Source organism: Pseudomonas sp. 15C, assembly GCF_055484735.1.
The window spans coordinates 1-111,832 of record NZ_JBUDGD010000008.1 but is presented as its reverse complement, the minus strand read 5'-3'; the positions used below and the strand labels follow the sequence as shown (position 1 = coordinate 111,832).

General features: G+C 60.9%; 108 protein-coding genes and 1 other RNA gene (1 of these 109 cut by a window edge). 66 read left to right on the top strand and 43 right to left on the bottom strand.

The genetic code is table 11. From position 1 onward, the window contains the following. Window positions 1-197, top strand: the final stretch of a protein-coding gene (locus ACYYKW_RS07045; protein ID WP_464989725.1) for an acetyl-CoA hydrolase/transferase C-terminal domain-containing protein. Its footprint begins 1,726 nt before the window's first position; only the last 197 of its 1,923 coding nucleotides appear in the window; the start codon falls outside the window, past its left edge; its stop codon occupies window positions 195-197. A 131-nt stretch (window positions 198-328) separates the two neighbouring features. Here ACYYKW_RS07045 and ACYYKW_RS07040 read toward each other — a convergent pair whose 3' ends face one another. Beyond that, complete coding sequence (locus tag ACYYKW_RS07040; protein ID WP_090287476.1) at window positions 329-901, bottom strand: xanthine phosphoribosyltransferase; 573 nt, start codon at window positions 899-901, stop codon at window positions 329-331. 57 nt (window positions 902-958) lie between these two features. Further along, entirely contained in the window at window positions 959-2,968 is a 2,010-nt protein-coding gene (gene rep / locus ACYYKW_RS07035) for a DNA helicase Rep (protein ID WP_336356485.1), read from the bottom strand. Between the two features lie 271 nt (window positions 2,969-3,239). On the opposite strand from rep, the gene ACYYKW_RS07030 reads away from it, so the two are divergent. Next, the gene (locus ACYYKW_RS07030; protein WP_464989724.1) at window positions 3,240-4,913 is read left to right on the top strand and encodes a putative bifunctional diguanylate cyclase/phosphodiesterase; all 1,674 of its coding nucleotides are present in this window, start codon (window positions 3,240-3,242) and stop codon (window positions 4,911-4,913) included. A gap of 108 nt (window positions 4,914-5,021) precedes the next feature. Here the strand turns inward: ACYYKW_RS07030 and ACYYKW_RS07025 are convergent, their stop codons facing one another. After that, entirely contained in the window at window positions 5,022-6,416 is a 1,395-nt protein-coding gene (locus tag ACYYKW_RS07025) for a NorM family multidrug efflux MATE transporter (protein WP_464989723.1), read from the bottom strand. A 156-nt stretch (window positions 6,417-6,572) separates the two neighbouring features. Between ACYYKW_RS07025 and ACYYKW_RS07020 the strand changes: the two genes are divergently transcribed. The 3 genes from ACYYKW_RS07020 (at window position 6,573) to ACYYKW_RS07010 (ending at window position 11,094) form a co-directional block, all read left to right on the top strand. Beyond that, window positions 6,573-7,493: a LysR substrate-binding domain-containing protein gene (locus tag ACYYKW_RS07020; RefSeq protein ID WP_090287468.1), complete on the top strand. Its 921-nt coding sequence runs from the start codon at window positions 6,573-6,575 to the stop codon at window positions 7,491-7,493. Between the two features lie 190 nt (window positions 7,494-7,683). After that, complete coding sequence (locus ACYYKW_RS07015; protein ID WP_090287466.1) at window positions 7,684-9,660, top strand: methyl-accepting chemotaxis protein; 1,977 nt, start codon at window positions 7,684-7,686, stop codon at window positions 9,658-9,660. Window positions 9,661-9,879: 219 nt separating this feature from the next. Continuing rightward, the gene (locus tag ACYYKW_RS07010) at window positions 9,880-11,094 is read left to right on the top strand and encodes an aldose 1-epimerase family protein (RefSeq protein WP_464989722.1); all 1,215 of its coding nucleotides are present in this window, start codon (window positions 9,880-9,882) and stop codon (window positions 11,092-11,094) included. Here ACYYKW_RS07010 and ACYYKW_RS07005 read toward each other — a convergent pair. Beyond that, window positions 11,091-12,584: a YifB family Mg chelatase-like AAA ATPase gene (locus tag ACYYKW_RS07005; protein ID WP_464989721.1), complete on the bottom strand. Its 1,494-nt coding sequence runs from the start codon at window positions 12,582-12,584 to the stop codon at window positions 11,091-11,093. The genes ACYYKW_RS07010 and ACYYKW_RS07005 overlap by 4 nt on opposite strands. Before the next feature lie 324 nt (window positions 12,585-12,908). Here ACYYKW_RS07005 and ACYYKW_RS07000 point away from each other — a divergent pair, with 324 nt between their 5' ends. Both ACYYKW_RS07000 and ACYYKW_RS06995 read left to right on the top strand, forming a co-directional pair. After that, complete coding sequence (locus tag ACYYKW_RS07000; RefSeq protein ID WP_093097036.1) at window positions 12,909-13,187, top strand: type II toxin-antitoxin system RelE/ParE family toxin; 279 nt, start codon at window positions 12,909-12,911, stop codon at window positions 13,185-13,187. A gap of 7 nt (window positions 13,188-13,194) precedes the next feature. Then, on the top strand, window positions 13,195-13,500 hold the full coding sequence (locus tag ACYYKW_RS06995; RefSeq protein WP_093097040.1) for a HigA family addiction module antitoxin: 306 nt from the start codon (window positions 13,195-13,197) through the stop codon (window positions 13,498-13,500). A 135-nt stretch (window positions 13,501-13,635) separates the two neighbouring features. On the opposite strand, the gene ACYYKW_RS06990 is transcribed toward ACYYKW_RS06995, so the two are convergent. Next, window positions 13,636-13,896 (bottom strand): accessory factor UbiK family protein, encoded by a 261-nt coding sequence (locus ACYYKW_RS06990; RefSeq protein ID WP_305440458.1) that lies wholly within the window; start codon window positions 13,894-13,896, stop codon window positions 13,636-13,638. Between the two features lie 414 nt (window positions 13,897-14,310). Here ACYYKW_RS06990 and glnK point away from each other — a divergent pair, with 414 nt between their 5' ends. The 4 genes from glnK to sutA all read left to right on the top strand — a co-directional run bounded on the left by glnK (window position 14,311) and on the right by sutA (window position 17,093). Continuing rightward, complete coding sequence (gene glnK / locus ACYYKW_RS06985) at window positions 14,311-14,649, top strand: P-II family nitrogen regulator (protein WP_002555808.1); 339 nt, start codon at window positions 14,311-14,313, stop codon at window positions 14,647-14,649. 36 nt (window positions 14,650-14,685) lie between these two features. Next, complete coding sequence (locus ACYYKW_RS06980) at window positions 14,686-16,023, top strand: ammonium transporter (RefSeq protein WP_093097049.1); 1,338 nt, start codon at window positions 14,686-14,688, stop codon at window positions 16,021-16,023. 215 nt (window positions 16,024-16,238) lie between these two features. After that, the gene (locus ACYYKW_RS06975) at window positions 16,239-16,664 is read left to right on the top strand and encodes a secondary thiamine-phosphate synthase enzyme YjbQ (RefSeq protein WP_093097054.1); all 426 of its coding nucleotides are present in this window, start codon (window positions 16,239-16,241) and stop codon (window positions 16,662-16,664) included. A gap of 102 nt (window positions 16,665-16,766) precedes the next feature. Continuing rightward, the gene (sutA, locus tag ACYYKW_RS06970; protein WP_016772583.1) at window positions 16,767-17,093 is read left to right on the top strand and encodes a transcriptional regulator SutA; all 327 of its coding nucleotides are present in this window, start codon (window positions 16,767-16,769) and stop codon (window positions 17,091-17,093) included. 181 nt (window positions 17,094-17,274) lie between these two features. On the opposite strand, the gene ACYYKW_RS06965 is transcribed toward sutA, so the two are convergent. The 6 genes from ACYYKW_RS06965 to lptM are packed head-to-tail and all read right to left on the bottom strand — an operon-like array spanning window position 17,275 to window position 21,881. Next, the gene (locus ACYYKW_RS06965) at window positions 17,275-17,982 is read right to left on the bottom strand and encodes an HAD family hydrolase (protein ID WP_464989720.1); all 708 of its coding nucleotides are present in this window, start codon (window positions 17,980-17,982) and stop codon (window positions 17,275-17,277) included. Continuing rightward, window positions 17,979-18,878 (bottom strand): tyrosine recombinase XerC, encoded by a 900-nt coding sequence (gene xerC, locus ACYYKW_RS06960; RefSeq protein WP_464989719.1) that lies wholly within the window; start codon window positions 18,876-18,878, stop codon window positions 17,979-17,981. The genes ACYYKW_RS06965 and xerC overlap by 4 nt, the downstream gene beginning before the upstream one ends. Before the next feature lie 2 nt (window positions 18,879-18,880). Further along, entirely contained in the window at window positions 18,881-19,606 is a 726-nt protein-coding gene (locus tag ACYYKW_RS06955) for a DUF484 family protein (RefSeq protein WP_090287450.1), read from the bottom strand. Between the two features lie 13 nt (window positions 19,607-19,619). Beyond that, window positions 19,620-20,450, bottom strand: coding sequence for a diaminopimelate epimerase (gene dapF / locus ACYYKW_RS06950; protein ID WP_464989718.1), 831 nt, complete (start codon window positions 20,448-20,450; stop codon window positions 19,620-19,622). Window positions 20,451-20,453: 3 nt separating this feature from the next. Next, window positions 20,454-21,701 carry a diaminopimelate decarboxylase gene (lysA, locus tag ACYYKW_RS06945; RefSeq protein WP_093097067.1) on the bottom strand — a complete coding sequence of 416 codons (1,248 nt, stop codon included), beginning with the start codon at window positions 21,699-21,701 and terminating at the stop codon, window positions 20,454-20,456. A 9-nt stretch (window positions 21,702-21,710) separates the two neighbouring features. After that, window positions 21,711-21,881, bottom strand: a complete 171-nt coding sequence (gene lptM, locus ACYYKW_RS06940; protein WP_090287444.1) for an LPS translocon maturation chaperone LptM — start codon at window positions 21,879-21,881, stop codon at window positions 21,711-21,713. 306 nt (window positions 21,882-22,187) lie between these two features. Between lptM and cyaY the strand changes: the two genes are divergently transcribed. From cyaY to rnk, 3 genes are all read left to right on the top strand, one after another. Continuing rightward, a complete protein-coding gene (cyaY, locus tag ACYYKW_RS06935; RefSeq protein ID WP_077575013.1) occupies window positions 22,188-22,520 on the top strand; it encodes an iron donor protein CyaY in 333 nt (110 codons plus the stop codon). Between the two features lie 3 nt (window positions 22,521-22,523). Beyond that, on the top strand, window positions 22,524-22,748 hold the full coding sequence (locus tag ACYYKW_RS06930; RefSeq protein ID WP_093097072.1) for a DUF1289 domain-containing protein: 225 nt from the start codon (window positions 22,524-22,526) through the stop codon (window positions 22,746-22,748). A 126-nt stretch (window positions 22,749-22,874) separates the two neighbouring features. Next, complete coding sequence (gene rnk / locus ACYYKW_RS06925) at window positions 22,875-23,294, top strand: nucleoside diphosphate kinase regulator (RefSeq protein WP_093097081.1); 420 nt, start codon at window positions 22,875-22,877, stop codon at window positions 23,292-23,294. An 8-nt stretch (window positions 23,295-23,302) separates the two neighbouring features. Here the strand turns inward: rnk and ACYYKW_RS06920 are convergent, their stop codons facing one another. From ACYYKW_RS06920 to ACYYKW_RS06910, 3 genes are all read right to left on the bottom strand, one after another. Next, the gene (locus ACYYKW_RS06920) at window positions 23,303-26,146 is read right to left on the bottom strand and encodes a class I adenylate cyclase (protein WP_464989717.1); all 2,844 of its coding nucleotides are present in this window, start codon (window positions 26,144-26,146) and stop codon (window positions 23,303-23,305) included. A gap of 181 nt (window positions 26,147-26,327) precedes the next feature. Next, window positions 26,328-26,573 (bottom strand): TIGR02647 family protein, encoded by a 246-nt coding sequence (locus ACYYKW_RS06915; RefSeq protein WP_039757399.1) that lies wholly within the window; start codon window positions 26,571-26,573, stop codon window positions 26,328-26,330. A 254-nt stretch (window positions 26,574-26,827) separates the two neighbouring features. Further along, window positions 26,828-27,112, bottom strand: coding sequence for a hypothetical protein (locus ACYYKW_RS06910; protein WP_093097091.1), 285 nt, complete (start codon window positions 27,110-27,112; stop codon window positions 26,828-26,830). A gap of 124 nt (window positions 27,113-27,236) precedes the next feature. Between ACYYKW_RS06910 and ACYYKW_RS06905 the strand changes: the two genes are divergently transcribed. Next, window positions 27,237-27,896 carry a glutathione S-transferase family protein gene (locus ACYYKW_RS06905; RefSeq protein ID WP_464989716.1) on the top strand — a complete coding sequence of 220 codons (660 nt, stop codon included), beginning with the start codon at window positions 27,237-27,239 and terminating at the stop codon, window positions 27,894-27,896. Window positions 27,897-28,015: 119 nt separating this feature from the next. On the opposite strand, the gene argH is transcribed toward ACYYKW_RS06905, so the two are convergent. Continuing rightward, window positions 28,016-29,410 carry an argininosuccinate lyase gene (gene argH, locus ACYYKW_RS06900; protein ID WP_093097101.1) on the bottom strand — a complete coding sequence of 465 codons (1,395 nt, stop codon included), beginning with the start codon at window positions 29,408-29,410 and terminating at the stop codon, window positions 28,016-28,018. Between the two features lie 469 nt (window positions 29,411-29,879). On the opposite strand from argH, the gene ACYYKW_RS06895 reads away from it, so the two are divergent. The 7 genes from ACYYKW_RS06895 to rsd all read left to right on the top strand — a co-directional run bounded on the left by ACYYKW_RS06895 (window position 29,880) and on the right by rsd (window position 36,272). Beyond that, complete coding sequence (locus ACYYKW_RS06895; RefSeq protein WP_090287428.1) at window positions 29,880-30,626, top strand: LytR/AlgR family response regulator transcription factor; 747 nt, start codon at window positions 29,880-29,882, stop codon at window positions 30,624-30,626. Window positions 30,627-30,763: 137 nt separating this feature from the next. Beyond that, a complete protein-coding gene (gene hemC / locus ACYYKW_RS06890) occupies window positions 30,764-31,705 on the top strand; it encodes a hydroxymethylbilane synthase (RefSeq protein WP_090287426.1) in 942 nt (313 codons plus the stop codon). Next, window positions 31,702-32,469, top strand: a complete 768-nt coding sequence (locus ACYYKW_RS06885; RefSeq protein WP_464989715.1) for a uroporphyrinogen-III synthase — start codon at window positions 31,702-31,704, stop codon at window positions 32,467-32,469. Before hemC ends, ACYYKW_RS06885 begins: the two co-directional genes overlap by 4 nt. A 16-nt stretch (window positions 32,470-32,485) precedes the next feature. Beyond that, window positions 32,486-33,628, top strand: a complete 1,143-nt coding sequence (locus tag ACYYKW_RS06880) for a uroporphyrinogen-III C-methyltransferase (RefSeq protein ID WP_093097113.1) — start codon at window positions 32,486-32,488, stop codon at window positions 33,626-33,628. Then, complete coding sequence (locus ACYYKW_RS06875) at window positions 33,625-34,863, top strand: heme biosynthesis protein HemY (protein ID WP_093097116.1); 1,239 nt, start codon at window positions 33,625-33,627, stop codon at window positions 34,861-34,863. The genes ACYYKW_RS06880 and ACYYKW_RS06875 overlap by 4 nt, the downstream gene beginning before the upstream one ends. Window positions 34,864-35,079: 216 nt before the next feature. Further along, a complete protein-coding gene (locus ACYYKW_RS06870; protein WP_093097120.1) occupies window positions 35,080-35,631 on the top strand; it encodes a disulfide bond formation protein B in 552 nt (183 codons plus the stop codon). Between the two features lie 182 nt (window positions 35,632-35,813). Beyond that, complete coding sequence (gene rsd / locus ACYYKW_RS06865; protein ID WP_464989736.1) at window positions 35,814-36,272, top strand: sigma D regulator; 459 nt, start codon at window positions 35,814-35,816, stop codon at window positions 36,270-36,272. 59 nt (window positions 36,273-36,331) lie between these two features. Here the strand turns inward: rsd and ACYYKW_RS06860 are convergent, their stop codons facing one another. Next, window positions 36,332-36,997: an FKBP-type peptidyl-prolyl cis-trans isomerase gene (locus tag ACYYKW_RS06860; RefSeq protein ID WP_093097128.1), complete on the bottom strand. Its 666-nt coding sequence runs from the start codon at window positions 36,995-36,997 to the stop codon at window positions 36,332-36,334. A gap of 192 nt (window positions 36,998-37,189) precedes the next feature. On the opposite strand from ACYYKW_RS06860, the gene ACYYKW_RS06855 reads away from it, so the two are divergent. Beyond that, entirely contained in the window at window positions 37,190-38,335 is a 1,146-nt protein-coding gene (locus ACYYKW_RS06855; protein WP_464989714.1) for an AlgP family protein, read from the top strand. On the opposite strand, the gene ACYYKW_RS06850 is transcribed toward ACYYKW_RS06855, so the two are convergent. Beyond that, window positions 38,332-38,793, bottom strand: coding sequence for a TIGR02444 family protein (locus ACYYKW_RS06850; protein WP_336356448.1), 462 nt, complete (start codon window positions 38,791-38,793; stop codon window positions 38,332-38,334). The genes ACYYKW_RS06855 and ACYYKW_RS06850 overlap by 4 nt on opposite strands. 50 nt (window positions 38,794-38,843) lie before the next feature. Here ACYYKW_RS06850 and ACYYKW_RS06845 point away from each other — a divergent pair, with 50 nt between their 5' ends. The 3 genes from ACYYKW_RS06845 (at window position 38,844) to rhtB (ending at window position 42,158) form a co-directional block, all read left to right on the top strand. Beyond that, window positions 38,844-40,754 carry an ATP-binding cassette domain-containing protein gene (locus tag ACYYKW_RS06845; RefSeq protein WP_093097141.1) on the top strand — a complete coding sequence of 637 codons (1,911 nt, stop codon included), beginning with the start codon at window positions 38,844-38,846 and terminating at the stop codon, window positions 40,752-40,754. Then, window positions 40,754-41,335, top strand: coding sequence for a mechanosensitive ion channel domain-containing protein (locus ACYYKW_RS06840; protein WP_464989713.1), 582 nt, complete (start codon window positions 40,754-40,756; stop codon window positions 41,333-41,335). The genes ACYYKW_RS06845 and ACYYKW_RS06840 overlap by 1 nt, the downstream gene beginning before the upstream one ends. A 190-nt stretch (window positions 41,336-41,525) precedes the next feature. Further along, complete coding sequence (gene rhtB / locus ACYYKW_RS06835; RefSeq protein ID WP_090287403.1) at window positions 41,526-42,158, top strand: homoserine/homoserine lactone efflux protein; 633 nt, start codon at window positions 41,526-41,528, stop codon at window positions 42,156-42,158. A gap of 103 nt (window positions 42,159-42,261) precedes the next feature. Here the strand turns inward: rhtB and ACYYKW_RS06830 are convergent, their stop codons facing one another. The 5 genes from ACYYKW_RS06830 to ACYYKW_RS06810 all read right to left on the bottom strand — a co-directional run bounded on the left by ACYYKW_RS06830 (window position 42,262) and on the right by ACYYKW_RS06810 (window position 47,029). After that, window positions 42,262-43,005: a penicillin-binding protein activator LpoB gene (locus ACYYKW_RS06830; protein WP_464989712.1), complete on the bottom strand. Its 744-nt coding sequence runs from the start codon at window positions 43,003-43,005 to the stop codon at window positions 42,262-42,264. 3 nt (window positions 43,006-43,008) lie between these two features. Next, complete coding sequence (gene lpoB / locus ACYYKW_RS06825; protein ID WP_039757415.1) at window positions 43,009-43,596, bottom strand: penicillin-binding protein activator LpoB; 588 nt, start codon at window positions 43,594-43,596, stop codon at window positions 43,009-43,011. Between the two features lie 36 nt (window positions 43,597-43,632). Then, complete coding sequence (locus tag ACYYKW_RS06820; protein WP_090287397.1) at window positions 43,633-44,007, bottom strand: YcfL family putative periplasmic lipoprotein; 375 nt, start codon at window positions 44,005-44,007, stop codon at window positions 43,633-43,635. 15 nt (window positions 44,008-44,022) lie between these two features. After that, window positions 44,023-45,417 carry a COG3014 family protein gene (locus ACYYKW_RS06815; protein WP_093097166.1) on the bottom strand — a complete coding sequence of 465 codons (1,395 nt, stop codon included), beginning with the start codon at window positions 45,415-45,417 and terminating at the stop codon, window positions 44,023-44,025. Window positions 45,418-45,622: 205 nt separating this feature from the next. After that, complete coding sequence (locus tag ACYYKW_RS06810; RefSeq protein ID WP_464989735.1) at window positions 45,623-47,029, bottom strand: COG3014 family protein; 1,407 nt, start codon at window positions 47,027-47,029, stop codon at window positions 45,623-45,625. Between the two features lie 252 nt (window positions 47,030-47,281). Between ACYYKW_RS06810 and ACYYKW_RS06805 the strand changes: the two genes are divergently transcribed. Next, a complete protein-coding gene (locus tag ACYYKW_RS06805) occupies window positions 47,282-49,177 on the top strand; it encodes an FTR1 family protein (protein ID WP_464989711.1) in 1,896 nt (631 codons plus the stop codon). Between the two features lie 96 nt (window positions 49,178-49,273). Continuing rightward, a complete protein-coding gene (locus ACYYKW_RS06800; RefSeq protein WP_332764291.1) occupies window positions 49,274-49,729 on the top strand; it encodes a YaiI/YqxD family protein in 456 nt (151 codons plus the stop codon). Between the two features lie 129 nt (window positions 49,730-49,858). Here ACYYKW_RS06800 and elbB read toward each other — a convergent pair whose 3' ends face one another. Then, window positions 49,859-50,527, bottom strand: coding sequence for an isoprenoid biosynthesis glyoxalase ElbB (gene elbB, locus ACYYKW_RS06795; RefSeq protein WP_090287386.1), 669 nt, complete (start codon window positions 50,525-50,527; stop codon window positions 49,859-49,861). 225 nt (window positions 50,528-50,752) lie between these two features. Continuing rightward, window positions 50,753-51,412: a DedA family protein gene (locus ACYYKW_RS06790; RefSeq protein ID WP_336356443.1), complete on the bottom strand. Its 660-nt coding sequence runs from the start codon at window positions 51,410-51,412 to the stop codon at window positions 50,753-50,755. Window positions 51,413-51,620: 208 nt separating this feature from the next. Here ACYYKW_RS06790 and hemB point away from each other — a divergent pair, with 208 nt between their 5' ends. Both hemB and ppk1 read left to right on the top strand, forming a co-directional pair. Beyond that, window positions 51,621-52,634, top strand: a complete 1,014-nt coding sequence (gene hemB, locus ACYYKW_RS06785; protein WP_464989710.1) for a porphobilinogen synthase — start codon at window positions 51,621-51,623, stop codon at window positions 52,632-52,634. 18 nt (window positions 52,635-52,652) lie between these two features. Beyond that, window positions 52,653-54,878 carry a polyphosphate kinase 1 gene (gene ppk1, locus ACYYKW_RS06780; protein ID WP_090287379.1) on the top strand — a complete coding sequence of 742 codons (2,226 nt, stop codon included), beginning with the start codon at window positions 52,653-52,655 and terminating at the stop codon, window positions 54,876-54,878. Between the two features lie 260 nt (window positions 54,879-55,138). On the opposite strand, the gene ppx is transcribed toward ppk1, so the two are convergent. The 5 genes from ppx to ACYYKW_RS06755 form a co-directional block, all read right to left on the bottom strand. Next, window positions 55,139-56,641 (bottom strand): exopolyphosphatase, encoded by a 1,503-nt coding sequence (gene ppx, locus ACYYKW_RS06775; protein WP_090287377.1) that lies wholly within the window; start codon window positions 56,639-56,641, stop codon window positions 55,139-55,141. A gap of 234 nt (window positions 56,642-56,875) precedes the next feature. Further along, window positions 56,876-57,613 (bottom strand): amino acid ABC transporter ATP-binding protein, encoded by a 738-nt coding sequence (locus ACYYKW_RS06770; RefSeq protein WP_464989709.1) that lies wholly within the window; start codon window positions 57,611-57,613, stop codon window positions 56,876-56,878. Continuing rightward, window positions 57,600-58,250, bottom strand: coding sequence for an amino acid ABC transporter permease (locus tag ACYYKW_RS06765; protein WP_090287373.1), 651 nt, complete (start codon window positions 58,248-58,250; stop codon window positions 57,600-57,602). Before ACYYKW_RS06765 ends, ACYYKW_RS06770 begins: the two co-directional genes overlap by 14 nt. Next, window positions 58,247-58,915 (bottom strand): amino acid ABC transporter permease, encoded by a 669-nt coding sequence (locus ACYYKW_RS06760; protein ID WP_464989708.1) that lies wholly within the window; start codon window positions 58,913-58,915, stop codon window positions 58,247-58,249. Before ACYYKW_RS06760 ends, ACYYKW_RS06765 begins: the two co-directional genes overlap by 4 nt. A gap of 21 nt (window positions 58,916-58,936) precedes the next feature. Next, complete coding sequence (locus ACYYKW_RS06755; RefSeq protein WP_464989707.1) at window positions 58,937-59,722, bottom strand: transporter substrate-binding domain-containing protein; 786 nt, start codon at window positions 59,720-59,722, stop codon at window positions 58,937-58,939. A gap of 257 nt (window positions 59,723-59,979) precedes the next feature. Between ACYYKW_RS06755 and ACYYKW_RS06750 the strand changes: the two genes are divergently transcribed. The 7 genes from ACYYKW_RS06750 to ACYYKW_RS06720 all read left to right on the top strand — a co-directional run bounded on the left by ACYYKW_RS06750 (window position 59,980) and on the right by ACYYKW_RS06720 (window position 68,123). Then, a complete protein-coding gene (locus tag ACYYKW_RS06750) occupies window positions 59,980-60,687 on the top strand; it encodes a FadR/GntR family transcriptional regulator (RefSeq protein ID WP_093097212.1) in 708 nt (235 codons plus the stop codon). A gap of 120 nt (window positions 60,688-60,807) precedes the next feature. After that, window positions 60,808-61,137 (top strand): thioredoxin TrxA, encoded by a 330-nt coding sequence (trxA, locus tag ACYYKW_RS06745; RefSeq protein ID WP_003206727.1) that lies wholly within the window; start codon window positions 60,808-60,810, stop codon window positions 61,135-61,137. A 245-nt stretch (window positions 61,138-61,382) separates the two neighbouring features. Further along, window positions 61,383-62,642 carry a transcription termination factor Rho gene (rho, locus tag ACYYKW_RS06740; protein WP_003229334.1) on the top strand — a complete coding sequence of 420 codons (1,260 nt, stop codon included), beginning with the start codon at window positions 61,383-61,385 and terminating at the stop codon, window positions 62,640-62,642. A gap of 139 nt (window positions 62,643-62,781) precedes the next feature. Then, window positions 62,782-64,743, top strand: a complete 1,962-nt coding sequence (locus ACYYKW_RS06735) for an acyltransferase family protein (protein WP_464989706.1) — start codon at window positions 62,782-62,784, stop codon at window positions 64,741-64,743. Between the two features lie 80 nt (window positions 64,744-64,823). Further along, entirely contained in the window at window positions 64,824-66,290 is a 1,467-nt protein-coding gene (gene ubiD, locus ACYYKW_RS06730; RefSeq protein WP_464989705.1) for a 4-hydroxy-3-polyprenylbenzoate decarboxylase, read from the top strand. Then, window positions 66,290-67,258 carry a CDP-6-deoxy-delta-3,4-glucoseen reductase gene (locus ACYYKW_RS06725; RefSeq protein WP_464989704.1) on the top strand — a complete coding sequence of 323 codons (969 nt, stop codon included), beginning with the start codon at window positions 66,290-66,292 and terminating at the stop codon, window positions 67,256-67,258. Before ubiD ends, ACYYKW_RS06725 begins: the two co-directional genes overlap by 1 nt. 196 nt (window positions 67,259-67,454) lie before the next feature. Beyond that, window positions 67,455-68,123, top strand: a complete 669-nt coding sequence (locus tag ACYYKW_RS06720) for a gamma-glutamylcyclotransferase (protein ID WP_464989703.1) — start codon at window positions 67,455-67,457, stop codon at window positions 68,121-68,123. Here ACYYKW_RS06720 and glpT read toward each other — a convergent pair. Both glpT and ACYYKW_RS06710 read right to left on the bottom strand, forming a co-directional pair. Further along, the gene (gene glpT / locus ACYYKW_RS06715) at window positions 68,099-69,448 is read right to left on the bottom strand and encodes a glycerol-3-phosphate transporter (RefSeq protein WP_464989702.1); all 1,350 of its coding nucleotides are present in this window, start codon (window positions 69,446-69,448) and stop codon (window positions 68,099-68,101) included. The two genes, ACYYKW_RS06720 and glpT, sit on opposite strands and share 25 nt — an antisense overlap. Window positions 69,449-69,708: 260 nt before the next feature. Further along, on the bottom strand, window positions 69,709-70,686 hold the full coding sequence (locus tag ACYYKW_RS06710) for an NADPH:quinone oxidoreductase family protein (protein ID WP_464989701.1): 978 nt from the start codon (window positions 70,684-70,686) through the stop codon (window positions 69,709-69,711). Window positions 70,687-70,836: 150 nt separating this feature from the next. On the opposite strand from ACYYKW_RS06710, the gene ACYYKW_RS06705 reads away from it, so the two are divergent. Then, on the top strand, window positions 70,837-71,244 hold the full coding sequence (locus ACYYKW_RS06705) for a flagellar basal body-associated protein FliL (protein ID WP_172833234.1): 408 nt from the start codon (window positions 70,837-70,839) through the stop codon (window positions 71,242-71,244). A gap of 141 nt (window positions 71,245-71,385) precedes the next feature. Here the strand turns inward: ACYYKW_RS06705 and ACYYKW_RS06700 are convergent, their stop codons facing one another. Next, window positions 71,386-71,838, bottom strand: coding sequence for an EVE domain-containing protein (locus ACYYKW_RS06700; RefSeq protein WP_093097240.1), 453 nt, complete (start codon window positions 71,836-71,838; stop codon window positions 71,386-71,388). Between the two features lie 197 nt (window positions 71,839-72,035). On the opposite strand from ACYYKW_RS06700, the gene ACYYKW_RS06695 reads away from it, so the two are divergent. Next, window positions 72,036-72,191, top strand: coding sequence for a hypothetical protein (locus ACYYKW_RS06695; RefSeq protein WP_090287349.1), 156 nt, complete (start codon window positions 72,036-72,038; stop codon window positions 72,189-72,191). 39 nt (window positions 72,192-72,230) lie between these two features. Here the strand turns inward: ACYYKW_RS06695 and ACYYKW_RS06690 are convergent, their stop codons facing one another. The 4 genes from ACYYKW_RS06690 to ACYYKW_RS06675 form a co-directional block, all read right to left on the bottom strand. Next, window positions 72,231-72,833: a 5-formyltetrahydrofolate cyclo-ligase gene (locus tag ACYYKW_RS06690; protein ID WP_093097243.1), complete on the bottom strand. Its 603-nt coding sequence runs from the start codon at window positions 72,831-72,833 to the stop codon at window positions 72,231-72,233. A 79-nt stretch (window positions 72,834-72,912) separates the two neighbouring features. After that, window positions 72,913-73,091, bottom strand: a non-coding RNA gene (ssrS, locus tag ACYYKW_RS06685) — 6S RNA. Window positions 73,092-73,121: 30 nt separating this feature from the next. Beyond that, window positions 73,122-73,439, bottom strand: coding sequence for a cell division protein ZapA (locus ACYYKW_RS06680; RefSeq protein WP_016772632.1), 318 nt, complete (start codon window positions 73,437-73,439; stop codon window positions 73,122-73,124). Next, window positions 73,436-73,645 (bottom strand): TIGR02449 family protein, encoded by a 210-nt coding sequence (locus ACYYKW_RS06675; RefSeq protein ID WP_007911197.1) that lies wholly within the window; start codon window positions 73,643-73,645, stop codon window positions 73,436-73,438. The genes ACYYKW_RS06680 and ACYYKW_RS06675 overlap by 4 nt, the downstream gene beginning before the upstream one ends. Window positions 73,646-73,775: 130 nt before the next feature. On the opposite strand from ACYYKW_RS06675, the gene ACYYKW_RS06670 reads away from it, so the two are divergent. The 10 genes from ACYYKW_RS06670 (at window position 73,776) to gcvP (ending at window position 86,493) form a co-directional block, all read left to right on the top strand. Beyond that, window positions 73,776-74,336, top strand: coding sequence for a YecA/YgfB family protein (locus ACYYKW_RS06670; RefSeq protein ID WP_093097247.1), 561 nt, complete (start codon window positions 73,776-73,778; stop codon window positions 74,334-74,336). A 27-nt stretch (window positions 74,337-74,363) separates the two neighbouring features. After that, entirely contained in the window at window positions 74,364-75,698 is a 1,335-nt protein-coding gene (gene pepP / locus ACYYKW_RS06665; RefSeq protein ID WP_464989700.1) for a Xaa-Pro aminopeptidase, read from the top strand. Next, the gene (gene ubiH / locus ACYYKW_RS06660; RefSeq protein WP_093097256.1) at window positions 75,695-76,882 is read left to right on the top strand and encodes a 2-octaprenyl-6-methoxyphenyl hydroxylase; all 1,188 of its coding nucleotides are present in this window, start codon (window positions 75,695-75,697) and stop codon (window positions 76,880-76,882) included. The genes pepP and ubiH overlap by 4 nt, the downstream gene beginning before the upstream one ends. Beyond that, window positions 76,875-77,360 carry a DUF4442 domain-containing protein gene (locus ACYYKW_RS06655; RefSeq protein ID WP_093097259.1) on the top strand — a complete coding sequence of 162 codons (486 nt, stop codon included), beginning with the start codon at window positions 76,875-76,877 and terminating at the stop codon, window positions 77,358-77,360. Before ubiH ends, ACYYKW_RS06655 begins: the two co-directional genes overlap by 8 nt. A 9-nt stretch (window positions 77,361-77,369) precedes the next feature. After that, complete coding sequence (locus tag ACYYKW_RS06650; protein ID WP_464989734.1) at window positions 77,370-78,587, top strand: 2-octaprenyl-3-methyl-6-methoxy-1,4-benzoquinol hydroxylase; 1,218 nt, start codon at window positions 77,370-77,372, stop codon at window positions 78,585-78,587. Between the two features lie 246 nt (window positions 78,588-78,833). Beyond that, a complete protein-coding gene (locus ACYYKW_RS06645) occupies window positions 78,834-79,838 on the top strand; it encodes an extracellular solute-binding protein (RefSeq protein WP_464989699.1) in 1,005 nt (334 codons plus the stop codon). Window positions 79,839-80,085: 247 nt separating this feature from the next. Beyond that, window positions 80,086-81,702, top strand: coding sequence for an ABC transporter permease (locus ACYYKW_RS06640; protein ID WP_464989698.1), 1,617 nt, complete (start codon window positions 80,086-80,088; stop codon window positions 81,700-81,702). 155 nt (window positions 81,703-81,857) lie between these two features. Then, window positions 81,858-82,940: a glycine cleavage system aminomethyltransferase GcvT gene (gene gcvT, locus ACYYKW_RS06635; protein ID WP_464989697.1), complete on the top strand. Its 1,083-nt coding sequence runs from the start codon at window positions 81,858-81,860 to the stop codon at window positions 82,938-82,940. 48 nt (window positions 82,941-82,988) lie between these two features. Beyond that, window positions 82,989-83,372, top strand: a complete 384-nt coding sequence (gcvH, locus tag ACYYKW_RS06630; RefSeq protein WP_024014734.1) for a glycine cleavage system protein GcvH — start codon at window positions 82,989-82,991, stop codon at window positions 83,370-83,372. 247 nt (window positions 83,373-83,619) lie between these two features. After that, on the top strand, window positions 83,620-86,493 hold the full coding sequence (gene gcvP / locus ACYYKW_RS06625; protein WP_464989696.1) for an aminomethyl-transferring glycine dehydrogenase: 2,874 nt from the start codon (window positions 83,620-83,622) through the stop codon (window positions 86,491-86,493). Window positions 86,494-86,672: 179 nt separating this feature from the next. Here the strand turns inward: gcvP and ACYYKW_RS06620 are convergent, their stop codons facing one another. From ACYYKW_RS06620 to ACYYKW_RS06610, 3 genes are all read right to left on the bottom strand, one after another. Continuing rightward, window positions 86,673-86,993: a DUF2388 domain-containing protein gene (locus ACYYKW_RS06620; protein WP_172833309.1), complete on the bottom strand. Its 321-nt coding sequence runs from the start codon at window positions 86,991-86,993 to the stop codon at window positions 86,673-86,675. A 66-nt stretch (window positions 86,994-87,059) separates the two neighbouring features. Beyond that, on the bottom strand, window positions 87,060-88,844 hold the full coding sequence (gene tfpB, locus ACYYKW_RS06615; RefSeq protein WP_464989695.1) for a type IV pilus assembly ATPase TfpB: 1,785 nt from the start codon (window positions 88,842-88,844) through the stop codon (window positions 87,060-87,062). A gap of 93 nt (window positions 88,845-88,937) precedes the next feature. Then, entirely contained in the window at window positions 88,938-89,276 is a 339-nt protein-coding gene (locus tag ACYYKW_RS06610) for a hypothetical protein (protein WP_093097289.1), read from the bottom strand. 125 nt (window positions 89,277-89,401) lie between these two features. On the opposite strand from ACYYKW_RS06610, the gene ACYYKW_RS06605 reads away from it, so the two are divergent. After that, complete coding sequence (locus ACYYKW_RS06605; protein ID WP_090287318.1) at window positions 89,402-89,866, top strand: Lrp/AsnC family transcriptional regulator; 465 nt, start codon at window positions 89,402-89,404, stop codon at window positions 89,864-89,866. Between the two features lie 100 nt (window positions 89,867-89,966). On the opposite strand, the gene ACYYKW_RS06600 is transcribed toward ACYYKW_RS06605, so the two are convergent. Beyond that, entirely contained in the window at window positions 89,967-91,337 is a 1,371-nt protein-coding gene (locus tag ACYYKW_RS06600; protein WP_464989694.1) for a CYTH domain-containing protein, read from the bottom strand. A gap of 158 nt (window positions 91,338-91,495) precedes the next feature. On the opposite strand from ACYYKW_RS06600, the gene argE reads away from it, so the two are divergent. Further along, a complete protein-coding gene (argE, locus tag ACYYKW_RS06595; protein ID WP_464989693.1) occupies window positions 91,496-92,653 on the top strand; it encodes an acetylornithine deacetylase in 1,158 nt (385 codons plus the stop codon). Between the two features lie 276 nt (window positions 92,654-92,929). Then, window positions 92,930-94,231 (top strand): amino-acid N-acetyltransferase, encoded by a 1,302-nt coding sequence (argA, locus tag ACYYKW_RS06590; RefSeq protein ID WP_016772647.1) that lies wholly within the window; start codon window positions 92,930-92,932, stop codon window positions 94,229-94,231. An 82-nt stretch (window positions 94,232-94,313) separates the two neighbouring features. Here the strand turns inward: argA and tauA are convergent, their stop codons facing one another. Next, complete coding sequence (tauA, locus tag ACYYKW_RS06585; protein WP_464989733.1) at window positions 94,314-95,303, bottom strand: taurine ABC transporter substrate-binding protein; 990 nt, start codon at window positions 95,301-95,303, stop codon at window positions 94,314-94,316. 365 nt (window positions 95,304-95,668) lie between these two features. On the opposite strand from tauA, the gene ACYYKW_RS06580 reads away from it, so the two are divergent. From ACYYKW_RS06580 to ACYYKW_RS06545, 8 genes are all read left to right on the top strand, one after another. Continuing rightward, window positions 95,669-97,012 (top strand): OprD family porin, encoded by a 1,344-nt coding sequence (locus ACYYKW_RS06580; RefSeq protein ID WP_090287311.1) that lies wholly within the window; start codon window positions 95,669-95,671, stop codon window positions 97,010-97,012. Window positions 97,013-97,309: 297 nt separating this feature from the next. Further along, the gene (locus tag ACYYKW_RS06575; protein WP_203419916.1) at window positions 97,310-97,948 is read left to right on the top strand and encodes a peroxiredoxin; all 639 of its coding nucleotides are present in this window, start codon (window positions 97,310-97,312) and stop codon (window positions 97,946-97,948) included. Between the two features lie 307 nt (window positions 97,949-98,255). Beyond that, window positions 98,256-98,849, top strand: a complete 594-nt coding sequence (ssuE, locus tag ACYYKW_RS06570) for an NADPH-dependent FMN reductase (RefSeq protein ID WP_464989692.1) — start codon at window positions 98,256-98,258, stop codon at window positions 98,847-98,849. Window positions 98,850-98,938: 89 nt separating this feature from the next. Then, window positions 98,939-99,913 (top strand): sulfonate ABC transporter substrate-binding protein, encoded by a 975-nt coding sequence (locus ACYYKW_RS06565; RefSeq protein WP_093097302.1) that lies wholly within the window; start codon window positions 98,939-98,941, stop codon window positions 99,911-99,913. Between the two features lie 25 nt (window positions 99,914-99,938). Beyond that, window positions 99,939-101,087 (top strand): FMNH2-dependent alkanesulfonate monooxygenase, encoded by a 1,149-nt coding sequence (ssuD, locus tag ACYYKW_RS06560; RefSeq protein ID WP_464989691.1) that lies wholly within the window; start codon window positions 99,939-99,941, stop codon window positions 101,085-101,087. A 9-nt stretch (window positions 101,088-101,096) separates the two neighbouring features. Further along, window positions 101,097-101,879 (top strand): aliphatic sulfonate ABC transporter permease SsuC, encoded by a 783-nt coding sequence (gene ssuC, locus ACYYKW_RS06555; RefSeq protein ID WP_464989690.1) that lies wholly within the window; start codon window positions 101,097-101,099, stop codon window positions 101,877-101,879. Further along, window positions 101,876-102,682 (top strand): aliphatic sulfonates ABC transporter ATP-binding protein, encoded by an 807-nt coding sequence (gene ssuB / locus ACYYKW_RS06550; protein WP_464989689.1) that lies wholly within the window; start codon window positions 101,876-101,878, stop codon window positions 102,680-102,682. Before ssuC ends, ssuB begins: the two co-directional genes overlap by 4 nt. A 106-nt stretch (window positions 102,683-102,788) precedes the next feature. Beyond that, on the top strand, window positions 102,789-103,004 hold the full coding sequence (locus tag ACYYKW_RS06545) for a TOBE domain-containing protein (protein WP_003229256.1): 216 nt from the start codon (window positions 102,789-102,791) through the stop codon (window positions 103,002-103,004). A 162-nt stretch (window positions 103,005-103,166) separates the two neighbouring features. Here ACYYKW_RS06545 and ACYYKW_RS06540 read toward each other — a convergent pair whose 3' ends face one another. Next, window positions 103,167-103,805 (bottom strand): TetR/AcrR family transcriptional regulator, encoded by a 639-nt coding sequence (locus ACYYKW_RS06540; RefSeq protein ID WP_093097310.1) that lies wholly within the window; start codon window positions 103,803-103,805, stop codon window positions 103,167-103,169. 230 nt (window positions 103,806-104,035) lie between these two features. Further along, on the bottom strand, window positions 104,036-105,412 hold the full coding sequence (locus tag ACYYKW_RS06535; RefSeq protein WP_016772657.1) for a glutamine synthetase family protein: 1,377 nt from the start codon (window positions 105,410-105,412) through the stop codon (window positions 104,036-104,038). A 278-nt stretch (window positions 105,413-105,690) separates the two neighbouring features. Here ACYYKW_RS06535 and ACYYKW_RS06530 point away from each other — a divergent pair, with 278 nt between their 5' ends. The 6 genes from ACYYKW_RS06530 to ACYYKW_RS06505 all read left to right on the top strand — a co-directional run. Continuing rightward, complete coding sequence (locus tag ACYYKW_RS06530) at window positions 105,691-106,047, top strand: gamma-glutamyl-gamma-aminobutyrate hydrolase family protein (RefSeq protein WP_464989688.1); 357 nt, start codon at window positions 105,691-105,693, stop codon at window positions 106,045-106,047. 93 nt (window positions 106,048-106,140) lie between these two features. After that, on the top strand, window positions 106,141-107,499 hold the full coding sequence (locus tag ACYYKW_RS06525; RefSeq protein WP_336356936.1) for a glutamine synthetase family protein: 1,359 nt from the start codon (window positions 106,141-106,143) through the stop codon (window positions 107,497-107,499). A gap of 56 nt (window positions 107,500-107,555) precedes the next feature. Continuing rightward, window positions 107,556-108,920 (top strand): aspartate aminotransferase family protein, encoded by a 1,365-nt coding sequence (locus ACYYKW_RS06520; RefSeq protein WP_090287293.1) that lies wholly within the window; start codon window positions 107,556-107,558, stop codon window positions 108,918-108,920. Window positions 108,921-109,091: 171 nt separating this feature from the next. Next, window positions 109,092-110,204: a polyamine ABC transporter substrate-binding protein gene (locus tag ACYYKW_RS06515; protein ID WP_090287291.1), complete on the top strand. Its 1,113-nt coding sequence runs from the start codon at window positions 109,092-109,094 to the stop codon at window positions 110,202-110,204. Between the two features lie 186 nt (window positions 110,205-110,390). Further along, a complete protein-coding gene (locus tag ACYYKW_RS06510) occupies window positions 110,391-111,488 on the top strand; it encodes a polyamine ABC transporter substrate-binding protein (RefSeq protein WP_090287290.1) in 1,098 nt (365 codons plus the stop codon). Window positions 111,489-111,551: 63 nt separating this feature from the next. Next, the coding region (locus ACYYKW_RS06505) for an ATP-binding cassette domain-containing protein (protein WP_464989687.1) at window positions 111,552-111,832 on the top strand (281 nt) is incomplete at its 3' end.

The following is a 111,832-nucleotide window of genomic DNA, read 5'->3' as shown; positions in this document are numbered from 1 at the left end:
TGCGTGCGCTGAACTGGCTGAAGAGCAAGTTCAAGCTGACCGAGATACTGGAATTGGGCAAGGCTGCGCTGGATGCGCCGGAGGCTTCGTCGTTCCCGGAACATCTGGAACGGATGCAGCTCACGAACCCCGAAGGCCTTAAAGAGGAGCTGTTTCAACGTTTGTTGCTCACCGGCCTCAAAGCCACCGAGCAATAACTGCCCGCCTCAAAACCAACTGTAGGAGTGAGCCTGCTCGCGATCGCGGTGCATCAGTCACCGAAAGGGTCGACTGACACTGCGCTATCGCGAGCAGGCTCACTCCTACAGGGGATCGGCGAGGTAGCTGGTTAATCGATGAAGGTTACAACGCCGTCCTTCAACGATTTCACGCGGGCCAGCGACTCGACGCGGTAGCCCTGCGAATCCAGCTCGGCGCGGCCGCCCTGGAACGATTTCTCGATGACGATGCCCAGACCGGCCACGGTGGCGCCGGCCTGTTTGATGATCGAGATCAGCGCCTGCGACGCCTTACCGTTGGCCAGGAAGTCGTCGATGATCAGCACGCGGTCGCTGCTGGTCAGGTGGCGCGGGGAAATCGCCACGGTGCTTTCGGTCTTCTTGGTGAACGAGTAGACGGTTGCCGACAGCAGGTTTTCAGTCAGGGTCAGGGACTGCTGCTTGCGGGCAAAGATCACCGGCACGCCGAGGTTCAAGCCGGTCATGATCGCCGGGGCGATGCCCGAAGCTTCGATGGTGACGATCTTGGTGATGCCCGAATCCTTGAACAGCGCGGCGAATTCGTCGCCGATCAGCTTCATCAGGGCCGGGTCGATCTGGTGGTTCAGGAAGGCGTCGACCTTCAGGACCTGGTCGGAAAGCACAATGCCTTGTTCGCGGATTTTCTGCTGCAATGCTTCCATGAAGCTGTCCTCATTTGGCGCCTGGTGCGCCGAAGGTCTAGTAAAAAGTGGCCAATTCTAGCGCTTTAACATCGCGCGTATGTCGGCCAAAGCGTTATTGCCGCGCACGGCTTTGACTTCGGTCGGGGTGTCGTCGTTGCCTTCCCAGGCGAGGTCGTCCGGCGGCAGCTCATCGAGGAAACGGCTCGGTGCACAGTCGATGATCTCGCCGTACTGCTTGCGCTTGGCGGCGAAAGTAAACGCCAGGGTCTGACGGGCGCGGGTGATACCCACGTAGGCCAGGCGGCGTTCTTCTTCGATGGTGTCGGCTTCGATGCTGGAGCGGTGCGGGAGGATTTCCTCTTCCATGCCCATGATGAACACGTAAGGGAATTCCAGCCCCTTGGAGGCGTGCAATGTCATCATTTGCACGCCTTCGGCGCCGTCCTCTTCTTCCTGCTGACGTTCGAGCATGTCGCGCAGCACCAATTTGCCGATGGCGTCCTCGATGGTCATTTCGCCTTCTTCGTCTTTTTCGAGGGTGTTTTTCAACGCCTCGATCAAGAACCAGACGTTGCTCATGCGGTAGTCGGCTGCCTTGTCGCTGGAGCTGTTGGTGCGCAGCCAGTTCTCGTAGTCGATGTCCATGACCATGCTGCGCAGCGCCGAGATCGGGTCTTCACCGGCGCACTGCTCGCGGACCTTGTCCATGAAGCGCTTGAAGCGCGACAGGCGATCGGTGAAGCGGCTGTCCAGATGCTCGCCGAGGCCGATTTCGTCGGTGGCGGCGTACATCGAGATCTTGCGTTCGGTGGCGTAGTTGCCGAGTTTTTCCAGGGTGGTCGAGCCGATTTCGCGGCGCGGCACATTGATCACTCGCAGAAAGGCGTTGTCGTCATCCGGGTTTACGATCAGGCGGAAGTAGGCCATCAGGTCCTTCACTTCCTGGCGGCCGAAAAAGCTGTTGCCGCCGCTGAGGCGATACGGCACCTGATGGTGCTGCAGCTTCAATTCGATCAGTTTGGCCTGATAGTTACCGCGATAGAGAATCGCGAAATCGCTGTAAGGGCGGTCAGTGCGCAGGTGCAGGCTGAGGATTTCCATTGCCACGCGCTCGGCTTCGGCGTCTTCGTTGCGGCAGCGGATCACGCGGATCTCGTCACCGTGGCCCATTTCACTCCACAGCTGCTTTTCGAATTCGTGCGGGTTGTTCGAGATCAGCACGTTGGCGCAGCGCAGGATGCGACTGGTCGAACGGTAGTTCTGCTCGAGCATCACCACTTTCAGCGACGGGTAGTCGTCCTTGAGCAGCATCAGGTTTTCCGGCCGCGCGCCGCGCCAGGCGTAGATCGACTGGTCGTCGTCGCCGACCACGGTGAACTGGTTGCGCTTGCCGATCAGCATCTTCACCAGCAGGTACTGGCTGGCGTTGGTGTCCTGATATTCATCGACCAGCAGGTAACGCACCTTGTTCTGCCACTTTTCGAGAATGTCGGCGTGTTCTTCGAAGAGTTTCACCGGCAGCAGGATCAGGTCGTCGAAGTCCACCGCGTTGAACGCCTTGAGCGTGCGCTGGTAGTGGGTGTAGACGATGGCGGCGGTCTGCTCCTTGGGATTGCGCGCGTTTTCCAGCGCCTGCGGCGGCAGGATCAGGTCGTTTTTCCAGGCGCCGATCATGTTCTTGATCTCGTCGACGCCATCGTCGCCTGCATATTCCTTCTGCATGATGTCGGTCATCAGGGCTTTGACGTCGGTCTCGTCGAAGATCGAGAAACCGGGTTTGTAGCCCAGCCGCGCATGCTCCTTGCGGATAATGTTCAGGCCCAGGTTGTGGAAGGTGCAGACCGTCAGGCCGCGGCCTTCGCCGGCACGCAGCAGGCTGCCGACCCGCTCTTTCATCTCGCGCGCGGCCTTGTTGGTAAACGTCATGGCGACGATGTACTGGGCGCGGATGCCGCAGTTCTGGATCAGGTGCGCGATTTTGCGCGTGATCACGCTGGTCTTGCCGGAGCCAGCACCGGCGAGCACCAATAGAGGGCCGCCGACGTAGTTCACGGCTTCTTGCTGCCGGGGATTGAGTCGGGACATACGAAAATTCGGGAGTCGTTGACGAAATGGGCCGGCATTTTAACAGGCTCAGCGAATTGTGCTGCTCTGTCCGACTTGTGACGTACCACGCGATGCGGATTTGCCGGTTTTGTTACTTTCACGCAGGATGCGCGGTGATTTTGCGGCTAATGTTCTCGTTTGTGACCAAAGATAACGTTTTGTCCGACGTTGATGGTCATGCGCATTGGTCAATGTTACACACAACGGCATAATGCCCAGCCCACATCTTTGCAGAGTCTAGGGAGTCAGCTTGTCTACGCCTGTCGAGCCCTTGCGTTTGCTGTTACTGGCCGAAGAGCCAGCGTGGACAGCGTTATTGCGCGAGTGTCTGGCGCCCATGGGGAGCGCGGCGGTGCTGATCAGCGCGCCGAGCTGGGAGTCGGTCAGCGGCCTGTTCGAAGACAACCGCCATGCGGTGTTATTGACCATTCCTGCGTTGCAACCGGCACCGGGCCGTTGCAGCCTGCCGACGGTATTGCTGCTCGATCACGAACCGGCCACGGCGCCGGACGGGGTCAGTGACTGGTTGGCATTCGATGTCCTCGACGCCGGCATGCTGCGCCGTTGCCTGCGCCATGTGCGCGAGCGCGGCGTGCTCGAAAACACGTTGCAGCGCCTGGCCGAACAGGATCCGCTGACCGGTATCGCCAACCGCCAGGGTTTCCAGACCTTGCTGACGGCGCGTCTGGCGGAAAACGACGGGCGTGGCCTGGCCCTTGGGCATCTTGATCTCGACAATTTTCGCCATGCCAACGACGCCCTCGGCCATCAGGCCGGCGACCGGCTGATTCTGCAAGTGGTCGCACGGCTGAAAAGCCAGCTGGAGGCCGGTGATCAACTGGCGCGCCTGGGCAGCGATGAATTCGCCTTGCTGATCGACACCCGCCGTGCGCCGGAGCGGGCCGAGTGGATGGCCGAGCGCATTACCGAAGCGCTGGCCGAACCGTATTGGGTCGATGGCGAGAGCCTGTTGATCGGCTCCAGCCTCGGCATCGCCCACGCCCGCGCGCAGGCCGGTGCCGACCCGCTGATGTGGCACGCGCACATTGCCATGCAGCAAGCCAAAAGCACTCAGGGCTGTACCTTTCATATCTTTAACGAGCGCATCAACCGTAACGCGCGCAGCATGGCCGATCTGGAAAGCGAGCTGCGCCGGGCGCTGCGGCGCGATGAGCTGGAGCTGCATTACCAGCCACGGCTGAATCTTGAGGATGGCCAGATCGTCGGCCTCGAAGCCCTGGTGCGCTGGCGTCATGGCGAACGCGGCCTGTTGCCACCGAGCGAATTCGTGCCGCTGGCCGAGCAGAGCGGTTTGATCGTACCGCTGGGCTACTGGGTGATTTCCCGCGCCCTGCGCGACATGCAGGCGCTGCGCGGGCAAGGCTTGCCGGCGCTGCACATGGCAATCAACCTGTCGTTCCGCCAGTTTCAGGACAGCCAGTTGCTGCCGACCTTGAGCCGTCTGATTCTGGAACGCGGGGTCGAGGCGCAATGGCTGGAATTCGAACTGACCGAAACCGCGGTGATGCGCCGCAGCGATCTGGTCAAGCAGACCATGGACGCCCTTGGCCGCCTCGGCGTGCGCTTTTCGCTGGATGACTTCGGCACCGGGTTCTCTTCATTCGTACACCTCAACAGCCTGCCGATCACCTTGCTGAAGATCGACAAAAGCTTTGTCGGCGGCATGGAACAGCGTGAAGAGAACCGCAAACTGGTGCACGCGATGATCAATCTTGCGCACAACCTGCAGCTGGAAGTGGTGGCCGAAGGCGTGGAGACTTCCGAGCAACTGGAACTGCTGCGCGGGTTCGGTTGCGATCAGGTGCAGGGTTACCTGATCAGCCGGCCGTTGCCGCTGGCGGAGCTGGTGGAGTACCTGGTGTCTGGATCGAGTCAGCAGCCAGCCCTGGAAATCGTGAGCTGAACATCTGTCCCTGTAGGCCTTCGCCTGCTCGCGATAGCTTTCCAACGGCCGACATTCGCATTGTCTGATACACCGCTATCGCGAGCAGGCGAAGGCCTACAGGGGACCTCATTCGGCTTGAGGGATGTTGAAGCCCTGAGATTGCGGCTCGCGCCGAATCATCCGCTGCATCTTCCACTCAAACGCCAGCGTCAGGCTCACCGCCGCGCACGCCAACCCGAGTGCCAGCCCCCACCAGACCCCGGTCGGCCCCCAGTTCAGGTGGAACGCCATCCACCACGCCGCCGGCGCGCCGATCAGCCAGTAGCAGGCAAGCCCGACCAGAAACGTAGTCTTGGCGTCCTTGAGCCCGCGAATACAGCCCATGGCGATCGTCTGCGTGCCATCGAACAGCTCGAACCAGGCCGCCACGGCCAGCAGGCTGACCGCGAGGCGGATCACCTCGGCAAACGCCGGGTCGTCATGGTCAAGGAACAACCCGACCAGTTCGTTCGGCAATAGCCAGAACACCAAGGCAAAACCGAGCATCACCAATGCACCGAAGGCGATGCCGACGCGACCGGACATGCGCGCGTCAATCAGTTGCCCGGCGCCGTAATGCTGGCCGACGCGCATGGTGATCGCATAGGACATTCCGGCCGGCACCATGAACGCCACCGAAACGATCTGCAACGCGATCTGGTGCGCGCCCATTTGCGTACTGCCCATGGTGCCCATGCACAGCGCGGCGAAGGCAAACAAACCGACTTCCACCGCATAGGTGCCGCCGATTGGCAGGCCGAGGCGCCACAGTTCTTTCAGGTATTGCCGGTTGGGCCGCGCCAGCCCGGCACGCAAGGGATAAGCGTCGTACGCCGGATGCCGACGGATATGCCAGGCCAGCGCCAGTGCCATGCAGTTGGCAACAATCGCCGTGACCAGGCCAATACCGGTCAGTCCGAGCTGCGGCAGGCCGAACATGCCGGTGATCAAGGCGTAATTGAGCAAGAAGTTGGCCACGGTGCCGGCGAGGCTGATGACCATCACCGGCGTCGCTCGACCAATCGCACTGGTGAAACCACGCAACGCCATGAAGCTCAGGTAGCCGGGCAGGGCGAAGGGCAGGGCGATCAGAAATTGCCCGGCGGCATTGACGTTGGTTTCGGTCTGGCCGAACAGCAACAATACCGGTTTGAGGTTCCACAACAACAGGCCGGCCCCCAGCGCCATCAGCCACGCCAGCCACAAACCGGCCTGGGTCAGGCGCGCCGCACCGATGATATCGCCGGCACCCTGCCGAATCGCCACCAGCGTGCCGACGGCGGCGATCACGCCGATGCAGAAAATCGACACGAACGAATAGCTCGCCGCGCCCAGGCCTCCGCCCGCCAAGGCCTCGGGACTCAGGCGCGCCATCATTAGCGTGTCAGTCAGCACCATGAGCATGTGCGCCAACTGGGAAGCGATCAGCGGCCCGGCCAGCCGCAAAATGGCCCAGAGTTCGCTACGCACAGGATGCTGCATGTCATCACCACTCGATTCAGAGGGAACAGGAGAGCATCGATTCTCGGCGTGTGGGCGTAATTGCACAAAGGGATAAAAAGGATGGGTGGCATGATTAAAACTCATCCAGCGCCGATTCTGCTAAGTTGGCCGTATCCCGCCACTGGAGCCTTGCACATGTCCCGTCGCCTTCCACCGTTGTATGCCCTGCGCGCATTCGAAGCGGCGGCGCGGCATAGCTCGTTCACCCGCGCTGCTGAAGAGTTGTCGATTACCCAGAGTGCAGTGAGTCGACATATCCGCACCCTCGAAGAACACTTTGCCTGTCGGTTGTTTCAGCGCAGCGGGCGCAATTTGCAACTGACCGAAGCCGCGCGGCTTTTATTGCCGGGCATTCGCGAAGGTTTCACTGCGCTGGAGCGCGCCTGTAACACTTTGCGCGCCGAAGACGACATCCTGCGCATGAAGGCGCCGTCGACCCTGACCATGCGCTGGCTGTTGGCGCGCCTGAGTCGCTTTCGCCATTTGCAGCCGGGCAACGAAGTACAACTGACCAGCGCGTGGATGGACATCGATTCGGTGGATTTCAATGATGAACCGTTCGATTGCGCCGTGCTGCTGAGCGACGGCCATTTTCCGCCGGACTGGGAAGCCAGCCTGTTGTTTGCCGAGGAGCTGATTCCTGTCGGTGCGCCTAATCTGCTCAACGACCAACCGTGGGATGTGGAGCGGCTGGCCAGCACCGAATTGCTTCATCCGACCCCGGACCGTCGCGACTGGCGCAGTTGGCTGGAATGCATGGGATTGTCGGATCAGGTTTCACTCAAGGGCGGGCAAGTGTTCGACACCCTCGAACTGGGGATGATCGCTGCGGCGCGAGGCTACGGCGTGTCGATGGGCGATCTGTTGATGGTGGCTGAAGATGTCGCCCAAGGACGTCTGAGCCTGCCGTGGCCGACGGCGGTCGCCAGTGGCCTGAATTATTACCTGGTGTGGCCGAAAACCCGTCCCGGAGGTGAACGTTTGCGCCGCCTCAGTGACTTCCTCCAGGGCGAAGTCCGCGCCATGGAACTGCCAGCGGTGGCGCGCTTGAGCTGAAACGTTGGAGCGGCGACAATGCAGGCCTTAAGCCATACCCACGTTGCGCGCTCAAGTATTCGGATTCACCGCCGACTATGAGCAAGTGGAACCGTCGTGCCGGTTCCAGGCTGCACCCCCATTATTAGAATATTTTCCCGGGCATTTACCGCGATCAAGGAGGATTCGGTGGCTCGGCCAGGAGCTGTTCATGTCTCAACCTCGTGCTCGGATCGCCTCGCAGCTGGGCCTCGCCCTCGCCGTGATACTGGCGATTGTCATCAGCGGCAGTACGGTGTTCGCCCTGCGTTCGCTGGACTCTGCCAACCTCGCCACCCGTGAAGAGCATCTGGCCAGTGAGGCGCGGCTGCTGGCCGACCAACTGAGCACGTTCCACGGCACCTTGCGTGAAAGCACCCTGCGCCTGAGCGGCCTGTTCGAAAAGCGCTTCGGCAGCGGCCTGAGCGTGCACCCTGACCAGCCCGTGACCGTGGCCGGCGTGCAGACCCCAGGCCTGCATCTGGGCAACGAAGTGCTGAACAACAACTTCAAGGAAGTCGACGAGTTCAAGCAGATGACCGCCGGTGTGGCTACGGTGTTCGTGCGCAGCGGCGAAGACTTCATTCGCGTCAGCACCAACGTCAGCAAGCAGGACGGCACCCGCGCCATCGGCACCGTGCTCGATCATGCCAACCCGGCGTACGCGAAGTTGATGGCGGGGCAGAGTTACGTCGGCCGCTCGCTGCTGTTCGAGCGCTATTACATGTCGCAGTACACGCCGGTGCGTGACGGCAGCGGCAAGATCATTGCCGTGTTGTATGTCGGCTTCGATTACACCGACGCGCAGAACGCCCAGTTCGCCAACCTCAAGCGCTTCCGCATCGGCCAGACCGGCTCGCTGGCCCTGCTCGACGAGCAGAATAAATGGCTGGTGCCGATCGCCGGTGTCCAGTCGCTGGACCAAGCGGTGCCAGCCATCAACGCGCTGGTGAAAACTCCGGGTAAAGGCGAGTTCTGGAGCGACAACGGCGAAGATTTCTACAGCATTGCCGTGCCGTTCGAAGGTGGCCCGTGGTCGGTGGTGGCGAGCATGCCGAAAGCCGAGATTCGCGCGGTGACCTGGAGCGTCGGCACGCAACTGGCAATTGGCAGTCTGCTGGCGATGTTGCTGGCGGTCGGTTCGGTAGTCTGGCTGCTGCGCAGCAAACTGGCGCCGTTGAGCGATCTGGTTCGGCAGGCCGAAGCGTTGGGCGCGGGTGATCTGAGCGTACGTCTGAACGTGTCGAGCAACGATGAAATCGGTCAGTTGTCCCGTGCGTTCAACCAGATGAGCCAGGCCTTGTCGACCATGGTCGAGCACATCCGTCGCTCCTCGGAAGAGGTCAACAGCCGGGCGCAGGCGTTGTCCGGGCTGTCCGGCGGTGCCTATGACGGCATGGAGCAGCAGTCCGGCGAGATCACCAGCATGGCCGGCGCGGTGGAAGAGTTCAGCGCGACCTCGCTGAACATCGCCGACAACATGAGCGCCACCCAGCGTCTGGCCCAGGAAAATGCTCAGCAGACGCAGATCGGCCGCAGCTCGATGGAAGAAGCCTCGTCGTCGCTTGAGCAAATCGCCGGCGCCCTCAACAGCACCGCCACCGTAATCAACACCCTCGGTCAGCGTTCCCAGGAAATCGGCGGCATCGTTGGCGTGATCACCTCGATTGCCGAGCAGACCAACCTGTTGGCACTCAACGCGGCGATCGAAGCGGCGCGTGCCGGTGAGCAGGGTCGCGGCTTTGCCGTGGTCGCCGACGAAGTGCGCAGCCTGGCCTCGCGCACCCGTCAGGCCACTGATGAAATTTCCAGCATGATTCACAGCATCCAGCAGGAAACCGGCAACGCGATCAGCACCATGGAGCAGGGCAATGTGCTGATGCAGGAAGGCCTGTCGCGCAACGCCAATGTCGCCTCGGCGCTGGCGCGGATCGATGAGCAGAGCCGTTCGGCGGGCCAGCAGTTTGCCGCGATCACCACCGCGACGCAGGAGCAGAGCAGTACGGCGACGTTGCTGAGCAGCAACTTGCAGAGCATTGCCTTGGCTAACAGCGAGCAGCGTGAGGTTGTTTCCAACCTTGCGGTGACGGCCAAAGAGCTTGAGAAGCTGGCGGCGGACCTGCGCTCCGAGGTTGATCGCTTTCGTTGATGCTTCTCTGAAATAGCTATCGCGAGCAGGCTCGCTCCCACAGTGTTCGGTGCGAATCACAAATGTTGTGAAGCCCCTGAACCTCTGAGGGAGCGAGCCTGCTCGCGATTGCATCACTGAAGATTTTCGGCAGAACAGGCGATCTGTCGATCTAATGCACTTGCTGAATCGTTTCCGCAGCGCTATAAAAATGGCACAACTCCAATAAAGGCTGCTGCCATGACCCCGCTCAAACTCGCCCTCGCACTCGGCGCACTCTCTGCTGCTTCCCACGCCATGGCCTGGGATTACGTCCTTCTCGACACCAACAAACCCGCGCAAAACTGGACCATCACCAGCGCGCAACTGGGCGTGAAAACCGACAAACCCTTTTCCGTCAGCCTGCGCACCCTGCACGGCGGCCGGCAGGAAGGCGTGAGCATCGTCGACATCGATAACGGCACAATGAAACTCTCCGTAGTGCCGACCCGTGGCATGAACGTCTTGCAGGCGTCCGTCGGCGACGTGCGGATGGGCTGGGATTCGCCGGTCAAGGAGGTGGTCAACCCGGCCTTCATCGAACTCAACGGACGCGGTGGCCTCGGCTGGCTGGAAGGCTTCAACGAACTGGTGACCCGCTGTGGTTATGAATGGGTCGGCCATCCGGGCATGGACAATGGTGAGCTGCTGACTTTGCACGGCCGCGCCGCCAATATCCCGGCCAGTACCGTCACCCTGCACATCGACGAAAAACCGCCGTATGCCATCAGCTTGCGTGGCGAGCTGAAAGAGCAGGCGTTCAAGAAAGTCGATTTCTCCGTGGCCACCGAACTGGTCACGGTTCCAGGCAGCGCCGCCTTCAGCCTCAACGATATGCTGACCAACAACGGCGATTATCCGAAGGAATATCAGGCGCTGTATCACAGCAACTTCAGCACGCCGTTTCTTGAGCAAGGCGCCCGCTTTGCCGCGCCGGTCAAACAGGTCTCGCCATTCAACGACAAGGCCAAGGGTGATCTGGCCGACTGGCAGACCTATCGCGGGCCGACCAAGGACTACGACGAAACTGTCTACAACGTCGTGCCCTATGCCGATGCCAAGGGGCAAACGCTGACCGTGCTGCATAACAAGGCCGGTAGCCTGGGCGTCTCGGTCGGCTTCAATACCTCGCAGCTGCCGGTGTTTTCCCTGTGGAAAAATACCGATACCCAAGGGCAGGGCTATGTCACCGGCCTGGAACCGGGGACGAGTTTTTCCTACAACCGCCATTATCAGCGTCCGCTGAATCTGGTGCCGACCATTGCACCGAAAGCCAGTCAGCAATTCCAGATCAGTTACAGCCTGCTCGCGGACAAGGGCGCTGTGGATAACGCCCTGAAGCGTGTGAGCGAGATTCAGGCCGGGCGTGAAACCGAAGTGCGGCAGACGCCGCTGGTTGATCTGACCGCGCATTAAGACGTCGCTGGCCGATATTGCAGCGCCTCGGCCAGGTGCTCACGGTTGATGGCGTCGGCTTGCTCGAGGTCTGCCAGAGTACGGGCAACCTTGAGCAAGCGATGCGCCGAGCGTAGCGACAGGGTCAGACGTTCGCAGGCGGTTTCCAGCCAGGTTTCATCGGCTGTGGATAACTTGCAATGGCGCTTCAGTCCTGGCAAATCGAGAAAGGCATTGGCGCAGCCCTGCCTTTTTTGCTGTCGTTCACGGGCCTCGGCAACCAACGCGGCAGCGCTGGCACTGTCTTCGCCCGGCTTCACCTGCGGGTTCAACGCCGTCGCCTCGCGCGCCACCGTCAGGTGCAAATCGATGCGATCGAGGAGCGGCCCCGACAGTTTGTTGCGATAGCGCTGGACCATGTCCGGTGTGCATGAGCACTTGCCGCTCGGCTCTCCAAGATATCCACAGGGACACGGATTCATCGCCGCCACCAACTGAAACCGCGCGGGAAACCGCACGCGATCCTTGGCTCTGGCAATCACGATGTGCCCTGACTCTAACGGTTCGCGCAAAACCTCCAATACCTTGCGATCGAACTCCGGCAGTTCGTCGAGAAACAGCACGCCGTGGTGGGCGAGGGTGATCTCTCCGGGTTGCGGTTTCGAGCTGCCACCGACCAGTGCCGGCCCGGATGCCGAATGGTGCGGTTGGCGGAAGGGGCGTTGTGGCCAATGGGTCAGCGGCGCACCGCTGGCAACCGACTGGATCGCCGCGACCTCCAGCGCTTCACTCTCGGCCAGCGGCGGCAAAAGCCCTGGCAGACGACTTGCCAACAATGTTTTACCGGTACCCGGAGGCCCGCTGAACAGCAGGTTATGCGCGCCTGCCGCAGCAATCAGCAACGCACGTTTGGCTGCCTTCTGACCCTGCACTTCATTCAAGTCGGGATAGGGCTTGCTGGCATGCATCAAGCCGTCAGAGACATACGGCTCGACCGGCGTATGCCCGTTGAAATGCGCCACAGCCTCCAGCAAATGATCCACCGCAAACACCTTCAACCCCGAGGCCAGACAAGCCTCTTCCGCATTCGCCCGAGGCACCACTAACGCGCGCCCGGCCTTGCGCGCCGCCAGGGCTGCCGGCAGCACACCGCGCACCGGCCGTACCGCCCCGGACAACGCCAGTTCGCCCAGACACTCCACCTCGTCCAGCGTCAGACACGGCACCTGCACACTCGCCGACAGAATCCCCAAGGCAATCGCCAGATCAAAGCGCCCACCATCCTTGGGCAGATCCGCTGGCGCCAGATTCAATGTGATCCGCCGCGCCGGAAACTGCAGCCCGGAATTGATGATCGCGCTGCGCACCCGATCCTTGCTCTCCTTCACCGCCGCCTCGGGCAGCCCGACCATGGTCAGCGACGGCAGACCGTTGGCCAGATGGACTTCGACAGTGACAGCAGGGGCTTCGACGCCAATCTGGGCGCGGCTGTGGACGATGGAGAGAGACATGGTCGTTCCTTGAGCTGAATCGTGGGCCGCTTCCTGCGGGTTTTTGAAGGGTAGTTGGAAGAGGACGCTTAAGCGGGTCGAGCGGAGCGCGAAAATTTCTCAGGATGTTGCTGGAACAAATCGCAAGGAATCTATCCAGTACTGCAAGCGGACATACGAGTTATTTATGTAGGAGAAAGCAACGGATTCGGTGAGGATGCGGGCCGCGTGAGTAGTCCATTTCTGAGAGTCTTGAAAGAACACCCAAATCACAGGATGGACTGTTTGCTTTGATGACTTCCGCGAATACACTCAAGATTAATGCATAACGTTAAGCTTTAACCTATGATCGTTAGCTTCGGATGTTCTGAAACCGAATACCTGTTCCGCAGCGGTAAATCCCGTTTCTGGTCAGCCATATTGAGTGTCGCGGAACGCAAGCTGACGATGCTTGATGCGGCGGCGGTATTAGCTGATCTCCGGTCTCCTCCGGGAAATCGGCTCGAAGCTCTGGAAGGAGATCGAAAAGGGCAATTCAGCATTCGGATCAACGCCCAATGGCGAATTTGCTTCGTCTGGGGGCTTAATGGTCCTGAGGGTGTGGAAATCGTCGATTATCACTGAGGTGACTATGACTAAGAATGGTATGCGTCCGGTTCATCCCGGTGAGATCCTCAAAGAAGAGTATCTGGAGCCTTTGAGTCTTACAGCAGCTGCGTTGGCGAGAGCACTAAATGTGTCGACTCCGACGGTGAACGATATTGTTCTACAGCGGCGAGGTGTCAGCGCTGATATGGCGTTAAGGCTTGCTATCTGCCTGGACACCACCCCTGAGTTTTGGCTGAACCTGCAATCGACTTATGATTTGCGAAAAGCTGAGATTGAGAAAGGAGCTTCCATCCGTGATCAGGTTGAACGGCTGGCACATTGCGCTTGAATCCGAATTCAAGGTCGCACGGGTGGGAACTCAAGAGTTGCGGTAACTCTTTCTCAGAGAACATTTGTAAGGCGTCCTTTGGACGCCTTTTTTGCTATCTGGTCGCAGCCTTCGGCAGCTCCTAGGGGGCGCGGATTATTCCGCAGGCGGCGCCAGCTTCGCTTCCATCTCGGCAACTTTCGCTTCAAGGCTCTCAAGCCGTGCACGCGTTCGGGCCAACACCACCATCTGACTATCAAACTCTTCACGGCTGACCAGGTCGAGTTTGCTGAAGGCGCTTTGCAGCAGCATCTTGAACTGGCTTTCGATTTCGGCTTTCGGCAGCGGGGTGTCGCCGCTGAACAGGCGGGAGGCGGTGCCGCTCAGGGCGTCGAGGAAGTCTTTGGGCGCGAGCATGGTGGATGTCCTGGAAACAATGGGCGGCAGTGTATCACGCAGTGTCTATAGTCAATCCCGTGGTCAGAGATGCACGCTTTTCGCGCAGGCCTACGGACGGCGGCGCACCGTTGTTGTGCGTATCGGCACGGCGGTTTGCGCAAGAGTGTCTGCTGTAGCGGCCAAGGGACTGAAATCATAGGGTTTTGGCGAGATGGCAAGGTTTCTGCTTAGTCACCTTCGACCCATGCACTGATGCAGTCGCTGTGACGAATGCAGTGCGGCAGACGGAGCGGGGAGTTTCGTCTGGATGCGGTTAGCTGGCGTCAGTCGGGCAGGCAAGGCCGACGATGCGTTACAAAGCCAGGCACTGCGCTTAGACTTGAGTCGGGTTTGTTTTCCTGGGGCAAGTCCACCAATTCGGGAGAGAGTTTCATGAAGCTAGTCACTGCCATCATCAAGCCGTTCAAGTTGGACGACGTGCGCGAGTCGCTGTCCGAAATCGGCGTGCAGGGCATTACCGTTACTGAAGTCAAAGGTTTCGGCCGGCAGAAGGGTCACACCGAGCTGTATCGCGGCGCGGAATATGTGGTCGATTTTCTGCCCAAGGTGAAAATCGACGTGGCCATCGACGACAAGGATCTGGACCGGGTTATCGAAGCGATAACCAAGGCCGCCAACACCGGCAAGATCGGTGACGGCAAGATCTTCGTGGTCAATCTGGAACAGGCGATCCGCATCCGTACCGGCGAAACCGATACCGACGCGATCTAAGCCGCCACAAACCCCAACGCCCCAGGAGAAAACAATATGACTCTGCGTAAATTCGCAGGGCTAGGAGCCCTGTTGTCCATCGTAATGCCCGGCCTTGCAATGGCGGCAGACGAAGTGGCAGCCCCAGTCCTCAATTCCGGCGACACTGCCTGGATGCTCACCTCGACAGCCCTTGTGCTGTTCATGACCATTCCTGGCCTGGCGCTGTTCTACGGCGGCATGGTCCGCTCGAAAAACATACTTTCCGTGATGATGCAGTGCTTCGCCATTACCGGTCTGATCAGCATCCTGTGGGTCATTTATGGCTACAGCATTGCGTTCGACACCACCGGCATGGAGCAGGGCGTCGTCAACTTCAATTCGTTCTTCGGTGGCATGGGCAAGGCGTTCCTCGCCGGTGTCACGCCTTCGAGCATTACCGGCCCGGCGGCGCTGTTCCCTGAAGCGGTGTTCATCACCTTCCAGATGACCTTCGCGATCATCACCCCGGCGCTGATCGTCGGTGCATTTGCCGAGCGCATGAAGTTCTCCGCGATGCTGATCTTCATGGGCATCTGGTTCACCCTCGTTTATGCACCGATTGCGCACATGGTCTGGTCCGGCAACGGCGGCCTGATGTGGGACTGGGGCGTACTCGACTTCGCGGGCGGCACCGTGGTGCACATCAACGCCGGTATCGCCGGTCTGGTGGCGTGCCTGGTGCTGGGCAAGCGCAAAGGCTTCCCGACCACGCCGATGGCTCCACACAACCTCGGTTACACGCTGATGGGCGCCGCCATGCTGTGGGTCGGCTGGTTCGGCTTCAACGCCGGTTCCGCTGCGGCCGCCAACGGCACTGCCGGCATGGCAATGCTGGTTACTCAGATCGCCACCGCCGCTGCGGCGCTGGGCTGGATGTTTGCCGAATGGGTCACCCATGGTAAGCCAAGCGCGCTGGGCATCGCCTCGGGTGTGGTTGCCGGCCTGGTCGCCATCACTCCGGCCGCTGGCACCGTAGGCCCGATGGGCGCACTGGTGATCGGTCTGGCGGCCGGCGTGGTGTGCTTCTTCTGCGCCACCACCCTGAAGCGCAAACTCGGTTATGACGATTCCCTGGACGCGTTCGGCGTACACGGTATCGGCGGTATCCTCGGCGCGATCCTCACCGGTGTGTTTGCAGCGCCTGCACTGGGCGGCTTCGGCACCGTGACCGACATCGGCGCACAGGTCTGGATTCAGATCAAAGGCGTCGGCTTCACGGTGATCTACACCGCGATCGTCACCTTCATCATCCTCAAGGTCCTGGACGCGGTGATGGGTCTGCGCGTGACCGAGGAAGAAGAATCGGTCGGCCTCGATCTGGCACAGCACAACGAACGCGGCTACAACCTGTAAATACGCGCAGGAAAAAAATTGCCCGGCTCGCCGGGCATTTTTTTGTCCGCGATTTGTCACTGTGAGAGCAGCTGAAAGGATTTTTCGTACAGCTTTGGTCGTGTTTACCCGTGGCGTTTTTACCCGGCGAATGGCTTACATGATTGCAGGAATATTAGGGCCTTTGTTTTTTCCCAGAGCGCGCTAGAATGCGCCCCGAACTTGCGGAGAACTGTATGTGGCAACAGACTCTGATAACCCTGCGGGCGCGGCCCCGGGGCTTTCATCTGGTAACGGATGAGCTGATCGAAAACCTGCCTGAACTCAGGAAGTGTCGGATCGGTCTGTTGCATTTGTGGCTGCAGCATACCTCGGCGTCGTTGACCATCAACGAGAACGCCGATCCGGCGGTACGTCGCGACTTCGAACGATTTTTCAATCGTCTGATCCCACAAGGAACAGACGGCTATGAGCATAACGACGAAGGCCTGGACGACCTCCCGGCGCACTTCAAGGCCAGCGTGCTTGGCTGCCAGATCAGTCTGCCGGTTTCGGCAGGTCGCCTGGCACTGGGAACCTGGCAAGGCGTTTATCTGGGCGAGCACCGTGATCATGGCGGTGCCCGTAAAGTCCTCGCCACCTTGCACGGTGAAGGGGCATGAACCATTGGTCATCAATGGTTACCGATTTTTTTCCGGCGACTTTCGACAGTCGCCAAAGCTGGTCTATAACTAATCTGCTTTTCGCAAGTCATGAGGTAGAACATGAGCGACGATGATCTGGAAAACGACGACCTCGAAGTAGGCGACGAAGACGAGGCCGAAGAAGGTCTGGAAGCAGCAGCGGAAGACGTTGCTGAAGACGATGGCGGTGACGATACGCCGGCCCCGGCTGCCAAAGGCAAAGCCAAGGCTGCGGTGTCGGTGGATGAGTTGCCGAGCATTGAAGCCAAGAACAAGGAGCGCGATGCCCTGGCCAAGGCCATGGAAGAGTTCCTTGCGCGCGGTGGCAAGGTGCAGGAGGTGGAGGCCAATGTGGTCGCCGATCCGCCCAAGAAGCCGGACAACAAGTACGGCAGCCGCCCTATCTGAGGCGTGTCGCTCGCTTGCTGAAAAAGCCCGCCGTCGCTGCGGGCTTTTTCATGTCTGAAATAAATGGAGCGGCCACCAAATCCCCTGTGGGAAGCCTGCTCGAGATTGCGGTGTGACATTCAATTAGATGTATCTGATACACCGCTATCGCGAGCAGGCTCACTCCTACAGGGGAACTGCGTTAGTTCGAGGGGGCATTCCAACGTGCGAGCACGGCAGGCAATTCCGTCAGGCTACGAATCTCGGCGTCCGGCGCGCGCTCCGCCTCCCAGACCTTACCCGTCGGGTTGAACCACACCGCGCGCAACCCTGCTTGCTGCGCACCGGCAATGTCATCGCCGGGATGATCGCCGATATGGACCGCTGCCTCGGCACCCACGCCGCCGCGCTGCAACGCTTCATGAAACAGCCGCGCATCCGGTTTGGCAATGCCAATATCTTCGGCGCACAAGGCAAATTTGAAGAAATCCGCCAGCCCCAGCCGGCGCACATCGGCATTGCCGTTGGTGATCACGCCCAGCGCGTAATGATTGGCGAGGATCTCCAGCACCGGTTGGACTTCGGGGAATACCTCGATCTGGTGCCGCGCATGCAGGAACACTTCAAAGGCCTTGTCCGCCAGCTCTGACGCCTCGCCGTGGGCGTAACCGGATTCTTCCAGCGCATGGAACAGCACGCGCCGGCGCAAGGCGCTGATGCGATGTTTCAGCCCGGGCTCGCTGCTCAGTACGCGTTCGCGAATCGACCACAAATGCTCGACCGGCACCGCGCCCAGATTCATTGCATGCTCGGCAAGCCACTCACGCAGGACGGTTTCGGCGCTGGCGATCACCGGCGCGGTATCCCACAAGGTGTCGTCGAGGTCGAAGGTGATCAACTGAATGCTCATGAATCATCGCCTTTCATGCGTTTGGCCCGGGGGTGGGCACTGTCGTAGACCGCGGCCAGGTGCTGGAAGTCCAGGTGGGTGTAGATCTGCGTGGTCTTGATGTCGGAGTGACCGAGCAATTCTTGCACCGCGCGCAGGTCCTGCGAGGATTCGAGCAAGTGGCTGGCGAAAGAATGCCGCAACATGTGCGGATGCAGGTTCTGCCCCAGTTCGCGCTCGCCAGCCAGTTTGACGCGCACCTGAATCGCTCGCGGGCCAAGGCGCCGGCCTTGCTGGCTGACGAACACGGCATCGTCCGCCGGGTTGGTCATGGCCCGTAGGGGCAGCCACTGTTCGATGGCTTCTCGGGCCTTTTTGCCCACCGGCAGCAAACGGGTTTTACTGCCCTTGCCGAGCACCTGAACCATGCCGTCGGCCAGATCGAGTTGATCGAGATTGAGACCGGTCAGTTCGGAAAGGCGCAAGCCTGATGAGTAAAACAATTCGAGAATCGCCTGATCGCGTCGTGCCAGAAAATCATCTTCAACGGCACCTTCGAGCAGTTGCAGCGCGCGGTCGGTATCCAGGGTTTTTGGCAGGCGACGTTCGCCTTTCGGTGGCGCCAGACCCGTGGCCGGGTCGTGATCGCACAGGCCTTCACGGTTGAGGTAGTGATAGAGCCCGCGTACGGCCGACAGCAGGCGGGCGAGGCTGCGCGAGGACTGGCCCTGCGCATGCAGGCGAGCGATCAGGCTGCGCAGGCGCTGGATATCCAGCGCGGTCCAGCTGCCGATGTTCTGCTTGATGCACCAGCCGAGGACTTTATCGAGGTCGCGGCGGTAGGCCGACAGCGTGTGCGGCGACACCTGCCGCTCACTGCGCAGGTGCTCGCAGTAAGCGTCCAGTTGCCGTTCCATGTTCAGCGTACCGAACGCAGGGAGCTGTTGACCCGTGGCAGCACGCGGCCCATGACTTCGGCGATGTAGCTGAGAAACAGCGTGCCGACCGAGCTTTTGTAATGCTGCGGATCACGGCTGGCGATCGCCAGAATGCCGTGGATGCCTTGATGGCTGACCGCGACCACGGCAGTCGAGCCTATCTGCTTGCGCTGTTCTTCGCCAAAGAGGAAGTCCAGCTCGTGTTCACGCAGACTGCCGCTGACACTTTTACCTTCAGTGAGCAGGCCGCCGATGGCGACCTGCGCGTCGGCGTGAGTGACCCAGCGACCGACCGGTGCCGGGTTGTCGCCGAGCAGGATCAGGCTGACGAACGGCACCTGGAAATCCTGGCGCAGACTGTCTTCGACGCTGATCACTACGTCTTCCAGGCTGGAAGCGTCCATCAGAGCGAGGATCAGCCGGCGGGTCTTGTCGAACAGGCGATCGTTATCGCGGGCAACATCCATCAGCTGCGAGAGGCGGTGACGCATCTCGATATTGCGATCACGCAGGATGGTCATCTGCCGTTCGACCAGCGACACGGTGTCACCGCGACGGTGCGGGATGCGCATGGCCGGCAGCAGTTCTTCGTGCTCGACGAAGAAGTCCGGATGAGCCTCCAGGTAGGCGGCGACTGCTGCCGCTTCCAGGTTCGCGGACGCGGATTCGTCGGACTGTCGGGCGGGTACCTGAGGCTTATCGGTCATGGTTTCTGCTCACTCAAAGACGCACTTGTCCTTCGTATACACGCACTGCCGGACCGGTTATCAGCACCGGTTGGCCGGGGCCGGCCCACTCGATGGACAGACGCCCGCCGGGCAGGTCGATCAACAGCGGCGAATCCATCCACCCCTGGCTGATGGCCGCGACAGCCGCCGCGCATGCGCCGGTGCCGCAGGCCTGGGTTTCCCCGGCGCCGCGTTCCCATACGCGCAATTGCGCACGGTGGCGGTCGATGACCTGAAGGAAACCGACATTGACCCGCGCCGGAAAGCGCGGATGGTGTTCGATTTTCGGCCCCAGCTCATGCACCGGTGCACTGTTGATGTCCTGCACGCGCAGTACCGCGTGCGGGTTGCCCATCGACACGGCCGCCAGTTCGACGGTGGTGCCGTCGACCTCCAGCTGATAGCTGCTGGCCTGCGCTGGCGCCTCGAACGGAATGTCTGCCGGCACCAGACGTGGCGCGCCCATGTTGACGCCGATCTGGCCGTCGTTACGCACGTCCAGTTCGATGATGCCACCCTTGGTCTCGACGCGGATCTGCCGTTTCGCAGTCAGACGCTTGTCGAGCACGAACCGGGCGAAGCAGCGCGCACCGTTGCCGCACTGCTCGACCTCGGAACCGTCGGAATTGAAGATCCGGTAACGGAAATCCACGTCCGGGTTGCTCGGCGCTTCGACGATCAGCAACTGGTCGAAACCGATGCCGGTATGGCGGTCGCCCCATTGCTTGGCGTGTTTGGGCTGAATGTGCGCGTGCTGGCTGACCAGGTCGAGAACCATGAAGTCATTGCCCAGGCCGTGCATTTTGGTAAAACGCAGCAGCATGGGTTACTCCGGCAGCAGGCTTTCGCCGGCAAACAGCTCGGCCACGGTTTCGCGGCGGCGCACTTCAAAAACCTGATCACCGTCTACCAGCACCTCGGCGGCGCGGCCGCGGGTGTTGTAGTTGGAACTCATGACGAAACCGTAGGCACCGGCCGAGTGCACCGCCAGCAAGTCGCCTTCGGCCAGCGCCAGCTCACGGTCCTTGGCGAGGAAGTCGCCGGTTTCGCAGATCGGGCCGACGATGTCGTACGTGCGGGCGGCGGTCTCGCGCGGTTTCACCGCGGTGACATCCATCCACGCCTGATACAGCGCCGGGCGGATCAGGTCGTTCATCGCCGCGTCGACGATGGCGAAATCCTTGTGTTCGGTGTGCTTGAGGTACTCGACCTGGGTCAGCAGCACGCCGGCGTTGGCAACGATGAAACGGCCCGGCTCGAACACCAGCGCCAGATCACGGCCTTCGAGGCGTTCGCGGACGGCTTTGACGTAGTCGGCGGCCAACGGTGGCTCCTCATCGCGATATCGCACACCCAAACCGCCACCGAGATCGATATGGCGCAGGTGAATGCCGCAATCGCCGAGGCGGTCGACCAGATCCAGTAAACGGTCGAGTGCATCGAGGAACGGCGGCAGCGTCGTCAGTTGCGAGCCGATGTGGCAGTCGACGCCGACCACTTCCAGGTTCGGCAGATGTGCGGCGCGCACGTACACGTCTTCGGCGTCGGCAATGGCGATGCCGAACTTGTTCTCTTTAAGGCCGGTGGAAATGTACGGATGGGTGCCGGCATCGACGTCCGGGTTGACGCGCAGCGAAACCGGCGCACGCACGCCCAGCTCGGCGGCGACCACTTGCAGGCGCTCGAGCTCGTCGGTGGATTCGACATTGAAGCAGTGCACGCCGACTTCGAGGGCGCGACGCATGTCGTCACGGGTCTTGCCGACGCCGGAGAAAACGATCTTGTCGGCGCTGCCGCCAGCGGCCAGCACACGTTCCAGCTCGCCACGGGAAACGATGTCGAAACCGGCGCCGAGACGGGCCAGGACATTCAGTACGCCGAGGTTGGAGTTGGCCTTGACCGCAAAGCAGACCAGGTGCGGCATGCCGGCCAGCGCATCGGCGTAGGCCAGATACTGGGCTTCGATGTGCGCGCGCGAGTAGACGTAGGTCGGGGTGCCGAAGCGGTCGGCGATGGCCGACAGCGCCACACCTTCCGCGAACAGCTCGCCGCCGCGGTAGTTAAAAGCGTCCATGGCGATCCCTTAGTAAACGTCGTGCTTGTGTGCTTTGGACGGCTGCTTTTGCGACGATTGGGCTTGTTCGGCCGGGTCCTGATTGTCATCGGGCAGGTACAGCGGGCCTTTTTGACCGCAGGCCGAAACGAGGCAGGCAACCGCGACGAGCGCAGCAAGGGAAGAGATCAGGCGCTTCATGGCGAAATCCTTGAAAATGCGTTAATTGCGCCGGAGTATACCGGCCACCCGGCAGCTTGCCTATGTAATGGCCCTCCCGTCTGGCGGGGCTCGCGCAAAGCTCTGCAGGAGTGAGCCTGCTCGCGATAGCGGTGTGTCAGTCAGCAGTGATGTTGAATGTACCGGCCATTTGCGAGCAGGCTCACTCCTGCAAGGATTAGTGTTTGGGGTGGGAAAGGCGCTTGGTCGTTATCCTTTGCAATCGGCTGGCAGCGTCCGTATCTTTCGGCGCTTGAGCCTGATCAGACAATTTTTGAGGTTGCCGCAATGAGTTTGTCCGAAGCCCGTTTCCACGATCTGGTCGATGAAACCCAGGAAAAACTGGAAGACATCTTTGATGAAAGCGACCTGGACATCGACCTGGAAAGCTCGGCCGGTGTGCTGACCGTCAAGTTCGAAAACGGCAGCCAACTGATCTTCAGCCGCCAGGAGCCGCTGCGCCAGCTGTGGCTGGCGGCAGTGTCCGGCGGCTTCCACTTCGACTACGACGAAGAAAGCGAGCGCTGGATGTGCGACAAGAGTGAAGAGCAATTGGGCGAGATGCTCGAGCGCATCGTCAAGCAGCAGGCTGGCGCTGAATTCGATTTCGAAGGTCTGTGATTCGTGACCGATGCATCGCCTGTTCGCCCGCCAAAACCGCTTTACAGCAACGTCAGCCCGGCGGTGCCTTCGCCGTGCACGGGTGTATGTAGACTGGACGAACAGAAAGTCTGTCTCGGCTGCGCGCGCCACGTCGAAGACATTCGCGAATGGCGCTCGGCGGATGATCAGCGGCGCCGGGTCATCGTCGCCCAGGCGTCACAGCGCAAGCTGTCCAGTGGGGCGTGACTTGTATATTTTTTGAGCTGTGATAGTGTCCGGACACGCCTCAACCCATCGAGGCCTGGTAAAAACCCCGTCTTTTTTGGCGGGGTTTTGCTTTTTTTGTGCAGAAGAAAGGAGTCTGCCCGGATCATGACCGCACCTTCCATCACCCTTACCCGTCTGGACGTGCAACGTCTGGAGCGCTTGATCGACAGCCTGAGCGAGAAAGACCAGGCTGCGCCGGGCGTGATCGCGCTGCAAACCGAACTGGATCGCGCCGACACCGTGGTCGGCCACGATGAAGTGCCGGCTGACGTCGTGACCATGAATTCCCGCGTGCATTGCCGCGAAGAAGGCAGCGGCAAGGATTACCACCTGACGCTGGTCTATCCCAAGGACGCCAACGCCGATGAAGGCAAGATCTCCATTCTCGCCCCGGTCGGCAGCGCGCTGCTGGGCCTGAAGGTCGGTCAGCACATCGACTGGCCGGCACCGGGTGGCAAGACCCTCAAGCTGACCCTGCTGGAAGTCGAGTCGCAGCCGGCCAACGGTGGCGCTTTTCCCGAATAAGCCCCGCGTCAGACCTGTTCAAGCGCTTCGTTCAGCGCGCGCTCCAGGTCAGCCTTGTAACGCAGATACAGATTGCTCGAACTCTGCCCGTCACCGAGCAGGCCAGACAGGTCGAGGTCGGTGATGTAGCAACGGTAGCGCTCGGCTTCGCGGCGCTGCCCGACGATCTCGCGGGCGACCACGCTGAACAACTGGTCGCCATGCTCCAGCTCGCTGAATTCCCGCTGATTGCAATACAAGGTGACCTGCACTTCGCCCGGTGCGGCTTTGCCGACGATGGCTTGCACGTCATAGAACGGCTCATTGACCGGCGTCTGCGGCGCCGGCCGTGTTTCGACCCGGCGCGCGCGTCCCGGGCCTGAGGGCAACAACTGGTAATACAGAATTTCCAGGCGACTGTCGGAGCCGGCCTCCATCGGCAGCACGGCTTCGCGGCGGAACAGGATCGATTGCAGGAAACGCTGCAAGGGCACCAACAGACTTTGCTCGTCGTGATAGGGCAAATGTTGCTGCCACAGCGCGTTGTGCTCATCCAGCACGTACAGCTCGGCGTGTTGTTCGCTGGTGCGGAAAAACACTTGAATGCATTCCGGCTGGCCCATCGGCAGGATCAGCGCGAGATCGTGTTCTTCAAGTGCCATCGGGTCCAGGTGCAGCGGGCTGTAGCGCGGTTGTTCCTCGCCGAGGTAGTCGAGCAGTGCCGGCAGGGTGGCGAGCGCCACGTGGTTGACCTGGCCCGGCACCAGTTCCAGCACGTGATAGTGCTGCTGCACCTGAATCAGGTAACGATGATTCAGTTCGCTGAGCAGCAGGGTCTGTGCGGTGTCGACGATTTCTTCGACGCGACGGGCAATGAATTGCGCGCGGTTGTGGCAGAAGCAGCGCACTTTCAACGACGGCTGTAACGGCCCGCGCGGCAGATTGTTGAGGTAATCGCGCAGGCAGTCGAGCAAGGCGTGCGGCCCGTCGAAGCGGTTGACCAGCACTTCGTTCCAGCTGTTGAGCGTGACCTGATCCAGCGTCAGCACCAGATTTTCGCGCACGCCGGCGTAGCTCAGCGAGTCAGTGCGCTCGGTGGTCATCAGGATGTTCAGGTCGCGATGATGTTTGAGCGGATCAATCCCGACGTTGACCAGCATCAGCACCTCGCTCGGCACGGCGGTGCGCAGCAGCGCTTCCTCGGCCACGGTGGGCAAGGGCAGGGCGATGCACTGTTGCAGGCTGCCGAGCAGGTTGAACAGTTCGAATTCGCTCAGGTCGCTGTTGCCCGGATGCAGGGCCAGTCGCGTGCTGCTGTCGATCACGCCGTTGCGGTGGCACCAGGTCAGCAGTTCGAGCAGTTCGCGGCTGCGCTTGATCGGCGCGAAGTGTTCCCACTCCAGCGCGGTCAGGCTGCCGTTGTACAGGCCCCACTGGGTTTGCCCCGGCTCCTTTTTGTTGCGCGATTGCACCAGGGTCAGGGTGTCTTCGGCCAGATCCGGGGCGATGCCGGGGTTGATGAACTCGACCTTGTCGGCCTTGCGCTCGAACGCTGCGTACAGGCGACGACCGAGGACGTTCAAATCACGCTTGTTGATCAGGCTGACGGTCTGCTCGGTGCGGGCGAACTGGGTGAGGAAGCGATAGCTGTAATTCAGTTCATTGACCAGTGCGCGGCGTTCGGCGCTGACCTGGCGGACTTTCCACTGGCTGCGGCTGTCGAGCAGGGTCAGTTGCCGCTGATCCCAATGCCACTCGTTGGCCAGTCTCTCGAGCAGCGAGCGTTGCCAGCTCTGGGTGCGACTGTTGCCGGTGAGCTTGCGGTTGACCTTGAGGTACAGCGCGCGACGCACCAGCTCGAGGCGTTCCGGCTCATTGCGGGCAATCAGGTATTCCTCGATGCGCCGGTACACGACCATGTACGGGTCCAGCTCATCAAGGTCCAGCTGATTGGCGAACACGGCTTTCTTGAAACGCAGACTCAGGCACTGCACGTGCGGGTGTTCGCTGGCATAGACCTCGGTCAGCAACAGCTTGAGCACCGATTTGTACGGCGACTCGATGCCCTTGAACAGTTGCCACAACCCGGCACCGATGAACTCGCCCGGCGGAATGCTCGCTATGGGCCCGAGATCAAGGGTTTCGTCAGCGCGAATGAAGCGTTTGGACAGCAGCGTGTGGGTGTAAGCGTCGTAGGCGCTTTCTTCATACACCGGCACCAGCCACCAGATCGGCGTGCGCCCGGCCAGCCAGATGGCGGTGCGGTAGAACTCGTCCAGCAACAGAAAGTGCTGCGTGCTGCCGCAGTTTTCCGAACTGAGCTGCGAGTCGCGTTCGCCTTTGACGAAGCGCACCGGATCGATCAGAAAGAAGTGCGCCTCGGCGCCCTGACTTGCGGCCCAGGCTTCGAGCAACTGGCATTTTCTCTGCAGTTCGGCGAGTTCGCTTTCGCTCAGATCCGGCGCGTGGCATACCCACACGTCCATGTCGCTCTGGTCGGCCTGAGCCAGCGTGCCGAGGCTGCCCATCAGAAACAGGCCCTGAATCGGTCGCGGCGGGTTGCTGCCATGGCGCGGCTTGTACGAGAACGAGCGGGTCAGGCGCTGGGCTTCGGCGAGGCTGTCGGCGTCCGGCTCGTAATTCGACAGGCCGGCCGGCGTACTGCCCGAGACATAGCCGGGCAGCAGCGGGTGATTGACGTGGAAGAACAGCGGCAGCAGCGTCAGCACGCTTTGCTGCCGGGTCGATAGACCTTCGAGAGCGCGGCCGAGGCGGCCTTCATTGAGTTTGAGAAAACGCGCGCGCAGTTGGCTGAGCGTCTTGCGGTCAATGCCCTCGTCCAGGTCGGGGCGGATTTCGTGGGTGCGCGTCATGTCAGCTCAAACCGGCTCGCAGGCTCGGACGTAGAGGTCTCGGAATGGGAGGCAGTTTAGCCGTAGCGCAGCGGGACTTTTAGCTGAATTTGTTTTTTGACGCCAGATTTCTACCGTGACGCAGCACGGCAGGCCCGCGGAAAATCCCGTGGCAGGAGTTTCCGTGGGCGAAGTCGTGGAATCAGGCGGTTTCCTGCTCTCTCAAAATGGTCAGCACGGTTTGCACGTTTTGCGCAGCATCCCGACCCAAGCTTGTCAGATAGCCGCCATCCGGCTGATCGGTAAGTTCTTTTTCAAACAGGCGCTGGGCAGCAGCGATGTGTTTCGGGGCAGCGGTCTGATGAATTTTCAGACCTTCCTGGGAACTGTCCAGGTTGAAGAGTGCGAGGACTTCCAGTTCGGCAACCAACTCAGGGGTAAGCGACATAAGGACTCCAGACTTTCTAGGAATTGGACGACAGCGCCCCTAAGGTGAACCCGCGGGTGCGGCCTGTCCAGTGCTCAGATCAAGGGATTTTGTCTTGAGACGGATTCCAGTGTAGTCAGGGCCGGGGAGTTGGCTGGATGGATACGTTACAAACATTGTAGGAGTGAGCCTGCTCGCGATAGCGGAGTGCCTGTCAGCATATTCTTCACTGACAGAACGCTATCGCGAGCAGGTTCACTCCTACAGGATGGGGTTCACTTCTTTTCTGGTGGCAACTCAGGCAATGCACGCAACGCCGCTTCGTACCATTGGGTATCGAACGGGCGGTCTTCATCCAGCATCGCGTCAATCTCGCAAGCCAGCACATGCGCCATCAGATTGAGGATCTCTTCGCGCTCGACACCCACCAACGTCAGCTTGTTGAACGTTGCCTTGGCCGCTGGCGGGTTGTCGCTTTCAATCTGGTTTTCGATCGCTTCGATCAAAGTAGCCTCGGTGAACTCTTCTTCGTCGTTGTCGATGTCTGTCGGCTCGCTCATGGCAGGCTCCTCAAGGAAAGGCACCCAGTTTACCCGCATTCAGCGGCGTGATGCTGCTGGCGGGAATCGTCATGGCGATCTATAAACAGGCACTGCCCACCCCGCACGGCCTGGAGGCTATGTGATGTTGAAGCTTTACGGTTTCTCTGTCAGCAATTACTACAACATGGTCAAACTGGCGCTGCTGGAAAAAGGCCTGCCCTTCGAAGAAGTGACTTTCTATCCCACGCAGTCCGCAGAATCGCTGGCGATCAGTCCGCGCGGCAAGGTACCGGTGCTCGGCGTGGACGCCGGTTACATCAACGAAACCGCGATCATCCTCGAATACCTCGAACAGACTCAGCAAGGCACGCCAATGTTGCCGAGCGACCCGTTCGAACGCGCACAGGTGCTGGCGATCGCCAAAGAGATCGAGCTGTACATCGAGCTGCCGGGCCGAGCCTGTTACGGCGAAGCGTTTTTCGGCATGACCCTGCCGGACGCGATCAAGGACAAGACCCGCACGGAGCTGCAGCTCGGTTTTGCCGCGCTGGGCCGGCACGGCAAGTTCGCCCCGTATGTGGCGGGCGACAGCCTGAGCATCGCGGATCTGTATTTCCTCTACAGCGTGCCACTGGCGTGTGCGGTCGGGCAGAAGCTGTTCGGGATCGATTGGCTGGCAGAGATGCCGCAGGCGAAGGCGCTGCTGGAGCGGCTTGAGCAAAATCCGCATGTGCAAAAGATTGCTGCGGACAAGGATGCGGCGATGCCGGCGTTTTTGGCGATGATTGCTGCCAAGAAATGAAATTTGTAGCGTTCTGAAGTCAGCCATCGCTGGCAAGCCAGCTCCCACAAGGTTCTGGTGTGAAACACACATGTGTGTTTGCCGCAGAACCTGTGGGAGCTGGCTTGCCAGCGATGCTTTTAGCGGCTGGCCAGCAGGGCCTGACCGCGCACCACCGCTGCCTTGACCTGCGCCGGCGCAGTGCCGCCGATATGGTCACGGGCATTTACCGAGCCTTCCAGAGTCAGCACGGCAAACACGTCCTGCTCGATCTGGTCGCTGAACTGGCGCAGTTCTTCCAGGCTCATCTCGGCCAGATCCTTGCCGGTGTCCACTCCGTATTTCACCGCGTGGCCAACGATTTCGTGGCAATCGCGGAAGGGCAGGCCGCGGCGTACCAGGTAGTCGGCCAGATCGGTCGCGGTAGAGAAGCCGCGCAGTGCCGCTTCACGCATGATCGCGTGCTTGGGCTTGATCGCCGGGATCATGTCGGCAAACGCACGCAGCGAATCGCGCAGGGTGTCGGCGGCGTCGAACAGCGGTTCCTTGTCCTCCTGGTTGTCCTTGTTGTAGGCCAGCGGCTGGCCTTTCATCAGAGTCAGCAGGCCCATCAGCGCACCGAATACACGACCGGTCTTGCCGCGCACCAGCTCGGGCACGTCGGGGTTTTTCTTTTGCGGCATGATCGAGCTGCCAGTGCAGAAGCGGTCGGGCAGATCGATGAACTGGAACTGCGCGCTGGTCCACAGCACCAGCTCTTCGGAGAAGCGTGACAGGTGCATCATCGCGATGCTCGCGGCCGAGCAGAATTCGATGGCGAAATCGCGATCGGAAACGTTGTCCAGCGAGTTGCCGCCAACGGCGTCGAAGCCCAGCAGTTGCGCGGTGTATTCGCGGTCGATCGGGTACGTGGTGCCGGCCAGCGCGGCGCTGCCCAGCGGCATGCGGTTGGTGCGCTTGCGGCAGTCGACCAGACGCTCGTAATCGCGGCTGAGCATTTCGAACCAGGCGAGCATGTGGTGGCCAAAGGTGACCGGTTGTGCGGTTTGCAGGTGCGTGAAGCCCGGCATGATGCTCTCGGCTTCGCGCTCGGCCTGCTCCAGCAGGCCTTTTTGCAGGCGCGTGATCTCGGCCAGGATCAGGTCGATTTCGTCACGCAGCCACAGGCGGATATCGGTGGCGACCTGGTCGTTGCGGCTGCGCCCGGTGTGGAGTTTCTTGCCGGTCACGCCAATGCGATCGGTCAGGCGCGCTTCGATGTTCATGTGCACGTCTTCGAGATCGACGCGCCAGTCGAACTGACCGGCCTCGATTTCGCCCTGAATGGTGTTCAGGCCGTCGATGATGCTGTCGCGCTCGGCATCGGTCAGCACGCCGACCTTGGCCAGCATGGTGGCGTGGGCGATCGAGCCCATGATGTCGTGGCGATACAGGCGCTGGTCGAAAGTGACGGAGGCGGTGAAGCGGGCGACGAAGGCGTCGACGGGTTCACTGAAGCGGCCGCCCCAGGACTGATTGGTCTTGTCAGTGCTCATGAATTCGCTCGTATCGGCTTGAAGAAAGAAGGCGTGAAACGCTGGCGCGGATAATAACAGGGTTGCCAATCCTGTCGCTGACACCGGTCGATACGTTTTTTTCAGCGCATGTCGGCCTTGGCCGGCGCTGCCCGCCATGAATTTGCGCAAGGATATTTTTCGATTGAGCAATATCGCTCCGACGAACGTCTACAGTTGGACGTAAGGGTCGGCGTGGCTTTGTCTCGCGCAAAGGGCACGGCGCCGACTATAAGAAGGGGGGTGGGTGGATTGTCCTTCGGCAAACCCCGTGAAAAACGCAAGAAACAGCGGGCTTCGAGCAGTACGACCCGGACACTGGCAAATATTGCTGGCCGACGTACGGCACTTTTTGGCGCTCGGGCTAGTCTTAGCGTGGATCGCGGTGACGGACGTCACTTCACCTGTCTAGCTATCCTTGTGCGAGACTCACGCAGGAATCCAGCGCAATATGAATGTCCTGATCGTTGATGACGAACCACTGGCTCGCGAGCGCCTCAGCCGAATGGTGAGCGAGCTTGAGGGTTATACAGTCCTGGAGCCCAGCGCCACCAATGGCGAGGAGGCGTTGGCACTGATCGACAGCCACAAACCGGATATCGTCTTGCTCGATATCCGCATGCCGGGCCTCGATGGCCTGCAGGTTGCTGCCCGTCTGTGCGAACGCGAAACGCCGCCGGCCGTGGTGTTTTGCACCAGCCCCGATGAATTTGCCGTGGAAGCCCTGCAGGCCAGCGCCGTGGGCTATGTGGTGAAACCCGTGCGAACCGAACATTTGCAGGACGCCCTGAAGCGGGCTGACCGTCCCAACCGGGCACAACTCTCGTCGCTGACCCGTCCCGCTGCCGAAAGCGGCAACGGTCCACGCAGCCACATCAGCGCCCGTACCCGCAAAGGTATCGAGCTGATCCCGCTGGATCAGGTGGTCTACTTCATTGCCGACCACAAATACGTGACCTTGCGCCATGAGGCCGGCGAAGTGCTGCTGGACGAGCCACTCAAGGCGCTGGAAGACGAGTTCGGCGAGCGCTTCGTGCGGATCCACCGCAACGCGCTGGTCGCCCGCGACCGCATCGAGCGCCTGCAGCGCACGCCGCTGGGGCATTTCCAGCTGTTTCTCAAAGGCCTCAATGGCGATGCGCTGATCGTCAGCCGCCGTCATGTCGCCGGCGTACGCAAAATGATGCAGGGGCTCTGACCCGGTCACTCCGGGCGACTCCACTCCTTGATACCAGGCATCACAGGCCAGGGAGGCCACGTCGTTTCTGATTCAAGTCAAAGTGGATTTGGCTGAGCTGTTATTATCCGCCGTATCTATTCAGTACGGATTGATCCATGTCCTCTCGCGAAATCCGCATCGCCACCCGTAAAAGTGCGCTGGCCCTCTGGCAGGCCGAATACGTTAAAGCCCGTCTGGAAGCGGCCCATCCCGGCTTGCAGGTAACGCTGGTGCCCATGGTCAGTCGCGGCGACAAGCTGCTCGACTCGCCACTGTCGAAAATCGGCGGCAAGGGTCTGTTCGTCAAGGAGCTGGAAACCGCGCTGCTGGAAAACGAAGCCGACATCGCCGTGCATTCGATGAAAGATGTGCCGATGGACTTCCCCGAAGGCCTCGGTCTGTTCTGCATCTGCGAGCGCGAAGACCCGCGCGACGCCTTCGTTTCCAATACCTGTGCCAGCCTCGAAGCACTGCCTGCCGGGAGCATCGTCGGCACCTCCAGCCTGCGTCGTCAGGCGCAATTGCTGACGCGCCGTCCGGACCTGCAGATCCGCTTCCTGCGCGGCAACGTCAATACGCGCCTGGCCAAGCTCGACGCCGGTGAGTACGACGCGATCATCCTCGCGGCAGCCGGTCTGATCCGCCTTGGCTTCGAAGAGCGCATCACCTCGGCGATCAGCGTTGATGACAGCCTGCCGGCCGGTGGCCAAGGCGCGGTGGGTATTGAATGCCGCAGCGCCGATTCGCACATCCACGCGTTGCTCGCGCCTTTGCATCATGCCGACACCTCGTCGCGCGTCAGCGCCGAACGTGCACTCAACAAGCATTTGAATGGCGGCTGCCAGGTGCCGATCGCCTGCTATGCCGTGCTCGAAGGCGAGCAATTGTGGCTGCGCGGTCTGGTCGGTGAGCCAAGTGGCGGCAAACTGCTCAGTGCTGAAGCCCGTGCGCCGCGAGCCGACGCTGAAGCATTGGGCGTGCAGGTCGCTGAAGACTTGCTGCGCCAGGGCGCCGACGACATCCTCAAAGCGGTGTACGGCGAGGCAGGTCACGAGTGACGGGCTGGCGCCTGCTGCTGACACGCCCTGCGGACGACTGCGCGGCGCTGGCCGAGACGTTGGCCGCGCAGGGGATTTTCAGCAGTTGCCTGCCGCTTTTGGAAATAGCTCCGCTGCCAGTGTCTGCCACAATCCGTCAGGCACTGGCGCGACTGCCCGATTGCAACGCGGTGATCGTGGTCAGCAAACCGGCGGCGCGCATTGCCCTGGATTTGCTTGATACGTACGAGCCGCAGCCACTGACGATGCCGTGGTTCAGCGTCGGCTCGGCGACTGGCGAGATTCTCCGCGAGCATGGCCTGGACGTGCATTTTCCGGAGGCCGGCGATGACAGTGAAGCCTTGCTGCAATTGCCGCGTCTGCTTGAGGTGCTCGGCTGGCCCGGTGCGCGGGTGATGATCCTGCGCGGCGAGGGCGGGCGCGAGCTGCTCGCCGAGCGTCTGCGCGAGTCAGGTGCTAGTGTCGAGTATCTGGAGTTGTATCGACGCGAGTTGCCGAGGTATGCGCCGCAAGAACTGCCACGGCGGATCGAAGCGGAACGCTTGAACGGCCTGGTGGTCAGCAGTGGACAGGGTTTCGAGCACCTGCGCCAAATGGCCGGTGAAGCCTGGGCAGGCATCGCGCAGTTGCCGTTGTTTGTACCAAGCCCGAGAGTCGCCGAGCTGGCACGTGCCGCCGGGGCTCAAACAGTTGTAGATTGCCGCGGCGCGAGTGCCGCGGCTTTGCTGACGGCGTTACGGGAACATCCCGTGGCCGTTCTCTGATGCAAAGGATGGATACGTGAGCGAAACAGCCTTGCCTAAAGATGATGTGCAACCTGTGACCGATACCCAGGTTGAAACTCCACCGCCGGCCAAAGAGCCGCGCCGAGGCAATGGACTGGCCATCGTCGCCCTGTTGCTTGGCGCCGCCGGTGTCGCGATCGGAGGCTGGGGTGTCTGGCAGGTCCGCCACCTGCAGACCAACACCCAGCAACAGTCCGGTCAGGTGCAGGCGTTGAACGATCAGGCGCAGACCTTGAAGCTCAACGAGCAACGCCTGACCGAGCGTCTGGCGCAATTGCCGGGGGCTGATGAACTTGCCGAACGCCAACGTCTGGTGACGCAGTTGCAGGGCGATCAGCAGCGCCTCAATCAGCGTCTGGAAACCGTGCTGGGTGCCAGCCGCAAAGACTGGCGTCTGGCCGAAGCCGAACATTTGCTGCGTCTGGCCAGCCTGCGCTTGTCGGCCTTGCAGGACATCAGCAGCGCTCAGGCGCTGGTGCAGGGCGCCGACGAAATTCTCCGCGAGCAAAACGATCCGGGTTCATTCGCGGCGCGCGAGCAAGTGGCGAAAACCCTGGTGGCGCTGCGCAGCACCGAGCAGCCGGATCGCACCGGGTTGTTCCTGCGCCTGGGCGCGCTACGCGATCAGGTGATCAATCTCACCGAGCTGGCGCCAGAGTACAAGGATCGCGGCGAATCGCTGCTGGGCCTGACCGCCGACGGTGACGGCGCCAGTCGCTGGGCACAGTGGTGGGACAAGGTCTCGCGCTACATCCGCATCGATTTCAACGCCGACAAGAATGTGAAGCCATTGCTCGCTGGGCAAAGCCTGAGTCAGGTGCGTCTGGCCCTGAGCCTGGCGCTGGAGCAGGCGCAGTGGGCAGCCCTCAACGGGCAGGCGTCGGTGTATACCCAGGCGCTGGCCGAGGCGCGTGATGTGCTCAAGGGCAATTTCAACCCGGACAATCCGCAAAGCAAGGTGATGCTCGAGCAGGTCGGCGAGTTGAGCAAGGAACCGGTGACCGTCGTGACACCCGATCTGGCCGGCACCCTCGGCGCGGTGCAAGCCTATCTTGAGCGACGCAACGTCAACGCTGAAGAGTCGGTGAAACCGTTTGCCAAGCCTGCTGCCAACACCGCGCAGGAGGCCACGCCATGAAACGCCTGTATGTGATCGTGTTTCTGGTGATCGCGGCGACGGCGGCGCTGGGGCTGGCGATTGCCGAACATTCCGGTTACGTGCTGGTGGCCTACAAGAGCTTCCGCTATGAATCGAGCCTGTGGGCGACGCTGGCGGTCATCGCCGTGTTGTGGCTGATCGTCTGGGGCATCAAGGTGCTGATCGAATTGATCATGACCTCCAGCGGTGTGGTCAATCCGTGGTCGCGGCGTAACCGCAGCCGGCGCGTGCAGGTGGCGATCGAACATGGTCAGCTGGATCTCGCCGAAGGTCGCTGGGCCAGTGCGCAGCGGCATCTGTCGCGAGCCGCCGAAGCCGAGCGCCAACCTCTTCTGTATTACCTCGGCGCGGCCCGCGCGGCCAATGAACAAGGGCATTACGAGGAAGCCGATCGCCTGCTCGAGCGCGCGCTGGAACGCCAGCCGCAGGCGGAACTGGCGATCGCCTTGAGTCATGCGCAATTGCAGACCGACCGTGGCGACACCGACGGCGCCCTGGTGACTTTGCAAGCGATGCACGAGCGGCATCCGCACAACGCGCAGACGCTGCGCCAGTTGCAGCGTTTGTATCAGCAGCGCGGCGAATGGTCGGCGGTGATTCGTCTGCTGCCGGAGCTGCGCAAGGACAAGGTTTTGCCGCCGGCCGAGCTGGCAGAACTTGAGCGCCGAGCGTGGGGTGAAAACCTGTCGCTGGCCGCGCAGCGCGAAGAAGACGGCACGGTGGGTCTGCAATCGCTGACCCGCGCCTGGCAGCAACTGACCTCGGCGCAACGGCAAGAGCCGCCGCTGGTGTTGGCATATGCCGAACAGCTGCGTCAGTTGGGTGCTCAGGTCGAGGCCGAAGAGGTGCTGCGCACCGCGCTCAAGCGCAAATACGACAGCCATCTTGCCCGCCTCTACGGTTTGGTGCGCGGCAGCGATCCGGCGCGTCAGTTGCAGACCGCCGAAGGCTGGTTGAAGGATCACCCGAACGATCCGAGCCTGCTGCTGACTTTGGGTCGGCTGTGTCTGCAAACCAGTCTGTGGGGCAAGGCGCGCGATTATCTCGAAAGCAGCCTGCGCTTGCAGCGTAATCCAGAGACCTGTGCCGAGCTGGCGCGCCTGCTGGCGCAATTGGGTGATGCCGAGCGCAGCAATCAGTTGTTCCAGGAAGGCCTTGGCCTGCTGGATGAGCGTTTGCTGGCGGCGCCGTTGCCGGTGCCGACAGCTATCTGAATGGCGAGGGAGGGCCCCCCCTCGCTTCCGCTTACCGCTGAAATTCGATCTTCAGCGCGGCAGCGAGGCAAAGTCCTACAGGGCACTACATCAATTCCTCTCGAACCTGTCGGGTTTTCCCTACATCTCTGGTGAACTGTCCGCAGGGCGTCGCCTTGAAAGGCTGACACGCTTTCCTCTACCGTAACCGCCTGTCTCTACTGTTACGGAAAAGCCATGTCGTTGGCCTGCTCACGCTCCTTGTTCTTCATGGCTTTCATTGCGGGGGCCTTTGCTCTGGGAGCTTCCTATTATCTTGAATACGCGGTCGGCCTGACGCCTTGCAGCCTGTGCCTGGTGCAGCGGCTGTTTCTCACGCTGCTCTGCGTCTGCAGTGGTGCGGCGGCGGTGCACGGCCCCGGGCGTGTAGGCCTGGGGTTTTACTGGCTGCTGACCTTGGGGGCGGCTCTGGGTGGCACCACGGCGGCCTGGCGGCAAGTATTGATTCAGAGTGATCCGGTGCTGCAACTGCACCATTGCATAGCGGCTCCCGAGTCGTTTATGGGTGGGCTGCCGTGGTTCTGCGCGCTGCAACGGTTGTTTACCGGCGGCGCCGAATGCGCGGAAATTTCCTGGACGCTGTTCGACCTGAGCATCCCGGAATGGAGTCTGCTGTTTTTTGTCGCGGTATCGATCCTGGCGGTGTATCAACTGTTGCGGCTGGTCTGGAGCGCTCTGCAACGCCCGCTCAGCGGCGAAGCGTCGTACACGGTGCTGCTGCGCGATTAAACACTTGTATGAACTTTATCTCCTGCGTACCTTGAAGCCATAAGCGCACGGGCATAATCTGGCCCGCACGTGTCATTGGAATCGTGTTGCTCGATGACGCTCTGCCCGAACGTCCCCCAAGCCAGATCAGAACAGGGACGAGGGTGTAGAGCAGCATGACCCACAAGGGAAGAGAGATCGCCATGCTCGAAAGTTGTCAGAATGCTCAGGAACGCTGGGGTGGAGTTCATCTGCTGATCGACCGCTGGTTGCAGGAGCGTGAAGAACTGATCGGCGCTTACGACAAGCTCGGTGCGCAGCCTGATTCGCTGTCCGAAAGCCGCAAGCCCTTGCTGGAATTCTGCGGGGTGCTGGTCGATTACGTATCGGCCGGCCACTTCGAAATCTACGAACAGCTGACCGGCGAAGCCAAAGCGTTCAACGACAAGCGCGGCCTGGAACTCGCCGAGACGATCTATCCGCGCATCGACGTCATCACCGAGAAGCTGCTCGCGTTCAACGATCTGTGTGATGAAGGCAAATGCGTCGCCGAGAAATTCAAGGAGCTGGGTGGACTGCTGCACGAGCGCTTTGAACTCGAGGACTGCCTGATCGAAGTGCTGCATACAGCACACAAGGCTGAGGAGACGGCTCAGGCCTAATTATTGAAAAGCCTGAGCAAACAAGGTGCGCCTGAAAGCGCACCTTTTTTTGTGCCTGATCAGCTCGTCGCGCCACGCAATTCCACTTCGAATACCAGCGGTGTGAACGGGGCGATCAGGTCGCCGGCGCCGTCAGCGCCATAGGCCTGATCCGATGGAATCACCAAGCGCCATTTCGCCCCCACCGGCATGTTTTGCAACGCGGTACGCCAACCGGCAATCACACTGTCGAGGTTGAACCACTGCGGCTGAGTGTTCTGATCGAACACGGTGCCGTCCGGTAGCTTGCCGACATACAGCACCTGCACTTTTCCATCAGGTCCGGCCTTTGCACCGTTACCCGAAACGAGTTCAGTCAGCAGGATGCCATCGGCCAATTCCTTCACGCCGGGTTTGGCTTTTTCAGCCGTCAGAAAACGCTGTTCGTTTTCCATCGCAGCGTCGCTCGAATGCAGCGATGCCTGCTCAGCATTCTTCGATTCATGGTCAGCCAGAATCTGCTCGATACGCGCTTGACTCAACGCCAATGGCTTGCCTTGATAAGCCTGTTGCAAGCCCTCGATCAGCGCTTGAATCTGCAGTTGCGGAACCTCCTGGCGCAGGCGCTCGCCAAGACTCGCCCCAAGGCTGTAAGCCAGATCATGAGCATCATTCGCAGCGTTTTTTTCGTCGGCATGGGCGACTGAAAAAAACACGCAAAGGGATAAAAAAATGTAGCGCGACATGGGCACTCTCCGACCTGAGATGCGCTGGATTATGCCAGCGCAAAGCGTTGCAACGGTGAACTGCTTTGGTTTTCGTACAAGACATTTTCGCTTCGGTGCAACGCAACGGTTTCGATACTGTCAAGATGCCCTAGCGGCGGTATCAGCAGAGGTCTAGTATGAGCCGCACTCACGTCAGCCAGGAGGTAAACCATGTCGGCCACCAAGAAGCCTGTAAATACTCCGTTGCACTTACTCCAACAACTCTCGGGCAGCCTGCTCGAGCATTTGGAAAACGCTTGCTCGCAAGCCTTGGCTGATGCTGAAAAACTGCTCGCCAAGCTGGAAAAGCAACGCGGCAAGGCGCAGGAAAAACTGCACAAATCGCGCACCAAATTGCAGGACGCAGCAGCGGCCGGCAAAGCCAAGGCACAGACCAAAGCCAAGGGCGCGGTGAAAGAACTGGAAGACCTGCTCGATGCGCTGAAGGATCGTCAGTCCGAGACACGCAGCTACATTCTGCAGCTCAAGCGCGATGCCCAGGAAAGCCTGAAACTGGCCCAGGGTGTCGGTCGCGTGCAAGAAGCCGTGGGCAAAGTCCTGTCCACCCGCGCTGCCAAACCAGCCGCGGCACCGGCGAAAAAAGTCGCCGCCAAACCGGCCGCCAGCAAGACTCCAGCGAAAACCGCAGCGGCCAAGCCTGCTACTAAAACGGCAGCCAAGCCTGCTGCGAAAGCACCGGTGAAAGCTGCGGCCAAACCGGCTGCCAAAGTCGCTGTGAAACCTGCGGTGAAAAAACCGGCTGCGGCGAGCGCTGCAAAGCCGGCGGCGAAAACCACCGCTGCCAAACCAGCTGCCGCCAAGCCTGCCGCTAAAACTGCCGCCGCCAAACCGGCTGTAAAACCCGCCGCGACCAAAGCCGCTCCGGCGAAAACCGCCGCTGCCAAACCGGCCGCTAAACCTGCGGCGAAAGCTGCGACGAAACCCGCCGCAAAACCTGCCGCCAAAACCGCAGCTGCCAAGCCAGCCGCAAAGCCAGCTGCAAAAGCTGCCGCCAAGCCAGCTGCAAAACCAGCAGTGAAAGCCGCCGCCAAGCCAGCCGCCGCTGCTAAACCAGCCACCTCCGCCGCCAAGCCTGCTGCTGCCAAACCGGCCGCCAAGCCAGTTGCGAAACCGGCTGCAAAACCTGCCGCGAAGAAGCCAGCCGCTACCAAACCAGCCGCCGCTCCAGCTGCCAAGCCTGCCGCGCCAGCCACTCCGGCCGCCGCGGCACCTGCCGCTACTCCCTCGATCCCTGCGACTGCGCCATCGCCAGCCGCTGCATCGAGCGTCAGCAACAACCCGACCAGCGCTTCCTAAGTGCCGGTTGCCGCGACGCGCAGCACTTGCAGCGCGTCGCGGTTCGGGCTGGCCGCCGCGCCGGCCAGTTCTTCAAGCCAGGTGGTCGAGCCGGCAGCGTTTCGCGCCCACGCCTGCGCTACACCTTCAAGCCGTGACAGCAATGCTCGCTCAGCCTCAAGCTCGAGTGACTTGATCTGCTCGCGCATGCCTTTCAATACGGCATCATCGTTTGCCCGCGTCTTCCATTGCATGCGCAATGTTCGCAGCGGCTGCACCACCTCGGCGTCCCAAGGCTCGGTCAGCGTCCGCAGCAGGCTCACGCGTTGCTCATCACACGCTACCGCGCGTTGTTCCAGCCACAAACCGCACAGCAACAGGCAGACATTGGCGCCCGCTGTTTGCAATTGCAGGCAGGCATCTTCCACACCCGCTCGGGTGTAGACATTCAGGGCAAAGCTCCACAGGTCAGAGGACATCGTGCTACTCGCGCCAGTTGTGAGCGAAGCTGGTAGACTCCGCCGCCATTATGATCCGACTTCAGAACCTGACTTTACAGCGTGGCCCGCAACGTCTGCTAGAAGACGCCGAGCTGACCCTGCACGCCGGCCACAAAGCCGGCCTCATCGGTGCCAACGGCGCCGGCAAATCCAGCCTGTTTGCCTTGCTGCGTGGCGAGTTGCACCCGGACTCGGGCGATTGCCTGCTGCCGGCCGACTGGCGCATCGCGCACATGCGCCAGGAGGTCGATACCCTCGAGCGCTTGGCCGTCGACTATGTGCTCGACGGCGACCTGCGCCTGCGCGAAGTGCAGCGCGAGCTCGCTGCCGCCGAGGAGGCCCATGACGGCACCGCGTTGGCGCGTCTGCACGCCGAGCTCGACAGCGCCGACGGCTACACCGCCGATGCGCGGGCGCGCAAACTGCTCGCCGGTCTCGGTTTCAGCAACGAGCAGATGGATCGTCAGGTCGGCGATTTCTCCGGTGGCTGGCGGATGCGTCTGAACCTGGCGCAGGCCCTGATGTGCCCATCGGACCTGCTGCTGCTCGACGAACCGACCAACCACCTGGATCTCGACGCGATCATCTGGCTCGAGGAATGGCTGAAAAGCTATCCGGGCACGTTGCTGCTGATTTCCCACGACCGCGATTTCCTCGATGAAGTGGTCGATCACGTGGCCCACGTCGACCAGCGCAAGCTGACCCTCTATCGTGGCGGCTACACCGCGTTCGAGCGTGCCCGTGCCGAGCGTCTGGCCCAGCAGCAACAGGCCTACGAGAAGCAGCAGGCGCAGCGTGCGCACATGGAAAGCTACATCGCCCGCTTCAAGGCCCAAGCGACCAAGGCTCGTCAGGCGCAGAGCCGGATCAAGGCCCTTGAGCGGATGGAAGAACTGTCGGCGGCGCACGTCGATTCGCCGTTCGATTTCGTTTTCCGCGAATCGAGCAAGATCTCCAGCCCGCTGATCGACCTGTCCGATGCGCGTCTGGGTTATGGTGACAAAACCATCCTGGAGAAGGTCAAGCTGCAACTGACCCCAGGCGCGCGGATTGGTCTGCTGGGTCCGAACGGTGCCGGTAAATCGACGCTGATCAAGAATCTCGCCGGCGAACTCGAACCGCTGGCCGGGCGCCTTACCCGCGGCGAAAACACCGTGGTCGGCTATTTCGCACAGCATCAGCTCGATTCGCTGGATGCCAAGGCCAGCCCGTTGCTGCACTTGCAGCGTCTGGCGCCGACCGAGCGCGAGCAGACCTTGCGTGATTTCCTCGGCGGTTTCGACTTCCGCGGTGCGCGCATCGACGAGCCGGTGCTGAATTTTTCCGGTGGCGAAAAGGCTCGTCTGGCGTTGGCACTGATCGCCTGGGAACGGCCGAACCTGCTGCTGCTCGACGAACCGACCAACCACCTCGATCTGGAAATGCGCCTGGCGCTGACCATGGCGCTGCAGGAATTCAGCGGCGCGGTACTGGTGGTGTCTCACGATCGGCATTTGCTCAAGAGCACCACCGACAACTTTTACCTGGTCGCTGACGGCAAGGTTGAAGAGTTCGATGGCGATCTCGAAGACTATGCGCGATGGCTGGTCGAGTATCGCCAACGCAACGCGCCGGCGAGCAACACCCCGGTGAACCCGGACAAGACTGACAAGAAGGCCCAGCGTCAGGCAGCTGCCGCGCTGCGTCAGCAACTGGCCCCGCACAAGCGAGAGGCCGACAAGCTCGAAGCCGAGCTGGGCAAGCTCCACGAAAAACTCGCCAAGGTCGACGCGAGTCTGGGCGACAGTGACATCTACGAGCCGGCGCGCAAGAACGAACTGCGCGATCTGCTTGCCGAGCAGGCCAGGTTGAAGGTTCGCGAAGCCGAGCTTGAAGAAGCCTGGATGGAAGCGCTGGAGACTCTGGAAAGCATGCAGGCGGAGCTGGAGGCGTTGTCCTGATGGAAGCGTTCAAGCTGCCGCTGCCGGCCATGTGGATTGAGCCGATCTGGCTCGGCGTGCAGATTCTGTTGATCCTGCTCGCCGGTTACCTGACCCAGCGCGTAGTCGCCAGGGGCCTGACCCGTCTGGGTGAGCGCTATCCGTTCCCGCCACAACTGCTGATGCCGCTGCGCGGTGTATTGCGCTGGCTGATCATGGGCAGTGCGGTGATATTCGTGCTGGAACGCCTCGGGGTTTCGGCGACGGTGCTGTGGACCGCTCTCTCTGGATTCGTCGCGGTGGCGGCGGTGGCGTTCTTTGCCATGTGGAGCGTGTTGTCCAACCTGCTCTGCGCCATTCTGATCTTTACTGTCGGGCCGTTCCGCCTGGGCGATGTCGTCGAGCTGGTCGATACCACCGACAAACCGGGGGTCAAAGGCCGGGTGGTGGCGATCAATCTGCTCTACACCACATTGATCGAGGCCGAAGAACTCGGCACCGGCAGCGCCATGGTGCAGGTGCCCAACAGCCTGTTCTTCCAGCGTTCGGTGCGGCGCTGGCGCGGGACGGATGTGTTTCCTGCGAGCGGGTTCGAGAAGTAGATTTCCGGTGCCTGATCTGGCGCTTTCGCGAGCAGGCTCGCTTGTACACAAGTTGACCCCGATCAGAATGTGGGAGCAAGCCTGCTCGCGAAGAACTCACTAGCGCTGCAACATTCAGAAAAACCGGTAGTCATCCAGGTACAGCCGCATTAGCTTATGCCTTTGTCACGAGCACGAGTCGAGGTGTGCGATGGAGCTTCAAACATGGCTGGCGTTTTTCGCCGCTTGCTGGGTGATCAGCCTGTCGCCGGGCGCCGGCGCCATCGCGTCGATGTCCAGCGGTCTGCAATACGGTTTCTGGCGCGGTTACTGGAACGCCCTCGGTCTGCAGATCGGTCTGGCGGTGCAGATTGCGATTGTCGGCGCCGGGGTCGGGGCGATCCTCACGGCTTCCGCCACGGCGTTCCATGCGATCAAATGGTTCGGCGTGGCCTATCTGGTTTACCTGGCGATCAAACAGTGGCGCGCGCTGCCCATGGACATGAGCGATGACGCCGCGGTGCGGCCGATCGGCAAGCCGCTGGCGCTGGTATTTCGCGGGTTTCTGGTGAACATCAGCAATCCCAAGGCGCTGGTGTTCATGCTCGCGGTGCTGCCGCAGTTCATCAACCCGCATGCGCCGTTGTTGATTCAGTATCTGGTGATCGGGGTGACGATGATCTTCGTCGATCTGATCGTCATGGCGGGCTACACCGGGCTGGCTTCGAAAGTGCTGCGTTTGTTGCGCACGCCGAAGCAGCAGCGCCGTATGAATCGCACGTTTGCCGGGCTGTTCATCGGTGCCGCAGCGTTTATGGCGACGTTGCGCAAAGCGGCGGTGTAAACCGCATAGGCACAAAAAAGGCGACCCGGGCGGTCGCCTTTTTTGTGCCTGGAACGCAGAGCGTCCCGGGCTGCATGCCCACGCTGAGCGTGGGAACGATCAGTCAGCGCAGAATCACCGGCGCGGTGTCGCGTGGCAGATTGTTGCGCTGTGGTGCCTCGCGCGGCTGCTCGTAACCGTCGCCACCGAGCTGCATGCTCAGCTGTCCGGCCACGTCTTCGCCCAGCGCTTTCGAGACTTCGCGGACCACCCGTGGACGGTTCAGCGAAATCTTGATGTCGCGATGATTGACCAGTTTGGTGTCCTGCGCTTCGCCCATCGCCGTGAACGCCGAGGTGATCTCGAAGGTCTTGGTGTTGATCAGGCTGAAATCCGCCACCAGCGTCAGGCCCAGTACCGCCGAATAGCTGTCGGTGTGCGCCAGCTCGTTGATGTCCTGGGTGAAGTCAATATCCGAGACCGTGCCGAACAGCACGTAGTCGGCGCCCTTGAAATTGCCGGCCTTGATGCGCTTGATCACGTCGTACACATCGCCCTTGGACGAGGCGGTGTATGGCGTGCCCTGCACCAGCTGGAACATGCCGGTACGCAGGATCTCACCCTTGATGTCGCCAGTGAATTTGCGCAGCTCGCTCTGCTCGATGTAGCTGGTGGTGGCTTCGATCTCGTTGTAGCTCGAAGAACCGCTGGAGCTGTAGTAACCCTCGCGGTGATTGCTCTGCGCCGAAACGATGTGGATGTATTGCTCCACGCGCTCCTGGTACGCCAGATCCGTCACCGCGACTTTCGGGGCCGCTTGCACGCTGAACGCGCAAGCCAGGGCCATCATGCCAATCCATGCGCGCATTGCTTAACGCTCCGTGGTTTTGCGGATCTCTTTTTCGTCCATCCACTCGGCCAGACCGCTTTCGACGTCGATCAGTTGCAGGCTGAATTTGTAGAAGACGTCCTTGTAATCGCTGCTGCGCTTGACGATCGAGCTGATCGAACCTTCGATGCGGTACTTGGCGGCGATCATGTTGCCAGTCTTGGCCACGGTGCTCTTTTTGTACAGACCGCTCTGGTTCTGCAGCTTGAGCTGGTCAACCTGGCTCTGCATCGCATTGTTGTCGCTGGCGAAACGCGCAACGCCGGTCTTCATCAACTGGGTCTTGATGCTGGTGGTGATTTCGCGGGTATCGATGTACTCGCTGGTCTTGTTCTTCACATCGTAGACCTGAACCACCGGACGGCCCTGCAGGATGCCGGACTGAGCCAGCGAGCGGGTCATCGACTCGGCGATCATTTGCAGGTCGGTCGAACCGAATTCGTTGGTCACGGTTTCCACCGCTTTGGTGTCGCCGTAGCTGATGTTCTTGCTGCCGAGTGTCGGCGAGGTGTTGGCGCAACCGGAGGCCAGCAGGGCGATGACAGCGATGCAGGAAAAGCGTGCAAACATGGGAGTGATCTCTGAATCAGGAATAGGGTGACGGGCTTAAGGCGTTTTGATTTCCAGACGGAAATCCATCGCTTTCGGGGTCGGGGCAATGGCCTGAATAAAGCTGGTCTGAGCGCCGTACATCATCTGGCTTTTCCAGACTTCTTCTTCGGCCACCGGGAAACCTTCCGCGCCAAGCCAGGCGAAGCGGTAGTAGAAAATCTTGTTGCTGTTGAGGGTGTTGCTCAACTGCACGTTGACGGTCATGAAGCCGTTTTCGCGGGCGACGCGCATAGCGCCGACAACGATGTGTTTCTGCGGGCCCATGGCCACGACTTTGCTCGCGGCGCTGCCCGGCTCTGGCGGTGGCGGGGTGGCGCAGCCGCTCGCCAGCAAGGCGAGGGCGGCGACGGCGATGAGTTTGAAGCGCATGCAAAGACTCCGTTCTTAAGGTTGTTTGAGGCTGGCGACGCTGGTCGCAGCGGCATTCGGGACGACGTGGGCAGCGAGGCCACCGGCGAACACCTGATTGCCCACGGCGCGCAGGCTGATCACCTGGTAACGCTGGTCAACGTTGACCTTGACCACCGAGCCACCCACGGCGCTCGGCAGCGTGACCTGATGTTCGCCCTTCTTCAAGCGCAGGCGCACCACCTGAGTGTTGTCTGGCAGCGTACGCCATGTACGGGTATCGGCACCTTCGAGCACCGCTGAAGAAATACCCACGGCCAAGCCAGCCAGCGGGTTGGTTTCGTTGATCTGTTTTTGTGCCACGCCTTTGGTGATCGCCCGCACGGTGGTGCGTACGATGATCCCCGGCATATCGTCACGCAGCGCACGGCGCGACATGGCGGTGGTGCTGTTGAGCGCGGTCAGGTCGACTTGCTGGCCGTCGACGCCAATCTGCGAAAACGGCGCGGTGGAGGTGTCCGGTTTGATGATCGGGAACGACAGCGGGGTGATCACCACGTTGTTGGAGATCGGCAATGGCAGCGGCACGCGGATCGAGTCGCGGGCTGGGGCGAGTCCGCTTTGCACCACAATCAGGATGTCGCTGTCGTCGGATTTGCTCGGCTTGTCGAGATTGACCAGGGCCTGCTCCAGCAGCGGCGTGTTCGGGCGCAACTCGGCGGCTTTGCGATAACCCGGTGCAGCCAGATCCTTCTCGCCCAGCGCTTCGTAAACGAAGCCGGCAAGGTAGTGGCTGAACGCACTCTGGTAGCTGTTTTTCAGGCCCACCACTTCCGGGGCGTCGAGGCTGGCGACCGGATAACCCTGCAAATCCTTGTACTGGGTCTTGATCCCTTCCTTCTCGGCCTCTTCTTCGCTCTTGAGGTATTCCTTGTCGCGCAGATCGGCGATGACCGCCTCACGCTCGTGAGTGCGCTTGATCGCGGTGCGCGCGCCGTCGAAATCGTTGACTGCGAGCAGGTTCAGGGCCATCTGCGTGGTCAGCATGACTTTTTCGTAGTCGTAGCCTTCGTAGCGGCGCACCTTGTCATTGACCAGGAAACTGCCGAACTGGGCGAGATACTTCGCGCTATCGAGCTTGACCGCATCTTCCCACTGACCGACCACCTGATCAGCGCTGGTCCAGGCATTCTGGCTGCCGGACAGGTCGCCCTTGGCGCGCAGCAGTTCACCTTTTTCGAAGTAATAAAGCAGATCTTTGTCGGTGCCGGTGTTGTTCTTTTCCAGCAGGGTCAGTGCAGCGTCAACGTTGCCGGAGGCCAGTTGCTGATTGGTTTGAGCCAGTTCGGAGTCGTAATTGCGAAAGGCCGAACAGCCGGACAGCAGGGTGACGGCGCTGAGCGCGAGCAGAGTGGGAGCGCGGAATGCCATGGGTACTTCTTCCCTGAGTAGCGATAACTGCAGCCGCGGGTGCTGGTCGGGCTGATATGACCGATCGACAGTGGCGCTGGCCTCCTGCCAATTCCTCTTGCAAGAGGAGCTTTGATGCCGGCTCGCAGGGCGAGGGCGCGGCATTATAAGCGTGCGGTGATGGCTATGTAATAGCTTTTTAACTGCACTTTTTAACCTTGTGCCATCACTTCTCAGCGGATTGAGTGTTTGTTGGCAAAGTTTCCAGCCGGGGAATGAACGCCGATCCCACGGTAAATACCTGATCCCGGAATACCCGCAGATGCAGAATCTGGCGATCTTGATCGACGCGCATCTGAAACGGGTGATTGATGGGCGTCATCGCAAACCGAAAAGTGTGCAACCCTTTCTTCAGGCGCAGGCGAGCGACCAGTGTCTTGTCCGGTAGCGCCCGCCAGGTCCGGGTATCGGCTTCCTCGAAAGGGTCATGTTGCGTGACGATCAGCGATGCTTTTGCCGGGTTGCGCTCGTTTTCCTGCGCCTGACCGATTGCTGCCATGTTGGCGCGAAACATCGCCCGCGAAATGATTTGCGGCATGTCGTCACGTAGTGTGCGCATGGACATGTCGGTCACGCTGTTGATCACGGTCAGCGATTGTTTGCGACCGTCCACGCTGACATGGCTGAAGTTGGGAGTGACCGCGTCCGGTATCATCACCGGGAATGAAATGGGCGCGACGATGACCAGATTTTCATTCAGGCGGACCGGAATGGGCACCTGCACTGAGCTGCGAGCAGGGGCCAGGCCACTTTGGATAATCAGCAACACATCGCTTTCATCGGCTTTCGCTGCCGGTTTGTCGAGATTGCGCAAAGCCGATTGCAGCCAGGGCATGTCGGGACGCAGTTCGATTGCCTGACGATAACCGGACGCTGCGAGTGCTCGCTCACCCAAAGCTTCGTAGGTGAAACCGGCAAGATAATGGCTGAACGCACTCTGGTAGCCATTTTTCAGTTCCACGACCTGAGGGGCTTCAAGCAAAGCAACTGGATAACCTTCAAGGTCCTTGTAGTGCGGGGTTTTGCCTTGGGCCTTGGCCTGTTCCTCGGCCGCTTCGTATTGCTTTTCCCGCTGACGTGCGATCAAGGCCTCGCGCTCATGGGTCTTTTTGATGTCTGCGCGGGCGCCATCAAAATCATTCACGGACAGCTGATTGAGAGCCATCTGCGTGGTCAACATGACCTTTTCGTAATCGTAGCCTTCGTAGCGCCGCAGCTTGTCATTGACCAGCATCGTGCCCATTTCGTCACCGAAGCGTGCCAGCAACTTCATGGCGCCGGAGGGGTTGGCCTCCTCGCGCTGAAAAATCATCCGGTCGGCGTGACGCCAGGCGTCCTGGCTATCGGGGAGGACACTGCCGGCGCTGAGAATTGCACCTTTTTCCAGGTAGTAGAGAAGATCCTTATCCTCCCAGGGATTGTGCATTTCGACCAGCGCCAGGGCTCCGTCAAGATTGCCCCGAGTCATCTGTTCGGTGGTCTGCTGCATCTCCGTGTCGTAGTTGCGGTAGGCGGCACAGCCGCTCAGCTGAACCGCCACGCAGAACAAAAAAACCGACGGGATTATCCGCATCGACGATGATTCCTTGCGCGCAAATGCTCTGGGGCGGGCAGTATAAAGTGGATGATGGCAAATGGCTGCGATCTTCATCGGGGCAGTACGAAGTACCATCGCCAGTGGGCAATGCGGCAATACTCGGGGATAACCGTTGCTGCCGTCTTCCGGCTATTTCCTGTCAATCAAAGCGAAACGCCGACAAAGCTTGAGTGAAACGTCTGCGAAGTGAACAATATGTAACTTCGCATTTCCATTTGAGATTCGTTCATGACTGCCTCGTCCCGATTGCTGGCCTGGCTGCTGTTCCCGTTGTTTGCCCTGAGCAGCCTGCCGCTGCTGGCCGATACCGTGGAAGGCGCGCCGCAGGCGTTGCACCTGCTCGATTACATCAGCGCGGATTACCCGCCAACGGTCGAGGCGGGAAAGGTCGTCGATGACGCTGAATACCGCGAGCAACTGGAATTCACCCAGGCGCTGCAAGGGTTGATTGCCGGCATGCCGGCCAAACCGGAAAAAGCCGCACTGGAGCAAGGCGTCAGCGCCTTGCACACTGCGATCAGCGCCAGGCAGGACGGTGCCGAGGTGGCGCGGCAGGCGCGACAATTGGGCGCGCAACTGGCGGTGGCGTACGAAGTCAGCCAAGCCCCGATCATCACCCCCGACCCAACCCGTGGCGCACCGTTGTATGCGCAGCATTGCTCGGTGTGCCATGGCGACAGCGGTGCCGGTGACGGCCCGGCCGCGCTCGGCATGTCGCCGGCGCCAGCGAATCTGCGCGACGCGGCGCGGATCGATCATCTGAGTCTGTACGCCATCTACAACACCCTCGGCCAAGGCGTCGAAGGTACCGATATGCCGGCGTTTGCCGATCAGCTCGACGATCGCCAGCGCTGGGATCTGGCGACCTATATCGCCGGTTTCAGTGCCGACGCCACGGCTGCGAAAGCCGACAAGACCTACAACATTGCCGATCTGGCCCGCCAGACCCCGGCCGAAGTGCAGGCCGCCGAAGGTCCGCAAGCTGCGGCGACATTCCGTGCACAACGGGCGCAACCGCCGCAGGTCAAGCGTGGCCCGGCGCAGTTGCTCGACTACACCGCCGCTACTCTGGACAAGAGTCTGGCCGCCTACCGCGCCGGTGAGCACGATCAGGCGTACGACCTTTCGGTGGCGGCGTATCTGGAAGGCTTCGAGCTGGTCGAAAGCTCGCTGGATAACGTCGACGCCAACGTGCGCAAGGACACCGAAAAATCGCTGATGGCGTATCGGCAATCCTTGCAGGACGGCCTGCCGGTCGAGCAGGCCGAGCAACGTCTGGACGCGGCCAAGGCCAAACTCAAGGAGTCGGCCGGTCTGTTGGGCAGCGATGGCCTGAGCTGGTCGCTGAGCTACATCTCCGGGCTGCTGATTCTGCTGCGCGAAGGCCTGGAAGCGATTCTTGTGCTGGCGGCCATCCTCGCGTTCCTGCGTAACACCGGGCAGCAATCGGCAGTGCGCAGCGTCAACGTCGGCTGGGGCCTGGCATTGCTGGCCGGCTTGGGCACCTGGGCGCTGGCGGCGTATGTGATCGATGTCAGCGGTTCGCAGCGTGAATTGCTCGAAGGCGCGACAGCCCTGTTCGCCAGTGTCATGGTGTTGTGGCTCGGCGTGTGGATGCACGATCGCCGGCATGCGGCCGCCTGGCAGGATTACATCAAGAGCAGTCTGGTCGGCGGTGGCGGGCGTTTCGGCTTCGCGATCCTCGCGTTCTTCTCGGTGTATCGCGAGCTGTTCGAAGTGATCCTGTTTTACGAAACCCTGTGGTTGCAGGCCGGACCTGCCGGGCACAACGCGGTCTTGGCGGGCGGGGCGACGGCGCTGGTGCTGCTGGTGGGTCTGGCGTGGGTGATCCTGCGTGGTTCGGCGAAATTGCCGCTGACGTTGTTCTTCAGCATCAACGCGGCGCTGCTGTGCGCGTTGTCGGTGGTGTTTGCCGGGCATGGCGTGAAAGCGTTGCAAGAGGCCGGGATCTTCGGCACGCGGCCAGTGGCGTTCTTTGAATTCGACTGGCTGGGGATTCACGCCGATGCGTATTCGTTAGCGGCGCAGGCGGTGGCGGTTCTGGCGATTGTTGTGTTGTATGGGCGTAGTTGGGTGGCTGAGAAACGCCGCGTCGCCGTTTAACCAGCATTCGCTGGCGCTCACTTCGCGAGCAGGCTCGCTCCTTGGATCGGTGTGTATCCTGTGGGGAGCGAGCCTGTTTGTTTTTGGAGAAAGAAAATGCGTGTCTGGATTGATGCGGACGCCTGCCCGCGGGCGGCGAAGGATCTGGTGGTGAAGTTCGCCCTCAAGCGCCAGTTCGAGGTGGTGCTGGTGGCTGGGCAACCGCAGACAAAGCCGGGGCTGGCGATCGTCAAACTGATCGTGGTGCCGAGCGGGCCGGATGCGGCGGATGATTATCTGGTCGAGCACGCGGTGCCCGGTGAGCTGGTGATCTGCAGCGATATCCCGCTGGCCGACCGCTTGGTGAAGAAAGGCGTGGCAGCGCTGGATCCGCGCGGCAAGGAGTTCGATGCGCAGAACATGGGCGAGCGCCTGGCGGTGCGCAACCTGTTTACCGATTTGCGTGAGCAGGGGCAGGTCAGTGGCGGCCCGGCGCCGTTCGGCGAGCGGGAGAAGCAGGCGTTTGCCAATGCGCTGGACCGGATTCTCACCCGCCTGACCCGCAAACCCTGAGCCCCACACAAGTCCCTGTGGGAGCGAGCGTGCTCGCGAAGACGGTGGGTCATTCAACACAGAGTTGCCTGATCTAGCGCTTTCGCGACCAAGCTCGCTCCCACAGTCGGGTTTGCATGCAGGCAATGATCAGGCGTCGTTCTCATGGGTCAGCTCGAGCACGCGGTCGACCAGTTTGTTGATGCCCGACGCCGCTTCACTGATGGTCTGCGCCAGCATGTAGGCTGGGGTGGTGACGAGTTTGCGCGCCTTGTCTTCGACGATCTCGGTCACCGCGCACTCTTCGTGGGTCGCGCCCATTTTGCTCATGGCCGCGGCGGTGTCTGCATCGTTGCCGATGGTGCAGGTCACGCCGGGGCCGTAGATTTTTGCTGCCAGCGCCGGGGAAATGCAAATCAGGCCGACCGGTTTGCCCGCTTCGGCAAACGCCTCGGCCAGCGCCAGTACTTCAGGCTGTACGCTGCAACCAGCGCCTTCGATGGCGAAATTCGAGAGATTTTTCGCCGCACCGAAACCGCCCGGCACGATCAGCGCGTCGAACTCCTCGACGTCGGCGTCGCGGATGTCCTTGACGTTGCCACGGGCAATGCGCGCCGATTCCACCAGCACATTGCGCGACTCGGGCATTTCCTCGCCGGTCAGGTGATTGATCACATGCAATTGCGCGATGTTCGGCGCGAAGCACTGCACCTGCGCACCGCGCTGATCAAGGCGCAGCAGGGTAATCACGCTTTCCTGGATCTCGGCACCGTCATACACGCCACTGCCGGACAGGATCACTGCAACTTTTTTGCTCATGGGTTTCTCTCCAGATTCATGGCGCTCAATGTCCACTAAATCGTCGCGCGTTGCCATAGGCGCAACGGGCGGCGGTATCGGGCACAGAACCCTCTCTTCATGGATCGCAACGGCGGCGGGGTGTTCATTTTTTGCGGGCGACGCAAGCGTGCCGGGAGGGGAAACAGTGGGGCGTGAGGACCCGGCGCACCGGGCACGGCCGCAGGCATGAGAGCGTGCGGCGCGTTACTCGGTCGGCGTCTTGGGTTCGGCGGGGCTGGACGCTTCGGTGTTGCGCAACTGTTCGGCCTCGGCGGCTTTGGCCAGTTGCTCGTCCTGATAAATCTGTTTGGCCAGGCGCGCATTCTTGAAGCGCCGGCGCAGCCACAGCCCGAGGCCCAGGATCAGCAAGGCGCCGAGCACCCACAGCTCGTACTTCTTGATGCTGCCGAGCATGCCTTCGAGCACCGCACCGAAGTGATACGCGGCAGCCGCCAGTGCCGTGGCCCAGATCGCCGCGCCAATGCCGTTGAGCAACAGATAACGTCCCGGCGGATAACCCGACAGGCCGATCGCCACCGGCATCACCGTGCGCAGACCATAGACAAAACGGAAACTCAGGACCCAGATGTCCGGATGCTTGCGGATATGCTCCAGCGCGCGGTCGCCCATCATCTGCCAGCGCGGTTTGCGCGCCAGCAGTTTGCGCCCGTGCTTGCGGCCGAGGAAGTACCACAGCTGATCGCCGGCATAACTGCCGCAGAAGGCCACGACCACCACCAGGTTGATGTCCATGTATCCGCGGAACGCGAGGAAGCCCGCGAGCACCAGGATGGTTTCGCCTTCGAAGAACGTGCCGAGAAACAAGGCAAAGTAGCCAAAGTCGTGCAGAAATTGTTGGAGCATTGTCTGGGTGCTGGCGAAATGAACGCGCAGCCTAACCCTTCGGACACATTCATGAAAGTGTCCAAATGTGTCTCGACGTGAACATTTCCTACGCTGACAATGGAATGCGGCTACGTGACAAGGGGCACACATAACTGTCATCTGTTGGTCATAATGGCCGTCTATAACTGTCACGCTCGCCCGTTTTGCCCGGGCTCAGGAGTCCGCCGTGAGCTTTACCCCCGCCAATCGCCTGTTCCCTGCTACCCGTCTGCGTCGCAACCGCCGTGATGATTTTTCGCGTCGGCTGGTGCGGGAAAATGTACTGACAGTCAATGACCTGATCCTGCCGGTGTTCGTGCTCGACGGCGAAAACCGCCGCGAAGCCGTAACGTCGATGCCGGGCGTGGAGCGGCTGACGATCGACTTGCTGCTCGAAGAAGCGGCCAAGTGGGTTGAGCTGGGGATTCCGGCACTGGCGCTGTTCCCGGTCACCCCGCCGGAACTGAAATCCCTCGACGCTGCCGAAGCGTGGAACCCTGAAGGCATTGCCCAGCGCGCGACCCGCGCGCTGCGTCAGCGTTTTCCGGAGCTGGGCGTCATCACCGATGTGGCGCTGGATCCGTTCACCACTCACGGCCAAGACGGCATCCTCGACGAAGACGGCTACGTGCAGAACGACGTCACCGTCGATGCACTGGTCCGCCAGGCGTTGTCCCATGCCGAAGCGGGCGCGCAAGTCGTAGCGCCGTCGGACATGATGGACGGGCGCATCCAGGCCATTCGTGAAGCGCTGGAAATCGCCGGCCACGTCAACGTGCGGATCATGGCCTATTCGGCCAAGTACGCCAGCGCCTACTACGGCCCGTTCCGCGATGCGGTCGGCTCGGCCAGCAACCTCGGCAAAGCCAACAAGGCCTCCTACCAGATGGACCCGGCCAACAGCGACGAAGCGCTGCACGAAGTCGGTGCGGACCTGGCCGAAGGCGCGGACATGGTCATGGTCAAGCCCGGCATGCCGTACCTGGACATTCTTTTTCGGGTCAAAGATGCCTTCAAGGTGCCGACCTTCGTCTATCAGGTCAGTGGCGAGTACGCCATGCACATGGCCGCCATTCAGAATGGCTGGTTGAGCGAAGCGGTGATTCTTGAATCACTGACCGCCTTTAAACGTGCCGGCGCAGATGGCATCCTGACTTACTTTGCCGTTCGTGCCGCTCAATTGTTACGAGAGCAGAAATAGCCCTCCCAGGAACATGCGATGAATACCGAAGGACTCACTGAAGTTGCCGTAAAAGAAGCTCAACCGGTGGTCGAGCAGATCGCCGAGACCCCGCCGGAACTCGAGCCTGCGCCACCCGCGCCGGTCGCCGAACCCGCAGTGGCGGTGCCGGCGATCGCCATCCCCGGCCTGGATGACAGCAGCCTGTACATCCACCGCGAGCTCTCACAACTGCAATTCAACATCCGCGTGCTGGAACAGGCGCTGGACGAGTCCTACCCGTTGCTGGAGCGGCTGAAGTTTCTGCTGATCTTCTCCAGCAACCTCGACGAATTCTTCGAGATCCGCGTCGCCGGGCTGAAAAAGCAGATCACCTTCGCCCGTGAACAGGCCGGCGCCGATGGCCTGCAGCCGCATCAGGCGCTGGCGCGGATCAGCGAACTGGTTCACGGTCACGTTGACCGCCAGTACGCGATCCTCAACGACATCCTGCTGCCGGAGCTGGAAAAGCATCAGGTGCGCTTCATTCGCCGGCGTAACTGGACCACCAAGCTCAAAACCTGGGTGCGCCGTTATTTCCGCGACGAGATCGCGCCGATCATCACCCCGATCGGCCTCGACCCGACGCACCCGTTCCCGTTGCTGGTGAACAAGAGCCTGAACTTCATCGTCGAGCTCGAAGGTATCGACGCCTTCGGTCGCGACTCCGGCCTGGCGATCATCCCGGCGCCGCGCCTGCTGCCACGGATCATCAAGGTGCCGGAAGAAGTCGGCGGCGCTGGCGACAACTATGTATTCCTGTCGTCGATGATCCACGCCCACGCCGATGATCTGTTTCAGGGCATGAAGGTCAAAGGCTGCTACCAGTTCCGGCTGACCCGAAACGCCGATCTGGCGCTCGATTCCGAAGACGTCGAAGACCTGGCCCGCGCGCTGCGTGGCGAGTTGTTCTCACGACGTTATGGCGATGCGGTGCGTCTGGAAGTTGCCGACACCTGCCCGAAACACCTCTCGGACTACCTGCTCAAGCAGTTCAACCTGAGCGAGACCGAGTTGTATCAGGTCAACGGCCCGGTCAACCTGACGCGTCTGTTCAGCATTACCGGTCTCGACAGCCACCCGGAACTGCAATACACGCCGTTCACCCCGCAGATCCCGAAACTGCTGCAGAACAGCGAAAACATCTTCAGCGTGGTCAGCAAGCAGGACATCCTCCTGCTACACCCGTTCGAGTCGTTCACTCCGGTCGTCGACCTGCTGCGTCAGGCCGCGAAAGACCCGCATGTGCTCGCCGTACGCCAGACGCTGTACCGCTCCGGCGCCAACTCGGAGATCGTCGATGCGCTGGTCGACGCCGCGCGTAACGGCAAGGAAGTCACTGCGGTGATCGAGTTGCGTGCGCGGTTTGACGAAGAGTCCAACCTGCAACTGGCAAGTCGTCTGCAAGCGGCCGGTGCGGTGGTGATCTACGGCGTGGTCGGCTTCAAGACCCACGCCAAGATGATGCTGATCCTGCGCCGCGAGGCTGGCGAAATCGTCCGCTACGCGCACCTCGGCACCGGTAACTACCACGCCGGCAACGCCCGTCTGTACACCGACTACAGCCTGCTGACTTCCGACGACGCCTTGTGCGAAGACGTCGGCAAACTGTTCAGCCAGTTGATCGGCATGGGTAAGACCCTGCGCATGAAAAAGCTTCTGCATGCGCCGTTCACCCTGAAAAAAGGCATGCTCGACATGATCGCCCGCGAGACGCAATTTGCCCTCGACGGCAAGCCGGCGCACATCATCGCCAAGTTCAACTCGCTGACCGATCCGAAGATCATCCGCGCGCTGTACAAGGCCAGCCAGTCGGGCGTGCGCATCGATCTGGTGGTGCGCGGCATGTGCTGCCTGCGGCCGGGCATCGCCGGGGTCTCGCACAACATCCACGTGCGCTCGATCATCGGCCGCTTCCTCGAGCACACGCGGGTGTTCTACTTCCTCAACGGCGGCGACGAGCAGATGTTCCTCTCCAGCGCCGACTGGATGGAGCGCAACCTCGACAAGCGCGTCGAGACTTGCTTCCCGGTGGAAGGCAAAAAGCTGCTGACGCGCGTGAAGAAAGAGCTGGAGCTGTATTTGACCGACAATACCCACAGCTGGAGCTTGCAGTCGGACGGCCGCTATATCCGCAACACGCCGACCGGCAACCAGAACCCGAGGAGTGCACAGGCGACGCTGTTAGAACGACTGGGTAGCCCCATCCTTCCGGTAAGCAGCTAAAAGCCCCTCACCCTAACCCTCTCCCAGAGGGAGAGGGGACTGACCGAGGTGGATTTTCGAGCTACGCCGACCTGAAGCATCGAGTCGAACTCAGGCCTTGAAGCCTAAGGAGATCGGCTCCCTCTCCCTCTGGGAGAGGGCTGGGGTGAGGGGGAAGCTTCACCCCCGATCTCAAGCCGAAACCAATAAAAAAGGCGATCCCTGCGGATCGCCTTTTTGCACCTGTCATCCACCCACCTGTAGGGGCGATTTGCGGTGTATCAGTGGACGGTGAGCACAATCCCCACCCGCGTCAGCCACTCTGCCTCAAGCCCGAAATCCGCCTGGGTCAGCTGGTTTTCATCCAGCCAGTTCTCCGGGAATTCCACATCAAGGCTGTCGCCATTGGCATGCAGCACCACCTGCGGCATCGCCTGCGTGCCGCGAATATGGTGGAACAGGATGGCAAAACGCAGCAGCACGCACAGGCGAATCAGCTTGATGCCGTCGTCACCGAATTCGGCGAACTTGTCCTTGGGAATATTGCGCCGATGGCCACGTACCAGCAGGGCGAGCATTTGCTGGTCTTCGCGGGAGAACCCGGCGAGGTCGGAGTGCTCGATCAGGTAGGCGCCGTGCTTGTGGTAATGGTAGTGAGCGATGTCCAGGCCGACTTCGTGGACTTTCGCCGCCCAGCCGAGCAGCTCGCGCCAGATACCGTCGTCCAGCTCCCAGTCTGCCGCGACCTGATCGAAAGCGTGCAAGGCTTTGCGCTCGACCCGCGCCGCTTGCTTGAGGTCGACGTGGTAGCGTTCCATCAGCGAAGTCAGGGTGCGTTCGCGCACGTCTTCGTGGTGATGGCGGCCGAGCAGGTCATAGAGTACGCCTTCGCGCAGTGCGCCTTCGCAGTGATCCATGCGTTGCAGTTCGAGGGCGTCGAAGATCGCTTCGAGAATCGCCAGGCCGGCCGGGAAGATTGCACGGCGGTCGGGTTTGATGCCTTCGAAATCGATCTTGTCGACATCGCCAAGCTTGAACAGGCGGCGCTTGAGCCAGGCCAGGCCTTCGGCGTTGACTTCACCGGTGCCGTGGCCGCCGGCCTTCAGCGCCAGACCGATGGCGCGGATGGTGCCCGAGGAGCCGATCGCTTCATCCCAGGTCAGGCGGTGCAGGGCATGCTCGATGCTCATGATCTCCAGCCGCGCCGCGGTGTACGCCTGAGCGTAACGGGCCGGGGTGATCTTGCCGTCCTTGAAATAGCGCTGGGTGAAGCTGACGCAGCCCATCTGCAGGCTTTCGCGCAGCAGTGGCTCGAAGCGCTGGCCAATGATGAATTCGGTACTGCCGCCGCCGATGTCGGCGACCAGACGTTTGCCCGGCGTATCGGCGAGGGTGTGTGACACGCCCAGGTAGATCAGGCGCGCTTCTTCACGGCCGGAGATGACTTCTACCGGATGGCCGAGGATTTCTTCAGCGCGGTGGATGAATTCGATCCGGTTGCGTGCTTCGCGCAGGGCGTTGGTGCCGACGATGCGCACGGCGCCCAGCGGCATGCCGTTGATCAGCTGTGCGAAGCGCTTGAGGCAGTCGAGACCGCGCTGCATCGATTCTTCGTTGAGCTGGCGCGCATCGTCGATGCCGGCGGCCAGTTGTACCTTTTCGCCGAGACGCTCGAGAATGCGGATCTCGCCGTTCTGGGCCTTGGCCACGACCATGTGAAAGCTGTTGGAGCCCAGGTCGATTGCGGCGATCAGGGACAGATTCTTGGCTTGGGATTGCGGCATGATCAGGGAGTCTCGGTCGATAACCCCGCCATCGTGCCACGATCACACGCTGACGCCAACGCGCACGGCGCAAAGCCTTGATACATCGATGAAAGTCGATGACCGCTGCGCGGTCAATCGCGGGCAAGCCCGCTCCCACAGGTTTTAGCGCTGAACGTACGATCCTGTTCCTGCATCGAACCCTGTGGGAGCGGGCTTGCCCGCGATGAGGCCCTAAAAGGCACCACACATCTTTCAGGCAATCGCTTCGACGGTCCCAATAAAGTTCGCCAGCTCCACCGTCTGCGGATTGGCGAACAACACCTTTGGGTCGCCCACCTCATGCACCTTGCCATGGTGCATGAACACCAGTTTGTCGCCGACCTCGCGGGCGAAGCGCATTTCGTGGGTGACCATGATCAGCGTCATGCCTTCCTTGGCCAGTTGCCGGACTACGGCGAGCACTTCGTTGACCAGTTCCGGGTCGAGCGCCGAGGTGATCTCGTCGCACAGCAACACCTTCGGCGACATCGCCAGGGCTCGGGCGATCGCCACGCGTTGCTGCTGGCCGCCGGACAGCCGATCCGGGAAGGCATCGAATTTCTCGCCCAGGCCGACTCGCTCGAGCATCTCGCGCGCCAGCTCGGCAGCCTTGGCCTTCGGCACTTTCTGCACCACTTGCGGCGCGAGCATGACGTTTTCGCCCACGGTCAGGTGCGGGAACAGGTTGAACTGCTGAAACACCATGCCGACTTTCTGCCGCAGGCTGCGCAGGTCGGCGCGGGCGGCGTCGAGGTATTCGCCATCGACTTCGATCACCCCGTCGTTAATCGACTCCAGCCCATTGAGCGTGCGCAACAGGGTCGATTTGCCCGAGCCGCTGCGGCCGATGATCGCCACCACCTGGCCTTCCTCGACGCTGAGGTCGATGCCTTTGAGAACGTGATGATCGCCGTAGTATTTATGCAGGGCGGAAATTCTAAGCAGAGGCATGCAGTCTCCTTTCCAGGTAGCGCGCACTGAGGGACAAGGGGTAGCAGAGGAGGAAATAGCCGAGGGCGACGAGGCCGTAGACCATGAACGGTTCGAATGTGGCATTGGCGAGCATGCCGCCGGTCTTGGTCAGCTCGGTGAAACCGATGATCGAAGTCACCGCGGTGCCTTTGACCACCTGCACCGAGAAGCCCACGGTCGGCGCCACGGCGATGCGCAGCGCCTGCGGCAGGATCACATAACGCAATTGCTCCAGCGGATTGAGCGCCAGGCTCGCCGAGGCTTCCCACTGGCCATTCGGGATCGACTCGACGCAACCGCGCCAGATCTCCGCCAGATAAGCGCTGGTGAACAAGGTCAGGGCAATCGCAGCGGCCATCCACGGCGAGATTTCGACCCCGGCCAGCGCCACGCCGAAAAACACCAGAAACAGCTGCATCAACAGCGGCGTGCCCTGAAACAGCTCGATCCAGGTGCGGGCAATGCTGCTGGGCAGCGAGTTTTTCGAGATGCGCATGATCAGGATCAGCAGCCCGACGATGCCACCGCCAATGAACGCCACCAGCGACAGCGCCAGCGTCCATTGCAGGCCGGTGAGCAGGTTGCGCAGGATGTCCCAGAAGGTGAAGTCGCTCATGCCCGGCTCCTGCTGATATAGCGCCGGCCGATCCAGTTGAGCAATTGGCGGATAAGCAGCGCCATGCACAGGTAGATCAGCGTGGTCAGCGCATAGGTTTCAAAGGCGCGGAAGTTGCGCGACTGAATGAAGTTGGCGGCGAAGCTCAGCTCTTCGGTGGCGATCTGCGAACACACCGCCGAGCCGAGCATGACAATGATGATCTGGCTGCTCAGCGCCGGCCAGACCTTGCCCAGCGCCGGCAGCAGCACCACATGCCGGAACGCTTCAAAACGACTCATCGCCAGCGCGGCCGCCGCCTCCAGCTGTCCGCGCGGAATCGCCTGAATGCCGGCGCGGATGATCTCGGTCGAATAAGCGCCAAGGTTGATCACCATCGCCAGCACGGCAGCCTGCCACTCGGAAATCTGCACGCCGAGCGATGGCAGGCCGAAGAAGATGAAAAACAACTGCACCAGAAACGGCGTGTTGCGAATCAACTCGACGTAGACGCCGAAGATTGCTGCGAACGGGCGGAGATTCCACGCCCGCACCAGCGCCCCGACAATTCCGAGGCCCACCCCGAGCACCGCGCCGATGGCGGTCAGCTCAAGGGTGAACAGCGCCCCGCGCAGCAGCAGGTCGGTGTTTTCCACCACCGGCAAGAAATCGAACTGATAAGCCATGAAAGTCTCCCGCGTCGTCGATCAGAGATCGGCCGGCAGCGATTCTTTCAACCAGGTCTGCGCATTCTTTTCCAGCGCGCCGTCAGCCTTGGCGGTGGTCAGGATATCGTTGACCTTCGCCAGCAGTGCGGCTTCGTTCTTGTTCACGCCGACATACACCGGCGAATCCTTGAGCTTCACTTTCAGCGCGGGCACGCGTTTCGGGTTCTTCTCGCTGATGGCGACCATCACCACGTTGCCGCTGGCGATCAGGTCGACCTGGCCGGCGAGGTAGGCGGCGATGGTTGAGTTGTTGTCTTCAAAGCGCTTGATGGTCACACCTTCGGGGGCGACTTTGCTCAGCTCGATGTCTTCGATGGCGCCACGGGTGACGCTGATGGTTTTGCCTTTGAGGTCGTCGAGGCTGCTGATTGCAGCATCTGGCGGGCCGAACACGGCGAGGTAGAAGGGGGCGTAGGCGCGGGAGAAGTCGATGACTTTCTCGCGCTCGGGGTTCTTGCCGAGGCTGGAGATCACCAGATCGACCTTGCCAGTGGTCAGGAACGGAATGCGGTTGGTGCTGTTGACCGGGGTCAGCTCGAGTTTGACCTTGAGCTGGTCGGCCAGCAGTTTCGCGGTGTCGATGTCCAGGCCACGGGGTTTCATGTCCGGGCCGACCGAACCGAACGGCGGGAAGTCCTGCGGCACGGCGACTTTCAGCGTGCCGCGTTTGACCACGTCGTCCAGACCGTCGGCGTGAGCGGGAGCCTGGCACAGCAGCAGGCCGGCAAACAGGGAAGCGAGAAGGGCGCTGTAACGCTGGGTCATGGACAATCTCCGGATCGGCGGGAAGTGATTTCTGCAATCGGACAGAGCATGGGCCGTGCCAAGACTGCGCTTTCATTGCGCCAGGCCGCGGTTTCAGCGGCTTCGTTCGGTCTTACTGGTCTGAACAGTCAGGATGCTTTTCGCACCCCGATGGCGCATCAGTGATGCGCACCGAACCCCACTGGGGCACGACTTGCCGGGCCCGCCGAATAGCTTTACAACTAGCCGCACATTGACCCTGGCGCGTCCGAAAAACCATGAACTCGATTTCCCGTGCGGTACCCGAAGTGGCGCTGCAAGCGATCCGCAAATTGATCACCGAACAGGGCTTCGGCGCCGGCGATGCCTTGCCCTCGCAACGGCATCTGGCCCTGCAGCTGGGTGTCAGCCGCGCGTCGTTGCGTGAAGCACTGTCATCGCTGAGTGCGCTGGGCGTGGTCAGTATCCAGCCGGGCAAAGGGGTGTTCGTGCAGGCGCCGGTGGAACTGGCCAATGGCGACAGCGCACCGGGATGGGCCTTTGCGGCGCAGGCCTCGCCGCTGGACATCTTTCAGTTGCGCTATGCGCTGGAAGGGTTTGCGGCGGGGCTGGCGGCGGTGACGCTGAGCACGTTCGACCTGGATGCACTGGAAGACAACGTTGCGGCGATGCGTGAGCAATTGCGCGCCGGCGATTTTGAAGCGGCGGCAAAACTCGACTTCGAATTTCATCGACGGATCCTGCTGGCCAGCGGCAATCAAGCGATGCTGAGCATCCTCACGGCCAGCGCCGAGATCTTTCTCGAGAGCCAGAAATTACCGTTCATTCGCGCCGAGCGGGCCATGGAAACCTGGCAGGAACACCGCAAGATCCTCCGTGCCCTGGCCCGCCGCGCGTCGGCTGCGGCGCAAAAAGCCATGCAGGAACACGTGCGCAACGCGGCCCTGCGCACTGGAATCGCGTTCATCGCCCCCGCCGCCGGCTGACTTGAACCATACCCAAACTCATCAGTCACCATAGCAAGACTCAATCAACTGCGGCTTCCTGAACACGGGAAGGGCGGCTATGATGGGCCACGTTTTTTTGCTTACAACCTGGAGAATTCCATGAGCAGCGATCTGATCAAACACGTTAGCGACGCTAGCTTCGAAGCCGACGTACTCAAGGCCGAAGGCGCTGTCCTGGTCGACTACTGGGCTGAATGGTGCGGCCCTTGCAAGATGATCGCACCGGTTCTGGACGAGATTGCCGAGACCTACAAGGGCAAGCTGACCGTCGCCAAACTGAACATCGACGAAAACCAGGAAACCCCGGCCAAGCACGGCGTGCGTGGTATCCCGACGCTGATGCTGTTCAAGAACGGCAACGTTGAAGCGACCAAGGTCGGCGCACTGTCGAAGTCGCAGCTGGCGGCTTTCCTCGACGCCAACATCTAAGCGTCGCGGTAAACGTTAAAAAAAGCCCCGCAAATCGCGGGGCTTTTTGCGTATTCAGGGCTAGACGCTCCGAAACTCAGGTGGTACATTCGGCCCCGCACTGGTTTCTCCACTGCCCCCTGCTAGCCGTCGCCGACGCACTCCTTTTCGAATTAGTTCGCGATCCTGTCGCCTTCTCCGCGGCGCGGCCTCATTAAGCCAAAAGCTTAATTTCCCCCCTCCATAAATGATTACGTCATTCCTATATGAATCTGACTGAACTCAAGCAAAAGCCGATTACCGAACTGCTCGAATTAGCCGAACAGATGGGCATAGAAAATATGGCCCGTTCGCGCAAGCAGGACGTGATTTTCTCCCTGCTGAAAAAACACGCGAAAAGCGGCGAGGAAATCTCCGGTGATGGCGTGCTGGAGATTCTCCAGGACGGCTTCGGCTTCCTGCGCTCCGCAGACGCTTCCTACCTGGCCGGCCCGGACGATATCTACGTCTCGCCGAGCCAGATCCGCCGCTTCAACTTGCGCACCGGTGACACCATCGTTGGCAAGATCCGCCCTCCGAAGGAAGGCGAGCGGTATTTCGCACTGCTCAAGGTCGATACGATCAACTTCGATCGTCCGGAGAACGCGAAAAACAAGATTCTCTTCGAGAACCTGACCCCGCTGTTCCCGACCGTGCGCATGAAGATGGAAGCCGGCAACGGTTCCACCGAAGACCTGACCGGTCGGGTGATCGACCTGTGCGCGCCGATCGGCAAAGGCCAGCGTGGTCTGATCGTTGCACCGCCGAAAGCCGGTAAGACGATCATGCTGCAGAACATCGCGGCGAACATCGCGCGTAACAATCCTGAAGTGCACCTGATCGTGCTGCTGATCGACGAACGTCCGGAAGAAGTGACCGAAATGCAGCGCACCGTGCGCGGCGAAGTGGTTGCCTCGACGTTCGACGAGCCGCCGACCCGTCACGTCCAGGTTGCCGAAATGGTGATCGAGAAGGCCAAGCGCCTGGTCGAACACAAGAAAGACGTGGTGATCCTGCTCGACTCCATCACCCGTCTGGCCCGTGCCTACAACACCGTGATCCCGAGCTCCGGCAAGGTTCTGACCGGTGGTGTCGATGCCCACGCGCTGGAGAAGCCGAAGCGTTTCTTCGGTGCCGCGCGTAACATCGAAGAAGGCGGCTCGCTGACCATTATCGCCACCGCGCTGGTTGAAACCGGCTCGAAGATGGACGAAGTGATCTACGAAGAGTTCAAGGGTACCGGCAACATGGAACTGCCGCTGGATCGCAAGATCGCTGAAAAGCGTGTGTTCCCGGCAATCAACATCAACCGCTCCGGCACCCGCCGCGAAGAGTTGCTGACCGCCGACGACGAACTGCAGCGCATGTGGATTCTGCGCAAGCTGCTGCACCCGATGGACGAAGTCGCTGCCATCGAATTCCTGGTCGACAAGCTGAAAACGACCAAGACCAACGACGAGTTCTTCTTGTCGATGAAGCGCAAGTAACACGCAAGCCGTTGAAAGGAGCGCTCCGTAAGGGGCGCTTTTTTTTGCCCGTGATTTATTTGTATCTGGATTGAAGTTTGCCCGACTGATAACTTCGCGCCTTCAAGGGATTTTGTATCCAGAACAGGTAAGGTTTTTCATGCACACGTTTGGCAATCGCCGTGACATCGACGGTTTACGCGCACTCGCGGTTCTTCCCGTTGTGCTGTTTCATTTCGGATTCAATACATTCAGCGGCGGCTTTGTCGGCGTCGACGTTTTTTTCGTCATCTCCGGGTTTCTGATCACCTCGATCCTGTTCCGTGAAATCAGTGCCCAGCGCTTCAGCTTCCTCGATTTCTGGGGCCGTCGCGCCCGGCGTATTCTTCCAGCGTTGACCGTGGTCGTGGTGGTGACGCTGGCGCTGGGCTGGTTGTTGCTGACCGCCAAGGACCTGTCCGATCTGGGGCGGACAATCCGTTACCAGTCGTTGTTCATTTCCAACATCCTGTTCATGCGCGAGGACGGCTACTTCGAACCGGCCTCCGATCTCAAACCCTTATTGCATACCTGGTCACTGGCCGTCGAAGAGCAGTACTACATCTTCTTCCCGCTAATGATGGTGCTGTTGATGCGCTACGTCCGGCATTGGCGCTGGATGCTGTTCGCGGTGCTGCTGGTGTCGTTCGGGCTGAACATCGTCTACATCGAGCGGCGCCCGGAATTCGCCTTCTTCTCCCTGCCAACCCGCGCCTGGGAATTGCTCTGCGGCGCCATGCTCGCGGTAATGCCGGCAGCCAAACACGCGCCGCGGTTTTGGGTCCGGCAGGCGGTCGGCCTGGCCGGACTGGCGGCGGTGCTGCTGGCGGTTTTCACCTTTGACAAGTCCACGGTGTTTCCGGGCTGGGCAGCCTTGCTGCCGGTGCTCGGTACGACGGCATTGATCTGGTCGGGCGCACGCGGTCCGACACTGGCCGGCCAGTTGTTGAGCCTGCGGCCGATGGTGTGGATCGGTCTGCTGTCGTACTCGTTGTATCTGTGGCACTGGCCGATTTATGTGTATGCCAACGCGATCTCGATCGATGGCATCCAGCCGCTTGAAGCGCTTGGCTGGATCGCCCTGGCCGTGGCGTTGGCGTGGCTGAGTCTGCGTTTTGTCGAGCTGCCGTTTCGCGAGAAACGCGTGTTCGCCAGCCGTAACTCGGTGCTGGTCGGTGGCCTGGTGTCCATCGCCGCCCTGGCGGTGGTTGGCTCGGCCATCCGTTCGGCCGACGGCGTGCCGCAACGTCTGAGCGGCAAGGCACTTGAGTATGCGCAGTCCCAGGAGTGGAACGCCGGGCAAATGAAGTGCATGCACATGAGCAAGGACAAGACCCTGGACAAGGCCTGTCGCGTGGGCGGCGATCAACAGATCGCGCCGACGAAAATGTTCTGGGGCGACAGTCACACCGCCGCGCTGCTGCCGGCCATCGAAGGCAACAGCCAGCGCGACGGTCAGCCCGTGTGGCTGTACAGCCTGACCGGGTGCCCACCGATCATCGACGATGCCCTTCGTGCGCAGTGCAAGCAGTTCAATCAGCGCAACATGCAGTTGGTCCGTGAGCTGGGCATCAAGGACGTGGTGCTGGCGGCGAACTGGAGTCTGTACGTCTACGGGCGTGAGGACGGCGACGGCGACAAGCAGTTCCTGCTTGATCCTTCGCGCAATGTGGCGCAATCGGAGCAACGCATGGCGGCGGCGATCAAGGCGCAAGTCAGCGAACTCCGTGAGGCGGGTGCGCAGGTCTGGCTGTTCAAGGAAGTGCCGTTGCAGCACAAGAGCTACATCAGCCGCCTGACCAGCCTGGCGCGGATTGGCCGCTCGGCCGAAGGACTGGGCCGGCCGCTGGGCGAACATCTGGCTCGGCAGCAGTTTTTCACCGGTCTGTTCGGCTCGATGAGCGCTGCCGATTCCGGCGTGCATGTCATCGACCCGACGCCGCTGATGTGCAAGGACGGCCTGTGCATGATTGATGTCGACGGCCATTCGCAATACAAGGATGCCGATCATCTTTCCGACGCTGGCAGCGCGCGTTTGAGCCCGTTGTTTGCGCCAATGTTGCTGGGCACCAGCCGCCATTGAGCGATGCCGGGCACTGACGGGCTGCTGTTTGCCCGTCAGAGCAGGTAGGATGTACGCCTATTTTGAGGGTGCCATCGTCAATGAAATTCAAGGATCTTCGGGATTTCGTGCAGCAGCTTGAGCAGCGCGGAGAGTTGAAACGCATCCAGATTCCCGTCTCGCCGGTGCTGGAGATGACTGAGGTGTGCGACCGCACGCTGCGGGCCAAGGGCCCGGCGCTGCTGTTCGAGAAACCCACCGGCCACGACATTCCGGTGCTCGGCAACCTGTTCGGCACCCCCGAGCGGGTGGCCATGGGCATGGGCGCCGAGTCGGTCAGCGAGCTGCGCGAGATCGGCAAGCTGCTGGCATTCCTCAAGGAGCCGGAGCCGCCGAAGGGTTTGAAGGACGCGTGGTCGAAACTGCCGATTTTCCGCAAGATCATTTCAATGGCGCCCAAAGTCGTCAAAGACGCGGTGTGCCAGGAAGTGGTCATCGAAGGTGACGATGTCGATCTGGCGATGCTGCCGGTGCAGACCTGCTGGCCCGGCGATGTCGGCCCGCTGATCACCTGGGGCCTGACCGTCACCAAAGGTCCGAACAAGGAGCGCCAGAACCTCGGTATCTACCGTCAGCAAGTGATCGGCCGTAACAAGGTGATCATGCGCTGGCTCAGCCACCGTGGCGGCGCCCTCGATTTCCGCGAATGGTGCGAGAAACATCCGGGCCAGCCGTTCCCGGTGTCCGTTGCCCTTGGCGCCGACCCGGCGACCATTCTCGGCGCTGTCACGCCAGTGCCGGACAGCCTTTCCGAATACGCCTTTGCCGGTCTGCTGCGCGGTAACCGCACCGAGCTGGTCAAGTGCCGTGGCAACGACCTGCAAGTGCCGGCCACCGCCGAGATCATCCTTGAAGGCGTAATCCATCCGGGCGAAATGGCCGATGAAGGTCCATATGGCGACCACACTGGTTACTACAACGAAGTCGACAGCTTCCCGGTGTTCACGGTTGAACGCATCACCCACCGGATCAAGCCGATCTACCACAGCACCTACACCGGCCGGCCGCCGGATGAGCCGGCGATTCTCGGCGTGGCGCTGAACGAAGTGTTCGTGCCGATCCTGCAGAAGCAGTTCCCGGAGATCACCGACTTTTACCTGCCGCCCGAAGGCTGCTCGTACCGCATGGCCATCGTGACCATGAAAAAGTCGTATCCGGGGCATGCCAAGCGCGTGATGCTCGGTGTCTGGTCGTTTTTGCGACAGTTCATGTACACCAAGTTCGTTATCGTCACCGACGACGATATCAACGCCCGTGACTGGAACGATGTGATCTGGGCCATTACCACGCGCATGGACCCCAAGCGCGACACAGTGATGATCGATAACACCCCGATCGACTATCTGGATTTCGCCTCGCCGATTTCCGGCCTGGGCTCGAAGATGGGCCTGGATGCCACTCACAAGTGGCCGGGCGAAACCACCCGCGAGTGGGGCCGCGTGATCGTCAAGGACGACGCCGTGACTCAACGGATCGATGCCATCTGGAATCAGTTAGGAATAGATTGATGCGTGTAACCCTGCAGCCTTCCGGAGCAGTGCTCGAGATACAGCCCGGTGAGCGGATTCTCGACGGCGCGCGGCGCCTGGGTTTTGATTGCCCGCAAAGCTGCCGCAACGGTAACTGCCACGTGTGTGCGGCGCTGCTGGTCGAAGGTCGCGTCGAGCAGAATGGCCAAGTCCATGATCATGGCGAGTTCTACACCTGCATCGCCGAGCCGCTGGAAGACTGCGTGCTGCTCTGGGATGGCGTCCTCGCGCTGGGCGAACTGCCGGTGCGCAGCCTGTCGTGCCAGGTCATCGAATGCCGCGAAGTCGGCGGCGACACCTGGCGTGTGCGTCTGCGTGCGCCGGCCGGCAAGCCGCCGCGCTATCACGCCGGGCAGTATCTGATGATCGAACGCGAGAACGGCGAGAAATCGGCGTTCTCCATGGCCTCTGCGCCGCACGGCGGGCGTGATCTGGAAATCCATGTGCTGGCGCGCGAAGCCAGTGCACTGAGCCTGATCGAGCAACTGCAACGCAACCCGATGGTGCGCGTCGAGTTGCCGTTCGGCGACACCCATCTGGCCGAACTGCCTGACGGTCCGTTGGTACTGGTCGCCGCCGGCACCGGCATGGGCCAGATTCACAGCCTGATCGAACATTGCCGCGCCAATGGCTTCAAGCACCCGGTGCATCTGTATTGGGGCGTGCGCCGTCCGGAAGATTTCTACCAGATCGAACATTGGGATGAATGGCTGAAGCTGCCCAACCTGTTCCTGCACAAGATCGTCAGCGATCAGTGCGGTTGGGAAGGGCGCTGCGGGATGCTGCACGAAGCGGTATGCGAAGACTTTGCCGATCTCAAGCCTTTGCACGTCTACGCCAGCGGTTCACCGGCCATGGTTTACGGCACCCTCGACGCGCTGGTCGAGGCGGGGATGGACGCCCATCAAATGCGCGCTGACGTATTCGCTTATGCACCGCGTTCCTGATTTCATATAACTTCATATATAGCCGATCGGTATTTATGGAATTGAATAAATACCGGTAGGTTATATATCCATCAGGCAATTAAATAATCTTTGTGCCATGGCACTTAATTTGCCTGAAAACATATGTGCCTTATTGTTACAGCGGTGCGTTCTATTAAGTAATTCTTCACCCGCGGGGAGCTGAACGCTATTCGCCATGAGCGCCATTGAAAACGCTTTTCTGAACCTGGCTTACCCTCCGCGGCTCGAACTCGGGCCGCAGCTGACCCACGAGCAATTGCTCGCCTCCATGCAATCGACCATGGCGCGACACAAGGGCGGGCCGGTGTGGCTGTTCGCTTACGGTTCGTTGATCTGGCGCCCGGAATGCACCGCCGTCGAGAGAGTGCGCGGTCGGGTGCACGGTTATCATCGTGGCCTCTATTTATGGTCGCATGAACACCGCGGCACGCCGGAGATGCCCGGGCTGGTGTTCGGTCTGGATCGTGGCGGTTCGTGCAGCGGCTTCGCCTACCGGTTGCCCGAAGACAATCTCGATACCGCGCTGTACGCCTTGTGGAAACGCGAGATGCCGGTGCCGTCGTATCGGCCGCACTGGCTCAACTGCCGGCTCGAAGATGGCACTCAGGTGCAGGCCTTGGGCTTCGTGCTGGAGCGGCACCTGCCCAGCTATGCCGGCAACCTGCCGGACCATGTGCTGAGCCAGGTGTTCGCCAGCGCCAGCGGGCGTTACGGCACCACTCGCGATTATGTCGAGCAGACCGCACACGCCCTGCGCAGCCACGCCATGCCAGACCGTAATCTGGAGGCGCGGCTCAAGCGCTGTCAGTCAACCTGCGATCAGGCGACCGCTTCACGGCTCTGACTGGCGACTTGCTTGTGCCATAGCGTCGGGGCCAGGAAGGCCATTGCCAACAGGCAAGCGCCGACCAGCAACACGAAGCCGCCGTCCCAGCCGAAGTGGTCGACGGTGTAGCCCATCGCCGCACTGGCCGCGACTGAACCGCCCAGATAACCGAACAGACCGGTGAAGCCCGCGGCGGTGCCGGCGGCTTTCTTCGGTGCCAGTTCCAGCGCCTGCAAACCGATCAGCATCACCGGGCCGTAGATCAGGAAGCCGATCGACAGCAGGGCGATCATGTCTACCATCGGGTTGCCGGCCGGATTCAGCCAGTAAACCAGCGTCGCGACCGTTACCAGAGCCATGAACACCATGCCGGTCAGGCCACGGTTGCCGCGGAAAATCTTGTCCGACATCCAGCCGCACAGCAGCGTGCCCGGGATACCTGCCCACTCATAAAAGAAATACGCCCACGAGGTTTTATCCACGGTGAAGCCCTTGGCTTCTTTCAGGTAGGTCGGCGCCCAGTCCAGCACGCCGTAGCGCAGCAGGTAGACGAAAACATTAGCGAGGGCGATGTACCAAAGCATTTTGTTGCGCAGCACGTATTTGACGAAGATTTCCTTGGCACTGAATTCGTCTTCGTGGCTGGCATCGTAGCCTTCCGGGTAATCGTTCTTGTACTGCTCGATCGGCGGCAGGCCGACCGATTGCGGGGTATCGCGCATGGTAATGAAAGCGAACACCGCCACGCCCAGCGCCACCGCCGCCGGTACATAGAACGCCGCGTGCCAGTCGTTGAACAGGCCCATGCCGAGCAGGAACAGCGGGCCGATCAGGCCGCCGCCGACGTTGTGCGCCACGTTCCACACCGAGACCACGCCGCCACGTTCCTTCTGCGACCACCAGTGCACCATGGTCCGCCCGCTCGGCGGCCAGCCCATGCCTTGCGCCCAACCGTTGATGAACAACAGGATGAACATCATGGTCACGCTGGAAGTCGCCCACGGCGCGAAACCGAAAACGAACATCACTCCGGCCGACACCAGCAGGCCGAATGGCAGGAAGAAGCGCGGGTTGGAACGGTCGGACACCAGGCCCATGAGGAACTTCGACAGACCGTAGGCGATGGCGATCGCCGACATCGCCAGACCCAGGTCGCCGCGGCTGTAGCCTTCGTCGATCAGGTACGGCATGGCCAGCGAGAAGTTTTTGCGCAGCAGGTAGTAACCCGCATAGCCGATGAAGATACCGGCGAAGATCTGCCAGCGCAGGCGTCGGTAGGTGCTGTCTATTTTTTCTTCAGGCAAAGGAGCCTGATGTGCGGCAGGACGAAAGAAAGCAAACATTCAAGAGCTCCAGTTTTCTTGTTTTGACTGCGGATGCGAATGTTACAGTTTCGTTACCGAAAATAGCATCGCTTGACGTCGGCAAAACAGTGGAAATCGGGGCAGTTGAGCGTTCCTTTACGAACATGTCGCTCAGACGTAAGAGCGGGACGTTTTGGGAATGGTGACTCAGGTGGGTTTTTGCGGTTTTCGCGCATTGATAAAGGGCTGATCTCAACGTCGAGGCGATCCGGGCTACTGGCCCGGATCGCTCCGTGGCCTTAACGGACCTGAACGACAACCTTGCCCACAGCCTTGCGCTCGCCCAGATCATTGATCGCCTGCGCGGCATCGCTCAGCGGATAAACCTGCGACACCAGCGGTTTCAACTTGCCCTCGGCGAACCAGCCGAACAGTTGCGCAAAGTTCGCCGCGTTGTCCTGCGGCTGGCGCTGGGCGAACGAGCCCCAGAAGACGCCGAGTACCGCCGCGCCTTTGAGCAACGCGAGGTTGACCGGCAGCTCCGGTATGCGACCGCTGGCAAAGCCGACCACCAACAGCCTGCCGTTCCAGGCGATGGCGCGGATGGCCTGATCGAACAGGTCGCCGCCGACCGGGTCGTAGATCACGTCGGCGCCCTGGCCGTCGGTGAGGCGTTTGATTTCGTCCTTGAGATTGGCTTCGCTGTAATTGATCAGCTCATCGGCGCCAGCGGCTTTGGCTACTTCGAGCTTTTCGGCGCTGCTGGCAGCGGCAATCACGCGGGCGCCCATGGCCTTGCCGATTTCCACTGCCGCCAGACCGACACCGCCAGAGGCGCCGAGCACCAGCAGGGTTTCGCCCGGCTGCAGGTTGGCGCGCTGCTTGAGCGCATGCATCGACGTGCCGTAGGTCATGCTGAAGGCGGCGGCCGTATTGAAATCCATCGACGGCGGAATCGGCAGCACGTTGTAGCCGGGCACCGCGACCTGCTCGGCAAAACTGCCCCAGCCGGTCAGGGCCATGACCCGGTCGCCGACCTTGAGGTGGCTGATCTTTTCCCCGACTTCGCGAACCACGCCAGCCGCTTCACCACCCGGCGAGAACGGGAAGGGCGGCTTGAACTGGTACTTGCCCTCGATGATCAGCGTGTCCGGGAAGTTGACCCCGGCGGCGTGCACGTCCAGCAGGATTTCATTCTTCTTGGCGACAGGACTGGCGACGTCTTCCAGCACCAGCGATTCGGCAGGGCCGAAGGCTTTGCACAGCACGGCTTTCATCAGGGCTATTCCTTTGGGAGTGATGGCCGATAAGTGTAGGTGTGTGAATCAACGGGTCAACGAGCATGCCCGGCCCTGATAGTCAGGCATAAGCTTGTGCTTGTGCGGCGGGTCGTTATGCTAGGCCGCAAACCGGATAAGGAGCGAATTGTGAAAGCGTGGATCATGTTGTTGCTGGCCCTGTCTCTGCCTGTGGCAGCGCTGGCCGAAGAAGCCAAAGAAGGCGAGGCGCCGAAAGTCAATTACATTACCCTGAGCCCGCCGTTCGTCGGCAATTACGGCCTGGACGGCACGACCAAGCTCAAGGTCTTCAAGGCCGATGTCGCCTTGCGCGTAACCGGTGAAGAAGCGACCAAACTGGTCAAGGCCAACGAGCCGCTGATCCGAAATCAACTGGTGGCGCTGTTCACGCAGCAGAGCACCGAAGCGATGGGCAGCATCGAAGGCAAGGAAAAGCTGCGTCAGGAAGCGCTGAAGCAGACGCAGCAAGTGATGAATGACGAGACCGGCAAGCCGGTGGTTGAGGATCTGTTGTTCAACAACCTGATCATTCAATAAGTCATCCGTTGTCCGGGCGGGACCCATCGCTGGCAAGCCAGCTCCCACAGGTTTTTCGGGTGGTCACAAATTATGTGTCCACTGAAAATCCCTGTGGGAGCTGGCTTGCCAGCGATTGCATTTTGGCAGGCGCCAAATGAATCAGGGCTTGAGCGCAATCACCGCCGCCCACTGCTCCGCTGTCACCGGCATCACCGACAACCGCGAGCCCTTCTGCACCAGTGGCATCTCCGCCAGCGCGGTCTGCTGCTTCAGATAATCGAGCTTCAGCACTCGCGCAAACGTCTCGACGTGCTCGACATCAATCGCGCTCCAGGCATTTTTCTCCGCCGTAGCCTTGGGATCGAAGTAATGGCTCTCTGGCTCCAGCGCCGTCGGATCGGGATACGCCGCTTCGATGATCCTGCCGATCCCGGCAATCCCCGGCTCCGGGCAACTGGAGTGGTAGAAAAAGAATTCGTCACCTACTGCCATCGCGCGCAGGAAATTGCGCGCCTGATAATTGCGAACCCCGTCCCAGCGCGCCTTGCCGAGCTTTTCCAGGCCTTTGATCGAGAGCTCGTCGGGCTCGGATTTCATCAGCCAATAGGCCATGTTGGGTGCTCCTGAAACGGTCGTTGGGCAGGTTGTCGGGCAATTTTATGACAAACCGACAGTCGGTTGACGTCAGCGTTTGCGCACCGGTTCACGTTGCCGCAAAATGCCGGCCTTTAAAGCTTGACGCTGCTGCACGGCCTACACACGGAAACCGCTGCTGTCATCGTGATGATGTGCCTTGAGGGGGGCAATCGATGAAACGCAAACCGGATTTACTATGGACTTTGGTAATTTTGTTCGGCCTGGGCGTCGTTACCACCGGTTACGCGCAGAGCCTGTGGGCGAACAAGGCGGATGCACCGATTGAGATTGCACAACAAGTGCAACAGTCGACGGCCTTCAAGCGCTGAAACTGTCTTCCTCGACGCCGCTGTTCTGGCGGCGTCCTGTCACGCGAAATACCACGCCTTGTCGGTGACCGTGCCCTGTAACGGTACATCCCAGCTCGCCTGCGCCAAACGTTCGACCTTCTGACATTCATGGGCCAGGCCCAGCAGCGTCGGCTTGCGCCAGTTTTTGCGCCGGGCCAGATAGGCGAGGCTGCGATCGTAGAAACCGCCGCCCATGCCCAGCCGACCGCCGACATCGTCGAACCCCACCAGCGGCAACAGGACCAGATCCAGCGCCCAGACCTTGCGTTGCCGACTCAGATTGGCCTGCGGCTCGAGAATGCGAAAACGATTGGGTCTGAGTTTTTCGCCGGGGCGCACGCGCTGAAAAACCATTTTGGTCCGCGGCCAGGCGCTGAGCACCGGTAGATAGGTCGCCTTGCCCCGGCGCTGGGCTTCGCGCAGCAGCAGACGCGGATCGATTTCGCCGTCGGTGGGCAAATACAAAGAAATGTGTTTCGCCCGACGAAAATGCGGGTCTTGCGCCAGTTGCCGGAACAGGCCTTGGGCAGCCTGGTGTTGCTCGGCGTTGCTCAGCGAGCGACGCGCCTTGCGCAGCAGGCGGCGGAGTTGCGGGCGAGGCAGCAGCGCGGGTTCAGTCATGGTTCGGCTTCGGCAGGGTGGACGAAAACGTACGCATAAAAAATCCGATGTCGGCATAAACCGACATCGGATTCGAATCAGGCTCCCCGGATGTACCGCTGTCAACTCAGCCCTTGAACCCGAAAGTTCAAGGTGGAAGAAGCAGTAGACTTTAAGGCTTTCCGTCTAGCGGACATGCACACCAGCCCAACGTGCAACTTCCAGGGTAGTGCGAATCGGCTCCGGGACATCGTCAACTGGCAAGCACCCCAGGGAGTGCCGCGAGTATACCTCAAGCTGCCAGGCGAATCAGCCCTTGGCGGTGTTCTGATCGTCGGCCAGCACCAGATCGACACGATCGAGCAAGTCACGCACCTGTTCGCGGGTCGAGCCACTGGCCTGGATGTCCGGGCGCTCTTCTTTGTGCAACAGGTCATGGGTGATGTTCAGCGCGGCCATCACGGCAATGCGATCGGCGCCGATGACTTTGCCGCTGCTGCGGATCTCGCGCATCTTGCCATCGAGATAGCGCGCGGCACTGACCAGATTGCTGCGTTCTTCCGGCGGGCAGATGATCGAATACTCTTTGTCGAGGATCTGCACGGTGACGCTATTGCTTGAACTCATGAGTCTTGCTCCAGGGCCTTGAGGCGCGAAATCATCGATTCGACCTTACGCCGGGCGATTTCGTTTTTTTCAATGAGGTGAGCGCGTTCCTCGCGCCAGGTCTTTTCCTGAGCTAGTAAGAGTGCGTTTTGACTCTTTAGTTGCTCGACTCGGCCAATCAGCAGTTCGAGTCTGGCCATCAGCGCTTGCAGGTCGGTGTCTTCCATTGTGTCCACTGGGTTGGAGTCTGTCTGATGGGATAGCTGGCGGACAGCCTTTAATAGTCTTGGCGAGTCTGTCGATGTAGGATACAAGGCCTTCATTCTAGACATAGCGCCGTCTGGCGCCTAGCTGCCCATGACCATTGCGAATTCCCCGTACCAAGCCTTTGCCACCCTGCTGACTGCCAGCGGCCACAACGTCTCGCCTGCCGAACTGCATGGCCTGCTGCTCGGACGCAGTTGCGCCGGCGCCGGCTTCGACCACGAGGGCTGGCTGATCGACGCCGCCGAACTGCTCGAAGGCGATCTTCAGGACAACGTCCGCAACGCCTTGATCGGCCTGCAGGAAATGGTCAAAGGCGAGCTGACCGGCGACGACGTCACCGTCGTTCTGCTGCTGCCGACCGATGACGCGCCGCTGCCGGACCGCGCTGCTGCGCTGGGCCAATGGTGCCAGGGCTTCCTCAGCGGTTTCGGCCTGAACTGCCGCGACAGCAGCATGCTCAGCACCGAAGCCACTGAAGTGCTGCAAGATCTGGCGGCCATCTCCCAGGTGCAGGACGCTCTGGAAGAATCCGAAGACGGCGAATCCGACTACATGGAAGTCATGGAGTACCTGCGCGTCGCGCCGCTGCTGCTGTTCTCGGAAACCAGGAAAGCCGATGCTGCGCCTGCCGCCAAGCCGTCGCTGCATTAATCGCGTGCCAGGGAAAGCCATCTGCCCATGACCCATATCCCCAAAGCGGAATACAGCCGGCGCCGCAAGGCGCTGATGGCGCAGATGGAACCCAACAGCATCGCGATCCTGCCCGCCGCCGCGGTAGCCATCCGCAACCGCGATGTCGAGCACGTCTATCGCCAGGACAGCGACTTTCAATACCTCAGCGGGTTTCCCGAGCCACAAGCGGTGATCGTGCTGATGCCCGGCCGTGAGCATGGCGAATACATCCTGTTCTGCCGCGAGCGCAACGCCGAACGCGAATTGTGGGACGGTTTGCGCGCAGGGCAGGAAGGCGCGATCCGTGATTACGGCGCTGACGATGCATTCCCGATTACTGACATCGATGACATCCTGCCCGGCCTGATCGAAGGCCGCGACCGAGTGTATTCGGCGATGGGCAGCAACCCTGAATTCGACCGCCATCTGATGGACTGGATCAACGTGATCCGCTCCAAGGCCCACCTCGGCGCCCAGCCGCCGAACGAATTCGTTGCCCTGGATCACCTGCTGCACGACATGCGCCTGTATAAATCGGCGGCAGAAGTGAAGGTGATGCGCGAAGCCGCGCGGATCTCGGCGCAAGCGCATATCCGCGCGATGCAGGCCAGTCGCCCGGGGCTTTACGAGTACAGCCTCGAAGCCGAACTGGATTACGAATTTCGCAAGGGCGGGGCGAAGATGCCGGCCTACGGCTCGATCGTCGCCGCCGGGCGCAACAGCTGCATTCTGCATTACCAGCAGAACGACGCGATGCTCAAGGATGGTGATCTGGTGTTGATCGACGCCGGTTGCGAAATCGACTGCTACGCCAGCGATATCACCCGCACCTGGCCGGTCAACGGCCGGTTTTCGCCGGAGCAGAAGGCCATCTACGAATTGGTGCTGGCTTCGCAGGAAGCAGCCTTCGCTGAAATCGCCCCGAACAAGCACTGGAATCAGGCGCACGAAGCCACGGTGCGCGTGATCACCACGGGGTTGGTGAAGCTTGGTTTGCTGCAGGGCAACGTTGACGAACTGATCGCCAGCGAAGCCTATAAAGCGTTTTACATGCATCGCGCCGGCCACTGGCTGGGCATGGATGTTCACGACGTCGGCGAATACAAGGTCGGCGGCGAATGGCGGGTGCTGGAAGTCGGCATGGCGCTGACCGTGGAGCCGGGCATCTACATCGCCCCGGACAATCAGAACGTCGCGAAGAAATGGCGCGGCATTGGCGTGCGCATCGAGGATGACGTGGTGGTGACCCGAACCGGTTGTGAAATCCTCACCGGTGGCGTGCCGAAGACCGTCGCCGAAATCGAAGCGTTGATGGCACAGGCAAGGACACACGCGGCATGAGTCGAGTCAATCTGGCAATCATCGGTGGCGGTCTGGTCGGCGCCAGTCTGGCGTTGGCCCTGCAGGCTGGGGCCAAGGCCCGTGGCTGGAAAATCGTCCTGATCGAACCGTTTGCGCCGGGCGACAGCTGGCAGCCGAGCTACGACGCACGTTCATCGGCGCTGTCCTTCGGCTCGCGGCAGATTTATCAGCGGCTGGGCGTGTGGCAGGAAGTCTCCCGCCGCGCCGAGCCGATCAAACAGATTCATGTCTCCGATCGTGGCCGCTTCTCCACCGCGCGCTTGTCGGCGATGGAAGAGGGCGTGCCGGCGCTCGGCTATGTGGTGGAGAACGCCTGGCTCGGCCAGTGCCTGTGGCAGCACCTCGACAAAGACGTGATCACCTGGCGCTGCCCGGCCGAAGTCTCGCGCATGGAGCCGTTGCCCGACGGCTATCGCCTGACGCTCAACGATGAAACCACCCTCGAATGCGATCTGGCAGTACTCGCCGATGGCGGTCGTTCCGGGCTGCGCGAGCAGTTGGGCATAAACGTGCGCACGCGTCCATACAACCAGAGCGCGCTGATCGCCAACATCACTCCGAGCGAAGCGCACAACGGCATGGCGTTCGAGCGCTTCACCGACGAAGGGCCGATGGCGTTGCTGCCGTTGCCGGACAACCGTTGCGCACTGGTCTGGACCCGTCTGGGCATGGACGCGCAGCGTCTGGCCGAATTGAGCGAACGGGATTTCCTCAGCGAATTGCAGGGTGTGTTCGGTTATCGCCTCGGCACGCTGAAACAGGTCGGCGCGCGGCACCTGTATCCGCTTTCGCTGGTTGAAGCAGAAGAGCAGGTGCGTTCGCATCTGGCCGTGCTTGGCAACGCCGCGCACAGTCTGCATCCGATCGCCGGCCAGGGTTTCAACCTGTCGCTGCGTGACGCCGACGCCCTGGCCGCCGCACTGCTGGGCAGCGATAAAGCGCTGGGCGACTTCGCCACGTTGCAGGCCTATCGCGAGCGTCAACGGCTGGATCAGGACCTCACCGTGGGTTTTTCCGATCAGGTCACGCGCCTGTTCGGCAGCACCCAGCCGCTCGTGTCGCTGGGGCGCAACATCGGCCTGCTCGGCCTTGAGCTGCTGCCGCCGGCCAAGCGCTGGTTCGCCCGTCAGGCCATGGGCCTGGGAACGCGACCGGATGCTTAAGGGGTTGATCGCCAGGTTCGGCAAAGCGCGGCTGATGCGCTGGGCGATGACGTTCTACCCGCCCTATCTGGGCGCCGGGGTGCGGGTCCGGCACATCAGCGATGACTTTCGCGACGTCCGGGTGTCGATGGGGTTGGGCTGGTACAACCGCAACTATGTCGGCACCCAGTTCGGCGGCAGTCTGTATTCGATGGTCGATCCGTTCTTCATGCTGATGCTCATGGAAAACCTTGGCCCGCGTTACATCGTCTGGGACAAGGCCGCTGACATCGATTTCATCGCGCCGGGCAAAGGCCCGGTGTTCGCCCGCTTCACCATCGATGAGACGTTGCTCGCCGAGATCCGCCGGCAGACCGCCGATGGCGAAAAATACCTGCCGCAGTTGCAGGTCGATATTCATGACGGCGCCGGCCATCTGGTGGCGCGGGTCGGTAAAACCCTTTACGTGCGGCTCAAGCCGCAAGCGAGACAGGCTTAAAGCATGGAAATGCGCGCAGATCTGCTGATTGTCGGAGCCGGAATGGTCGGCAGCGCCCTGGCGCTGGCGTTGCAGGACAGCGGCCTGGAAGTGCTGCTGCTCGACGGCAGCCCGTTGAGCGTCAAACCGTTCGCGGCCGATGCACCGTTCGAGCCGCGTGTGAGTGCGCTGTCGGCAGCCAGTCAACGCATTCTCGAACGCCTTGGCGTCTGGGACGGCATTGTCGAACGGCGCACCAGCCCGTACACCGACATGCATGTGTGGGATGGCAGCGGCACCGGGCAGATTCACTTTTCGGCGAGCAGCGTGCATGCCGATGTGCTCGGCCACATCGTCGAAAACCGTGTGGTGCAGGATGCCTTGCTCGAGCGCTTGCACGACTGTGATCTGGGCCTGCTCGCCAATGCGCGGCTGGAGCAGATGCGTCGCTCCGGCGATGACTGGCTGCTGACCCTCGCGGATGGGCGCAAGTTGCGCGCGCCGCTGGTGATCGCCGCGGACGGCGCCAACTCGGCGGTACGCCGCCTCACTGGCGTGGCGACCCGCGAGTGGGATTACCTGCACCACGCCATTGTCACCAGCGTGCGCAGCAGCCAACCGCATCAGTTGACCGCATGGCAGCGCTTCACCGATCACGGGCCGCTGGCGTTTTTGCCGCTGGAGCGTGACGGCCAGCAGGACTGGTGCTCGATCGTCTGGTCGACCACGCCGAGCGAAGCCGAGCGCTTGATGGCGCTGGATGAAGTGGCGTTCTGTGCTGAACTGGAGCGGGCTTTTGAAGGGCGTCTTGGCGACGTCGTCAGCGCCGATCCGCGCGTCTGCGTGCCGCTGCGTCAGCGTCATGCCAAGCGCTACGTGGCCGAAGGGCTGGCGCTGATTGGCGACGCGGCGCACACCATTCACCCGTTGGCGGGGCAGGGGGTGAACCTCGGCTTTCTCGATGCGGCGGTGCTGGCAGAAGTGTTGTTGCAAGCCCGCGAACGTGGCGAGCGGCTGGCAGATGTGAAAGTGCTGAGCCGCTACGAGCGTCGGCGCATGCCACACAACCTCGCGCTGATGGCGGCGATGGAAGGCTTCGAGCGGTTGTTCCAGGCTGATCCGCTGCCGCTGCGCTGGTTGCGCAATGCCGGGTTGAAACTGGTGGAGAAAATGCCGGAGGCCAAGGCTGTGTTTGTGCGTGAAGCCCTTGGGTTGACCGGTGACCTGCCGGCCTTGGCCAAACCCTGAGATGTTCGTTGTTGCTGCTGACCTCATCGCGGGCAAGCCCGCTCCCACAGTGGTCGGTGTGAAACATGAATGTTGGACACACCGAAAACCTTGTGGGAGCTGGCTTGCCAGCGATGGCGTCGGCAAACCCGACACAAAAATAACGCTGTGCAACATCTGGTAACGCCTTCCCCCAGTGTTCGATTGTGGTGGTAAATGTGAGTCCTTATCATTTGGCCCACATTCCCCGACCGAGAGACCACTCCCATGTTGGCACGCAAGCGTCTTCTGACCGCACTGGCCCTGACCCTGATCGGCAGCACCACTGCCCAGGCTGCCGATGAGGTGGTGGTTTACTCGTCGCGCATCGATGAGCTGATCAAACCGGTGTTCGATGCCTACACCGCCAAGACCGGGGTGAAGATCAAGTTCATCACCGACAAGGAAGCGCCGCTGATGCAGCGCATCAAGGCCGAAGGCGAGAACGCCACCGCCGACCTGCTGCTTACCGTCGACGCCGGCAACCTCTGGCAGGCCGAGCAGATGGGCATTTTGCAGCCGTTCACCTCGAAAACCATCGATGCCAATATCCCGTTGCAATATCGCTCGTCCACGCACGCCTGGACCGGCCTGAGCCTGCGCGCACGGACCATCGCCTATTCCACTGAGCGGGTGAAACCGGGCGAACTGACCACTTACGAAGCCTTGGCCGACAAGAACTGGGAAGGCCGCTTGTGCCTGCGCACGGCGAAGAAGGTCTATAACCAGTCGCTCACCGCCACCATGATCGAGGTGCATGGCGCCGAGAAGACCGAGAAGATCCTCAAGGGCTGGGTCAACAACCTGTCCACCGACGTGTTCTCCGATGACGTTGCCGTGCTCGAAGCGATCAACGCCGGGCAATGCGATGTCGGTATCGTCAATACCTATTACTATGGGCGCCTGCACAAGCAGAAGCCGGAGTTACCGGTGAAGCTGTTCTGGCCGAATCAGGCCGATCGTGGCGTGCACGTCAATCTATCGGGCATCGGCCTGACCAAGCATGCACCGCACCCGGAAGCGGCCAAGGCTCTGGTTGAATGGATGACCACGCCAGAAGCGCAGAAGATTTTTGCTGACGTGAACCAGGAGTTCCCGGCCAACCCGGCAGTGGCGCCTTCCGAGGAAGTGGCGGCGTGGGGCAAGTTTGTCGCCGATACCCTGCCGGTGGAAGTGGCGGGCAAGCGCCAGGCTGAGGCGATCCGGATGATGGATCGGGCGGGGTGGAACTGAGGTTGTTCCGATAACGCGGTTCACTTCAGGTCGCTGCCCTCACCCCAGCCCTCACCCGGGGGGAGAGGGAGCCGATCTGTGCAGGGGTTCAACTCCTGAGTTCGACTCGATATTCCAGTTCGGCGTAATTCCCATAAACTGCGCGGTCAGTTCCCTCTCCCTCCGGGAGAGGGCCAGGGTGAGGGCAGCTATCCCAACCTGAAACACGAGCCCCAGGAACACCCCTAATCCCCCCAGAGACCCAAAAGTGGCCCACCCTGCCCAACGCCGCTGGTACCCCATCGTCTTCACCATCGCCGCGCTGGTGCTGTTGCCCCTGAGCGTTCTGCTGCTCTCGTGGCAAACCATCGATCAGCAGATCTGGTCGCACCTGTGGCAAACCCAGATGCCACGCCTGCTCGGCAACACGCTGACGCTGGTGCTCGGCGTCGGGGTTGGCGTGACGTTGCTCGGCGTGAGCCTCGCGTGGCTCACCAGCCTCTGTGAATTCCCCGGTCGGCGCTGGCTCGACTGGGCGCTGATGCTGCCCTTCGCGATCCCCGCCTATGTGCTGGCGTTCGTGTTCGTCGGCCTGCTCGACTTCGCCGGCCCGGTGCAGAGCGTTTTGCGTGAATGGTTCGGTACCGGCCTGCGCCTGCCGAGGGTGCGCTCCACCGGCGGGGTGATCATCGTGCTGGTGCTGGTCTTTTATCCCTACGTTTACCTGTTGGCGCGCACCGCGTTCCTCGCTCAGGGCAAGGGCCTGATGGAAGCCGCGCGAGTACTCGGCCAGTCGCCATGGCAGGCATTCTGGCGCGTCGCACTGCCAATGGCGCGGCCAGCGATCGGCGCGGGGGTGGCGCTGGCATTGATGGAAACCCTGGCGGATTTTGGCGCGGTATCGGTGTTCAACTTCGACACCTTCACCACGGCGATCTACAAGACCTGGTACGGCTTCTTCAGCCTGTCGAGCGCCGCGCAACTGGCCAGCCTGCTACTGCTGGTGGTGATGCTGGTGCTGTACGGCGAACGTCGCGCCCGCGGGGCGAATCGGGCGGGCAACGAGCGGCCGCGGGTCAAGGCGCTGTATCACTTGCGCGGATTCAAGGCGTTCGCGGCGATGTGTTGGTGCGGTCTGGTGTTCGCCTGCGCCTTCGTGATTCCGGTGCTGCAACTAGTCGTGTGGTTCTGGCAGCGCGGGCGTTTCGATCTGGATGAGCGCTACGCCGGGCTGATTTTGCATACCTTGTACCTGGGCGGTATGGCCGCGTTGATCACTGTCAGCGTCGCCTTGCTGCTGGCTTTCGCCCGGCGGCTGGCGCCGACGCCGACAATCAACAGCGGCGTCGGCCTGGCCAACCTTGGTTACGCGCTGCCGGGCTCGGTGCTGGCAGTGTCGATCATGCTCGCCTTCAGCTATCTGGATCGCGAACTGGTGATTCCGCTTTCGGGCTGGTTGGGCGGTGCGGGCAAACCCCTGCTGCTAGGCAGTCTGGCGGCTTTGCTGATGGCCTATCTGGTGCGTTTTGTTGCCGTCGCGTACGGCCCGCTGGAAAGCAGTCTGGCGCGTATACGGCCGTCTTTGCCCGAAGCGGCACGTAGCCTGGGTGTCAGTGGGCCGCGACTGTTTTTCAAAGTGTATCTGCCGTTGTTGCTGCCCGGCACGTTGAGCGCGGCGTTGCTGGTGTTCGTCGATGTGCTCAAGGAAATGCCCGCAACCCTGCTGATGCGCCCGTTTGGCTGGGACACGCTGGCGGTGCGCATCTTTGAAATGACCAGCGAAGGCGAGTGGGCGCGGGCATCGTTGCCGGCACTGACGCTGGTGTTGGTCGGTCTGTTGCCGGTTATCGGATTGATCAGGCGCTCCGCGCACCGAAACACTTAGTCGTCAGTCCTACATCATGCGGCTACAATGCGCGGCATTCGGAGCGGTCCGTCTGACAGACCCGTACGCTGGAATCGGCTGAAAGCCCTGTTCATCAAGGCTTTCGTCCGCATGGCGGCGGTCCGCACCTTCGCCACGCCCGGAAGGAGAAACCCATGGGACAGCGTACGCCTCTGTATGACCTGCACCTCGCCCTCGGCGCGAAGATGGTCGATTTTGGCGGTTGGGACATGCCACTGCATTACGGCTCGCAGGTCGAGGAGCACCACGAAGTGCGCCGCGATTGCGGGGTGTTCGATGTTTCCCACATGACCGTGATCGATGTCAGCGGCACCCAGGCCAAAGCCTGGCTTCAGCATTTGCTGGCCAACGACGTCGACCGCCTGCACCGCCCCGGCCGGGCGTTGTACAGCACCATGCTCAATGAGCGCGGCGGCATCGTCGATGACATGATCGTTTACCGTCTCGACGACGCGTACCGGCTGGTGTTCAACGCCTCCACCCGCGATCAGGATCTGGCGTGGATGAACGCGCAACTCGGCGGTTATGACGTGCAGTTGCATGAACGCCGCGAGCTGGCGATGCTCGCCATTCAGGGCCCGCAGGCCCGGCACAAGATTGCCGAGCTGGTGACCCAGTCTCGCGCGGCCCTGATCCAGCAGCTCAAACCCTTCGAAGGCTATTGCGACGGCGACTGGTTTATCGCGCGCACCGGTTACACCGGCGAGGATGGCCTGGAAATCTGCCTGCCGGCCGATCAGGCGCAGGGTTTCTTCAACGATCTGGTCGGCGCCGGGATTTCCCCGATCGGCCTCGGCGCCCGCGACACCTTGCGGGTCGAGGCCGGAATGAACCTCTACGGGCAAGACATTCATCAGGACGTTTCGCCGCTGGCCTCGAACATGGCCTGGAGCATCGCCTGGGAACCGGCCTCGCGCCAGTTCATCGGTCGCGCGGCGCTGGAGGCGGAAAAAACCGCCGGCGTGGCGCAAAAACTGGTGGGCCTGGTGCTGGAAGAGCGCGGTGTTTTGCGCGCTCATCAGGTGGTGCGTATCGCTGATGTTGGCGAAGGGGAGATCACCAGTGGTAGTTTCTCTCCTACGCTGAGCAAATCGATTGCCCTGGCGCGTGTACCGATGGCGACTGCCGACCGCGCCGAAGTGGAAATCCGTGGCAAGTGGTACCCGGTGCGAGTGGTCAGACCGACCTTCGTGCGCCATGGCAAGACTTTGATCTAACCTTTTTCCGGCGGGCCGACCGCTGACCAATTCCTGAGGACACTGAACATGAGCGATATCCCTGCCGAACTGCGTTTTGCCGAAAGTCACGAATGGGCGCGTCTGGAAGCCGACGGCACCGTCACGGTGGGCATCAGCGATCACGCACAGGAAGCGCTGGGTGATGTGGTGTTCGTTGAACTGACCGAAGTGGGCAAGGTGTTCGCTGCGGGCGATCAGTCCGGCGTGGTCGAGTCGGTGAAAGCCGCTTCCGACATTTATGCCCCGGTCAGCGGTGAAGTCATCGCGATCAACGAAGAGCTGGGCGGGTCGCCCGAGCTGCTCAACTCCGATCCGTATGGCGCGTGGATCTTCAAGCTCAAGCCAAGCGACAAGGCCGAGCTGGACAAGCTGCTGGATGCGGCGGCGTACAAGGCTGCCATCGGCGAGTAAGTCGTCAGCCATATCCAAAGCCCCGATTCGTCGGGGCTTTTTTGTGCCCGACACAAATCCCCTGTAAGAGTGAGCCTGCTCGCGATAGCGTTCTTTCAGACACCTTATGCTGACTGTCACAACGCTATCGCGAGCAGGCTCACTCCTACAGGGTTATGCGCTGCACTTGAAATAGCTTGTCATACAGACTGCTATGCTGGTTTGACCGTGTCGCCTTGACGCCCAGCACCCGCCAGGAGAGCCCGTCATGTCCCAGTTGCCGTCCCTGCGTCAGTTACGCGATCCCGATGCCTTTGCCCGCCGTCACCTCGGCCCGGATGCCGCCGAGCAGCAGGCGATGCTCGACAGCCTCGGCCTCGGCAGTCGGGTCGAACTGATCGAGCAGACCGTGCCGCCGGGGATTCGCTTCAACCGTGCGCTGGACTTGCCAGCGGCCCTTGATGAACCGGCGGCGCTGGCGAAACTGCGTGGTTATGCCGAGCAGAATCAGCTCTGGACCAGCCTGATCGGCATGGGCTATCACGGCACCCTGACGCCGACGGTGATTCTGCGCAACGTGCTGGAAAATCCCGGCTGGTACACCGCGTACACGCCGTATCAACCAGAGATCGCTCAGGGCCGGCTCGAAGCGCTGTTGAATTTCCAGCAACTGACCATCGACCTTACCGGCCTCGAACTGGCCAACGCCTCGCTGCTCGATGAAGCCACGGCGGCGGCTGAGGCCATGGCGCTGGCCAAGCGCGTCGCGAAATCGAAGAGCAATGTGTTTTTTGTCGATGAAAATTGCCATCCACAAACCCTTTCTGTGGTGCAGACACGCGCTGAAGGTTTCGGCTTCGAGCTGATCGTCGACGCTGTGGAGAATTTGCAAGAGCACGTGGTGTTCGGCGCGCTGCTGCAGTATCCCGACACCCACGGAGAGATCCGCGATTTGCGGCCGTTGATCGACCACCTGCATGCGCAGCAGGCGCTGGCCTGCGTCGCCACCGATCTGTTGAGCCTGTTGCTGCTGACGCCGCCGGGTGAACTGGGCGCAGACGTGGTGTTCGGTTCGTCCCAGCGTTTTGGCGTGCCGATGGGTTATGGCGGCCCGCACGCGGCGTTTTTTGCCAGCCGCGAAGAATACAAACGGGCGATTCCCGGGCGGATCATCGGCGTGTCGAAAGATGCCCGGGGCAACGTCGCGCTGCGCATGGCCCTGCAAACCCGCGAGCAACATATCCGCCGCGAAAAAGCCAATTCGAACATCTGCACCGCACAGGTGCTGCTGGCCAACATCGCCAGTTTCTACGCGGTGTATCACGGCCCGGAAGGTTTGCGGCGCATCGCCCAGCGTGTGCATCGGCTGACCTGCGTTCTCGCTGCGGGGCTTGAACGCCATGGGATCAAGCGGGTCAACGCGCAATTCTTCGATACGCTGACGCTGGACGTCGGCGGGGCGCAGACCGCGATCATCGAAAGTGCCAAGGCGGCGCAGATCAATCTGCGCATTCTGGGCCGTGGCCACCTCGGTCTGAGTCTCGACGAAACCTGCGATGAAAGCACTGTGGCGCGACTGTTCGATGTGCTGCTCGGCGCTGATCACGGTCTGGACGTCGACGCGCTGGATGCCGAAGAAGTCGCCTCGGGAATTCCTGACGACCTGCAACGCACCACGCCGTACCTGCGTCATCCGGTGTTCAACGTCCATCACAGCGAAACCGAGATGCTGCGCTATCTCAAGCAACTGGAGAACAAGGATCTGGCGCTCAACCAGTCGATGATCCCGCTGGGCTCCTGCACGATGAAACTCAACGCCACCAGCGAAATGATTCCGATCACCTGGCCGCAGTTCGCCAACCTGCACCCGTTCGTACCGCGCGAGCAGGCGCTGGGTTATACGTTGATGATCGAAGAGCTGGAGCGTTGGCTGTGCGCGATCACCGGCTTCGATGCGATCTGCATGCAGCCCAATTCGGGCGCGCAGGGCGAATACGCCGGGCTGCTGGCGATCCGCAAATACCACGAGAGTCGCCAGCAGGGTGCGCGGGACATCTGCCTGATTCCGGCGTCAGCCCATGGCACCAATCCGGCGTCGGCGCAGATGGCTGGCATGCGCGTGGTCATCGTCGAGTGCGACCAGGCCGGTAACGTCGACCTCGATGATCTGAAAGCCAAAGCCGCTGAAGCGGGAAACAAACTGTCGTGTCTGATGGCGACTTATCCGTCGACCCACGGGGTGTACGAAGAGGGCATCAGCGAGATCTGCCAAGTAATCCATCAGCATGGCGGTCAGGTGTACATGGACGGTGCCAACCTCAATGCGCAGGTCGGCCTGGCGCGGCCGGCGGACATCGGTGCCGATGTCTCGCACATGAATCTGCACAAGACCTTCTGCATCCCGCACGGTGGTGGCGGGCCGGGCATGGGGCCGATTGGTATTCGTGCGCACCTGGCGCCGTTCGTGGCCAACCATCCGGTGGTGCCGATCGACGGGCCGCTGGCGCAGAACGGCGCAGTCAGTGCGGCGCCGTGGGGCAGTGCGAGCATTTTGCCGATCAGTTGGATGTACATCGCCATGATGGGTCCGCAACTGGCCGATGCCAGTGAAGTGGCGATTCTGGCGGCGAATTATCTGGCCGAGCATTTATCCGGCGCGTTCCCGGTGCTCTACACCGGGCGTAACGGGCGGGTGGCGCATGAGTGCATTCTTGATCTGCGTCCGCTGAAAGCGCAGACCGGCATCAGCGAAGAAGACGTGGCCAAGCGTCTGATGGATTACGGTTTCCACGCCCCGACCATGTCCTTTCCGGTGCCGGGCACGTTGATGGTCGAACCGACCGAGAGCGAATCCAAGGCCGAACTGGACCGGTTTATCGGTGCCATGCTGAGCATTCGCGCGGAAATCAGCGAAGTGCAGAACGGTAATTGGCCCGCAGAAGACAACCCGCTCAAGCGCGCGCCGCATACCTTGGCCGATGTCACCGGCGTCTGGGCACGGCCCTACAGCATCGAACGGGCCGTTACGCCGGATGCGCATACCCGGTTGCACAAATATTGGCCGGCGGTGAATCGGGTGGATAACGTTTACGGCGATCGCAATCTGTATTGCGCCTGTGTCCCGGTGGATGATTACCGCTGATTCACACCGGTCCCTTGTAGGCCTTCGCCTGCTCGCGATAGCGGTGTATCAGTCTCTGAAAAGGCTGACTGGCAGACCGCTATCGCGAGCAGGCGAAGGCCTACAGGAGGCGGTGGCGGTTGGGAAATTCGGGCAAAAAAATGCCGCTCAGTCGAGCGGCATTTTCATACGCGAAAGGCTTACTCAGAAGCCACGGCATTCTTCGCGAGGATCGCGTTCGCCAAGTCCATGTCCGACGCTTGCAGGCCTGGATTGTCGGCGCGGACTTTCTGCATCGCCGCTTCCAGGTACGGGCCACGAATGCCGCCGTCGCTGGCGACGAAGCTGCCGGCGTCGTCCTGGGCGGCGACGATCAGCTTGTGATCCTTGAAGGTCAGATAAGTGGAGCCGGTGGTGGCGCCGGACGAGATGACGTTACGCCAAAAGCTGTCCGCCATGGCCGAACCGACAGGAAGGGACAACAGGGCCATGGTGGCGACAGCAAGTTTGAGACGCATGATGAGGTGACTCCTGGGGGATTGACTACGGCGTTGGATCGCCGTTCCCGGATCCGGTTCCGTGGCGCACTAGCTCTGCTCGCTTTGCGGTGTCACCCGCAACACTTCCTCAACCGTGGTCAGCCCCGCCGCGACTTTCTGTGCGCCGGACAGGCGCAGGCTGCGCATGCCTTCCTTGAAGGCCTGACGGCGGATCGCCGTGAGATCGGTGTCCGGGGTGATGAACGCCTTGAGGCTGTCGCTCAGTTGCATGATTTCGTAAACCCCGGCGCGGCCGCGATAACCGGTATCGCGACATTCGACACAGCCGATTGCCCGTTGCGCATGACCCGGCAGCGGCGCCTGCCAGGGCCGGGTCAGCGTCTGCCAGTCGTCCTCGTCCAGCGTCTGCGGCGCCTTGCAGTGCGGGCACAGAGTGCGCACCAGCCGCTGGGCCATGACCCCAAGCACCGTGGCCTTGATCAGGTAATGCGGCACGCCGAGTTCGAGCATACGGCTGATCGCGCTGGGCGCGTCATTGGTGTGCAGGGTCGACAGCACCAAGTGCCCGGTAAGCGCGGCCTGAATCGCCATTTCTGCGGTTTCAAGGTCGCGGATCTCGCCGATCATGATGATGTCCGGGTCTTGGCGCATCAATGCGCGCACGCCGGCGGCAAAACTCAGCTCGATGTTGTGCTGTACCTGCATCTGGTTGAAGGCCGGCTCGACCATCTCGATCGGGTCTTCGATGGTGCAGAGGTTGACCTCCGGGGTCGCCAGTTTTTTCAACGTGGTGTACAGCGTGGTGGTCTTGCCCGAGCCGGTCGGCCCGGTGACCAGAATGATGCCGTTGGGCTGGCGGGTCATGTCCTGCCAGCGGCGCAGGTCGTCGGTGCTGAAGCCCAGTTGATCGAAATCCTTGAGCAGCACTTCCGGGTCGAAGATGCGCATGACCATTTTCTCGCCGAACGCCGTAGGCAGCGTCGACAGGCGCAGCTCCACTTCGCCGCCGTCCGGGGTCTTGGTCTTGACCCGGCCGTCCTGGGGTTTGCGCTTTTCCGCAACGTTCATGCGGCCGAGGCTTTTCAGGCGACTGACAATCGCCATGGTCACCTGCGGCGGGAATTGATAGACATTGTGCAGCACGCCGTCGATGCGAAAACGCACGGTGCCTTGCTCGCGGCGCGGTTCGATGTGGATATCGCTGGCGCGCTGCTGAAAGGCGTACTGGAACAGCCAGTCGACGATGTTGACGATATGCGCATCGTTAGCGTCCGGCTCCTGATCGCTGGCGCCGAGGTTGAGCAGTTGTTCGAAATTGCCGAGGTTGCCGCCCTGCGCATCGGCATTGCTGGCGCCGCTGACCGATTTCGCCAGACGAAAAAACTCGACGCTGAAACGCTGGATGTCTGCCGGATTGGCCACCACCCGTTTGATCGGCAACTTCAGTACATGGGTCAGGTCGGCCTCCCAACCGGTGACGTACGGCTGAGCGCTGGCGACCGTCACCGAGTCGCGGTCCACGGCCACGGCCAGAATCTTGTGCCGCTGGGCGAAGGCGTAGGACATCAACGGCGTGATCGCAGCGACGTTGATTTTCAGCGGATCGATACGCAGGTACGGCTGGCCGGCCTGTTGCGCCAGCCACAGGGTCAGGCTTTCCAGGTCCAGGTGCTTGCCCGGGCGGCTGAGGTCGTCGAGTTGCTGGCTGGCGATGAATTCCAGTGGATGCATCTGTGCGTGCGCAGCGTGGCGGCGACGCGCATTCAACGCCTGCTCGGCGGCGTCCTGGCAGATAAAGCCCTGTGCGACCAGCTCGCGCAGCACTTCATTGAGGTCCAGCCAGCGGTCCTGAATAGCGAGTTGAACGGACATGCGGGCTTCCTTTTCAAGCGACATTGCGCAAAAGAATAGCCTTGGCCCTGCTGACCGTTGGGCCACTACCCGACGAAGCCGTTGCCGGATTTGTCAGCCGGCTGCCTTTGCCGGCGCCTGCCAGGCGCTGTCGGCGTTCTGCAGATTGACCGAGCAGACGCTGATCAGGTTACGAAGTTTTTCCGCGATCACTTGTGCGCGGTGCCAGCTCAGGCCGCCCATGACCAGTTTGATCGACAGCAGATCGTCCGTGCGCTGCACGTTGACTTGCTCGGGCGTAAGAAACTGCAAGGCGAACAGGTTCAGCACCCGCACCAACAGATCCGGCTCGGCCTCGGCAAGAATCTGATATTGCGCCAGGCAATGGGCGTTGCTGACATTCCAGACGTCGGCGCGGGGCGGGGCGCTGTTTACGGCTTCAAGGTGCGGCATGGCAAGTCTCCAGATCACTGGGGAAATTTTTACATTCGCTGCGGGGTATTTCTTGGCTAAAATCGGTGATATTGGCAATTGATCGATGTGATCAATTCACATTATTTGATTTCCGAGGTTTTTCTATGCACAGCGAACTGGACGCCTACGACCGCAAGATACTTGCCCTGCTGCAAGAGGACGCTTCGCTGTCCAGCGCGCAGATCGCCGAGCAGGTTGGGCTGTCGCAGTCGCCGTGCTGGCGGCGGATTCAGCGGATGAAGGAGGAGGGGATCATTCGCGCTCAGGTGACCTTGCTCGACCGCAAGAAGATTGGCCTGAACACGCAGATCTTCGCCGAGATCAAACTCAACGCCCACGGGCGTTCGAATTTCACCGAATTCACCGAGGCGATTCGCGGCTTCCCGGAAGTGCTGGAATGTTATGTGCTGATGGGCGCGGTGGATTTCCTGTTGCGCATTGTTGCGGCGGACATCGAGGCGTATGAGCGGTTTTTCTTTGAAAAACTGTCGCTGGTGCCGGGGATACAGGAAGTGAATTCGATAGTGGCGTTGTCGGAAATCAAATCCACTACCAGCCTGCCGGTCTGAGAGTAAGGCGGCGGGCCTCATCGCCAGCAGGCTAGCTCCCACAGGGATTTGTGGTGCACACAAAACCATTGTGGGAGCCAGCCTGCTGGCGATGGCGGAATTACATGCGCAGGAGCATTTTCCACGCGCGATTCTGGTAAACCGCAATCGCCTGTTGCTTGCGCGCGTCGAGCAGTTCGTCGGTGATGGTCGGCTCGTTGGCCAGTTGCGCCAACTTGTTCAGCTCGCCGTAGAGGCGATCCATTTCCGGAATCTCCAGCACATTGCGCGCGTGGTGCAGCCAGACCTGAATGCGCTCGATGCGCGGCAGTTGTTCAGCGAGGTCTTCCGGCTGTTGCTGATAGCGCTGCAGTTGCAGGGCTGTGGCTTCTTCGCCGAGCAGGCGCGGCAACCAGCTGTGCAACTGCGCGCCACCCTGACGGTTGCCGCGCACGTTGCGGTCGGCGGTCCAGGTGCGGGCCAGCAACCAGCGCGACGTGCTCAGCGAGAACAGGCCCCAGCGCGGATCTTCGAGTTCTTCGAGGAACTGCTCCGGCGCGGCTTTGCGCACGTCCTCGTCTTCGATGCCGACCTGCACCAGCGGGCGCCAGTCTTCCAGCAACGCATCCAGCGCCACACGCAAGTCGTGGGTCGACTGACGCGGTGCGGCCTGGCCGAGGCTGCTGAGCAGGGCGCGCATTTCTGCGAGGTTCTCGACCCAGTCCTGCAGCAGGCGCCAGTGGCCGTTGAAACGATATTGTTCGGCCAGACGCTGGCTGCTGCCGAGCAAGTGCCAGCTCAGCGCGGCGAAGGCGTCGTCGAGTTGGGTTTCCGGGGTCAGTTGCGGCGCCGGCAGGCTCAGCGAATAGCTGTTGGCGTCGTACAGGCGATAACCACGTTCAGCCTTGCTGATGTCGCACGGCATCAAGGCGAGGGTTTCAGCCAGTTCGGCGGCCAGTTCGAGCAGCGCGGCAGGCTCGCCTTCGCGCAGTTCCAGTTCCAGCTCGCAGATTTCTTCTTTCTGCTTGCCGACCACCACGTGACCGAGGTCCAGTGCGGCTTCGATGACCACCTTGGTCTTGCCACGGCCCCAGGCGATTTCGGCGCGCTCGCGGACGAAATCGGTGGTGAAGATCGGCTTGAGGGTTTTCTTGTCCAGCTCGGCCAGCGACTCGGGCCAGCATTCGCCGTCGAGTTTCTTCACATCGAGCTTGGCTTTCGGCAGTTTCCAGTCGTACTCGTTACGCTCGGACAGACCGGCGACGCTCTGGCCGCGTGTCTTCAGGGTCTGGATGACCTCGTCGCCATCCTTGCGCAGGCGCAGGGCGACCTTGGCCTGGGCCAGATCACGCTCCGGGGTGTCGAAGTACTGGTTCATCAACTCACGGCGTTCCCAGCCACTTTTGTTGCGTTTCTTCAGGAGCGGGTGCTCGCGCAGCGCGGCGAGGGTTTCGCGGCTGACGCGGAGTTTGATTTCGGTTTCTTTCTGCATGGCCGGAAAATCCAGGATATCGGGAGCGCAGCCGGGGGAATGTGTGGCTGCCAAGGCCGTGCAGTGTACAGGAGTCAAACTTCCTACGCCCTGCGGCGGTTTATTCCGAGCGCCGGATGGTTCTATGATGGACCTCAATCCGGGAGTTGGAGTCAGCGATGCCTTTGCCATCCATGCAAGACCAGTTCGCTGCGCTGATTGCCGCGCCATCGGTCAGCTGTACCCAACCGAGCCTCGATCAATCCAACCGGGCGGTGATCGACCTGCTTGCCGGTTGGCTGGGCGATCTGGGCTTTGCCTGCGATATCCAGCAAGTCAGCCCGGGCAAATTCAATTTGCTCGCCAGTATCGGCAGCGGCCCCGGCGGGCTGGTACTGGCCGGGCACAGCGACACGGTGCCGTATGACGACGCCCTGTGGCAGACCGATCCGCTGAAACTCACCGAAGTCGATGGCCGCTGGGTCGGTCTCGGCAGCTGCGACATGAAAGGCTTCTTCGCGCTGATCATCGAGGCGGTGCAGCCGCTGCTCGATCAGCCGTTCAAGCAACCGCTGCTGATTCTCGCCACCTGCGATGAAGAAAGCTCAATGTCCGGCGCCCGTGCGCTGGCCGAGGCCGGGCAACCGCTGGGCCGTGCGGCGGTGATTGGCGAACCGACCGGGCTCAAGCCGATCCGCATGCACAAAGGCATCATGATGGAGCGCATCGACATTCTCGGGCAGAGCGGGCATTCGTCGGACCCGCGGCTGGGCCACAGCGCCCTCGAAGCCATGCACGATGCGATCGGCGAGTTGCGCGGCCTGCGCCTGTTGTGGCAGCGCGAATTCAACAACCCGCAATTCAGCGTGCCGCAGCCGACCCTGAACTTCGGCTGCATCCATGGGGGTGATAACCCCAATCGCATCTGTGGCCAGTGTTCGCTTGAATTCGACCTGCGCCCGCTGCCGGGCATGGACCCGAAAGTCCTGCGTGCGGAAATCCTGCGCAAGCTCAACCCTGTGGCCGAGCGGCATCAGGTCAGGATCGACTACAAACCATTGTTCCCGGAAGTGCCGCCGTTCGAGCAGAGCGAAGACGCTGAATTGGTGCGCATCGCCGAAAAGCTCACCGGCCATCGCGCCGAAGCAGTGGCGTTCGGCACCGAAGCGCCTTATCTTCAGCGCCTTGGCTGCGAAACCATCGTGCTCGGCCCCGGCGACATCGCCTGTGCCCACCAGCCCGGCGAATACCTTGAAATGTCACGTTTGCAGCCTACCGTGCAGCTATTGCGGCAGTTGATTGAACATTACTGCCTGAGCCCGGACCAACCTGTGTGAATTGAACGCTGTACCTGTAGGCCTTCGCCTGCTCGCGATAGCGGTGAGTCAGTCACCGAAGATGTTGACTGGAATTGCGCTATCGCGAGCAGACGAAGGCCTACAGGGGAACTGTGTTTTATCCGAACAAAGACTGTAAATTGCCAGTCCCCCAACTCGTATTCATGAGGAGAGCGCGCGTGTCGCCAAGCCTGTTCCGACGATAACCATCAGCCCGCTGTGCGTTTTTTCGTTTCGCCCCTTTTTCGGCTGCTCTTTATTTACAGGCCCAGGTTCATGCCCGAATACGTCAATTGGCTTCGTCACGCGTCCCCTTACATCAATGCTCACCGCGATTGCACCTTCGTCGTCATGCTGCCCGGCGACGGCGTCGAGCATCCGAATTTCGGCAACATCGTCCACGACCTGGTGTTGCTGCACAGCCTCGGCGTGCGCCTGGTGCTGGTGCATGGCTCGCGTCCACAGATCGAAACCCGCCTCGCCGCACGCGGACTGACCCCGCATTACCATCACGGCATGCGCATCACCGACGCGGCGACGCTGGAATGCGTGATCGACGCGGTCGGCCAGTTGCGCATCGCCATCGAAGCGCGGCTGTCGATGGACATGGCTTCCTCGCCGATGCAGGGCTCACGCCTGCGCGTGGCCAGCGGCAACCTCGTTACCGCGCGGCCAATCGGCGTGCTCGAAGGCGTTGATTATCACCACACCGGCGAAGTGCGCCGGGTCGATCGCAAGGGCATCAATCGCCTGCTCGACGAGCGCTCGATCGTGCTGCTGTCGCCGCTGGGCTACTCGCCAACTGGTGAAATCTTCAACCTTGCATGCGAAGACGTCGCCACCCGCGCCGCCATCGATCTGGGTGCGGATAAACTGCTGTTGTTCGGCGCAGAACTCGGCCTGATCGACGAGAACGGCAAACTGGTGCGCGAACTGCGTCCACAGCAAGTACCAGCGCATTTGCAGCGTCTGGGCATGAGCAATTATCAGGCGGAGTTGCTCGACGCGGCTGCCGAAGCCTGCCGTGGCGGCGTAGCGCGCAGCCATATCGTCAGCTACGCCGAAGACGGCGCGCTGCTAACCGAACTGTTCACCCGTGACGGCGGCGGTACGCTGGTCGCGCAGGAGCAATTCGAGCTGGTCCGCGAGGCGGCGATTGAAGATGTCGGCGGCTTGCTCGACCTGATCAGTCCGCTGGAAGAGCAGGGCATTCTGGTGCGCCGCTCGCGTGAAGTGCTGGAACGCGAGATCGAGCAGTTCAGCGTGGTCGAGCGTGAAGGCATGATCATCGCCTGCGCGGCGCTGTACCAGATTGCCGATTCCGATGCCGGCGAGCTGGCTTGCCTGGCGGTGAACCCGGAGTATCGCCATGGCGGTCGCGGTGATGAATTGCTTGAGCGCATCGAAACCCGTGCGCGGGCGCAGGGTTTGAAAACCTTGTTCGTGCTCACCACGCGTACTGCACACTGGTTCCGCGAGCGCGGTTTCGAACCGAGCAGCGTCGAGCGCCTGCCAGCGGCGCGGGCTTCGCTGTACAACTATCAGCGCAATTCGAAGATTTTCGAAAAGACGCTGTAATCGCGTCACGCCATTCGCGAGCAGGCTCGCTCCCACATTTGTTCAGTGAACCCTGTGGGAGCGAGCCTGCTCGCGAAGCTTTTTAGTGCGCGATGAATTTCGCACTGACATACGGCGAATAATCCGTCAGCACCGTTTCGACCTTGCCCTGTTCCTTGAGGAATTTTGCCGTCTCGCCAATCGCCTTCGCCGTGCCGCCGTCCAGCAGCGCTGTGGTTTGCTGCGCCTTCGCATCCGGGAAGGTCGAGCCGGCGAGCAATTCCGGTACATCGGCGGCATTGGCACCGGTCAGTTTGGCGATTTTCTGTACCGGCACCGAGTCGGCCGTCCAGCTGTCTTTGTGCGCGGCGTAATCAGCGAACGAGTCCAGCGTGACCTTGGCGAATTTCGCCACGACGTCGGGATGCTTCTCGGCGAAATCCTTGCGCGCAACCCAAACTTCGAAAGTCGGCGCGCCCCACTGGCCGACCTGCGCGGCGTCAGTCAGGGTCTTGCCGGTCTTGCGAATTTCACCCAGCGCCGGTGACCAGACAAACGCCCCATCGATGTCGCCACGCTTCCATGCAGCGGCAATCTCTGCCGGTTGCAGGTTGACCACTTTGACTTGCGAGGTCGTCAGGCCCCAGTGTTTCAACGCCCCGAGCAGGCTGTAGTGAGAAGTGGACACGAACGGCGTGGCGATGGTTTTGCCGATCAGATCCTGCGGCTTGTCAATGCCACTGCCATTGCGCACCACCAAGGCTTCGGCGGCATTGATCTGCGCCGAAACAATAAACGCCACGATCGGCAGATTGCGCGACGCCGCTGCTGCCAGCGGGCTCGAACCGAGATTGCCGATCTGCACATCACCCGAAGCAATGGCTGTCACAACTTCCGGGCCGCTGTTGAAGCGCCGCCAGTCGATCTTTTCGCCGATGGCCTCCTCATAGACGCCGTCCGCCTGGGGCACTTTGCTCGGGTCGATGCCCGTCTGATAACCCACGGTCAGACCGGCGGCATGTGCGGAAAAAGAAAACACTGCCGACACACAAACTGTAACAAATTGACTTGATAGTGCGCGTTTCGCCATGATGCGTCGCCTTTTCGATAGGGTTTGACGTAGGTGGGAGCACGGCAAAGCTAATCGATCTAAAAAAAGGTCAACAAATACCATTTAGGAATGAGCTTAGTTGCCGATACGCTGTTTCCCGCTGGAGATGGCCATTATTCGGCCATATGCCCGAATGGTATGAAAAAGAGCGAATAAATTCTTTTTCGCTTTATCAGGATGTCTTTACTCTGCAGGGACCCAATCACTGGCGATTAGACGATGGTCGTAGACACACAAGGTTACGATTGACTTGGCAGTCACGGTCTGGCGCTAATCGCGAATCTTAGGATTCAGGGCAAATCGACCCCGAACCAGGAACACAAGAATTAGAACGAGAGGAGCGATACATGAACAAGTCCACCTTGGCCCTGGCCGTGGCCGTTGGGGTTATGGCGCAGCAGGCAGGCGCCGCCGGTTTCATCGAAGACAGCAAGGCAACTCTGGGGCTGCGCAACTTCTACATCAACACGGACAACCGTGATGGCACTGGCGCCAACAAGAACGAAGAGTGGGGCCAAGGCTTCGATCTGCGTTTCATCTCCGGTTACACCCAGGGCACTGTCGGTTTCGGCCTTGACGCCATCGGCCTGCTGGGCATCCGTCTGGATTCGGGCGGCGGCACCAACGGCAACAGCGGCACCGCTTACGGCGGCACCGTGTTCCCGAGCGAGTCCAACGGCGAAGCCGTGGACAACTTCTCCAGCCTGGGTCTGACTGCCAAAGCCAAGATCTCCCAGACCGAACTGAAGCTGGGCACCCTGCAGCCAAAACTGCCGGTCATCGTGACCAACGACGGTCGTCTGTTGCCACAAACCTGGCAGGGCGGCCAGATCACTTCCGGCGAGATCAAGGACCTGACCCTGGTCGGCGGTCAGATCGAAGCGGTAAAAGGTCGTAACTCCAGCAACAACGAAAACCTCTCGATCGGCGGCGCCAACTCCCGTGGCACGGCGTTCCGTGACAGCAACAAGTTCATCTATGCCGGTGGTGACTACAAGATCACCAAAGACCTGACTGCCCAGTACTACTACGGCAACCTGGAAGACTTCTACAAGCAGCACTTCCTGGGTCTGGTACACAACTGGTCGATCGGCCCGGGCGTGTTGAAGTCTGACCTGCGTTATTTCAACAGCTCCGACGACGGCAAGAACGGCACCGATTCGGCTTACTACAGCTCGGGTAACTACACCGGTTTCCGTAACGGTCGTGGCGAAGTCGACAACAACCTGTACAGCGGCCTGTTCCTGTATACCGTTGCCGGCCACACCTTCGGTGGCGGCTATCAGGTTTCCAACGGTAGCAGCGACTTCCCTTGGCTGAACCAGGGCGACGGTTCGTCGAACTACACCATCACCGACATGCAGATCCAGAAGTTCGGCCGTGCCGGTGAGAAAACCTGGCAAGCTCGCTACTCCTACGACTTCGCCAAGGTTGGCGTACCTGGCCTGACCGCCGGTGTGGTTTACCTGAAGGGCGACAGCATCGACACCGTTGGCAGCAACGGTCGCGAAAACGCGTCGAACCGTTCCGAGTGGGAACGCGACTTCACTATCGGCTACGTAGTGCCGGAAGGTCCGTTCAAGAACGTCGGCCTGATGTGGAAAAACGCTGTATGGCGCACCGACCTGCCGAACACCCGTTCGCAGGACGAAAACCGCCTGATCGTCAGCTACTCGATCCCGCTGTTGTAATAGCACGGTTCGATTCGCAGACGTAAAAAAAGCCCCGTCCGGCATTGCGCCGGACGGGGCTTTTGCGTTTTCGGGTCAGGCCCACCCCCGTAAGCCTGTCCCGAATTTCCCTCTTTACTGCAACTCAAGGCCTTCTCGAACCTTGGAACCGATGTTCGTCGCGATGCCGCCGAGCGTCCAGTGAACAGAAGTTTAATATTCAATAAAGATATAAATATCTCGTTATTTATTCTTTTTCATCATGGCAAATCCCGAGCTACAGTTGAGGTCTCCAACAACTCCAACAGGAGCCGCATCATGAGCCTCAGACTTGGCGACATCGCCCCCGATTTCGAACAGGATTCCAGCGCCGGCAAGATTCGTTTCCACGAATGGCTGGGCGATAGCTGGGGCGTGCTGTTCTCTCATCCGGCGGACTTCACCCCGGTGTGCACTACCGAACTGGGCTTCACCGCCAAGCTCAAGGACCAGTTCAGCCAGCGCGGCGTCAAAGCCATTGCGCTGTCGGTCGACCCGGTGGATTCGCACCACAAGTGGATCGAAGACATCAACGAAACCCAGAACACCGTGGTCAATTTTCCGATCCTGGCCGATGCCGATCGCAAGGTTTCCGACCTCTACGACCTGATCCATCCGAACGCCAGTGACACCCTGACCGTGCGCTCGCTGTTCGTCATCGATCCGAACAAGAAGATTCGCCTGACCATTACTTATCCAGCGAGCACCGGGCGCAACTTCCACGAGATCCTGCGGGTGATCGACTCGCTGCAGCTCACCGACAACTACAAGGTGGCCACCCCGGCCAACTGGCAGGACGGTGAAGACGTGGTGATCGTGCCTTCGCTCAAGGATGAGGACGAGATCAAGCAGCGCTTCCCCAAAGGCTATCGCGCGGTGAAGCCGTACCTGCGCCTGACGCCGCAGCCCAACAAATGATTTCTGCGGGGTAGCCGCTGGCGCCATCGCGAGCAGGCTCACTCCTGCATTTGGAATGCGATCCCCTGTAGGAGTGAGCCTGCTCGCGATGGCGATAGTCCAGTCACCACGGAACCACAGAGCAGGGGAATTTCGGCCGTTTCGACGGCCTTTTTTTTGTCCAGATAAAGGCAGTTGGTATATCTCCAAAACGCATAACCAAATGAATAAATATGATTTATAGATATATAAATCTACTGGTAAGGTCATTCCATTGAAGCGAGATCGCAACCTGCGAATCGCCGCTAACGTTTAAGGAATCGTCGCAATGCTGGTCGTCTCACTGGGTGGCAGCCCCAGCCTGCGCTCCCGCTCCGGGGTGCTGCTGGAGCGCTCGCAACGCTGGTTGCAACAGCACGGGGTGGAAGTGGTGAGTTATCGGGTGCGGGACTTCCCGGCCGAAGATTTGCTCCACGCGCGCTTCGACAGCCCGAAGGTTCTCGACCTGTTGCAACAAATCGAAAACGCCGACGGCCTGCTGATCGCTACGCCGGTATACAAGGCTTCATTTTCCGGCGCACTGAAAACCCTGTTGGATCTGCTGCCGGAACGTGCGCTGAGCCACAAGATCGTTTTGCCGATGGCCACCGGTGGCAGCATCGCCCACATGCTGGTGGTCGATTACGCCCTCAAGCCAGTGCTCTCGGCGTTGAAAGCCCAGGAAATGCTCCAGGGGATTTTTGCCGAGGACAGCCAGATCGCTTACGGCGAAGGCAGTGCCGATGCGCAACTGGCGCCGGCCCTGGAATTGCGACTGCATGAAGCGCTGGAGCAGTTTGTCGGGGCCATGACACGCCGGCCGAAACCGCTGGAGCCGGGCCTGTTGAACGAACGTTTATTAAGTGCTCGCTGGAGCATTTGAGCCTCATCGCAATTTGAAGTACTGGCCTTACTCGCCCGCCAACGGGCAAGCAGGTGCAGCCACAACCCAACAGCAAAAAGGAGAGCGCCATGCGCCCTGTATTTTTGCGTCGTGGTCTGGTCGCTCTGTTTGCTGCGGCTGTGTCCATCGGCGCCATGACTCAAGCTCAAGCCGAGACCTTGCGGATCGGTTATCAGAAGTACGGCACGCTGGTGCTGCTCAAGGCCAAAGGCACGCTGGAAAAACGTCTGGCCGCCCAAGGCGTCGACGTGCAATGGACTGAATTCCCCGGCGGCCCGCAACTGCTCGAAGGCCTCAATGTTGGCTCGATCGACTTTGGCGTGACCGGCGAAACCCCGCCCGTGTTTGCCCAGGCCGCCGGCGCCGATCTGCTCTATGTGGCTTACGAACCGCCAGCGCCGAACAGTGAAGCGATCCTTGTGCCGAAAGATTCGCCGATCAAGTCGGTGGCCGATCTCAAAGGCAAGAAGATCGCGCTGAACAAAGGCTCCAACGTCCACTACCTGTTGGTGCGCGCATTGGAAGACGCCGGCCTCAAGTACAGCGACATTCAAACCGTGTTCCTGCCACCGGCCGATGCCCGCGCGGCGTTCGAGCGCGGCAGTGTCGACGCCTGGGTTATCTGGGATCCGTATCAGGCCGCCGCCGAACAACAGTTGCAGGCGCATACCCTGCGTGACGGCAAAGGCATCGTCGATAACCACCAGTTCTATCTCGCCACCAAACCTTACGCGCAGAAAAATCCCGAGGTGATCAAGACCCTCGTCGAAGAAGTGCGCGCGGTCGGCGAGTGGTCCAAAGCCAATCCTCAAGACGTTACCCAACAGGTGGCGCCACTGCTCGGTCTGCCGGCAGACATCACCCTGACCTCGGTAAAACGACAGGGCTATGGCGCGCTGTTCCTGACCCCGGAAGTGGTCGCCGCGCAACAGAAAATCGCCGACACGTTCTTCCAGCTCAAGCTGATTCCCAAGCCGCTGAGCATCAAGGACGTGATCTGGACGCCACCGGCCGCTGTGGCCCAAAGCTCTCAAGCGCAGTAATTCGAATCCACAAGGAGACCACTCCATGAGCCTCAATATTTTCTGGTTCCTGCCTACCCACGGCGACGGCCATTACCTTGGCACCGCCGAAGGCGCCCGCGCGGTGGATCACGGTTATTTGCAGCAAGTCGCGCAAGCGGCGGATCGCCTCGGTTTCGGCGGTGTGCTGATTCCGACCGGGCGCTCCTGCGAAGATTCGTGGCTGGTCGCGGCCTCGCTGATTCCAGTGACCCAGCGCCTGAAGCTTCTGGTTGCCCTGCGCCCCGGGATCATTTCCCCGACGGTGGCGGCGCGTCAGGCTGCAACACTGGATCGTTTGTCCGGCGGTCGTGCGTTGTTCAACCTGGTGACTGGCGGCGACCCGGAAGAATTGGCCGGTGACGGTCTGTTCCTCAACCACGAAGAACGCTATCAGGCCTCGGTGGAATTCACCCGCATCTGGCGCCGCGTGCTGGAAGGCGAAACCGTTGATTACGATGGCGAACACATCAGCGTCAAAGGCGCCAAGTTGCTCTATCCACCGATCCAGCAACCGCGTCCGCCGCTGTACTTCGGCGGTTCGTCGGAAGCTGCGCAGGACCTGGCCGCCGAGCAAGTGGAAATGGTCCTGACCTGGGGCGAGCCACCGGCGGCGGTGGCCGAGAAAATCGCGCAGGTCCGCGCCAAGGCCGCCAAGCTCGGCCGCACCGTTCGCTTCGGTATTCGTCTGCATGTGATCGTGCGGGAAACCAATGCCGAAGCCTGGCAAGCAGCGGATCGGCTGATCTCGCATCTGGACGACGACACCATCCAACGTGCGCAGGCTTCGCTGGCGCGCTTCGATTCGGTCGGTCAGCAACGCATGGCCGCGCTGCACGGCGGTAGCCGCGACAACCTCGAAGTCAGCCCGAACCTGTGGGCCGGCGTCGGTCTGGTGCGTGGCGGCGCCGGTACGGCACTGGTTGGCGATGGCCCGACCGTGGTGGCGCGGGTCAAGGAATACGCTGAGCTGGGCATCGATACGTTCATCTTCTCCGGTTATCCACACCTCGAAGAATCCTATCGCGTCGCCGAGCTGCTGTTTCCGCACCTCGACGTCGAGCGCCCGGAACTGCCGAAAAGCGCCGGTTATGTCAGCCCGTTCGGCGAGATGGTCGCCAACGATATCCTGCCCAAAGCCGCATCGCAGAGCTGAGGCGCGGCCATGAAGAAATTCATCCACAGCCTCGCGCCCTGGGCGTTGCCGGTGTTGTTGCTCGCGGTGTGGCAGTTATCAGTGTCGGCCGGCTGGTTGTCGACGCGGATCCTGCCGGCACCGGTGGCGGTAATCGAAGCCGGCGTCAGTCTGGTGCGCAGCGGCGAAATCTGGACGCACCTGGCCATCAGCGGCTGGCGCGCGGCACTCGGCTTCACCATCGGCGGCAGCATCGGCCTGGTGCTGGGCTTTATCACTGGCCTGTCGAAATGGGGCGAACGCTTGCTCGACAGCTCGGTGCAGATGATCCGCAACGTGCCGCATCTGGCGCTGATTCCGCTGGTGATCCTGTGGTTCGGCATCGATGAGTCGGCGAAGATTTTTCTCGTCGCGTTGGGTACGTTGTTTCCGATTTATCTCAACACCTATCACGGCATCCGCAACGTCGACCCGGCGCTGGTGGAGATGGCGCGCAGTTATGGCCTGAGCGGTTTCAGCCTGTTCCGCCAGGTGATTCTGCCCGGCGCGCTGCCGTCGATTCTGGTTGGCGTGCGCTTTGCCCTGGGTTTCATGTGGCTGACGCTGATCGTTGCCGAAACCATTTCGGCCAGCTCCGGTATTGGCTATCTGGCGATGAATGCCCGCGAGTTCTTGCAGACCGACGTGGTGGTGCTGGCGATCCTGCTTTACGCGGTGCTGGGCAAACTGGCTGACCTCGCCGCTCGTGGGCTTGAACGGGTGTGGTTGCGCTGGCACCCGGCCTATCAGGTGGCCAAGGGAGGTGCGGTATGACTGCTCAACAGCCGCCACGCTTGCTGCGCGGAATTCCGCTGGCGCTGCGCAATCTGCAGAAAACCTTTGGCTCGCGCCAGGTATTGCGCGACATCGATTTGCACATTCCAGCGGGGCAATTTGTTGCCGTGGTCGGGCGCAGTGGTTGCGGTAAAAGCACCTTGCTGCGCTTGCTCGCCGGACTCGATCAACCGACTGGCGGCGACCTGCTCGCCGGTTCCGCACCGCTCAATGAGGCGCGCGATGACACCCGCTTGATGTTCCAGGAAGCGCGCCTGCTGCCATGGAAAAAGATCATCGACAACGTCGGTCTTGGCCTCAAGGGCAACTGGCGCCAGCAGGCGCTGGATGCACTGGAAGCCGTGGGCTTGGCCGATCGCGCCAATGAATGGCCGGCGGCGTTGTCCGGCGGCCAGAAGCAGCGTGTCGCCCTGGCTCGGGCGCTGATTCATAAACCGCGCCTGCTGTTGCTCGACGAACCACTCGGCGCGCTGGACGCCCTGACGCGCATCGAGATGCAGCAACTGATCGAACGCCTGTGGCAGCAACACGGTTTCACCGTGTTGCTGGTAACCCACGACGTCAGCGAAGCGGTGGCGATTGCCGATCGGGTCATTCTGATCGAGGACGGCGCCGTCGGCCTCGACCTGCACGTCGAACTGCCGCGCCCACGCGCGCGTGGCTCGCATCGCCTGGCCGCACTGGAAACCGAAGTGCTCAACCGTCTTCTGTCCCTGCCCGGCGAACCGCCGGCGCCGGAACCCGTTTCACCTCTGCCCACGCAATTGCGTTGGGCGCAATAAAGCAGCTGCAAGCTTCGAGCTTCAAGCTGCAAGTCAAGGCGCTGTGCTTTTGCTTGCAGCTTGTAGCTTGCCACTTGCCGCTCATTTCGATCTCAGGAGAAATGCCATGACTATCAAAGCCATTAACGTGCGCAACCAGTTCAAAGGCTCGATCAAGGAAATCGTCCTCGGCGACGTGCTGTCGGAAATCGACGTGCAGACCGCTTCGGGCATCGTCACTTCAGTGATCACCACTCGCTCGGTCAAAGAGCTGGAACTGGTGGTGGGCAGTGAAGTGATCGCCTTTGTTAAATCCACCGAGGTGTCGATCGCCAAGTTGTAAGCCGGTGGATAAACAACAACCCCGAAGGGTGTGAGCCCTTCGGGGTTTTTTGTGCCTGGCTTGAAATCGGCAGCGCGGCCATCGCTGGCAAGCCAGCTCCCACAAGTGATTTATGACCGACAAATAACTCTGTGGGAGCTGGCTTGCCAGCGATGAGGCCAGTCAGATCACCAAAGATCTTTTGGGCAGATACGGCGGCAGATACAGGCCGATATAGGCATCAAACACCCGCATCCCTTCCTCGGCCATGCGCGGGGTGATCTGCCCATGCTGCTGCACCGAACGGGCATACACCCGGTCGCCCAGTTCCATCGCCAGGGCAAACACATCGACGTCGTCCGGCAGCTTTGGCAGTTCGAAGTGATGGTCGAACAGTTTGTGCATCAGCTCGCCCAGTTCCAGATCGTGCTGGCGGTCCGCCTGAGTCACTTCCGTCAGTCCGTGCTGGGCGAGAATCAACTGGCGTGCCGCAGCGTCTTCGCCGTAGATCTCGAGCATGCGTTGTTCGACCAGTCGCGACAGATCGCGCCAGTCGCGCAACGCGTCATGATCAATCGGCGCTTGCAGGCAGGCGCGAAAGGCTGCGTGTACGTCGGCGGTCAACGCTTCGAGCAAGGCCGGGACGCTGGCGAAGAAATGGTACACAGAGGAGGGCGGAATCTGCGCTCGCTCGGCCACGCTGTAGATCGACAGGCTCGCCACGCCCTCGGCGGCCAGCAGCGTGCGCGCAGCGTCGAGAATCGAATCGATCCGCGCCTGACTGCGGGCACGGGGTTTGCGGACGGTGGCGGGACGCGTCATGAAAGTCTCCTGCGGGGCAGCGGGCATTGTACGAGCCGGGTTCGATGTTGTCTTGTCGGCCGCCATCGCTGGCAAGCCAGCTCCCACAGGTACTCTGTTGAACATAAATTCTGAGTACGCAACAGAACCCTGTGGGAGCGAGCCTGCTCGCGATCCGCCGCAGGCGGCCATAAAAAAACGCCGTTGGCTGCGACAGCCAACGACGTTCTTATGGACGCTACAACCGCTTATTACACAGTATGCAGATACCAGTTGTACTCAAGGTCGGAGATGGAGTGTTCGAACTCCTCCAGCTCGCTTTCCTTGCAGGCGACGAAGATATCGATGTACTTCGGATCGATGTACTTGGCCATCACCTCGCTGTCGTCCAGCTCGCGCAGGGCGTCACGCAAGTTGTTCGGCAGGCTTTGCTCGTTCTGCTCGTAGCTGTTGCCTTCGACAGGCGCGCCGGGCTCGATCTTGTTGACCAGACCGTGATGCACGCCGGCCAGCACCGAAGCCATCAGCAGGTACGGGTTGGCGTCGGCACCGGCAACGCGGTGTTCAATACGCACAGCATCGGCAGAGCCGGTCGGTACGCGAATCGCCACGGTGCGGTTGTCCAGCCCCCAGCACGGCGAGTTCGGTACATAGAACTGCGCGCCGAAACGACGATACGAGTTGACGTTCGGGCAGAGGAACGCCATCTGCGCGGGCAGGGTCTCGAGCACACCGCCGATCGCGTGACGCAGCGCGGCGTTCTGCTCGGGATCCTCGCTGGCAAAAATGTTCTTGCCGGCCTTGTCCAGAATCGAAATGTGCACGTGCAGACCATTGCCTGCCTGGCCTGGGTACGGCTTGGCCATGAAAGTTGTGTCCATTTCATGGTCGTAGGCGATGTTCTTGATCAGGCGCTTGAGCAGGACCGCGTAATCGCACGCCTTGATCGGGTCGGCGACGTGGTGCAGGTTCACTTCGAACTGCGCCGGGGCACTTTCCTTGACGATCGCATCGGCCGGGATGCCTTGCTCTTTGGCACCTTCCAGAATGTCCTGGAGGCAGTCGACGTATTCGTCGAGGTCGTCGATCAGGTAGACCTGCGTCGAGTGCGGACGTTTGCCGGAGATTGGCGAGCGTGGCGGTTGTGGACGGCCGTTCACGTTTTCCTGGTCGATCAGGTAGAACTCGAGTTCGAACGCGGCGCAGATGGTCAGGCCCAGTTCGTCGAACTTGGTCACCACCTGGCGCAGCACTTCACGCGGGTCGGCGAAGAACGGGTCGCCTTCGAGTTCGTGCATGGTCATCAGCAGTTGCGCGGTCGGGCGCTTCTGCCATGGCTCGTTGCACAGGGTATCGGGGATCGGATAGCAGATACGATCGGCGTCGCCGATGTCCAGGCCCAGGCCGGTGCTTTCCACCGTCGAACCATTGATATCCAGAGCAAATAGAGAGGCCGGCAGGTTGATGCCTTTCTCGTAAACCTTGTGGAGGCTGGTGCGTTCGATGCGCTTGCCGCGCACCACACCATTCATATCCGCAATCAGAAGGTCAACGTACAGAACCTCAGGATGTTCCTTAAGGAACGCGTTCGCTTCGTTAAGCTGAACGGCACGCGGGGGTACCGACATGATGCAACACCTTTGTTGTTAAAAATATCAATCATTGATCTTTTCTGGTTTCAGTCAACCCGAACAGCCTGCCGAAGTCAAGCGAGGCCTTTTTTGCCCTAAAAAAGCGCCGTGAGGGCATTTATGGGGCATTTCGGGGCGTTTTTGCGTCCTGCATGTGTCGGGCACCCGCAGGCTTGAGCAGGCCGTGTTGTATTTTTTACGGGGGTGTTGTGTAAAAAAATGAACAAGGCTAAGCTCCGATCAAACCCATAACAGCAATAATACCGGGGTGCTTCATGTCTCGCCTGCCGTTAATCGGCGTCACCGACTGCTCGCAACAGTCCGGTCTGCATGCTTATCACATCAGTGGCGATCCATCCGTCCGTAGCGCGGCCATCAAGGCTCGCGATTTGCCGTCGCTGCACTGCGCAGCAGCCTGCCAAGCGACAGCGTCCGATATTCTGGACGCAGACGACAGCATCCTGTTTATGGCGTCTCCTTTCAATATAGATCGCTTTCATCGTCACAGCCTGTGCCGCTTCCCCAGCCGTGCTCACGATTCTGCACGCCTTGAATGTGCACAGGAAATGCAACGCCAGCGTAAAGGGCAGGTAAGCTCCTCGTTCATTGTCTATGCGCGGTGCCAGGCGTAAGCCGGCACTGCGCGAGCAAGCCCCCTTTAACGCGACGCTCTCAGCGTCAAACTTGCCTGACATCGCGTCAGGAGACTCAGCCCAGAGGCATTTATGAGTACCAACCTCGACCAGCTCACCGATTGGTTGAAAGACCGCAAGATCACAGAAGTCGAATGCATGATCGCCGACTTGACCGGCATTACCCGCGGCAAGATTTCCCCGACCAACAAGTTCATCGCCGAAAAAGGCATGCGTCTGCCGGAAAGTGTTTTGTTGCAGACCGTGACCGGCGACTACGTCGAAGACGACATCTATTACGAACTGCTCGACCCGGCCGACATCGACATGATCTGCCGCCCCGACCAGAACGCCGTGTACCTGGTGCCGTGGGCCATCGAGCCGACCGCGCAGGTGATCCATGACACTTATGACAAGCAAGGCAACCCGATCGAGCTGTCGCCGCGCAACGTCCTCAAGAAAGTCCTCAAGCTGTATGCCGACAAGGGCTGGCAGCCGATCGTCGCGCCGGAAATGGAGTTCTACCTGACCAAGCGCAGTGACGACCCTGACTATCCGTTGCAGCCACCGATTGGTCGCTCCGGTCGCCCGGAAATCGGCCGTCAGTCGTTCTCCATTGAAGCAGCGAACGAATTCGATCCGCTGTTCGAAGACGTCTATGACTGGTGCGAATTGCAGGAGCTGGACCTCGATACGCTGATCCACGAAGACGGCACGGCGCAGATGGAAATCAACTTCCGTCACGGTGACGCACTGTCGCTGGCCGACCAGATCCTGGTGTTCAAGCGCACCATGCGCGAAGCCGCGCTCAAGCACGACGTGGCTGCGACGTTCATGGCCAAACCGATGACCGGCGAGCCGGGCAGTGCCATGCACTTGCACCAGAGCATCATCGACATCCACACCGGCAAGAACGTCTTCTCCAATGAAGACGGGACCATGAGCCAGTTGTTCCTGCACCACATCGGTGGCCTGCAGAAACTGATCCCGGAATTGCTGCCGCTGTTCGCCCCCAACGTCAACTCGTTCCGCCGCTTCCTGCCGGACACTTCGGCGCCGGTGAACGTGGAGTGGGGCGAAGAAAACCGCACCGTCGGCCTGCGCGTACCGGATGCCGGCCCGCAGAACCGCCGCGTGGAAAACCGTCTGCCGGGCGCCGACGCCAACCCGTACCTGGCGATCGCCGCGAGCCTGCTCTGCGGTTACATCGGCATGGTCGAAGGGCTCAACCCGAGCGCGCCTGTGGTGGGCCGCGGCTACGAGCGCCGCAACCTGCGCCTGCCGCTGACCATCGAAGACGCGCTGGAGCGCATGGAAAACAGCAAGACCGTCGAGAAATACCTCGGCAAGACTTTCATCACAGGCTACGTGGCGGTCAAGCGGGCCGAGCATGAAAATTTCAAGCGCGTGATCAGTTCCTGGGAGCGTGAGTACCTGCTCTTCGCCGTCTGATACGCCGGGCGCGTCGCTCAGGCGGCGCGCCTTCACCGATAACAAGGAGAATTGGCATGACCAGCAACAACCCGCAAACCCGCGAGTGGCAAGCACTCAGCAGTGATCACCACCTGGCCCCGTTCAGCGACTTCAAGCAACTGAAAGAGAAGGGCCCGAGGATCATCACCCATGCCAAGGGCGTTTACCTGTGGGACAGCGAAGGCAACAAGATCCTCGACGGCATGGCCGGGCTCTGGTGCGTGGCGATCGGTTACGGTCGCGATGAACTGGCCGACGCTGCCGCCAAACAGATGCGCGAACTGCCGTACTACAACCTGTTCTTCCAGACTGCGCACCCGCCGGCATTGCAACTGGCCAAGGCGATAGCCGACGTTGCACCGGAAGGCATGAACCATGTGTTCTTCACCGGTTCCGGCTCCGAAGGCAACGACACCATGCTGCGCATGGTTCGCCATTACTGGGCGATCAAGGGTCAGCCGAACAAGAAAGTCATCATCAGCCGCAAGAACGGTTACCACGGTTCGACTGTGGCCGGCGCGAGCCTCGGCGGCATGACCTACATGCACGAACAGGGCGACTTGCCGATCCCGGGCATCGAGCACATCGCGCAGCCGTACTGGTTTGCCGAAGGCGGCGACATGACGCCGGAAGAGTTCGGCGTCTGGGCGGCCAATCAGCTGGAAGAGAAGATTCTCGAAGTCGGCGTCGACAACGTCGGTGCCTTTATTGCCGAGCCGATCCAGGGCGCCGGTGGCGTGATCATTCCGCCCGACACCTACTGGCCACGCATCAAGGAAATCCTCGCCAAATACGACATCCTGTTTGTGGCGGACGAAGTGATCTGCGGCTTCGGTCGCACCGGTGAGTGGTTCGGTAGCGATTTCTACGACCTCAAACCCGACATGATGACCATCGCCAAAGGCCTGACCTCCGGCTACATCCCGATGGGGGGCCTGATCGTTCGTGACAGTGTGGTGGCGGTGCTCAACGAAGGCGGCGATTTCAACCACGGCTTTACCTACTCCGGGCATCCGGTGGCAGCGGCGGTGGGCCTGGAAAACATCCGCATTCTGCGCGATGAAAAAATTATCGAGAACGCCCACAACGAAACGGCACCGTATTTGCAGAAACGTCTGCGCGAGCTGAACGATCATCCGTTGGTGGGTGAAGTTCGCGGCGTCGGTCTGCTGGGGGCGATCGAGCTGGTGCAGGACAAGGCCACGCGCAAGCGTTACGAAGGTAAGGGCGTGGGCATGATCTGCCGGCAGTTCTGCTTCGACAACGGCCTGATCATGCGCGCCGTGGGTGACACGATGATCATCGCGCCGCCGCTGGTGATCAGCAAAGCCGAGATTGACGAGCTGGTTACAAAGGCACGCAAGTGTCTGGACCTGACCCTCGGTGCGCTGCAGGGCTAAGTGCTAGGCTTTGAGCGAGCGGGTTGCGGCTTGCTCGGTCAAAGCTGTCAGAAAGGCCGGTCTTTCCTTGAAAGACCGCCTCGGATCTTGCCAGACTAGCCGCGGTTCCAGTTGTCCGGGTTCGGCCGCTGAACAATGTGGTTCAAAAAAGAAAAATTTGGAGCATGACGCATGAAGGCATTAGGTAAAAAGCTTGCTGGCAAGACACTTCTCGCGCTGTCCGTGGCGGGCATGATGGCGGGTGCGGTTCACGCGGACGACAAAGTGCTGCACGTTTACAACTGGTCCGATTACATCGCGCCGGACACCGTGGCCAACTTCGAAAAAGCCACCGGGATCAAAGTCGTCTACGACGTCTTCGACAGTAACGAAACCCTGGAAGCCAAGCTGTTGGCCGGCAAGTCCGGTTACGACATCGTGGTGCCTTCCAACAACTTCCTCGCCAAGCAAATCAAGGCCGGCGTTTACCAGGAGCTGGACAAGTCCAAACTGCCGAACTGGAAAAACCTCGACGAAGACCTGCTCAAGGCCGTTGGCGACGCCAGCGACCAGGGCAACAAACACGCTTTCCCGTACATGTGGGGCTCGATCGGCATCGGCTACAACCCGGCCAAGGTCAAGGCTGCGCTGGGCATCGACAAGATCGATTCGTGGGACGTGGTGTTCAAGCCTGAAAACATCGAGAAACTCAAAAGCTGCGGCGTGAGCTTCCTCGACGCCCCGACCGAGATGATTCCGGCCGCGCTGCACTACCTGGGCAAGCCGACCAACAGCAAGGACAAGGCTGACCTGAAAGCCGCCGAAGACCTGTTCCTGAAGATTCGTCCGTCGGTTGCCTACTTCCACTCCTCCAAGTACATCTCGGACCTGGCCAACGGCAACATCTGCGTCGCCGTCGGTTACTCGGGTGATCTGGAGCAGTCCAAGACCCGCGCCCAGGAAGCCGGTGACAAGGTCAAACTGGCCTACACCATTCCAAAAGAAGGCGCCGGTACGTTCTACGACATGGTCGCCATTCCCAAGGATGCCGAAAACGTCGAAGCCGCCTACAAGTTCATGAACTACCTGCTCGAGCCGCAAGTGATGGCCGGCATCACCAACGCCGTGCGTTTCCCGAACGGCAACAAGGCGGCCACGCCACTGGTGGACAAGGACATCACCAGCGACCCGAGCATTTACCCGTCGGCTGAAGTGAAGAAACAGCTCTACGCGATCAGTGACCTGGACGCGGCTACCCTGCGCCTGATCACCCGCAGCTGGACCAAAATCAAATCGGGTAAATAAGCCGGTTTGTCGCAGCAACCGCTGGCCGTCGTTTCCGCGATGGCGGCCAGCGGAGCAATTAAATGACAGAAAGTTTTGCTGGATCGGTTTTTCGAGGGTAAGTTGCGCGCCGGTTTTGTTGTCGGGCAGCCATGGCTGTCATGCAGCGCGGGCAACTTGGGCCCAATCCATTTAGAGGACCTCCACTTGCCTGTATTTTCTTCTTTGCGCAAAGCCCTGCTGGCCGCTGCCGGCCTGACCCTGGCTGTCGGAGCCCAGGCCGCCGGTACGGTGCATATTTATAACTGGTCCGATTACATCGGCGAATCGACCCTGGCCGACTTCGAGAAAGAGACCGGGATCAAACCGGTCTACGACGTCTTCGACTCCAACGAAACCCTGGAAGGCAAACTCCTCGCCGGGCGTACCGGTTACGACGTGGTCGTGCCGTCGAACCACTTCCTCGGCAAGCAGATCAAGGCCGGCGCGTTCCAGAAACTCGACAAGGCGCAACTGCCGAACTATTCCAATCTCGATCCAGTACTGCTCAAGCGTCTGGAGCAAAACGATCCGGGTAACCTGTATGCCGTGCCTTACCTGTGGGGCACCAACGGCATCGGTTACAACGTCGACAAGGTCAAGGCTGTGCTGGGCATCGACAAGATCGATTCCTGGGCCGTTCTGTTCGAGCCGGAAAACATCAAGAAGCTGCACAGCTGCGGCGTCGCGTTCCTCGATTCGGCCGATGAAATGATGCCGACGATGCTCAATTACCTGGGCCTGAACGCCAACAGCACCAACACCAAGGACTACGAAAAAGCCACCGCGAAGCTGCTCGCGGTGCGTCCTTACGTGACTTATTTCCACTCCTCGAAATACATCGGCGATCTGGCCAACGGCGACATCTGCGTGGCGATCGGTTTCTCCGGTGACATTTTCCAGGCGAAGAACCGTGCCGAAGAAGCCAAGAAAGGCGTGAACATCGCCTACTCGATTCCGAAAGAGGGCGGCGCGCTGTGGTTCGACATGCTGGCGATTCCCAAGGACTCGTCCAACGTCAAGGAAGCCCACGCCTTCATCAACTATTTGCTGAAACCTGAGGTGATCGCCCAGGTCAGTGATTACGTCGGTTACGCCAACCCCAACCCGGGTTCGGACAAGCTGATGGAACAGTCCATCCGCACCGACGAAGCGGTTTACCCGCCGCAAGCAGTCCTCGACAAGACCTACGTGTCGACCGAGCTGCCAGCCAATATTCAGCGTTTGATGACCCGCAGCTGGACCAAGGTCAAGTCGGGCAAATAACGCACAAACTATCCTGGGTTCGTCTTGCGTGGCGACCTGCTGATTCTGTTGGGAGTTTCGCAAATGGCAGTTGCCTCCGGCGCCTACAAGAAAGCCCTCGAGGGCGACCAGACACCAAAACAGGTGCTGGTCAAGATCGACCGGGTCACGAAGAAGTTCGACGAGACGATTGCCGTGGACGACGTGTCCCTGGAAATCAAGAAAGGCGAGATCTTCGCCCTGCTCGGCGGTTCGGGATCGGGCAAATCCACCCTGCTGCGCATGCTCGCAGGGTTTGAACGGCCCACGGAGGGGCGCATTTTCCTCGACGGCGTCGACATCACCGACATGCCGCCGTACGAACG

What these genes read in the sequence shown, in the direction of transcription:
- ACYYKW_RS07040 (WP_090287476.1), bottom strand. Translation starts at nt 901, where the DNA reads ATGGAAGCATTGCAGCAGAAAATCCGCGAACAAGGCATTGTGCTTTCC.
- rep (WP_336356485.1), bottom strand. Translation starts at nt 2,968, where the DNA reads ATGTCCCGACTCAATCCCCGGCAGCAAGAAGCCGTGAACTACGTCGGC.
- ACYYKW_RS07025 (WP_464989723.1), bottom strand. Translation starts at nt 6,416, where the DNA reads ATGCAGCATCCTGTGCGTAGCGAACTCTGGGCCATTTTGCGGCTGGCC.
- ACYYKW_RS07020 (WP_090287468.1), top strand. Translation starts at nt 6,573, where the DNA reads ATGTCCCGTCGCCTTCCACCGTTGTATGCCCTGCGCGCATTCGAAGCG.
- ACYYKW_RS07015 (WP_090287466.1), top strand. Translation starts at nt 7,684, where the DNA reads ATGTCTCAACCTCGTGCTCGGATCGCCTCGCAGCTGGGCCTCGCCCTC.
- ACYYKW_RS07010 (WP_464989722.1), top strand. Translation starts at nt 9,880, where the DNA reads ATGACCCCGCTCAAACTCGCCCTCGCACTCGGCGCACTCTCTGCTGCT.
- ACYYKW_RS07005 (WP_464989721.1), bottom strand. Translation starts at nt 12,584, where the DNA reads ATGTCTCTCTCCATCGTCCACAGCCGCGCCCAGATTGGCGTCGAAGCC.
- ACYYKW_RS07000 (WP_093097036.1), top strand. Translation starts at nt 12,909, where the DNA reads ATGATCGTTAGCTTCGGATGTTCTGAAACCGAATACCTGTTCCGCAGC.
- ACYYKW_RS06995 (WP_093097040.1), top strand. Translation starts at nt 13,195, where the DNA reads ATGACTAAGAATGGTATGCGTCCGGTTCATCCCGGTGAGATCCTCAAA.
- ACYYKW_RS06990 (WP_305440458.1), bottom strand. Translation starts at nt 13,896, where the DNA reads ATGCTCGCGCCCAAAGACTTCCTCGACGCCCTGAGCGGCACCGCCTCC.
- glnK (WP_002555808.1), top strand. Translation starts at nt 14,311, where the DNA reads ATGAAGCTAGTCACTGCCATCATCAAGCCGTTCAAGTTGGACGACGTG.
- ACYYKW_RS06980 (WP_093097049.1), top strand. Translation starts at nt 14,686, where the DNA reads ATGACTCTGCGTAAATTCGCAGGGCTAGGAGCCCTGTTGTCCATCGTA.
- ACYYKW_RS06975 (WP_093097054.1), top strand. Translation starts at nt 16,239, where the DNA reads ATGTGGCAACAGACTCTGATAACCCTGCGGGCGCGGCCCCGGGGCTTT.
- sutA (WP_016772583.1), top strand. Translation starts at nt 16,767, where the DNA reads ATGAGCGACGATGATCTGGAAAACGACGACCTCGAAGTAGGCGACGAA.
- ACYYKW_RS06965 (WP_464989720.1), bottom strand. Translation starts at nt 17,982, where the DNA reads ATGAGCATTCAGTTGATCACCTTCGACCTCGACGACACCTTGTGGGAT.
- xerC (WP_464989719.1), bottom strand. Translation starts at nt 18,878, where the DNA reads ATGGAACGGCAACTGGACGCTTACTGCGAGCACCTGCGCAGTGAGCGG.
- ACYYKW_RS06955 (WP_090287450.1), bottom strand. Translation starts at nt 19,606, where the DNA reads ATGACCGATAAGCCTCAGGTACCCGCCCGACAGTCCGACGAATCCGCG.
- dapF (WP_464989718.1), bottom strand. Translation starts at nt 20,450, where the DNA reads ATGCTGCTGCGTTTTACCAAAATGCACGGCCTGGGCAATGACTTCATG.
- lysA (WP_093097067.1), bottom strand. Translation starts at nt 21,701, where the DNA reads ATGGACGCTTTTAACTACCGCGGCGGCGAGCTGTTCGCGGAAGGTGTG.
- lptM (WP_090287444.1), bottom strand. Translation starts at nt 21,881, where the DNA reads ATGAAGCGCCTGATCTCTTCCCTTGCTGCGCTCGTCGCGGTTGCCTGC.
- cyaY (WP_077575013.1), top strand. Translation starts at nt 22,188, where the DNA reads ATGAGTTTGTCCGAAGCCCGTTTCCACGATCTGGTCGATGAAACCCAG.
- rnk (WP_093097081.1), top strand. Translation starts at nt 22,875, where the DNA reads ATGACCGCACCTTCCATCACCCTTACCCGTCTGGACGTGCAACGTCTG.
- ACYYKW_RS06920 (WP_464989717.1), bottom strand. Translation starts at nt 26,146, where the DNA reads ATGACGCGCACCCACGAAATCCGCCCCGACCTGGACGAGGGCATTGAC.
- ACYYKW_RS06915 (WP_039757399.1), bottom strand. Translation starts at nt 26,573, where the DNA reads ATGTCGCTTACCCCTGAGTTGGTTGCCGAACTGGAAGTCCTCGCACTC.
- ACYYKW_RS06910 (WP_093097091.1), bottom strand. Translation starts at nt 27,112, where the DNA reads ATGAGCGAGCCGACAGACATCGACAACGACGAAGAAGAGTTCACCGAG.
- ACYYKW_RS06905 (WP_464989716.1), top strand. Translation starts at nt 27,237, where the DNA reads ATGTTGAAGCTTTACGGTTTCTCTGTCAGCAATTACTACAACATGGTC.
- argH (WP_093097101.1), bottom strand. Translation starts at nt 29,410, where the DNA reads ATGAGCACTGACAAGACCAATCAGTCCTGGGGCGGCCGCTTCAGTGAA.
- ACYYKW_RS06895 (WP_090287428.1), top strand. Translation starts at nt 29,880, where the DNA reads ATGAATGTCCTGATCGTTGATGACGAACCACTGGCTCGCGAGCGCCTC.
- hemC (WP_090287426.1), top strand. Translation starts at nt 30,764, where the DNA reads ATGTCCTCTCGCGAAATCCGCATCGCCACCCGTAAAAGTGCGCTGGCC.
- ACYYKW_RS06875 (WP_093097116.1), top strand. Translation starts at nt 33,625, where the DNA reads ATGAAACGCCTGTATGTGATCGTGTTTCTGGTGATCGCGGCGACGGCG.
- ACYYKW_RS06870 (WP_093097120.1), top strand. Translation starts at nt 35,080, where the DNA reads ATGTCGTTGGCCTGCTCACGCTCCTTGTTCTTCATGGCTTTCATTGCG.
- rsd (WP_464989736.1), top strand. Translation starts at nt 35,814, where the DNA reads ATGCTCGAAAGTTGTCAGAATGCTCAGGAACGCTGGGGTGGAGTTCAT.
- ACYYKW_RS06860 (WP_093097128.1), bottom strand. Translation starts at nt 36,997, where the DNA reads ATGTCGCGCTACATTTTTTTATCCCTTTGCGTGTTTTTTTCAGTCGCC.
- ACYYKW_RS06855 (WP_464989714.1), top strand. Translation starts at nt 37,190, where the DNA reads ATGTCGGCCACCAAGAAGCCTGTAAATACTCCGTTGCACTTACTCCAA.
- ACYYKW_RS06850 (WP_336356448.1), bottom strand. Translation starts at nt 38,793, where the DNA reads ATGTCCTCTGACCTGTGGAGCTTTGCCCTGAATGTCTACACCCGAGCG.
- ACYYKW_RS06845 (WP_093097141.1), top strand. Translation starts at nt 38,844, where the DNA reads ATGATCCGACTTCAGAACCTGACTTTACAGCGTGGCCCGCAACGTCTG.
- ACYYKW_RS06840 (WP_464989713.1), top strand. Translation starts at nt 40,754, where the DNA reads ATGGAAGCGTTCAAGCTGCCGCTGCCGGCCATGTGGATTGAGCCGATC.
- rhtB (WP_090287403.1), top strand. Translation starts at nt 41,526, where the DNA reads ATGGAGCTTCAAACATGGCTGGCGTTTTTCGCCGCTTGCTGGGTGATC.
- ACYYKW_RS06830 (WP_464989712.1), bottom strand. Translation starts at nt 43,005, where the DNA reads ATGCGCGCATGGATTGGCATGATGGCCCTGGCTTGCGCGTTCAGCGTG.
- lpoB (WP_039757415.1), bottom strand. Translation starts at nt 43,596, where the DNA reads ATGTTTGCACGCTTTTCCTGCATCGCTGTCATCGCCCTGCTGGCCTCC.
- ACYYKW_RS06820 (WP_090287397.1), bottom strand. Translation starts at nt 44,007, where the DNA reads ATGCGCTTCAAACTCATCGCCGTCGCCGCCCTCGCCTTGCTGGCGAGC.
- ACYYKW_RS06815 (WP_093097166.1), bottom strand. Translation starts at nt 45,417, where the DNA reads ATGGCATTCCGCGCTCCCACTCTGCTCGCGCTCAGCGCCGTCACCCTG.
- ACYYKW_RS06810 (WP_464989735.1), bottom strand. Translation starts at nt 47,029, where the DNA reads ATGCGGATAATCCCGTCGGTTTTTTTGTTCTGCGTGGCGGTTCAGCTG.
- ACYYKW_RS06805 (WP_464989711.1), top strand. Translation starts at nt 47,282, where the DNA reads ATGACTGCCTCGTCCCGATTGCTGGCCTGGCTGCTGTTCCCGTTGTTT.
- ACYYKW_RS06800 (WP_332764291.1), top strand. Translation starts at nt 49,274, where the DNA reads ATGCGTGTCTGGATTGATGCGGACGCCTGCCCGCGGGCGGCGAAGGAT.
- elbB (WP_090287386.1), bottom strand. Translation starts at nt 50,527, where the DNA reads ATGAGCAAAAAAGTTGCAGTGATCCTGTCCGGCAGTGGCGTGTATGAC.
- ACYYKW_RS06790 (WP_336356443.1), bottom strand. Translation starts at nt 51,412, where the DNA reads ATGCTCCAACAATTTCTGCACGACTTTGGCTACTTTGCCTTGTTTCTC.
- ppk1 (WP_090287379.1), top strand. Translation starts at nt 52,653, where the DNA reads ATGAATACCGAAGGACTCACTGAAGTTGCCGTAAAAGAAGCTCAACCG.
- ppx (WP_090287377.1), bottom strand. Translation starts at nt 56,641, where the DNA reads ATGCCGCAATCCCAAGCCAAGAATCTGTCCCTGATCGCCGCAATCGAC.
- ACYYKW_RS06770 (WP_464989709.1), bottom strand. Translation starts at nt 57,613, where the DNA reads ATGCCTCTGCTTAGAATTTCCGCCCTGCATAAATACTACGGCGATCAT.
- ACYYKW_RS06765 (WP_090287373.1), bottom strand. Translation starts at nt 58,250, where the DNA reads ATGAGCGACTTCACCTTCTGGGACATCCTGCGCAACCTGCTCACCGGC.
- ACYYKW_RS06760 (WP_464989708.1), bottom strand. Translation starts at nt 58,915, where the DNA reads ATGGCTTATCAGTTCGATTTCTTGCCGGTGGTGGAAAACACCGACCTG.
- ACYYKW_RS06755 (WP_464989707.1), bottom strand. Translation starts at nt 59,722, where the DNA reads ATGACCCAGCGTTACAGCGCCCTTCTCGCTTCCCTGTTTGCCGGCCTG.
- ACYYKW_RS06750 (WP_093097212.1), top strand. Translation starts at nt 59,980, where the DNA reads ATGAACTCGATTTCCCGTGCGGTACCCGAAGTGGCGCTGCAAGCGATC.
- trxA (WP_003206727.1), top strand. Translation starts at nt 60,808, where the DNA reads ATGAGCAGCGATCTGATCAAACACGTTAGCGACGCTAGCTTCGAAGCC.
- rho (WP_003229334.1), top strand. Translation starts at nt 61,383, where the DNA reads ATGAATCTGACTGAACTCAAGCAAAAGCCGATTACCGAACTGCTCGAA.
- ACYYKW_RS06735 (WP_464989706.1), top strand. Translation starts at nt 62,782, where the DNA reads ATGCACACGTTTGGCAATCGCCGTGACATCGACGGTTTACGCGCACTC.
- ubiD (WP_464989705.1), top strand. Translation starts at nt 64,824, where the DNA reads ATGAAATTCAAGGATCTTCGGGATTTCGTGCAGCAGCTTGAGCAGCGC.
- ACYYKW_RS06725 (WP_464989704.1), top strand. Translation starts at nt 66,290, where the DNA reads ATGCGTGTAACCCTGCAGCCTTCCGGAGCAGTGCTCGAGATACAGCCC.
- ACYYKW_RS06720 (WP_464989703.1), top strand. Translation starts at nt 67,455, where the DNA reads ATGAGCGCCATTGAAAACGCTTTTCTGAACCTGGCTTACCCTCCGCGG.
- glpT (WP_464989702.1), bottom strand. Translation starts at nt 69,448, where the DNA reads ATGTTTGCTTTCTTTCGTCCTGCCGCACATCAGGCTCCTTTGCCTGAA.
- ACYYKW_RS06710 (WP_464989701.1), bottom strand. Translation starts at nt 70,686, where the DNA reads ATGAAAGCCGTGCTGTGCAAAGCCTTCGGCCCTGCCGAATCGCTGGTG.
- ACYYKW_RS06700 (WP_093097240.1), bottom strand. Translation starts at nt 71,838, where the DNA reads ATGGCCTATTGGCTGATGAAATCCGAGCCCGACGAGCTCTCGATCAAA.
- ACYYKW_RS06695 (WP_090287349.1), top strand. Translation starts at nt 72,036, where the DNA reads ATGAAACGCAAACCGGATTTACTATGGACTTTGGTAATTTTGTTCGGC.
- ACYYKW_RS06690 (WP_093097243.1), bottom strand. Translation starts at nt 72,833, where the DNA reads ATGACTGAACCCGCGCTGCTGCCTCGCCCGCAACTCCGCCGCCTGCTG.
- ACYYKW_RS06680 (WP_016772632.1), bottom strand. Translation starts at nt 73,439, where the DNA reads ATGAGTTCAAGCAATAGCGTCACCGTGCAGATCCTCGACAAAGAGTAT.
- ACYYKW_RS06675 (WP_007911197.1), bottom strand. Translation starts at nt 73,645, where the DNA reads ATGGAAGACACCGACCTGCAAGCGCTGATGGCCAGACTCGAACTGCTG.
- ACYYKW_RS06670 (WP_093097247.1), top strand. Translation starts at nt 73,776, where the DNA reads ATGACCATTGCGAATTCCCCGTACCAAGCCTTTGCCACCCTGCTGACT.
- pepP (WP_464989700.1), top strand. Translation starts at nt 74,364, where the DNA reads ATGACCCATATCCCCAAAGCGGAATACAGCCGGCGCCGCAAGGCGCTG.
- ubiH (WP_093097256.1), top strand. Translation starts at nt 75,695, where the DNA reads ATGAGTCGAGTCAATCTGGCAATCATCGGTGGCGGTCTGGTCGGCGCC.
- ACYYKW_RS06655 (WP_093097259.1), top strand. Translation starts at nt 76,875, where the DNA reads ATGCTTAAGGGGTTGATCGCCAGGTTCGGCAAAGCGCGGCTGATGCGC.
- ACYYKW_RS06650 (WP_464989734.1), top strand. Translation starts at nt 77,370, where the DNA reads ATGCGCGCAGATCTGCTGATTGTCGGAGCCGGAATGGTCGGCAGCGCC.
- ACYYKW_RS06645 (WP_464989699.1), top strand. Translation starts at nt 78,834, where the DNA reads ATGTTGGCACGCAAGCGTCTTCTGACCGCACTGGCCCTGACCCTGATC.
- gcvT (WP_464989697.1), top strand. Translation starts at nt 81,858, where the DNA reads ATGGGACAGCGTACGCCTCTGTATGACCTGCACCTCGCCCTCGGCGCG.
- gcvH (WP_024014734.1), top strand. Translation starts at nt 82,989, where the DNA reads ATGAGCGATATCCCTGCCGAACTGCGTTTTGCCGAAAGTCACGAATGG.
- gcvP (WP_464989696.1), top strand. Translation starts at nt 83,620, where the DNA reads ATGTCCCAGTTGCCGTCCCTGCGTCAGTTACGCGATCCCGATGCCTTT.
- tfpB (WP_464989695.1), bottom strand. Translation starts at nt 88,844, where the DNA reads ATGTCCGTTCAACTCGCTATTCAGGACCGCTGGCTGGACCTCAATGAA.
- ACYYKW_RS06610 (WP_093097289.1), bottom strand. Translation starts at nt 89,276, where the DNA reads ATGCCGCACCTTGAAGCCGTAAACAGCGCCCCGCCCCGCGCCGACGTC.
- ACYYKW_RS06605 (WP_090287318.1), top strand. Translation starts at nt 89,402, where the DNA reads ATGCACAGCGAACTGGACGCCTACGACCGCAAGATACTTGCCCTGCTG.
- ACYYKW_RS06600 (WP_464989694.1), bottom strand. Translation starts at nt 91,337, where the DNA reads ATGCAGAAAGAAACCGAAATCAAACTCCGCGTCAGCCGCGAAACCCTC.
- argE (WP_464989693.1), top strand. Translation starts at nt 91,496, where the DNA reads ATGCCTTTGCCATCCATGCAAGACCAGTTCGCTGCGCTGATTGCCGCG.
- argA (WP_016772647.1), top strand. Translation starts at nt 92,930, where the DNA reads ATGCCCGAATACGTCAATTGGCTTCGTCACGCGTCCCCTTACATCAAT.
- ACYYKW_RS06580 (WP_090287311.1), top strand. Translation starts at nt 95,669, where the DNA reads ATGAACAAGTCCACCTTGGCCCTGGCCGTGGCCGTTGGGGTTATGGCG.
- ACYYKW_RS06575 (WP_203419916.1), top strand. Translation starts at nt 97,310, where the DNA reads ATGAGCCTCAGACTTGGCGACATCGCCCCCGATTTCGAACAGGATTCC.
- ssuE (WP_464989692.1), top strand. Translation starts at nt 98,256, where the DNA reads ATGCTGGTCGTCTCACTGGGTGGCAGCCCCAGCCTGCGCTCCCGCTCC.
- ACYYKW_RS06565 (WP_093097302.1), top strand. Translation starts at nt 98,939, where the DNA reads ATGCGCCCTGTATTTTTGCGTCGTGGTCTGGTCGCTCTGTTTGCTGCG.
- ssuD (WP_464989691.1), top strand. Translation starts at nt 99,939, where the DNA reads ATGAGCCTCAATATTTTCTGGTTCCTGCCTACCCACGGCGACGGCCAT.
- ssuC (WP_464989690.1), top strand. Translation starts at nt 101,097, where the DNA reads ATGAAGAAATTCATCCACAGCCTCGCGCCCTGGGCGTTGCCGGTGTTG.
- ssuB (WP_464989689.1), top strand. Translation starts at nt 101,876, where the DNA reads ATGACTGCTCAACAGCCGCCACGCTTGCTGCGCGGAATTCCGCTGGCG.
- ACYYKW_RS06545 (WP_003229256.1), top strand. Translation starts at nt 102,789, where the DNA reads ATGACTATCAAAGCCATTAACGTGCGCAACCAGTTCAAAGGCTCGATC.
- ACYYKW_RS06540 (WP_093097310.1), bottom strand. Translation starts at nt 103,805, where the DNA reads ATGACGCGTCCCGCCACCGTCCGCAAACCCCGTGCCCGCAGTCAGGCG.
- ACYYKW_RS06535 (WP_016772657.1), bottom strand. Translation starts at nt 105,412, where the DNA reads ATGTCGGTACCCCCGCGTGCCGTTCAGCTTAACGAAGCGAACGCGTTC.
- ACYYKW_RS06530 (WP_464989688.1), top strand. Translation starts at nt 105,691, where the DNA reads ATGTCTCGCCTGCCGTTAATCGGCGTCACCGACTGCTCGCAACAGTCC.
- ACYYKW_RS06525 (WP_336356936.1), top strand. Translation starts at nt 106,141, where the DNA reads ATGAGTACCAACCTCGACCAGCTCACCGATTGGTTGAAAGACCGCAAG.
- ACYYKW_RS06520 (WP_090287293.1), top strand. Translation starts at nt 107,556, where the DNA reads ATGACCAGCAACAACCCGCAAACCCGCGAGTGGCAAGCACTCAGCAGT.
- ACYYKW_RS06515 (WP_090287291.1), top strand. Translation starts at nt 109,092, where the DNA reads ATGAAGGCATTAGGTAAAAAGCTTGCTGGCAAGACACTTCTCGCGCTG.